Raw genomic sequence first — 115,343 nt, 5'->3', positions numbered from 1 at the left:
TCGGCGCGATCAGCGGCGGCGGGGGCAACAGCCGCCTGCTGGTCGACTACCCCGAGCCGCAGCGCACCCAGATCCTCGACTACCTGTTCAAGCCCGGGTACGGCGCCTCGATGCAGATCCTCAAGGTCGAGATCGGCGGCGACACCAACTCCACCGACGGCGCCGAGCCGAGCCACCGGCACACCTCCGGCGACATCGACTGCAACCGCGGCTACGAGTGGTGGCTGATGGAGCAGGCCAAGGCCCGCAACCCCAACATCAAACTGGTGGGCCTCGCCTGGGGCGCCCCCGGCTGGCTGGGCAACGGCAACTTCTGGTCGCAGGACACGATCAACTACCTGGTCGACTGGCTGGGGTGCGCGAAGAACAGCCACAACCTGACCATCGACTACCTGGGCGGCTGGAACGAGAAGGGCCGCGACACGAACTGGTACGTCAACCTCAACTCGGCCCTGGACTCCCGCGGCTACGGCAACGTGAAGATCATCGCCGATGACAACTTCGGCTGGGGCATGGCCGACGACGCGGTGAACAACAGCGCCTTCCGCAACGCGGTCGACGTGTACGGATCGCACTACGTCTGCGGCTACCGGGGCGCCCAGCAGAACTGTCCCAGCTCCACCAACGCGATCAACTCCGGCAAGGCGCTGTGGGCCAGTGAGAACGGGTCCGACGACTACAACGACGGGGCCAAGGCGCTGGCCCGGGGCATCAACCGCGACTACATCGACGGCAAGATGACCGCCTACATCAACTGGCCGGTGATCGCCGCGATCACCCCGAACCTGCCCTTCGCCACGATGGGTGTGGCGGTGGCGCCGCAGCCGTGGTCGGGGTACTACGCGATCGGCAAGAACGCCTGGGTGATGGCGCAGACCACCCAGTTCACCGCTCCCGGCTGGAAGTACCTCGACTCCTCCAGCGGCTACATCGGCGGCAACCGGGGCAACGGCAGCTACGTGTCGCTGAAGTCGACGAACAACACCGACTACAGCACGATCATCGAGACGATGGACGCCACCTCCGCCCAGACGCTGAACTTCACCGTCACCGGCGGCCTGTCCACCGGCCAGGTGCACGTGTGGGCGACCAACCTCAACTCCGGCAACTCCGCCGACTACCTTGTCCACACCAGCGACCTCACCCCCTCCGGCGGCACCTACTCCCTGACCGTCCAGCCCGGGTACGTGTACTCGATCACCACGACGACCGGGCAGGGCAAGGGCACCGCGACCAGCCCGGCCCGGGGCACGATGGCCCTGCCCTACTCCGACACCTTCGACTCCTACGCCGTGGGCCGGGAGGCGAAGTACCTGATGGACATGCAGGGCTCGTTCGAGGTCGTGGGCTGCGGCGGCGGCCGGTCGGGGCGGTGCGTGCGTCAGATGGCCCCGCGCCAGCCGATCCTGTGGACCGGCGGCTCCCACCCCTACGCCCTGCTGGGTGACCTGGCCTGGAGCAACTACACCATCTCCACCGACGTCATGCTGGAGCAGAGCGGTTACGTGGAGATCATCGGCCGGGCCGGCGCCCAGCACTCCTTCGGCCCGGAAGGGCTGAACGCCTACTACCTGCGGGTGACCGACGGCGGCGCCTGGCAGATCATCCGCAACAACGTCGACAACGCGATGACGACGGTCCGCAGCGGCACCGTCGCCTCGCTCGGCACCGGCCGCTGGCACACCCTGGCCCTGACCTTCTCCGGCAGCACCATCACCGCGAGCATCGACGGCACGCAGGTCGGTTCGGTCACCGACGGCACCTGGGGCGCGGGCCAGGCCGGCATCGGCACCAGCACGACCGAGACCGCGCAGTTCGACAACCTGTCGATCACCCCGGGCCAGGGCGGCGGCACCGGCAACGGCAATCTGCTGCGCGGCCTGGCGAGCGGCCGGTGCGTGGACGTGCCGAACCAGTCGCAGACCAACGGCACCCAGGTGGCGCTGTGGGACTGCAATGGCGGCACGAACCAGCAGTGGACCTACACCTCCGGCAAACAGCTCCAGGTGTACGGCAGCAAGTGCCTCGAAGCGGGCACCTCCACCGGCGCCGCGGCCGTCATCAACGGCTGCTCCGGCGGGGCCGCCCAGCAGTGGAACCTCAACGCCGACGGCACCGTCACCGGCGTCCAGTCCGGGCTCTGCCTGGACGCCAACGGCGGCGGAACCGCCAACGGCACAAAGATCATCGTCTGGTCCTGCAACGGCGGCGCGAACCAGCAGTGGAGCCGCAACTGACCCTGCCCGGTCTCCCGTCCCGGCGGTCCGCCGCCGGGACGCGACCGGCCCCCGCTCCCCCGCCCGGCCGTGCTCCGGGCGGGGGCCAGGCCGGCCCCCGCCTCCGTGAATCGAAGCGTTTCGACGCGAGGCGCGCCGTCACCGGGTGTCCGGCGCCTCACTCTCCCGGCGTTCACAGGCGGCGGCGAGGAGGAGATAGGCGCTAGCCGTCCAGGTGTAGGCGCGGTCGCGGAGGCCGGCGCCGCTGCGGGCGTCGAAGTTCTCCGCGAACCCCGACTTCTCGCACAGCATCCGGAACCGGGCGCTGATCTCGTCGGCCTGCTCCGCGTATCCGGCGCGGCGCAGGCCGTCCTCGATCAGCACGGTCGAGGGCGCCCAGATCGGCCCGCGCCAGTAGCCGTCGTCCTGGTAGTGCGGGGAGGAGGGCGGCTCGGTGGCGAGCCCGAACTCGGTCAGGTGCGCCTCGATGCCCGCGGCGAGCGCCGAGCGGACCGGTTCCGGCAGCTCGTCGCCGAGCACGATCGGCATCAGGTCGAGCAGGCTGGAGCTGGACCAGGTGCGCCCCGACAGGGCGCCCCGCGCGACGAACCGCTCGCCGTCCCACAACTCCGTGAGCAGCGCCTCGCGCATCCGGTCGGCCTCCCGGCTCCAGGCCGCCGCCTCGTCCGTACGGCCGAGCCGGTCGGCGAGCCGGGCCAGCTCGCGCATCTGCAGCACCAGGAAGGCGGCCAGGTCGGCGGTCTCGACGACGCGCTCGGGATCGAACGTGGTGGCGTTGTCCCAGCCGCTGTCGTTGCCGTGCTGGTAGTGGGCGAGCGGACGGCCTGGCGCGCGCCGCTTCGTCAGCCAGAAGCCGGTCCACCGCTCCAGCAGCCGGTACGTCTCCAGTTCCTCTCCATGCGAGGGCAGGCGGCGCAGCGCCCAGCCGTGGATCGGCGGCTTGACGAAGTTGTAGAGGATTTCGGAGTGGGTGACGGAGTCGGGCAGCGCGCCCGTGGCGTCCTGGTGGTCGAAGGGCACCCGGAACTGGTCCCACGCCAGCTCCGGCAGGCCGTCGGCGAGCGCGAGGGCGTTGAAGCAGTGGTCCCAGCTCCAGACCTTGTCCATCCAATGCTTGGACATCAGCACGGCGGAGCGCGTGACGAACCCGGCCGGGCGCACCGTGGCCGACCACAGGACGTACGCCGCGAGCTCGGCGGCGGGGGTGCGGTCGCTCCGCCAGGGCGCCACCGCCTCGGTGAACGCGTCGAAATCGGCCCGGGCCGCCGCGACCACCTCGTCGAAGTCGCGCACGGCGGCGTAGGGGGCGCGGGCGGTCTCGTACTCCTCGACGGCGATCTCCCACGGCTCGCCGTCGCCGGGGAGCACGACACCGCGCTCGGCCGTGCCGAGCGCCTGCGCGCCCGCCGGCTCGGCCCGCCCGGCCAGCAGGGTGATCCGGTAACGGCGCCCGGTCTGGTAGACCGTGAAGACCCACGAGCCGTCGCAGGGATCCTGGTAGAAGTACGGCCCGCTGAACGGCGTGAGGACCGGGTCGGCCGCCTGGAGGTGCAGCCCCAGTCCGTGCCCGCGCAGCCGTACGGTGTCGGCGTTCTCGTACGCGAGGTCGATCCGGCCGGTGTCCCAGGTCCAGGTGAGCAGCTGCGGCGCGGCGGTGACCACGGTCTCCGCGCGGTCGCCCGCCACGACCGGCACCAGCCGCAGGATCGGGTGCATGCCGGTCTGGTGCGACACGAGATGGACGTCCCGCGCGTAGTTCTTCTCCCCGATCACCGGTGAGAAGCCGAACCAGGATCCGCGGAAGCTGAACGGGATCTCCTGCGGGGAGAACACCGGGCCTGCGGCGACGGTCATGAAGACGATGTCCCTTCTGTCCTGAAGAGGGCCGGTCCTGAAGAGAGCCGGGTCAGTGCTTCACCGCGCCGGCGGTGACTCCGGCGGCGACGTAGCGCTGGGCGACGACGAGGAGCACGGTGGCGGGGATCGAGGCGATCACGGCGGTGGCCATGATGGCGTTCCACTGCTGGTTGTTGTTGCCGATGTAGTGGTAGATGCCGAGGGTGATGGGCTGGTGGTCGCCGCCCTGGTCGAGGGTGCTCGCGAAGACGAAGTCCGACCAGGCCCACAGGAACGCGAACAGCGACACCGTGATGACGGCGTTGCGGCTGACCGGCAGCACGACCGACCAGAAGGTGCGCAGCGCTCCCGCGCCGTCCACTCGGGCCGCCTGCAGCAGTTCCTCGGGGATGCCGGACATGAACGTCGTCAGCACCAGCACCGCGAACGGCACCGCCAGCGTGGAGTCGGCCACGATCAGCCCGGGGAGCGTGTTGAGGAGACCGGTGCTGAGGAAGATCGCGTAGAACCCCATCGCCATGATGATCCCGGGGATCATCTGCGCGATCAGCAGCGCGAACGTCAGCGCCCCGCCGCCGCGCGGCCGGAGCTTCGCCAGCGAGTACGCCGCGGGCGCCGCGACCAGCAGGGTCAGCGCGACCGTGCCGAGCCCCACGACCAGGCTGGTCGCGAGGTACGGCAGCTGCCGGTCGAGCACCTCGTGGTAGCCCTCCAGCGTCCCGTTCACAGGGAACCAGTTCGGCGGCGACTTGCGCATGTCCTGGTCACGGGTGAAGGAGACGTTGATCATCCAGTAGACCGGGAACAGCATCAGGCCGGTGAGCACCAGCCCGAGCGCGGTCTTCGCCGGACTGCGGGAGCCCCTCATCAGAAGGCCTGCCTTCGCTGGAGACGGATGTAGACCAGCCCGAACACCAGGGCCATGACGATCAGCAGGTTGCCGACCGCGGCGCCGGGCCCGAACGCCGGCAGCAGGTTGCCGAACCCCAGCCGGTACGACCAGGTCGCGAACGTGGTGGACGACCCGCTCGGCCCGCCCCTGGTCATGATCCAGATGATGTCGAACACCTTGAGCGTGTAGACGAGCCCGAGCAGCAGCGTGATCGCCGAGACCGGCCGGAGCAGCGGGAACGTCACCCGCCAGAACCGCTGCGAGCCGTTCGCGCCGTCCAGTTCGGCCGCCTCGTAGATCACGGGGTCGATGGCCTGCAGGCCGGAGTACAGCACGACCAGGTTGAACGGGATGCCGATCCAGATGTTGGCGATGACGACCGACCACAGCGACCAGTCCGGCGAGGTCAGCCAGTGGACCGGAGCCGCGCCGAACGCGCCGAGGACGGCGTTGACGACGCCGGAGTCGCTGTTGAGCATCCACGACCAGGTCGAGGACGACACGATCAGCGGCAGCAGCCACGGCACCAGGAACAGCGCCCGCAGCGTGGCCGACAGCCGGAAGTTCCGGTGGAAGAACATCGCCAGCGCGAGCCCGATCGTGAACTGGAAGGCCAGCGACACCACGGTGAACACCACCGTGTGCCAGAGCGCCGGACCGAACGTCGGGTCCGCCACGACCTTCGCGTAGTTGGCCGTCCCGGTGAACGGCGCGTCGCCCCGTACGAACGACCGCACGGTGTAGTCGCGCAGGCTCAGGTCGAGGTTGCGGTAGAGCGGGTAGGCGTAGAAGACCGCCAGGTAGACGACGACCGGGGCGAGGAAGGCCCACGCCGCCCACTGCCGGGACGGGGGCCGCGCCATCGCCCGGCGGCCCCGCCCCGCGGCCGGTGCGCGCGCGGCGGCGGGCGGCGCGGGCGCCTGTGTCACGTGATTCATGCTGTCCTTCGTCCGACGGGAGGCCGCGGAAGGAGCCTGGAAGAGGGCCCCGGGGCGCCGATCCCCGGGGCCTGTCCATCGCCCCCGTGGCTGACTCCTACTGCGTGGCGCTCGCCGCGGCGGTCTGGGCCTCGGCCATCGCCTGCTGCGGGCTCTTCGAGCCGCTCAGCGCGGCCTGCACCGCGTTCCACATCGGCTCGGAGATCTTCGGATACTTGGTGCCGAGGTCGTCGCTGGTGCGGCCCTTGGCCGCCTTGACCGCCTCCACCCACACCTTCAGGCCGGCGTTCTGCTCCACCTGCTTGGCCTGCACCTCCTCGGTGGGCGCGATGTACGACAGCGTCGTCGTCGTGCTGAGGGAGTTGTCCGTGCTGGTCAGGCAGGCCACCAGCTTCTGGGAGACGGCGTAGCGGGCCGTGTCCTGCTGCACCGGGATACTCACGAACTCGCCGCCGGTCGGGGCGGGCGCGGTGCCGCCGTCCTTCGCGGGAACGGGGATGATGCCGTACTCGAACCCGGCCTTCTCGGCGTTGGCGAGCTGCCAGGTGCCGTTCTCGGCGAAGGCGAAGTCGCCGCCGGCGAACTCCTGCCAGCTCGTGGTCTGGGTGTTGTTGATCACCGAGTTGGGGGCGTACCCCTTCTTCAGCCAGTCGGTCCACAGCGCGACCGCCGAGACGCCCTCGGGCGAGTCGAGCTTGGTGAGCTGCGCGCCCGAGCCCCAGAACCAGGGCAGGAACTGGAAGCTGCCCTCCTCGGTGCCGATCGCGGAGAACGTGATCCCCTTCTTGCCCGCGGCCTTGACCTTCTCCAGGGCGGCGGTCAGCGACGCCCAGTCCTTGACCGACGCGACGTCCACACCGGCCTTCTTCAGCACCCCCTTGTTGTAGTACAGGGCGAGGGTGTTGGCCCCGATCGGGACGCCGTAGGTCTTGCCCCCGCTCTGCCCGGCCGCGAGCAGGTTCGGCGCGACGGCGGAGGTGTCGAGCTTGTTCTCCTCGGTGCTGGTGAGGACCCCGGCCTCGGCCAGCGTGGAGACCACCGGGTTGTCGACGATGAGCACGTCGGGCGCGTTGCCCTGCTGCGCGGCGAGCAGCGTCTTGTTGGTCAGGTCGGTGGTGTCGTAGGCGGTGCGCTCCACCGTGACGCCCGCCTGGGTGCCGCACGATTCGAGCAGCTTGACCCAGTCGGAGCTCTTGTCGTGCTGCGGGTAGGGGTCCCAGATCGTGTACGCCCCGCCACCGGCGGCCTGGCTACTGGACGCCTGGGCGCCCGCGCCGGTCGAGTCGCCGGACGAGGAGCATCCGGCGAGCCCGGACGCGACCGCCAGGGCCGCTATAGCCAGACCGGCCAGGTGCCGGCCCGGTGCCGCTGATCTCATGATCGTAACCTCCGCTGACGCGCGTTACGCGGCTGTTTCGTTGGATATCGAATCGGTTCGCATGAACATAGGCCTACATATCGCCGACGTCAATGGATACCGCCGAATCCACCCGCCTGATGGCAGGCTCATCGGTTCGACCTAGGATGGACGCGGTCGGTCGGATCAGCGGTTGGCAGGATCAAAGGGGGCGCCGGTGAACATCGGGGAGATCGCCAGACGGTCGGGCGTGGCGCGCAGCACCGTCTCCTACGCCCTGAGCGGCAAACGCCCGGTGGCCGAGGAGACCCGCCGCCGCATCCAGGCGGTCATCGACGAGCTGGGCTACCAGCCGAACGCCACCGCAAAGGCGCTCAAGGAGGGCAGGACCCGGACCCTCGGCCTCGTCATCCCCCCGGCCAGCCGGCGCCTGACGGACCTGCAGCTCGGGTTCGTCGCCAGCGTCGTGGACGCCGCCGCCCGCGCCGACCTCGACGTGCTGCTGTCGCCGTCCGGCGGGGAGCACGACCGTTCCTTCGAACGGGTGGTCAGCGGCAGACGGGTCGACGGCGTCATCCTGATGGAGATACGGCTGGAGGACGACCGGGTCGCCCGCCTGCGGCGGAGCAGGCTGCCCTTCGTCGGTATCGGCCACACGAGCCGCCCCGACGAGATGTCCTGGGTGGACGTCGACTACGAGACCCTGATCTCCGGATGCGTGCACCACCTGGCCGATCTCGGCCACCGCCGGATCGCCCTGGTGAACCGGTCCGCCGAACTGGTGGCCGCCGGGTACGGCCCCGCCCATCGGGCCCAGGCCGGTTTCACCCGCGCCGCGGCCGAACGCGGCGTGGAAGGCGTGGAGGTGTGCTGCGCCGACGACGCCCGCGCCGGGCAGTCCTGCGTCGAGCGGCTACTCGCCGATGATCCCGGCCTCACCGCCATCGCGACCATCAACGAGGCCGCGATGCCCGGCATGTTCCGCGCGATCGAGCGGGCGGGTCTGGCGGTGCCCGGCGACTTCTCCATCACGGGCGTCGCCGCGCGCCTGTGGGCCGAGAGCCTGCACCCGCCGCTCACCGCCGCCGACATGCCCGCCGACGAGCTCGGCGCGCACGCCGTGGAGATGCTCATCCAGCGCATCGCCGAGCCCGCCACCCCCCACCGTCATCTCCTCGTCGCGCCGCCCATCTCCCTGCGCGGCACGACCGGCCCCGCACGCCCCCGGAAGCCGGGCGACCAGGTCTAGGAGAAGGTCGGGTAACCGTCGCAGGTGTAGCTGTTCAGCTGCTGGACCGAGGAGATCTTGTCGTTGAACTTCCACTGCGGCGCTCCGAGGACGTCCACCTTCTCCCACGGCCGGATGCAGTAGCGGCGGTCCCGGAAGTTCCTGTCGTCGTAGACGACCCAGGCGAGCCAGCTGTTGTTCACGATCGAGCTCGCCCGGTCGGAGAAGCCGATGCTCTCGTGCGAGTACCAGAAGACGCGGTGCTCGCCCTCGTACCAGGAGTCGTCGTAGAGGTAGAGCCCCGCTATCTCGCCCGGCTTGAGTTCGGCGTACGCGGCGGGGGCGGCGGTGATCGTGCCGGCGACGGCGGCGGCCGCCGCCAGGCAGGTGATCGTCCTGGTCAGTCTCGACATGGTCTTCTCCCAGACAGTCGTCGTTGTCGTGTCTGGGAAGAGCATGCCGATCACCGTTTGGCCGCCACTTGGACGGCTCTTGGCGCCCGCTGGGCGCGCTCTCGTTCACCTGGTCACAGGGCCCACTCCATCGGCGCGGGCGGGGTGAAGTCCGAGGTCAGCTCGACCGGCTTGCCCGTCTCGTACGACTCCCTGGCGGCGCAGAGGATCTCCACCACGTGCGCGGCCTGACGGCCGGTGGCCCGGTGGGGGCGGTCCTCCCGGATCGCCGCGGCGAGGTCGCGCACCGCCCTCCCCCACTCCACCCCCTTCCACGGCTCGCGCAGCGGGGGCACCGGCTCGGGGTCGCGGCCCGGCGTACGGACCTCCACGGACGGGTCGAAGTCGTGCCAGCTCTCCAGCAGCAGCGAGCCGTCGTCCCCGTGGAACTCCACCCCCTGCTGCCGGGTGGAGCCGTTGGGCACGTAGAAGGAGCAGGTCAGGCGGAGCAGGACGCCGCCGTCGAACTCGACGTTGGCCACCACGTAGTCGGGCGTGGTGATCGTGAACTCGCTGCCGTCCAGGCGGGTGCGGCGGGGCCAGACGACGGAGGAGAACGCGGTGACCCGCCGGGCCGGGCCGAGGGCCGTCGTCACGATCGTGAGCGGGTAGACCCCGACGTCGAACAGCGGCCCCACGGCGTAGAAGCCGTCGGGCTCGGGGTGCCACGCCTCGATCCTGCCCCAGTTGACCTCGGCGAAGACGAGCCGCACGGGGCCGACGCGACCCTCTCTGAGCAGCTTGAGCGTGGTCTGCTGGGCCTCGCCGAGGAAGGTCGCCGGGGCGCAGCCCAGCCGGAGGCCGCGGCTCTCCGCGATCTCCACGAGCCCGGCCGCCTCCTCGTGCGTCAGCGCCAGCGGCTTCTCGCTGTGCACGTGCTTGCCGGCCTCCAGGCTGCGGCGGATCACCTCGTAGTGCGCCCGGTGGACGGTCAGGTTCACCACGATGTCGACGTCGTCGTCGGCGAGCACCTCGTCGAGCGTGCCGTACACCCGGCCGCCGTGCGGGGCCGCCAGTGCCTCGGCCCGCTCCGGCAGCACGTCCTGGGCGCCGACCAGGCGCATCTCCGGATAACGGGCCAGGTCGGCGGCGTACCGGGCGGCGATGTTGCCGCAGCCGACGATCGCCACGCCGGTGCTGTCGGAAGCCACGATCGTTCTCCTCTGATTTCAGTGAAACCGCGACATCCCGCACGAAGTTACGCCGACCTCACACAGCGGTCAATGAACGATGAAGACCGATATATGACCCCTTGACGGGCAATATGACCACGGCCTAGCGTCGTCAGAACGACGAAATTTCACTGAAATTTCAGGACTGAGACTTCAGGGCAGACACCGAGATCGATCAGGCCCGGCCGGGCCCCCTCATGGAGGGCGTATGCGGCGGACGACGGGACGGTCCACCCTCAAGGAGGTGGCCGAGCGGGCCGGCGTCTCGATCGGCACCGCCTCCGCGGTCTTCGCCGGCAAGACATGGGTCTCGCCCGCCACCGGTTCGGTGGTCCGCCGGGCCGCCGAGGAGCTCGGCTACCGCCCGCGGGCCCGCCGGCCGGCCGAGACGGGCATGATCGGGTTCGTGTCGTGGGTGAGCGAGCTGTTCTCCCCCGGCAATCTCTACTACGCCCCCGTCGTGTACGGCGCGCAGCAGGCGTGCGCCGAGCTCGACCTCTCGATGACGTACGAGGTGATCCAGCCGCGGGGCGACCGGCTGCCGCTCTGCGTCGAGCGCGGCCAGGTCGCCGGGCTGCTCGTGCTGAACGTCGGCGCGAGCCGCGACTACCTGGCGAGGATCCTCGACGCGGGGGTGAGCTGTGTCCTGCTGGAGCACGCCGTCATCGACCTCCCGGTGGACTACGTGCGCCACGACGACGAGACCGGCGGATACCTCGCCACCCGCCACCTCATCGGGCTCGGTCACACCAGCCCGCCACCGGCGATCATCACGGCCGGGGCGCACATCGTGCCCGCCGCACAGCGACTGGCGGGCTATCACCGCGCCTGCGCCGAGCACGGCCTGACCCCCGACCCGGCGTACGTGCGGCCCGGCGACTTCACCGCGCGGACCGGCTACGAGCAGATGACGGCGCTGCTCGACCTGCCCGTGCCGCCCACCGCCGTGTTCTGCGCCAACGACCTGTCGGCGTTCGGGGCGCTCGACGCGCTGCGGGAGCGGGGCCTGCGCGTGCCCGGCGACGTCAGCGTGATCGGCTACGACGACGTGGCGATGGCCGCGCACGCCTCCCCGCCCCTCACCACGATCGCCTCCGACAAGGAACTGCTCGGCGCCCAGGCCGTCTGGCACCTCGTCCAGCGCGTCCGCCGCCCCGAGACGACCAGCCGCGACACGATGCTCGGCGTCCGCCTCGTCGAACGCCGCTCCACCGCTCCCCCACACCGTTGAACGGTGACCGTTCACGGGCCGGCCAGCTGGTCGCGGCGGCGGACGAGGTACGCCGTCTCGGCGGTGTTGGCGGCGAGGGCGATGGCCCGGTCGTACGCCGCCCGCGACTCCGCGCTGCGGCCCAGCCGGCGCAGCAGGTCGGCGCGGGTGGCGTGGAAGGCGTGGTATCCCTCCAGCGGCAGACCGTCCACCTCCGCCAGGGCGACCTGGGGGCCGTCGATCTCGGCGACCGCGATCGCCCGGTTGAGCCGCACGATCGGCGAGGGGTCGAGGCGGACCAGCTGGTCGTAGAGCGCGACGACCTGCGACCAGTCGGTGTCACGGACGTCGCGGGCGTCGGTGTGGACGGCGTTGATCGCGGCGAGGACCTGGTAGCGCCCCGGCGCCTGCCCGGAGGCGAGGCGCGCGCGGACCAGGGCGTGGCCTTCGGCGATCAGCTCGCGGTCCCAGGCGCCGCGGTCCTGCTCGCCGAGGGCGACCAGCTCGCCGCCCGCCGACACCCGCGCGGCCCGGCGGGCCTCCGTCAGCAGCATCAACGCCAGCAGCCCGGCCACCTCGCCGTCCGCCGGCAGCAGCGCACGCACCAGCCGGGTCAGCCGGATCGCCTCGGCGGTCAGGTCGCCGCGAACCGGCTCCCTGGCGGGGTCCGAGGCCAGGTAGCCCTCGTTGAAGATCAGGTAGAGGACCGTGAGGACGCCGGTGACCCGGGCGGGGAGGTCCTCGCGGAACGGCACTCCGTAGGGGATCCTCGCCGCCTTGATCTTCGCCTTCGCGCGCGTGATCCGCTGCCCCATGGCGGTCTCCTGGACCAGGAACGCGCGGGCGATCTCGGGCACGGTGAGCCCGCCGACCATCCGCAGGGTCAGCGCGATCCGCGCCTCCATGGCGAGAGCGGGATGGCAGCAGGTGAACACGAGGCGGAGCCGGTCGTCGTCGACGGCGCCGAGCGGCTCGGGGGTGTCGGACAGCATCAGCGCCTCCCTGTGCTTCTCCTCGCGCCTGACCTCACGCCGGAGCCGGTCGACGGCCTTTCGGTAGGCGGTGGTGGTCAGCCACGCGCCGGGGTTCGGCGGGACCCCCTCGACCGGCCATCGCTCGACGGCGGTCGCGAACGCCTCGGCGGCCATCTCCTCGGCGACGTCGAGGTCGCCGAGACGCCTGGCCAGGGTCGCGACCACCCGGGCCCACTCCTCGCGGTGGACCCGGGCGATCACCTCGTCGACGCCGGTCATTCGCCCAGGATCGGCCGCAGCTCGACCCTCCGGTTGCAGCTCTTCGACCCCGCGGCGGCGAGCCGCAGCGCCACGTCGAGGTGGGGCGCCTCGATGATCCAGAAGCCGATGATGTGCTCCTTCGACTCCAGGTAGGGCCCGTCGGTGAACACCGGCTCTCCGTCCCGGCCGTCGACGACGGTGGCCGTGCCGGGCGACGCGAGTCCCACGGCAAAGACCCAGTGACCGTCGGCCTGGAGCTGCTCGTTGAAGACGTCGATCGCGGCCTGCTCCTCGTCGGTGGCGACGGCCGACTCGTTGAGCACGGACATCAGGTACTGCGCCATCGGGATCATCTCCTGTCGTCGTGTGGCCGCCCCCTCGGGCCGCCTCTCACCCCTGCTACGAACGCCGCCGTCCGGATCCGACACCCTCCGCCGAACATCTTCGAAGAATTCCCACCGCATCGGTCAGGGCCGTCGACGGGGGTGCTCGCGCCGGCCCGGAGCCGGCCTGCGGCCCGGGTATCCGCAGCCCGGCTGTCCATGGCCCAGGGAGTCCGCCGCTCGGTGCCCGCGGTCCCGGTGTCCGTGGCCCGAGGGTCCGCGACCTGAGGGGTCAGCGCGCGGCGGCGAGGCCGTCGAGCAGTTCCCTGACCTTGCCGACGGTCGGATGCTCCACGCCGTACCGCCGTTCCAGGTCGGGCAGCAGGTCACCCAGGGTCCGGCCGGCCCGCACCCGCTCGCCGGCTCCCAGCTCCAGCAGGCCGATGCGGCGCCGCAGCTCCAAGATCCGATCCTCGTCGACCCTCAGCCGCCGCTCGTCGCGCAGCAGCAGGCGCATCTGTTCGAGCGCGAGCGTGGTGTCACCCAGCGCCGCGTGACAGTTGGCCTCCATGAGGCGGAACCGGAGGACCAGGTGGTCGTCCTCGCCCCTCCGCTCGGCGAGGTCGGCCGCCAGCCGCCGGAACTCGGGGGCGGCCCGCCGGTAGTCGCCGCCGAGGAACAGCACGTCCGCGAGCTCGATCCGCAGCTCCAGCCCCTCGTCTCCCCCGGGCTCCACGGACTGTACGGCCTCCGCCAGCAGCTCGGCGGCCTGCCGGTACCGCGACTCCCCCTTGAGCGCGCCGGCGTCCCGCCGCACCCGGCCCACGTCGTGCCCGCCCGGAGGCCGATGCCCGGAGCCCTGCGAAACGGAGCCGTGCGGAGCCATGGCCTGCGCGGCAGGAGCGTACGAGACAGGCCCGTACGAGGCTGGGGCGTGCGGGACGGAGGATGGCGGGACGGGAGCGACGCTTCCGGTGGCGACCGGCCCGTGGTCGGCGTACCCCACGACGGCGTTCCCTGCGGCGTTTCCGGCGGTGTTCCCTGTGACGTTCGGAGAAGTGGCGACCCGGCCGACAACAGCGGCGTACATGCGCACGGGCTGTGCGGCGCCGCCGTCCACGAAGCCCGGCAGGGGCGGCAGCTCACGGCAGAACGGCAGCAGCCGCTCGTAGACCAGGGCGGCGCCGGACGGCCGGTCCTCGGGCTTCTTGGCGAGCAGCCACAGGATCAGCCGTTCGAGCCCCTCCGGGACGTCGGGCCGCAGCGTCCGCACCGGCACCGGCGGCTCGTCCACGTGCCTGCGCATCGAGGCCAGCGGGGTCTCGGCGGCGAACTGGTTCCTCCCGGCGAGCAGCTCGTGCAGGATCACCCCGAGCGCGTAGAGATCGGTCTGCGGGCTGGTGGTGCCGCTCATCGTCTGCTCGGGGGCCATGTATTCGGCCGTTCCGACCACGACGCCGGTGACGGTCAGCCGGGTTGCCGACGGCGAGAGCGCGGCGGCCACCCCGAAGTCGAGCACCTTCACGGTGCCGTCCGGGCAGAGCATCAGGTTGGCGGGCTTGAGGTCGCGGTGCACGAGCGAGTTGGCGTGGGCGACGGCGAGCACCGAGCACACCTGGGCGGCGACCGCCGCGGCCCAGCCGACCGGGATCTCCTCCACCTCGTCGAGCAGGTCGTTCAGCGGGGCGCCCCGGACGAGCTGCATGACCAGATAGAGATCGTCGCCGTCGGTGCCGCAGTCATAGACCGCGGGCACCCCAGGGTGTTCCAGGCTGGCCGTGATCCGCGACTCGCGCACGAAGCGCCTGGTCAGCTCATCGTCCGGCCTTCCGTCCGCCAGGCGGTCGACCCGGATGAACTTGATCGCGATCGGCCGGTCCAGCCGCTTGTCGTAGCCGAACCAGACCTCTCCCATCCCGCCCCTGCGGCGCGAGTTGGGGTCGAGCTCGTACCGGCCACCTATGATCTTCGCCCTCACCACGTCCACATCCCCACGACCCAATGATTTCGCAGTCGCCGTGCCTGGGCCGTCTTGTCGGAGATATCAGCTCAGGCGGCGCAACACGCCGCGAGCGGGGTCCGTGTAAGCGCTTCAGGTCAGGATGTGGCGTGCGAGAAAGTCACGGAGCACGGGGTCGACCGCGTAGATGACGGTCCCGCGCATGCCACGGGTGAGAAGGACCTTGTAGACGTTACGGGCGAGATGGTCGAAATCCGCGTCCGGCACCGCCTTTCGATTCTTGAAGGCCGGATCCCTGTTGGCCTCGCGCACGGTGACCAGCCGTCCGTCGCGCACGCTCAGGTCGGGACCGATGATGACACCCGACCAGTCGTACTCGAAACCTTGGGCGGTGTAGACGCATCCCACCTGGCCGAAGCCGCTCGGCTCGGTCGCCCACAACATGCTGGGCGGCGCGTCGCCCACGGCGCGGTCCTTCTTGACGTTCCAGGGCCGGGACCAGTCGCCGATGACGACGTCGTTCACGAGGGAGTCGTCGGATCGGGGGTCACTCCAGGGCCAGCAGAACCCGGCGGTCATCCGAGCCGTGCCGGGCCTGGCGAGAAGGGCTGCCTCGAGTTCCTGAGGAGAGTGCGCGAGCCGTACCTCGAAGTTCTCGTCACCGGCCCATGGCACCGGGCCGCTGCCTTCGAGTCCGAGCAGGTGGAGGACCCATCGCTCGTACTTGCGGCTACCGCCGCACCGGAACTGCTCGTCGAGGGAGACGCGGTTCACCGCGTAACCACGCGACTGCGCGTACTGCTCGATGGCGTGCACGGTGCCGAGCTCGCCGGGCCGTACGACCTGGTGCTCGTCGAGCAGGAACACCGGCACCCGGGCGGCGGCCATCAGCTCGTCCAACTGGGACCGGCCCGTGCGCTTCGCCGCCGGGGTGAAGCGACTGGTGGATGTCTCGCGGATACGGTGCGCTTCATCGCAGATCAGGACGTCGATGCCGTTCTGCTCCGCGTCGACGAAGCTGTTGAAGTACATGAAGAGGTTCTTGATCCGTGTGCTGCCCCGGCCCGGATAGCGGCGCATGGTCTGGGTGAACGACTGCGAGCCGGTCGCGTGCAGCGCGGTCCGGCCCTGCCGGTAGAGCTCACCGAGCAGCGAGAGGGCGATCACGCTCTTGCCGCTCCCGGGGCCGCCAGTGACGATCACGACCTGTTTGAAGTCGGCGCGGCGAGCCTTGTCGACGGCGCGCATGACCAGTTCGTAGGCGACCTGCTGTTCGTCGAGGAGGGTGAACTGTTCCCGCTCGCGGATCTCGTCGGCGGCGTACGCCATGAGCTGCTTGCTCGGCGCGACCGGGCTGCTCAGCAGTCGGTCGGCGGCTTCGGCACCCGGCTTGTCGGCCAGACGTTCTCTCAGGTAGTTGAGGAAGTCACCACGGCGCTGCTTGGTGAAGAGCCTGCTCCGCTCGTCCCGCACCTGGTCATGCTGCCCGTCCACGTCGAGGTCCATGGCGTTGTGCAGTTAGGCGGCGCCGTGGACAGACCTCGGCCGGTCCTTGAGCACACTCAGGAAGTCGGACATGTACTCGCAGTAGCGCCGGACCTGCTCGGCGGGGTTGAGCAGATCCCTGCCCGGCATGCCGTCCACGATGACCAGGTGATCGCCCTGGTCGGAGGGCTCCGCCCGGCTCCACTGCTTGAGCTCGACGACGACGTAGGAGTCCTCGCCGGTACGCGGGTGCACGCCGGCCAGCACCACGTCGGCGCGCTTGCTGGTCAACGGAAGCTTGTACTCGACCAGCAGCTCTACTTTGCCGAGCCCCGCGTCGGCCAGGTCTCTGGCCAGCGCGGGAAGGCTCCGCTGCCATGATCTGACCTCGGAAGGAGACGGGCCGCGACCGGTGGTCACGCGCAGATGCTCGCTGAGCTGCTCGGCAAGCGCTGCTTCGTTGGGCGAGACGATCAGGCTCTCCACGGACAGCCGTAACGCCGTCACAGGCTTCCCCCAGGCAGCACGAAAGAACTTCGTGCGGGTGGGGGCGTATCCGCTTCGGCGTCAGCCGTACAGACGCGGAAGCCCGTCGGGCCGCATCACATGGTCATCTGGAGGCTAGTGGAGGCGCTTTTCTCGCGACAACCCAGTAGAGATCAGAATCGTAACGGCGCTTCTCTCGTCCAGATTGACCGTCGACCGGACGCGCGGCTTCCGACGGCGCGATCACGACCCGTGCGCTTGTGCCGAGAGACACATCCCGATGTGCCCGGGTTCGGAAGTAGAGAGGTATTTGCCGAAACGACTGCGGCTGCCGCGCCTGCGGTTCACCGGCACGCGGTCGTTTCGCTTCGGGCCGGAGGCAGGAGTTGCGGGGCTCGAGGTCGCACCTGGTTGAAGAGAGCTTCTACCAGGGAGAAGGAAACCACCCCATCACCAAGCACACTTGGCGATCATATGGTCACTCATTGTAATGTCCGGTCCATGGCAACACTCGATCACGAAACCCTCTTGGGGATCGTCCGTAATCGCCCGCTGCTCGCGGTCGCGCTTCTCCGGGCCGCCGCGTTCGTGGGTGAGGATGAGCCGGCTGACGGGGAGGCGATCGTCCTGCGCTTCCCATGGACGCGCCTCGCCAGCGCGGAGGAGCCCGCTCTCGCCGCCCGCTACCGCGAGATCATCGCCGCGGCCCGCCGAACGCGTGCGAACCTCGGAGAGTCCATGTTCGGGGAGATCATCGCCTTCCTGAACGCCCGCATCGAGGAGGGCCTCCACCACACGGACCTGATCGCGCGGAAGGGCGTGCGCGACTGGAGGGCGGAGCGGGACCTGTGGGCGAAGCGGGCTCGCGTGGCGTTCCTGGAGTCCATCCTCCTCGACGATTTCTACCTGGCGGTCGAGGAGCACTCCCAGGCGGAGCACCTGCTGAAGCTGGAGGCCGCCGCGTACAACTGGCACGACGACTACCAGGACGACTGGCACGTCTGAGCCGCCGCAGGGTTCCGGCGCCCCTGGTCACTCGACCAGCGCGGAGGCGAAACGGTGTCCCGATCCCGCGGACGACGCGGTGATCGGGCATCGCGGAAGCCTGGCGGCGCCGGGTGCCGCGGCGGGCGCGATCACCAGGCCGCCCCTTCGGCGATGCCCTCCTGCACGGCGATCGCCTGGCACAACGCCACCAGGTCGTCGCCGTCGACCGTCCGGTTCGCGCCCGCCTCCTCCACCGCTGCAGGGAACGGCCGCTGCCGCGTCGCCCACAACCGCCCCGCGTCGCTCCGCATGATCCGCCACCCCGCGAACACCGGACGCCCGGCGGCAGCACCCCTACTCTCTGTCATGGGTCAGGACCACCATCCTGATCAAGGGGTCCGTACGGTGTTCCTGCACCTGCGGACCCCGCTTGTGTGCGTCTTCACCTCCAGATACAACAGTGCGTAACACTCTCATCACAGATGTTGATGAGGGACACTTGGGGCGGTCAGAAAGCCCCGCTCTGACGAGAAGGTGCACGCGATGGACGCCGAACTCCTCCCGTGGGCCGTACGGCTACGCGCCGAGCGGCGCAGGCGACTCTGGAGTCAGAAGGAGATGGCCCGCCGTCTCGTCGAGGCCGCCGACGACGAGACACGCAAGTGCCTGCCTGTCCGGGAGACGATCATCCGCCGGATCAAGGCATACGAGGCCGGCCACAACCAACCGCGCGATCCGTACCGGCTGCTGTACACCCGCGTATTCGACATCAGCGAAGCCGAGTTGTTCGACATGCCACAGACGCCGTCCCGCCCGGCTCTTGACGATGTACTCGCCAGACTGCCTGACAGTGACACCCTCACATCGCGCCTGCCTCGGACCGGACGGCGCATCGGAATGAGCACGATCGCCGACCTGTCCGCGGCGGTTCATCGTCTGCGGCTGGCTGACGACATGCTGGCAGGCGGCGACCTTCTGCAGCCCGCGTTCCGCGAACTCGACGCCGCAACACGGCTCTACCGCGAAGCCACCTATTCCGAGAACACGGGACGCGCACTGCTCTGCAGGATAGGTGAGTTCGCCCAGATCACCGGGTGGGTCGCCAGCGATGCGGGGCACCACGAGCAGGCGGCGAAAACCTATCGCCTCGGCATATGGGCCGCTCAGGGGGCCGGTGACGGCACCCTGCAATCGAATCTCCTCGGTTCCCTCGCCTACCAGATCACGAACGTCGGCGATCCTAATGAGGGGGTGACACTCGCCCACGCGGCGGTTGATGCGGCCGGACCGCATGCGCCGGCACGGGCGCGCGCCCTCGCCTGGGATCGAGTTGCCTGGGCACATGTCCAGGTCGGGGAAGCCGACGCGGCCATGCGAGCGCTGGGCCAGGCCGGCGCGGCCCTGGCAGATCACAGTGACGAGGATGAGCCCGCCTACCTGTACTGGGTGAACGCGCACGAACTGCAGATCATGGAGGCGCGCGCCTACACGGAACTACGGCGACCACTTCGCGCGGTGCCGCTGCTTACCGACGTACTACACCATTACGACGCCACCCACGCCCGCGAGCTCGCTCTGTACCTCTCCTGGCTCGCCGTCGCCCTCGCCGACGCCAACGAACCGGAGGAGGCCGCACGTACGGCATTGCGGATGTTCGACCTGTCGAAGGACCTCGCCAGCGACCGAACCGTGCGTCGTCATCGCGTCGTCCTCGACCGGCTTGCGCCGTACCGAGACGTGCCCCACGTGCGAGAAGTGATCGAACAGTGCCGATGAAGAGCCGGAATCACGCCGAGAAGGGCCAAGGCGTTCCGTTCCCGTAGCCGACCGCCCCTGCGAGGATGATTTCGTGACGGACTCCGACGAGCGGACGCGCAGTCACTGGTGGTGGCGCCCGGGCTGGCGGCAGGGCCGCTCATCCTACACCTGGCACTTCCTCGTCGGCGATCACCCTGGCCTGAGGGAGTTCGCTGCCCGGCTACGCCCCTATCTCGACGAGGCGGGCGTTTACGATCCCATTCCCTTCCAGTGGTTGCACATGACCCTGCAAGACGTGGGATTCACCGATGAGGTGAGCGACGAGGACCTTACCGCGATCAGTACGGCGGTAGCCGAGCGTGTCGCCTCTCTCCCTCCCATCTCGGTCGAGTTGGGCCCAGCGGTCGTCGGCACCGAAGGCGTGTATCTGCCGGTTCGGCCGGCCGAGCCCGTAGCCGCCGTTCGCCGGGGCATCCGCGAGAGCATCGCGAGAGTCCGGGGTAACGACCACGTGCCCGGGACCGGAGACGGCTTCCACCCGCACGTCGGCCTCGCCTACGCCAATAGTTCCGGCACTCCCCTGGCTCCAATCCGGGAGGCCCTGAGCCGGCATGCCGAGATCGTGCCCATCACCCTTACGCGCGTCTCACTGATCGACCTCAATCGGGACGAGGGCATGTACGAATGGACGCTCGTCACGGCCCCGCCCCTCGGTGGTTGACCTTGCGAGATCGACCAGGTGCGATCTTAGGGAATCGTATCGTCACTTTGAGTGATTGCGTTGTAGCGTTACGTGTCATGCCATCCCCCCTGCACGACACACTGAACTTGATGTTCCAGAACCGGCCGCGACTCGCGGTGGAGATGCTGCGCGATCATTTGGGCGTGGACATGCCCGACGGGCTGCCAGTCCAACTGGTGGGCAACGAGCTCAACGACCGCCCGTCCCTGGATCTGCGTCCCGACACGGTGATCATCATCGGGCCCCTGCGCTCCCCCGCCCACGCAATCATCGTGGAGATCCAGCGCACGAAGGAGGAGGAAAAGCGGCGGCAGCTGCCGCGGTACGTCGCAGCGCTGTGGCTACAGCTTGACTGCGAGGTCACGATGCTGATGATCTGTCCCAACGCCGACACCGCCGCCTGGGCGGCCGAGCCGATCACCACCAAGCTGCCCGGCACCACCCTCACCTGCCAGGTGATCGGCCCCGAACAGATCCCCCCTGTGACCGATCCGGCCGAGGCGGCGACGCATCCGGAGATGGCCGCGCTGTCGGTGATGACCCACGGAGACCACGTTCCGGTGGTGGAGGCGTTCATGGCCGCGCTGCAACACCTCCCCGACGAACACGCTCCGCAATATTATGAGTACGCATACCGCATGGACTCACTGACTGCCCGACACATGATGGAGAAGCTCATGGAATCAACCGCCTGGCCGGTCTACAGCCCCTTCGCTCGCAAGCACTACGGCAAAGGCCTGGAGGCCGGCTGCGCGAGGGGCGAGGCGAGGGCGGTGCTGACCTTCCTGCAGGTGCGTGGCATTCCCGTCTCCGACGCCGATCGCACCCGGATCACCAACTGCACGGACCTGGCCAGGCTCGACGAATGGACACGACGCGCTGCCACCGCCACCTGCGCCGCCGACCTGTTCACCGACGAGCCCGAACAGCCAGCCGGATAAGTCTCCAGGCTCCGAGGCAGCATCCTGGGAGCGTCGGAGCCAAACGCGTAACCCATCACATGGCCGGAGGCCGCAGGCCGAGCCACTGCTCGGCGTCCCAGGCCAGGAACCGCTCGACCTCGGTGAACCCCAGCTTTGCCGCGAGGCGCATCGAGGCGATGTTGGCGGTCCGGGTGGTGAGCACCACCGGCTCGCCGGGAAGGACTCCGTCGAACCAGTCGAGAGCCGCCGCGCACGCCTCGGCGGCGTACCCGCGCCCCCAGGCCTTCGGCAGGAACAGGTAACCAAGATCGGCCTTCCCAACGGCAGCCGGGCGACGGTGCCCGACTGCTCTCCTGAGCAGGGTCTGGCCGATCATCGCCCCGCCGAGTTCGACGACGAAACTTCCGGGCCATCGCTCGGGCACCTCGTGCGTCTCACACTCAAGCTCGTCACGCGGGCGGGGACCGCCGAGGTAGGTGTGCACCTCTGGCGAGGCGAGCAGCTCGATGAACGTCGTACGGTCCCGCGCCTCGGGCTCACGGAGCACGAGCCGCTCGGTCCGAATCAGCTCAGGCGGCCAAGCCACATGCCCTAGATCTGACATGCGGGCAAGCTAACAACCCTGTAAGACGACGTTCAACGCGGGTGTGAACGCGTGGCTCATCGGCCGAGCTATGAGCGCGGCTGTGAGAACAATCCCGACTCGGTCTCGACGAGGACGCCGCAGTGGCAAGATCTGCTGGTAGGCGGGGCGGTCGGGGACAGCCGACGGCGCGGCCAGTTCGGCGGGGGTGATGTCCTTCTCGCCGAGAAAGCCGGGCCGACCGGGATCACATGTGTCCGGTGCCGATGCAGCCGGGGCACGGCGTCCAACCACGGGTTCGTGCTTCCGCTGCGGGCATCCGAAGGACGTTGTGCAAGCGGTTGCCCTGGCTCTCGCTGCCGAGCCGGCCCGCCAGCCACAACGGGCACTCCTCGCTGGCGTGGTAACGGTCGCTGCCCTTCGTGGTGATCACCTCGGGAAAGTCTGACATGGCCGCACTCCTTTCCCGAGTCGTGTGCCGAGCGAGCAGTGTCGTGCCCCACCCACCAACCTTGCTGGTCAGGCGATCGCCGCGCGTTCCGGCAGACGCACCACGGCACATCGGCTGTCACTCGCACTATGACCGCTGCCGAGCCGAGCCGCTACCGGTTCAGAGGGGAACGGCCCGCAGCAACGGCATGAACTGGGCGACGTCGTTACGGTTGCCACCGGTCAGGCTGAGCGCGAGAGAGACGCCGTTCCCGTCGGCGATGACGTGGTGCTTTGGGGCGCGCCTTCGCGCGGCCGACCGGCCTGGGACCCGTCTTGGGCCGCTCTTCAGCGCCCGCACGAGGGAGCTGTCGATCACCGCCTCGGACCAGTCCAGCTTGCCCGCGGCGTATAACTCGGCCAGCAGCAGTTCGTGCGGCTTCTGCCACACTCCGGCCTGATGCCAATCCCGCAACCTGCGCCGGCAGGTCATCCCCGAACCGAAGCCCAGCTCCTGGGACGGGACCGACAATAACGACATAACCGCAATTCAGACGATCCAGCGGCCGGGAAACGGCCGTTCTTTTTTGAGCGGCAAACCGCGACCACTATTTCACCGGGCATACCCGAAGAAGATCACAGCGAGGATCATCATCTGTAGACCCTCTTGCCGGTGTGGAGTGGCCTACTGTGGCCAGTCGGGAACTTTCCGTGAGTGGCCTATTTACAGCTATTAGCCGACCGGTCACCATATGACCGTGGCCACACCCCCTCATTGATCAGCGGCTGGTGCGAATTGGTATCCGCTCGCGCCGACACACGAGGAGAGGACGTTCCGGGCGGCGCAATCACAGAGATTTGCACGGCCAGTGATCCCGAATTCGTTGTGGCATAACGCCGCATCAGAAGGAATGACACCGTGAGAATGACGCGAGGAGTCCGGGCCGCCGTGTGCGCGGTCGTGACCGGTGCGATGCTGGTGGCCGGGGTAGGGACGGCGTCCGCCGCGCCCGGGGTCACCCCGGCGGACGTGACGCTGAAACTGGGTCCGGGCGGGTCGACGACGATCGCCAAGACCGTGTCCACTCCGGCGATCCCGCCCAAGCCGGATATCACGTTCCTGATCGACACGACTGGGAGCATGGGCGGGGTCATCTCGAACGTGCGGACCAACGCGAACACCATCTTGTCCAACGTCGCTTCGGCGCAGCCGGACGCGCAGTTCGCGGTCGCCGAGTACAAGGACGCGGGAGACGCGACGCCGTTCCGGGTCGCGCAGAACCTCACCGCCAACCAGAGCGACGTCACCAACGGCATCAACTCGCTGGCCGCGTCGGGCGGCGGCGACTACCCCGAGGACGGCATCAACGGGCTGTTCCAGGTCGCGTCCGGTGCGGTCGCCTTCCGGCCGAACAGCACGCGGATCGTGTTGCTGATCGGGGACGCCCCCAGCCATGACCCCAGCAACGGCCACACACTGGCCGACGCGATCAGCGCCCTGCAGGCGGCCGACATCACCGTGCTCGCGTTCGACCTGTCCGGGCTGAACTCGACCGGGCAGGCGACCGCGATCACCAACGCCACGGGCGGTCAGCTGTTCTCCGGCCTCAACGCCTCCGAGGTCAGCGACACCATCCTGACGGCCCTGCACAACCTGCCGGTCACGGTCACCCACCAGCTGCGCGACTGCGATCCGAACCTGTCGGTGTCCCTGACCCCGGGCAGCCGGACGGTGACCAGCGGCGATGACGCCACCTTCACCGAGACCGTCTCCGTCGGCGCCGGAGCCGTGCCGGGAAGCACCATCACCTGCAAGGTGGACTTCCTGCTCAACGGCGTCCTGTCCCCCGGCTTCACCGAAACGATCACCGAGCAGGTGCCGAAGGCGACCCCGTCGATCGCCACGACGCCGTCGGGCCAGGTGCCCGCGGGCGGGAACGTCTCCGACACGGCGACCCTGTCCGGCGGCTACCACCCCACGGGCACCGTCACGTTCCAGCTGTACGGCCCGGGCGACACCACCTGCACGACGCCCATCGCGACGCGTACCGGGACGGTGTCGGGCAGCGGCACCGCCGCGTCCGGGAACATCGCCGCGGGCGGCGTGGGCACCTACCGCTGGGTGGCCTCCTACAGCGGCGACGCCGCCAACAACCCGGTCACCTCCCCGTGCGGCGACGAGCAGGTCGTGGTCGTCAAGGCCACCCCGGGCATCGCCACCACCCCGTCGGGGTCCGTGCCGGCCGGCGGCGTCGTGTCCGACACCGCCACCGTCTCCGGCGGGTACCACCCCACCGGCACCGTTACATTCCAGCTGTACGGCCCGGGCGACACCGCCTGCACGACGCCGATCGCCACTCGCAGCAGCACGCTGTCCGGCAGCGGCACCGCCGCGTCCGGCGACGTGACCATCGGCGCGGCCGGCACCTACCGGTGGACCGCCACCTACAGCGGCAACGCCGACAACAACTCCGTCACCTCACCGTGCAGCGACGAACAGGTCACCGTCACGCCGCAGCGGCTGACCGGACGGGCCTACGGCCTGACCGCGAGCGCCGCCCTGGCCGGCATCCAACTGGTCAACATCGCACCCGTTCCCGACACCGGCCACATCTCCACGACCTCGACCAGTGCCACCTCGGTGCCCTGTACGGCCACCCTCAGCGGACTGATCAGCGCGCACGCTCTGTGCGCCAAGGTCGCGACCACCGAATTCCCCGGCAAGTCCGTGGCGACCGCCTCCATCGACGACACCACCATCGGGATCACCGGCATCCCGGTGATCACCGTCAAGACCGTCAACTCCAGCTCCACGACCACCTGCGCCGGATCCACCGGGACCACCACGATCGCCTTCCTCAAGGTCGGCGGCACGGTGGTCATCGCGGAACCCACCACCATCCAGCCCAACACCGCGATCGACGTCGGCGTCGTCAAGCTCGTCCTCAACGAGCAGAAGTCGTTCTCCACCCCCGACAAGGGCCTGACCGTCAACGCCGTCCACGTCACCGTCGACGCGCTCGGCCTGGCCAAGACGAACGTCGTCCTGGCCTCCTCCGAAAGCGACATCGGCAACTGCCCGTAACCCCAACCCAACCGATCGATCCCGAGGCCGGGCGGACACCACGGATCCGCCCGGCCTCGGCCGGCTTTAGGCATCCCGGAGTTCCTATTCCGGCGGGCTGAGCTCGCCCTTGCCGAAACCCTTGACGATGGACGCGACGGCGGCGCGACCGGCGGCGCCGATGTCGCGAAGCTCGTCTTCGAACTCGAAGACCCTGCGGAACGTCTCGCCGTACCGCCGCTGCTCCTCGACGGGGATGCGCGGGACCTGCACGCGGCGCGGGTCGAACCGGCTGATGCTCGACTGGGTGCCACCGGGTGACGGCGTGGAGAGCGCTCTGAGGAACCCCGCGAGGAAGTACGCGTCGATGCGCTGCGGGTCGGGCCGCAGGAGGGTGAGCCGGGGGCCGAGCACGATGCCCTTGTCCGAGACGACCCGTACGGCGAGCTCCCCCGCGCGGGCGGCCACGACGACGTCGCCCGGTTCCGTGACGACCCGGTCGTCCGGCTGGGTGCGGGCCTGCGGCGCGGCGCCGGAGAAGAGGTCCTGGTCAGTGAGGACGAGATCGCCGGAACCGGTGATGTCGTAGCGCCCCGAGCTGAGCACCTTGATCGCCCCGGCCCGCTCCGTCTCGGCGAGATCGACCGTGGGCATCGTCCTCGCCGGGACGGCGACGACGTCGGGGATCATCGCCGACAGCCGGTCGAGGCGTTCGAGAAGCCGCTCGCGCACCGCCGGGAACTGCTGCGCCGGGGCCTGGTCGTCCGCGCTCACGTGCCGGCCGGGGGTGAGGTCGACGTTCTCGTCCATCAACTCGATGATGGGGACCGTACGCGCCGGGCCCGTCCGTGCGTCCGGATCCGGGGCCGTACGCGTCTCGTGCCAGCGGCGCGCGACCTCCTCGAACGTCTCCGGCTCGGCCTCCGCCAGGAAGACGTGGGACGGCACGGGGTCGTGGCCGGACGGCTTGCGCAGCACCCACAGGTGCAGGGGAAGGCCCGTGCCCACGCCCATCCGGGACGGCAGGCCGATGACCGCCTGCAGCGCCCCCTGACGCATGAGACTGCTCCTGATCCGCCGGCCGGACCGGCGGTTGGCGGCCACGGCGGGCATCAGCAGGACGGCGACGCCGCCGGGTTTCAGGTGCGCCAGGGCGTGCTGCACCCAGGCGAGCTCCGACTCGGCCTTCGGCGGCAGCCCGTACTCCCAGCGGGGATCGCTGACCAGCTCGTCGTACCCCCAGTTGCGTTCGTTGAACGGCGGGTGGCACAGCACCGCGTCCACGGCGAGGCCGGGCCAGGAGTCGCGGCGCAGCGAGTCACCGGTGCGTACGGCTCCCTCGATGCCCGCGAGGGCCAGCCGCGTGCGGGCGAGGCGCGCGACGGTGTCGTCCGCCTCCTGGCCGTGGGCCTGGTCGAGGTGGCCGAGCGTGGTCAGCAGCGTGCCGAGACCGCAGGCGGGGTCGAGGACCGACCGGACGCCCGGACCGGCCAGGTCCGCCATGAACCGCGCGATCTCCGGCGGGGTCTCGAACAGGCGGCGGGAGTGGACCTCGGCGTAGCGGTCGAGCAGGAACCGCGCCGCCTCGGCGCTCCCCTGCTCCTCGGCGAGTTCCTGGAGGAGCCGCCAGGCCGGGGCCGCGACGAGACGCCGTCTGCCCTGCCCCAGCAGCAGCTCGGCGGCCTCGGCGACCACCGCGCCCAGATGCAGGTCGTCGGCGGCGTTCCTGATCTGCTGCCAGGCCCGCTCCCGGAGCGGGACCTCGGCGACCTTGCCCTGGCCGAGCAGCCACTCCTCCACCGCTTCGAGGGAGAACGTGGGGCTGGTCGCGGTGCCGCCGACGGGCGTGGGGAAGTCCGCGTACCGCCGCCGCCAGTTGCTCACCGCCGCACGGCCGACGCCCACCATCCGGGCGATGTCGGCCGCGGTGACGGTCGCCTCGTCCCCCGCCATCGTCGGCCTCCTCCGGCTCGTGCTGGCATGACCAGCGTGTACGGCATTCACAGTGTAGCCGCACACCCTGTTCGGGAGGCCACCAGCGCGGGTCGACGCGCACCGACCCTGCAAGTCATAGCTATGGAACCGGCTATTTAATTGTGTGTGCGGTTCACAGTGTGTTGTACTTACGCCTGCCAGCGTTCACACCACCGATGAAGAAGGCCTCCCATGCACACCAGCCCCCAGCAGCCGCCCTACCCCCAGACCGTCGTGGTGCGGAAGAAGGGCGGCGGCTGCCTCAAAGCCCTGCTGATCGGCGGAGCCGTACTCGTGGGCCTGATCGTCCTCGGCACGCTCCTCGGCGGCGGCGCAAAGGACGACACGAGCGCGAAGCCGGCCGACTCCGCCGAGCACACCGGTCAGGCCGCCAAGCCGAAGAACCCCCAGACCGACGAGCCGGAGCAGCCCCAGGACGAGCCGGAGCAGCCTCAGGCCCCCGGCCTCGGAGACGTGGTCAAGGACGGCAAGTTCGCCTTCAAGGTCACCAAGGTCGAGAAGGGCCTGTCCCAGGTCGGCGAGGGCTTCACGATCTCCAGGGCACAAGGCCAGTACGTCCTCGTCCACCTGACCGTGAAGAACATCGGCGACGAGGCGCAGATGTTCAGCGACTCGGAGCAGAAGCTCGTCGACGCCAGCGGCCGCACCTTCGACGCCGACTCCGGAGCCGCCGCGCTCGGGCTCAAGGACTCGAACGCGTTCCTCAACAACATCAACCCCGGCAACAGCGTGAAGGGGATCCTGCTGTTCGACGTGCCGAAGAACCTGACCCTCAGGTCGGTCGAACTGCGCGACTCGATCTTCTCCGACGGCGTGACCGTCTCCCTGGCCCGGTGAGCCATGGGGTACTACTCGCGGTTCATGGGCTGCGTGCTCGGCGGCGCCGTCGGAGACGCCCTGGGCAGACCGGTCGAGTTCACGCCGCTCGCGGGGATCCGTGACGCGTACGGGCCGGACGGGCTGCGCCGGAAGGGCTGCGGGTCGGTCATGCGCTCCGCGCCCTTCGGACTGTCGGTGTTCGACCCGTTCGAGACGGCGGGCCGCTGTTCCTACCTCACCCACGGCCACCCGACGGCGTCGCTGTCGGCCGGCGCGTTCGCCTCGATCATCCACGACCTGGTCCGCGGCGACTCCCAGAAGCGGGCCGTACGGCGGGCGCTCGACCGCCTCGCCGGTTACCCCGGGCACGAGGAGACCGCCGACGCGCTGCGCGCCGCCGTCCACCTGGCCGCGGGGTCACGGCCCACCGCGGAGAAGGTCGAGTCGCTCGGCACCGGATGGGTCGCGGAGGAGGCGCTCGCCATCGCCGTCTACTGCGCGCTGGCCGAACCCGACCCCCGCGATGCCCTCCTCCTCGCGGTCAACGACTCCGGCGACTCCGACACCACCGGCGCCGTCTGCGGCAACATCCTGGGCGCCCGGCACGGCCTGCGGGCGCTGCCGGCCGACTGGCTCGACGCCGTCGAGGGCCGCATCGTGGAGCTCACCTTCGACCTCATGGCCGACCCCGCTCTCCCCAACAACTGGGCCGACCGTTACCCCTCCTGACCAGCCCGCCGATCACCGGGCGACCGGCTGCGGTTCGGTGACGGGTCCGGTGCTCCCGGCGTCCCCGGCCGCCGTGGAGGCGGCGTTCTCCGGGCCGCGCAGGGCGACATAGACGAACAGGGCACCCATGACGGCGACGCCTGCCCACATGGCCTGCTGCCAGCCGTCGACGAAGGACTGCTGGGCGGCGTGGATCAGATTCCGCGCGTACGAGCCGGCGCCGCCGGCCGCCTCGACGGCGTTGGCGATGCCTTCCCGGGCCGTCCTCGCGGCCTCCGGAGGGATGCCACCCAGCCTGTCGTCGACGGCGCCTCGGTAGCCGGCGGACAGCAGCGCGCCGAGCAGGGCGACGCCGAGAGCGGTGCCGAACTCACGGGTGACGTCGTTGAGCGCGGAGGCGACGCCCTGCTTCTCGCGCGGCAGTGAGCCGGTGATGGCCTCGGTGGAGGGCGTCATCGACAGGCCCATCCCGACGCCCATGGCGAGCATGCCGGGCAGGATGGCCGGGTAGCCCCCGTCGACGGAGACGAAGAGGGCCATGAGAGCGAGCCCGCCGCCGCCCAGCGCGACGCCCGCGGCCATGGTCGAACGGGAGCCGATGCGTACGGCCAGCTTGGGGGCGAGACCGGAGGCCGCCATCATCGTCACGGCCATGGGCATCAGAGCCAGCGTGGACAGCAACCCCGGCCAGCCGAGGACGGCCTGGAGGAACGGGAAGAGGACCACGGCGATGCCCGCCTGGACGCCGAAGACCACCAGCAGTGTGATCGACCCACCGGCCAGACCACGCTCGCGGAACAGGCGCACGTCCAGCAGCGAGGCGTCCCGGCGGCGTACCTCCCAGGCCACGAAGCCGACGGCGGCGACGAGGCCGGCGGCGAGGCCGACCAGTGTCTCGGGCGCGGTCCAGCCGCGCTCGGGGCCCTCCTGCAGAGCGAAGATGAGCCCGGCGACGGCGACCACGGACACGAGCGCGCCGACGGAGTCGAAGCCGTGGGCGGACCTCTCACGGGAGTCGGGGACCGACTTCAGCGTCATGGCCAGGGCCACGACGACCAGGACCACGGGCAGGACGAACAGCAGGCGCCAGTCGGCGACGTCGACCAGGAGCGCCGAGAGGAACATGCCCAGGATGCCGCCCCCTCCGGCGACGCCGGTCCACACGCCGATCGCCGCGCCACGTTCCTCCTCGGGGAAGGTGGAGGTGATGACGGCGAGAGTCACGGGCATGACCATCGCGGCGCCGACCCCGCTCGCCGCACGCGCGGCGAGCATCACCTCGGCCGTCGGAGCCAGGCCCGCCGCGATGTTCGCGATGCCGAAGACACTCAGACCGGCGACCAGCATGGGCTTGCGGCCCAGCCGGTCGCCGATAGCGCCGAGCGGCAGCAGCAGCGCGGCCAGGGCCAGGGTGTAGATGTTGATGACCCACAAGATCGTGCCCTGCGAGGCGCCGAACTCGACGGCCAGGTGCGTCTGGGCGACGTTGAGTCCGGACACCGACGCGATGACGGCCATCAGCGCGATGGAGACGGCGATCAGAACGGTGCGCAGCTGACGCGCGTCCAGTGCGGCTCCGCCACCTCCGGCCGCCACCTGTGCGGGCTGGTTCGTACTCATGTGTTCCTCTCTCACTTCCAGATACGGGTCGCAGTGGGACCCGCTGCGCACACTAGGCCGCCGTTGCGACAGGGGCATAGGATGTTGCGCATGGAGCAAGAAAGTGGGGACCTGGACAGCCTCGTACGCAAACGCCTCCGCGCCCTGCGGGTCGCGCAGGGCTGGTCCCTGGAAGAACTGGCCACCCGGGCCAACCTCAGCCAGTCGTCACTGAGCCGCATCGAGAACGGCCAGCGTCGCCTCGCCCTGGACCAGCTCGTCACCCTCGCCCGCGCCCTGGACACCACTCTCGACCAGCTCGTCGAGACCGCCGCCGACGACGTCGTCACCAGCCCGATGATCGACGGCGCCCACGGCCTGATGCGCTGGCCGGTGAAGAGCGACCCCGGCATGAGCGTCGTACGCCAGCGCATGGTCGAGCCACCGCCCGACAACCCCTCCCGCATGCGCGCCCACCCCGGCCGGGAATGGCTGGTCGTGCTCTCCGGCACCGCGATCCTCATGCTGGGCCACCGGCGACTGCGTCTCGAGACCAACCAGGCCGCCGAGTTTCCCACGATGATGCCGCACGCCATCGGCGCCGAAGGCGGACCGTGCGAGATCATCGGCATCTTCGACCGCGACGCCCGCCGCGGCCACCAGCGCGACACCCCCGGCGTCGGCGACTGAACTCACCACAGCGACCTTGGCTTTTGGGCATCGCGCAAGCAAGACAGCTAACCCGGAGCCTGCTATCAGAGAGAGCGCGTCCACGGACTGCGCTCTCTCTTACCACGAACCGACGTTCTTCAGCTGCCGATCCGACTCCGCAACTCGCGGGCTCTGACGTCGTCGAACTCAGTCAGCGCGGTAAGCGCTTCCTCCCGGTACGACCTGAGGTCCTCGCCGGCCCCTGCCTGCGTGATCGCCGTCATCATGTTCGCCAGCGCGATCGCCAGCTGCCACTGATCTCGCAGTTCACGATGAACTGCCACCGCCCGACGATGGAAATCAAGGGCCTCCGTGGGTCGGCCGAGCGCGCGGTACGCTTCGCCTGTGGCATCCAGCGCCCGCGCTTCGCGGCTGCGGTCGCCCAAGCGCCGTTGGATACTCGACGCGCGCTGGAAGGACACCATCGAGTCGGCGGGGCGTCCGGCCGCCAGCTGCACCCGGCCGTGCTCAAGCAGCCAATAGCCCTCCCACATGAGGTTGGCCCGGTCTCGCGCGATGCTCAGCGCCTCTTCGATGTACGCAGCGGCCTGACCGGCATGTCCGGCTTCGCGTCGCGCCATGGACAGCAGGCGCAGGGCGTTCCCCTGCCCGTCCGGAAATCCCAGTCGGCGGAAGCCGTCGAGCGCCCGCCCGGCGAAGTCCGCGCTCTCATCGAGGCGGCCCATCTCATAGGCCGTCTCGGCAAGATTCGCCAGTACGGTCGACTCCCAGCGGAGCTCGTCAAGCGGCCTGAGCGCGTCGAGGCTCTGTTCGAAGTCGGCGTGGGCCTGGCGCAGATCGCGGCGGCGAAGGTTGACCAACCCCAGGGCGTTGAGCGATATGGCCTCTCCGAGGGCGTCTCCGATTTCCCGCCTCAGCGCGAGTGCCATGCGGTGATGCTCGGCGCCCTTGTCGAGCTGGTGAGACTGAACATACGCCTTACCGAGGCTTTCGAGCACCTCCGCCTCGCCGTACGAGTCGCCGATGCGGCGGGCGGCCTCCAGCCCGATGGAGGCCAGTCCGAACCACGCCTCGAAGGGATTGTGCCGTGCGCAGTAGCCACGGGTGACGGCCGCCATCTGCCAGGCAAGGTCGTCCAGATCGTTCTGCTCCGCCACCCGTACGGCTGCGACCAGATTTGGAAGCTCGACATTGAACCAGCGCAACGCTTCCTGGTATCCGGGAAAAGTCAGCTCGTTGACAGATGGATCCGGCTGACCCAGGCGGATCGGCCGGTCGAGCGGCGCCAGCATCTCCTGGGCGCCTGCGGCGGTGCGCAGATACCAGGTGGCCACCCTCCGCAGCACTTCGTGGCGACTTCTCGCGTTCTCCTCAGCGACGGCCTGGTCCACCGCGTAGGCACGCATCAGGTCGTGGAACTGGTAGCGGTCGGGACCGATCTGCTCGATGAGGTGGGCGCCCACGAGCGTGTCGAGCATCTGCCGGGCCTGGGCGGGCGTGCTCGAGACGGCCGCTGCCACGACCGGCACCCCGAACTCCGGGCTCGGATGCAGACCCAGGAGCCGGAACGCCCGTGCGGCCGGTTCGGGCAGCGCGCGGTAGGACCAGGCGAATACCGTGCGCACCGCATCGGATTCATCGTCGCTTTCGGCGGTGAGTGCGTCCCAGAGCGCCGACTCGTCACGCAGGTCCTGGATCAGTTCGCGCAGCGGCATCCAGGGCCGGCTGGCGGCCCGCTCCGCCGCGATGCGCAGGGCCAGCGGAAGCCTGGCGCAAAGGCGCGCGAGCTCGGCCAATTCCTGCGGGTCGTCCTCTCCCCGGTAACCGGCGGTCACCCGGCGGATCAGCTCCAATGCCTCCGACTCGTGCAGCGTGTCAACGGTGACGCGGTGCGCCCCCTCACGCGCCATCAGCCCGGAAAGGCGGTCTCTGCTGGTCACGATTATTAGGCAGGTGTCTGTGCCGGGCAGCAGCGGACGTACCTGGGCTACCTTCGCCGCGTTGTCGAGCACCACCAGCATCCGCCGCCCCGCCAGCAGTGAACGGTACATCGCCGAGCGGGTTTCGAGATCTGGCGGGATCGCCGCCGCCGGGACGTCCAGAGCGCGCAGGAACCTGTCCAGAACCTCGTTCGCCGTAACCGGCTGGCCCGGGTCGTACCCGCGCAGGTTCACATACAGCTGACCGTCAGGAAAGCGCTCCCGGATCTGGTGCGCCCAGTGCAGTGCGAGCGCGGTCTTTCCCACCCCGGCGGTACCGGCGATCACGCAGACGCCGCTGGACCGGAACAGGTCGCCGTCCGGGATCAGAACCTTTCTGAGCCTGTCCAGCTCGTTCACCCGGTTGACGAACCCGCGGACGTCGCCGGGCAACTGGCGCGGGACATGTCCGGGCGCGTACACCGGGCCATGGAAATGCACTCCTCCATGCACGTCCCGCGCCTGCACCACATCGCCCGCACTGCCGGACAGCTCCGAACGCGTACTCCCGTCGTGCCTGTCGCCTGCGCCCTCCGGTCTCCTGGACCCCACCGCTTCCCTTCCTTCTATTTTTCGAGACCCTGAACGACAGCGTCGATCCGGAACCGACGTACGACGTCAGGCACCGGAACAGGAGAGTTCGAGCGTGGCTCCATTGCGGGCGAAGTAATCCGTCACGTCCTCGCCTGCCCGATACAAGCGTTCGATCAGCGTTTTGCAACGCGCAATGAGCGAATGATCCGCATATCGCACACCGCCGGAGAGAATGCCGTGCTCGTTGTAGAGCACCTCGTACATGACGTCGTCTCCTAGCACCACCAGTTCCGGCAGCAGATTCGTCGTCTCCAGCGGTCGCACGTCAGCCGCGCCGACCACTCGCACCGAACCGCCATATTGGTGTCGAATACGAAGGAGGTGGAGCTCCCAGCGCAGATAAGGAGTGACCGGTTCTTCTACGACTCGTACGCGTCGCGTCCGGAACCCGGCTTTATCGATTCGCCGGTAGTAGTCGCGGATGGCGTCCCGTCGCTCGTCCAGCAGTCGGAGCGACCGCTTCCACTCGCCAGCCGAATACGCCGTCCAGCTCTCGTCCTCCGGTTCCTGGAACACCTGTCGCCGTTCCAGCTTCAAGAAGGCATTCTCGCGTATCGCCCAGAAATGCTCACTGAAGTCGTCTTGGTAAGCCTTTCTGGTGAGTTCCTCGCCATGGAACTTCTCGAGAAGATCACGCATCAGGTAAGTCCGCCTTGGCCGCGATGAGCATGACCCGGGGAATGATAACCAGCTTCTCATCCTCGGCGATGACCACACTCTCTGGCAGGCGCGATTCGTAGGAACGCGTGAGATCCCTACCGATCACCGCTATATCTCCGTTGTCGAGTTCCCAGATGTCGGGGCAACCATCGTCATTTCCGGTGCAGTTGAGTTCGGCCGCCGATTTGCCGAGCCGCCGGACCATCGTCGCCGAAGGGTCGGCCTCCCATGCACGAGCCATCAGTCTTCCCCTTTGCGAGTTGTCGTCTGGGTGAGCAGTCGGCCAGGATTGTTCGGACGAGACGTCTCGTCAGCGGTCAGGAGGGATGGCAGGTGTCATCTCAGTTATCCAGATCGGTCCGTCACCGCAGGTCATCTCCACTCCATCTGCGGGAGCGAGGGCAGTGCGCAGCAGTGTCATCCACTCACCGTCTATCCGGGCGAAAGGCCCGCGCTGCCCAAACAGCCCAAACCGGAAGACCCGGACCTGGTTGTGGATCTCGCGTGCGCCGCGCCTCCAGTCCACGAACATGAAGTCCGGCTCCATCCAGCTGCCATAGTCGGCGCCCGCCTCGTCCTGAGGCTCGCCCTCCGCGCCAGCGGCCGCGAGCTCGATGGCGCCAGGGAGCAGTTCAGCGATGGCCTCGTCGATCTCCCGCCACAGCCTCTCTGTGACCAGGTCGTCCTGGATTTGGATACCGCCCTTTTGCGCGAGGATGTTCCCGCTGTCGAACTCCTCGTCCATCCAGTGGATGGAGACTCCGGTCTCCGGGTCGCCGTTGCGCACGGCCCAGTGAACCGGTATAGGCCCTCTGTAACGAGGCAGCAGAGAGGTATGCACGTTGATGGCGCCGAGTCGGGCGGTTCGCAGACCCTCCCGCGTCAGCTTCCATGGGCAGCCGTACACGACGATAAGGTCTGCCTGGTAACCAGCCAACGCCTTCGCCACGCCGCCGGCTGTACCGGGAAGCAGTAGATCCATGCCTGGCGGTAACGCCAGGCCAATGTCGGCCATGGTCTCCGCAGAACGTCTGCTGGTGGCTCTCTGCTGGCGCAGCGACCGAGCGTGCACGAATGCAACCGGCGTGTGACCCGCCTGAACGCAGGTTTCGTACAGAAGTCTGAAACCACTCACAGCAAAAGAGACCAGGACTACACGTAAGCCATTCGTCACGCTGGTCGACTCCTCGATGCCGCCCGATAGGGCTCCCTCCATGCAGTACGACTTCGCTCAGCACCCGATCCCGTGAACCGGGAGCCCAGGCGAAAGGAGCCGGGTAGTCACAGATCGCTGTCGCGACTCTCCGGTGTCGGAGCGCCGGGCGCGCCGAAGCGCACCGGGCGGTGGATGTCCCTGGCCTGGAGGACGGAGCCGTACTGAGAGCCTCCGATGATCACGTTCTGCACGGCGGGTGATCTTATCGTCGAACCAGAGGCCTCGCGACGGGCTTGAAACATTCCACAGAGCGTCAGCCCTATGCCCGCTATCGCTGCCAGCGCTCCGACGACGCTCGCCAGCTTGTCCGCTCTGTCAAGCCCGAGCACCGCGAAGTAGACCGCTGTTCCCGCGACGGCGGCAACGATGAGAAGGCCGCCTGCCCATAGTGATAATCGCCCCGGCATGACTTCCATCCTGAGCGTTTCCGATGGACATGACCAGCCCCGGCATTTGACGAACGAGGCTATATTCACGTCCCGCTACGGGGGATCCCCTTGCGCTCACCTCTATCCTCAATAACGGTCTGGTACGCATTGCAGGGCCTTGGAGCCTTCTGCGCCCTTTCAGATAAAAACAGTCACGATGCGGCCCTCATCCGGCTACTACGCCCACGGGGTATGAAGGCCGTGCGGTACCGGGGCGCGCCTCGAGGGCTGGGTGTCAGGTGGGGAGGGGGCCGCGGGTTTCGCGGAGGTGACCGCCGGAGAGCTCCAGCCAGCGCTCGACCCCGATCTCCGCGAGGAACCGTTCATCGTGGCTGACCACCACGAACGCCCCCTCGTACGCGGTGAGCGCGCTCTCCAACTGCGCCACGCTCACCAGGTCGAGGTTGTTGGTCGGCTCGTCGAGCAGCAGAAGCTGGGGGGCCGGTTCGGCGCACAGCACGCAGGCCAGCGTGGCGCGCAGCCGTTCGCCGCCCGACAGCACTCCCACCGGCAGGTGGGCCCGCGTCCCCCGGAACAGGAAGCGGGCCAGCAGGTTCATCCGCTCCGCCGGAGGCATGCCGGGGGCGTAGGCCGCCAGGTTCTCGGCCACCGTGCGGTCGAGGTCGAGCAGGTCGAGCCGCTGCGACAGGTAGGCGACCCGGCCGTCGGCCCGTCGCAGCGTGCCGCCGTCGGGCGCCAGGTCGCCGCCGACGATGCGCAGCAGGGTGGACTTGCCCGCGCCGTTGGGGCCGGTCAGCGCGATGCGCTCGGGGCCGCGGATGGTCAGGTCGAGACCCGGCCCGGCGAACAGGTCGCGGGCCCGCAGGCCTTCGCCGTGGAAGACCGTGCGCCCGGCGGGCACGTTCGTGCCCGGCAACTCCAGCGTGATCCGCTGGTCGTCGCGCAGCGCCCGTTCGGCCTCGTCGAGCCTCGCCCTGGCGTCGCCGACGCGGGCGGCGTGCATCTGGCCCGCCCTCCCGGCCGACTCCTGCGCGCCGCGCTTCATGCCCCCGGCGACGATGCGCGGCAGGCCGGCGCTCTTGAGGTTGCGGGCGGCGTTGCCCGCGCGGCGCTCGGCGCGCTCGCGCGCCTGCTGCATCTCCCGCTTCTCCCGCTTGAGCTCCTGCTCGGCGCTGCGCACGGTCCGCTCGGCGGCCTCCTGCTCGGCCCGTACGGCCGCCTCGTACGCGGTGAAGTTGCCACCGTAGAAGCGGATCTCGCCCCGCTCCAGCTCGGCGATGCGGTCCATTCGGTCGAGCAGGGCCCGGTCGTGGCTGACCACGAGCAGGCAGCCGGTCCATTCGCCGAGCACGTCGTGGAGCCTGCGCCGCGCGGCGAGGTCCAGATTGTTGGTCGGCTCGTCGAGCAGCAGCACGTCGGGCCGCCGGAGCAGCTGGGCCGCCAGGCCGAGCGAGACGACCTGGCCGCCGCTCAGCGTGCCGAGCGGGCGGTCGAAGGCGAGGTCGCCGAGGCCGAGCCGGTCGAGCTGGGCACGGGTGCGCTCCTCGATGTCCCAGTCGTTGCCGATCGCGGTGAAGTGCTCCTCGCTCGCGTCGCCCGACTCGATGGCGTCCAGGGCGGCGATCACCGGGGCGATGCCGAGCACCTCGGCCACGGTGAGTCCGGCGGTGAACGGCAGGTTCTGCGGCAGGTAGCCGGCCTCGCCCTCGACGGTGACGGCGCCGGCGGTGGGCCGGTGCTCGCCCGCGATCAGCTTGAGCAGCGTGCTCTTGCCGGCGCCGTTGGGCGCGACGAGCCCGGTGCGGCCGCCGCCGATGGTGCAGGACAGGCCGGTGAAGACGGGGGTGCCGTCGGGCCAGGAGAAGGACAGGCCGGAGCAGACGATGAACGCGTCAGACATGGAAAGAACCTCGGTGTGTGACCCGGGCACGCGTCAAAGGGCCCGGTAGGGAGACGGGGAGACGACGACATGAGGCCACGCCGACAGCGGTTTAGTCACACGCCTGCCGGGGCCGTCACCCTCCGGTATCACCCGGAGATGTCGTCGTCACCTGCCACGTCTGGTCTCCTCGATTCCGATCACAAACCGTCTGCCACCTTACCAGCCCGAGCTCCGCCGGCGCGGAGGTGGGCGAGGCCCATGTCCAGAGCGGCCTCCAGATGGGTGGTCTCACCGGTGGACATCTGGATCAGCACGCCGCCCTGGATCCCGGCCAGCAGCGCGGCCGCCGCACGGTCGGGGTCCACGTCCGGGCCGATCTCCCCGGCGTCCCGCATGTGCCGTACGCCCGCCGCGATCTCGGCCTGCCAGCTGCGCATCAGCTCGGTGACGACCGCCCGGGCCCCAGGCGTACGGCTGCCGAGGTGGGAGGTGACGGAGTTGAGCGGGCACAGGCGGCCCTGCCGCCGGTAACGGTCGACGACCTTGTCGCGCCACGCCTGCCAGGCGGGCCAGGAGGTGAGGTCGCCGAGCTGGGGCCGCTGGTCCTCCAGCACACGGTCGGCCTCCAGGCGGGCCACGGCCAGCAGCAGTTCCTCCCGGCCGCCCGGGAAGTAGTGGAAGAGCTGGCTCTTGCTCGTCGCCGTACCGGCCAGCACGTCGTCGAGAGTGGTGTCGGCCACGCCGTTCTCACGGATGAGCGCCGCCGCGCCCTCCAGGATGCGCTGCCGGGTCGCGGCCCCCTTGCGGGTCAGTGCGCGCATGAGCCCCCTCTCTTTTTGGACTTGCTGGTCCATTTTATCTCGCGCAAGCTGACGGGACCGCGCGGTTCGACAGCAGTCCCCGGCCTTCCGAACGAAGGGTCTTCCCATGTCTCTCGACCACTACTACCTGCTCGGCCGTTCCGGGCTGCGCGTCAGCCGGCTGGCCCTGGGCACGATGAACTTCGGCACCGGCGGCTTCCACGCCGCGTACGGCAGGACCGAGGACGAGGCCCGCCCGATCTTCCGCCGCTATCTCGAAGCGGGCGGGAACTTCGTCGACACCGCCGACTTCTACACGGCCGGGGAGAGCGAGACGATCCTCGGCGCCCTTCTCGCCGAGGCCGGGGTGCGCGACCGGGTGGTGCTCACCACCAAGTTCACCAACAGCGTCGACCCCGGAGACCCGAACGCGGGCGGCAACGGCCGCAAGCACATGATCAGAGCGGTCGAGGCGTCGCTGCGTCGCCTGCGCACCGACTACGTCGACCTGTTCCTGCTGCACACCTGGGACCGTGTAACACCCGTCGAGGAGGTGCTGCGGACCTTCGACGACCTCACCAGGGCCGGGAAGATCCGGTACGCGGGCCTGTCGGACGTGCCCTCCTGGTACGCGGCGCGGGCGCAGACCCTCGCCGAGACGCACTCCCTCACGCCGATGGTCAGCCTGCAGCTCCCCTACTCGCTCGTGGACCGGGCGATCGAGCTGGAGCACGTCGCCATGGGGCAGAACCTCGGCCTCGGCATCACCGCGTGGAGCCCGCTGGGCGGCGGCTTCCTCACCGGGAAGTACCGGCCCGCGGACCGCGGCCTGGCCGGGGAGGGCAGGCTCGGCGGCGACGGCTCACCAGGACTCTCCTGGACCGACCGGGAGTGGCGGATCCTCGCGACCCTCGAAGAGGTCGCCGGGAAGCTCGGCGTGACGATGGCCCAGGTCGCCCTCAACTGGGTCGCCACCCAACCCGGGATCGCGGCGGCCATCGTCGGCGCGAGCAGCGCCGGGCAGCTCGACGCGAACGTGGCCGCGCTCGACTTCGAGCTGCCGGCCGAGCTGCGCGCGAGGCTCGACGAGGCGAGTGCCGTGCCGCCCCCGTCGGTCTACCGGATGTTCACGCCGGGCTACCAGGGCTGGCTGGTCAGCCCCGGCGTCAAGGTCGGGGACAAGCCGGCCGGGTACGCCCCGGCCGTACGGAACTGGACGCCCGGCGGCGACGCCTGACCCGCGCCTCCACGGGAGGCTCTCGGGTGGCCGTCTTGGGAGGCGCCGGCCGTGGGTAGGGCCTCCCTGGACACCGAGGGAGACCGGTTATGGACACGGTACGGAACGTGATCGCCGGAGAGAGCCGCGAAGCGGCATCCGGCGACTGGATGGACCTGGTCGACCCGTCCACCGAGAAGGTGTACGCCCGGGCGGCCCTCTCGGGCGGCGAGGACGTGAGCCGGGCGGTCGCCGCCGCCACCGAGGCCGCCCGCGCCTGGCGGCGCACCACCCCGGCCGAGCGTCAGCGGCTGCTCCTGGAACTGGCCGACCTGATGGCAGAGGGCAGGGAGGCGCTGGCCGAGGCGGAGGTGCGGGCGACCGGCAAGCCGCGCGCCACCGCGCTGAGCGTCGACGTGGAGGGGGCCGTCGACGCCGTCCGCTACTTCGCCGGAGCCGCGCGGCTGCTGGAGGGCCTCGGCGCCGCCGAGTACGCCGAGGGGCACACCTCGTTCGTGCGCCGGGAGCCGATCGGCGTCGTCGCCCAGGTGACGCCGTGGAACTACCCGCTGATGATGGCCGCCTGGAAGATCGGCCCGGCGCTGGCGGCGGGCGACACGGTGGTGCTGAAGCCGTCCGACACGACGCCCGGCTCGACCGTGCTGCTGGGCGAGATGTGCGCGCGGGTGTTCCCGCCCGGCGTGGTCAACGTCGTGTGCGGCGACCGGGACACCGGCCGCGCGCTGGTCGCCCATCCCGGGGTGGAGATGGTGGCGATCACGGGCTCGACGCGGGCCGGGGCCGAGGTGATGGCGGCCGCGGCGGGCGACCTCAAGGACGTCCACCTGGAGCTCGGCGGCAAGGCCCCCGCTCTGGTCTTCGCCGACGCCGACCCGGCCGCGACGGCCGCCGGGATCGCCTCTGCGGCGTTCTTCAACACCGGGCAGGACTGCACCGCCGTCACGCGCGTGCTCGTGGAGCGGCGCGCGTACGACGGGTTCGTCGAGGCGCTCGCCGAGGCCGCGCGGGCGCTCGGGGTGGGGCACCCGGACGAGGAGGGCGTGTTCCTCGGCCCGGCCAACAACGCGGTCCAGGCCGAGCGGGTCGCGGGCTTCCTCGACCGGCTGCCCGCGCACGCCCGCGTGGTCACCGGCGGCGGCAGGCTCGGCCGTCCCGGTTTCTTCTTCCCGCCGACCGTCGTCGCCGGGGTGCGCCAGGACGACGAGATCGTGCAGCAGGAGGTCTTCGGCCCGGTGGTGACCGTGCAGGCGTTCGCGGACGAGGACGAGGCCGTCGCCCTGGCCAACGGCGTCGACTACGGGCTCGCCTCCAGCGTGTGGACCAGGGACACCGGGCGGGCCATGCGGCTGTCCGCCGCGCTGGACTTCGGGGCGGTCTGGGTCAACTGCCACCAGGTGTTCGTGCCGGAGATGCCGCACGGCGGCTTCAAGCACTCGGGCACCGGCAAGGACCTGTCCCGGTACGGCCTCGACGCCTACACCCGCGTCAAGCACGTGATGATCAGCCACACCTGACCACACGCTGAACTTATTCCTTGACACGAATATTCGTGAGGAGGAATAGTTTGCGTCGTGGACGAACTCCTCACCGCACTGGCCGACCCGGCCCGGTGGCGGCTCGTGAGCCTGCTGGCCGAGCGGCCCCGGCCGGTCGGCGTCCTGGCCGAGCTGGCCGGGGCACGTCAGCCGCAGACCACCAAGCACCTGCAGGCCCTGGAGCGCGCCGGGCTCGTCACGTCCCAGCGCAGCGGCCAGCGCCGGATCTACGCCCTCCGGTCCGAGCCGCTGCGGGAACTGGCGGCCGCGCTCGGCCGCCTGGCCGACACCGCGGACCGGGCCGGCGGCCCGCGCGAGACCTACGACCGGTACGGGCTCAGCCTCCGCACGGAGCGGCTCGCCGCCGACGAGCCGGGATGGGCCGACGGCCGCTCGTTCGGGTTCCACCGGTCTCTGGCCGGCAGCCCCGAACTGGTCTGGCGTCACCTGACCGACGCCTCCCTGCTCGCCCGCTGGTGGACGCCCGACGACCTGCGCGTCTCCGAACTCGTCTTCGAGGCGCGGCCGGGCGGGCGGATCGTCCAGGAGTACCGCGACGCCGAGGACACCGGCGGGACGGACGTGGTCGCCGGGCGCGCCGAGGGGGTCGTGGACGAGGTGCGGCCCGGTGAGCACCTCGCCTACCGGCTCCGCCCGCTGCTTCCCGGCGGCGGCTCCGCCTTCACCGCACACCTCGACCTCGATCTGCGCCCGGCCGAGGCCGGCACCGACCTCGACGTCCGGTTCCGGATCGCCGACAGCACCGTCGACTCCGCGGACTTCGTCGCGGGCGTCGAGATCGGCTTCGGCCAGAGCCTCGACCGGCTCGCGGCGATCCTCGCCGCCGGCCCGCACGACACCGACACACCCATCAAATAAGCCGAATAAGGGAGCACGACATGACCAGCACGACCCCCACCGGCCGCAAGGTGACCGCGAACCTGAACATCACCCTCGACGGGCGCTACCACGGCCCCGGCGGCCCCGGCGACTTCGCCGCCTTCGTCCCGTACGTGGTCACCGAGGTCGCCCGGGACCACATGAACCGCATGTGGCAGGGCGCGACGACGGCGCTGCTCGGCCGGGTCAACGCCGAGGGATTCATGGGCTACTGGCCCTCGGTCGCCGACAACGACGGCGCCGACCCGCGTGACCGCGGATACGCCAAGTGGCTGGTCGGCGCGGAGAAGGTGGTCCTGTCGACCACCCTGACCGAGGCGCCCTGGGAGCGCACCCGCGTGGTCAACGCCCCCGCGGCCGAGGTCGTCGCCGATCTCAAGGCCACCGGCGAGGGCGACATCCTCGTCAACAGCAGCGCCAGTGTCATCAAGGCGCTCCTCGCGGCCGACCTCGTCGACCGGCTCCACCTCATGATCCTCCCTGAGATCACCGGAGGGGGGCGGCGGCTGTTCGACGACGGCCTGCCGGCCACGAAGTGGACGCTCACCCACCACGAGACGGGCGAACTCGGCGAGATGGCCATGGTCTACGACCGGCTCCGCTGAGCCGGCCGGGCGCCACGAACTCTTCGGCAGCCGTCACGAGCACGGAGGCTGTCCGGTCTCCTCCGTGGGCGGTGGCGAACAAGCGCCCCGCCGTACGGAAGGGGATCGGCATGAGGGTGGTGGTGATCGGCGGGACCGGCCCGGCCGGGCCGGATGACGAGTGGCTCCGGTCTCACGCGACCTCGCCGGCGAGCAGTTCCTCCAGTTCGCCGAGATCACCGGTCCGCGCGGCGGCCGTGAAGGTCCGTACGAGCCGCCCGTGCGCGGCGGGGCTCACCGGGTGGCGGCGCCGCCCACCGGCGAGATGACCGTGGGCCCGTCGCAGCAGTTGCCGGGCGTGGTCCTCGCCCAGGTGGAGGATCTGCGAGATCCGGCGGTAGGGGTAGTCGAAGGCGATGCGCAGGAGATACACCGCGCGCTCGGCGGGGGTCAGCCGCTCCAGCAGCAGCCGGATCGCGGCGCCGACCTCCTCGTGCCGTTCGGCCGCCGTCTCCGGCCCGGCGGAGGGGTCCGCCGTCTCCGGCAGCCACGGACCGGCGGCGGTCTCGCGCCGCCTGCGGGCGCACTGCGCGACGTTCAGGGCGAGCCTGGTCGCGGTCAGCGCCAGGTAGGCGGGCGGGCGGGCGACGGCGGAGCGGTCGGCGCGGGCCCAGCGCAGCCATGTCTCCTGCACCACGTCCTCGGCCTCGCCCGCGTCGTGCAGGACGCGCAGGCCGATCGCTAAGAGCCGGGGCGCGACGGGGGCGAACGCCGCGACGCCGCCGTCTTGTCGCCCGGCCGGCACCTCGTCGATCCGCGCCGCGTGGCCCGCGTGACCCGCGTGGTCCGGCGGCGACTCCAACAGGTTCATGGTCACGATCTCGGCTCCGTTCGCACCCGGCATCCCCGCGATGCCGCTGTGATCACGGTCGCCTCGGGAGCCCCTCCATCGCGCCCCGGAGAGAGCCTGGTCACTACCCTGGCCCCGGTGCCCAGGGTGCCCAGGGGCCCCCTGACAATCACCAGGAAGGCCGGCAAATGAAGATCGCTGTCATCGGTGGAACCGGGCTCATCGGCTCCCGGGTGGTCGAGATCCTGACCGCGCGCGGGCACGAGGCGGTGCCGCACTCGACGTCCACGGGTGTGGACCTGCTCACCGGAAAGGGCCTCGCCGAGGCGCTGGCGGACTCGGCCGTCGTGGTCAACCTGACGAAGCCGCGGACCTTCGACGACGCGTCACCCGCGTTCTTCCGGACGACGATGGACAACCTGCTGACCGCCGCCGGGGCGGCCGGCGTCGGCCACGCGGTCATCCTGTCGATCGTGGGCGCCGACCGGGTGCCCGGCTCGGTCTACTATCGGGCGAAGGTGCTGCAGGAGGACCTCCTCAAGGCCGGTCCCGTGCCGTACTCGATCGTGCGTGCCACGCAGTTCTTCGAGTTCGTCGAGACGGTCATGTCCTGGACCTCCGACGAGCGCACCGTCCGCCTGCCCGGCGTCCTCATGCAGCCCGTCGCCGCGGACGACGTCGCGCGGGCCGTGGCCGACGTCAGCGCGGGCGATCCGCTGCGCGGCACCCTGGACATCGCCGGGCCCGAGGTCTTCGCGCTCGACGACCTGGGCAGGATCACTCTCGCCGCCCGCGGCGACCACCGCGCGGTCGTCACCGACGACGGCGCGGGCCTGTACGCCGCCGCCTCGGGCGACGCGCTCATCGCCAAAGAGGGGGCCGTCATCGCCGGGACCACCTATCGGGAGTGGCTCGCGCGCTGACCGAGCCGGGCCCCGGCCGCGGACGTACCACCGCCGGTGCCGGCTCCCCCGGGGCCCATGCCTCCGACGGCGAGCACGCGGCCTCATGCCGCGTTCTCACGAGCCGCGTTGTCACGAACCGGCACGCCGCCCTGTCTTCGAGACGGCCCGTACGTCGCGAAGACAGGAGCACGACCTTGCCGCCAGCAGGCACCACGATCCAGATCCGGGTCCGGATGAGCGCTCGCGCCGTGGACGAGCCGCACCGCGCCGCGAGCCAGCTCGAACTGCTCTTCGACCTCACCTTCGTGGTCGCGGTCGCGGCCGTCACCGCCCAGTTCGCGCACGACGTCGCCGCCGGTCACGGCCCGGCCGGTGTGGTGCCGTTCCTCCAGGTGTTCTTCGCGATCTGGTGGGCGTGGATGAACTTCACGTGGTTCGCCTCGTCCTACGACACCGACGACGTCGCCTACCGGCTGCTGACCATGGTGCAGATGGCCGGCGTGCTGGTCCTCGCCGCCGGCGTGCCCGCCGCGGGAAGCCGTTCCGACTACGGGATCATCACACTCGGCTACCTCGTCATGAGGATCGGGCTCGTCGCCCAGTGGCTGCGGGCCGGTCTCGAAGACCCGGCGGGGCGCCGCACCGCGCTCCGCTACGCCGGAGGCATCACCGCCCTGCAGGCGGGCTGGCTGGCACGGCTCGCCCTCGTAGAGACGGGAGTCCTGCCCCCGTCGTCCGACCTGCCGTTCTTCGCCTGCCTGGCCGCCCTGGAGCTCGCGGTGCCGGGGTGGGCGGAGCGGGCCAGGGCCACCAACTGGCACCCCCACCACATCGCCGAGCGCTACGGCCTGTTCACGATCATCCTGCTCGGTGAGAGTGTGCTGGCCGCGAGCAGAGGGGTCGGCAGGGCGCTCAAGGCGGGCGAGGTCGGCGGCCCGTTCCTCGTGATCGCCGGCGCCGGTCTCGCCCTGCTGTTCGCTCTGTGGTGGCTCTACTTCCTCGGCCCGGCGGGAGACGGTCTCACCGACCGTCGTCACCGGTCCTACCTGTGGGGATACGGCCACTACGGCATATTCGCCGCCCTGGCCGCCCTCGGCGCCGGGCTGGAGGTGGCGGTGGAGCAGGGCGGGCACGACAGCGTGGTGCCGGGGGCGGCACTCGGTTACGCGGTCGCCGTGCCGGTGGGTCTGTATCTCGCCCTGCTGCTGGCGGTGCACGTGCTCGTCGTCGCGGAACCCGTCATTTCGTCCACCGCGGTGCTGGGGTGCGCCGCCGTCGTCCTGTCGCTGCCGCTCGCGACGCCCTGGATCGGCGTGGCCGCCGTGGTCGGGGCGATCGCGGCCGTCTGCGTCCTGCTGGTCGCCGTCACGATCTGGACGGCCGCCGGGGCGCGTCGTGGGAACCGCGAGCGGGTCCGTCTCCCGTGACGTACGCCACGCCTCAGAAGAATTCCGCGGCGGCCGTCACAAGCCGGGAGCCTGTCCGGTCTTAGCTGGCGACCGGGTCGCGACGAGGTGGCCCGGCGTACGGAAAGGGAACGGCATGAAGATCGTGGTGATCGGCGGAACCGGCCTGATCGGCTCGAAGCTCGTGACGAAGCTGACCGAGCACGGCCACGAGGCGGTGGCCGCATCGCCGAACACCGGCGTCGACACGCTGACCGGCGAAGGACTGGCCGAGGTGCTGACGGGCGCCCAGGTGGTGGTCGACGTCTCGAACTCCCCGTCGTTCGAGCGGGCCGCGGTGCTGAAGTTCTTCGAGACCTCCACGGGCAACCTGCTCGCGGCGGAGGCGAAGGCGGGCGTGGGTCACCACGTCGCGGTGTCGATCGTGGGAACGGAACGGATGCCGGACAACGGCTACTTCGCCGCGAAGATCGCGCAGGAGCAGCTGATCGAGAAGTCGGGGATCCCGTTCTCGCTCGTGCACTCGACCCAGTTCTTCGAGTTCGCCCGCGGCATCGCCGACGAGGGCACGGTGGACGGCGAGGTGCACATGGCTCCCGTGCTCTTCCAGCCCATCGCGGGCGACGACGTCGCCAAGGCGGTCGGCCGGACCGCGGTGGGGGCGCCGCTGAACGGCAGGGTGGAGATCGCCGGGCCCGAGCAGTTCCGGATGGACGAGTTCTTCCGCCAGGCGCTCGCCGCCTGGGGCGACCCGCGCGAGGTGGTCACCGACCCGCACGCGCGTTACTTCGGCAGTGAGCTGAGCGAGCGTTCGCTGGTGCCGATCGACGACGCCACCCTCGGCACGATCCGCTACCTGGACTGGCTCGGCAGCGCCACCGCCGGAAAGTAGCCCGGGGCAGACGGCGCCGATCCCCCGGTGTGTGGGATGCCTGGTGCGGGCGGCCGGTGCGGGACGCCCGGCCCGCCCGCGCGCCGGCCGCCCCGCCGGGGACCGCCTCGCCCCCTCCAGATCACACGGCCAGAGCACACGTATGGAGGATTGATGAGCGCTCCGAGCGGCGAGCACGGCTTCCTGCACGAACTCCAGATCGAGGTCGAGGCGGAGGTGGTCGAGGTCGAGTGGAGCCGTCCCGCGGAGGCCGCCGCCCTGCCCGTCGCCGACTGGCAGTTCGACCCGACCGACGCCGAACGTGAGGAGATCGCCTTGCGAGGTCTCCTCGACGCGGTCGAGGTGCTGGAGAACGGCCCCCACCCGGGTGATCCCGGCGACGGCCGACGTTGATCGTCGGGTTGATTGTCGGGGTTGAGAGCGGAAAGGTAGGCTGCGCGTCGATCCGAGGTGTGGTGCCAGTGGCCTCCGACGTTCGGCGGTCGGCACGTACAGCGGTCGGCACGTACGGCGGTCGGCGGTGAACGGGTGAAGGGTCGGCGGGGCGGTGCCCATGGCAAGCGACGGTTCCGAGTCTCGGCTGCGTGGGCGGCGGACGGAGTGCGAGACGCTGGACCGGCTCGTGGCGACGGTGCAGGCCGGCCGCAGCTCGGTTCTGGTCGTGCGCGGCGAGGCCGGCATCGGCAAGACGGCGCTGCTGGACTACGCGCGGGACAGCGCGTCCGGCTGCCGGACAGCCAGGGTGGCGGGCGTCGAGTCCGAGATGGAGCTGGCCTTCGGCGGTCTGCATCAGCTGTGCGCCCCGTTCCTGGACCGCCTCGGTCATCTGCCGGGCCCGCAGCGCGACGCGCTCGGCACGGTGTTCGGCCTGAGCGCGGGACCTCCACCGGACCGCTTCCTGGTCGGGCTCGCGGTGCTCGGCCTGCTCGCCGACGTGGCCGGGAAGGGACCGCTGGTCTGCCTCGTCGACGACGCCCAGTGGCTTGACGACGTCTCCGCGCAGATTCTCGCGTTCGTCGCGCGGCGCCTGCTCGCGGAGCCGATCGGGCTGGTGTTCGCGGTGCGCGAGCACCACCTCGAACAGGAGCTGAGAGGGCTGCCGCAGCTCGGCGTGGGACGGTTGAGCGACGGCGACGCCCGCGCCCTGCTGGACTCCGTGACTCCCGGGCGACTCGACGAGCAGGTCCGGGACCGGATCGTCGCCGAGACGCAGGGAAACCCGCTGGCTCTGCTCGAACTGCCCCGGGGACTGACGCCGGCGGAGCTGGCGGGTGGATTCGGGCGGCCCGACGCGCGGCCGCTGGCAAGGCAGATCGAGCAGAGCTTCCTGCGGCGGGTCCGGTCGTTGCCGGCCGAGACGCAGCGGCTGCTGCTCGTCGCGGCGGCCGAGCCGGTCGGCGACGTGACCCTGCTGACGCGCGCGGCGGAGCTGCTGGGCATCGAACCGGACGCCGCCGCGCCGGCCGAAGCGGCCGGGCTGATCACCATCGGGACCCGGGTGCGTTTCCGTCATCCCCTTCTGCGCTCGGCGGCCTATCGTGTCGCGGCCCCGCAGGACCGGCAGGACGTCCACCGCGCGCTGGCCGACGCGACCGATCCCCGATCGGATCCCGACCGCCGGGCGTGGCATCTCGCCAACGCGACGGCCGGCCCCGACGAGGCGGTGGCCGCCGAGCTGGAGCGCTGCGCCGATCGGGCGCAGGCGCGCGGCGGGGTCGCCGCGGCGGCCGCGTTCCACGAGCGGGCGGCCGAGCTGACCCCCGATCCCGTACGCCGCGGCGCCAGGGCGCTGGCGGCGGCGCGGGCCAAGTATCGGGCCGGCGGGTACGACGCCGCGCTCGAATTGCTGGACGCGGCCGAGCTCAGCCCTCTGGACGAACGCGAACTGGCCCAGGCCGGCCTGCTGCGCGGTCAGATCGCGTTCGCCTCCAAGAGCGCCGGCGCCGCGATGCCGCTGCTGCTCCGAGCCGGCAGGCGCCTGGCGCCGCTCGACGCCGGGCTGGCCCGTGAGACCTACCGTGACGTGCTGAACGCGGCCATGAACGCGGGCCGGCTGCCGAGCGGCGCCCAGGTGGTGGACGTCGCCGAGGCGACGCTCGCCGCACCGCCGGGGCCGCCGCCGGAACGCAACGATCTGCTCCTGAACGGCGTGGCCGTGGCGCTCACCGAAGGGTACGCCGCGGGCGCGCCGATGGTGCAGCAGGCCCTCGCCGCCTTCCGCGCCGAAGAGGTCTCCAGGGAGGAGGGCCTCGGCTGGCTCCCGTTCGCGTCCCGCATGGCCCACAACGTCTGGGACTTCGACAGCTGGTCCGTGCTCTCCGCGCGACTGGCCGACCTCGCGCGCGAGGCGGGCGCGTTATCGGTGCTGCCCTCAGCTCTCCACATGCTCGTGTCGAACAGGGTCCTCGCCGGGGAGTTCGCCCTGGCCGACGCGCTGGTCGCCGAGGCGGTGACGATCGGGGAGGTGACGGGCAGCCGCTACCTGGCCCAGTACGCGGCCCTGATACTCGAGCCGTGGAGGGGCCGGGAAGCCGCGACGCGTCAGGTCAGCGAAGCGATCACGCGGGACCCGGCCATCCAGGGGGAGGGCAAGGTGCTGACCGCCACCGCATGGGCGAGCGCGGTGCTCTGCAACGGCCTGGGCCGCTACGAGGAGGCCTACGTAGCGGCCGAGCGAGCATTCGAGCACCCGCGGCAGCTCGGCGGGACGGCCATCAGGTCCACGGCCGAGCTCGTCGAGGCCGCCGTCCGGAGCGGACGGCGGGCCAGGGCCGCCGAGGTCGCGTGGCGGCTCGACGAGATGGCACGGGCCAGTGGCACCGACTGGGCCCTCGGCACCTCGGCGTGCGTGCGTGCCCAGGTGAGCGACGGAGCGGACGCCGACGCCCTCTACCGCGAGGCGATCGAGCGGCTCGGCCGCACCGAGGTCCGCACGACGCTCGCCCGCACCCGGCTGCTGTACGGCGAGTGGCTGCGCCGCGAGAACCGCCGCCTCGACGCACGCGAGCAACTGGGCATCGCGTACGAGATGCTCAGCGACATGGGGGCCGAGGCGTTCGCCGAACGCGCCCGGCGCGAGCTCCAGGCCACCGGTGAGACGGTACGCAGGCGCAGCGCCGAAGCGCGCCCCACCCTCACCGCCCAGGAGGCCCAGATAGCGCGCCTGGCCCGGGACGGGCTGACGAACCCCGAGATCGGCGCGCAGCTCTTCATCAGCCCGCACACCGTCGAATGGCACCTGCGGAAGATCTTCGCGAAGCTCGGCATCGCGTCCCGCAGGCAGATCGGCGCCGCGCTGCTCGAAGGCGTGGGCGTCACAGCCTGACCGCCGCCGGCGGGCGGAGGCGACGTGACGGACGGGTGTCACAGATCCGCAGGGCCGCATGGTCCAAGTGCACGAGTCGATCAGAACCGTGCCGAGAGATGGATCATGAAAATGACGTGCCTCCGAAGACCGGTCGTGATTCCGCTGGCCGCAGCCGGGCCCGTGCCACTTGGCGCCTCGACGCCGTCCGCCCTGTCCGCGGGCGGGTGACGGCGGTGTTGCGGGGACGGGCCGCCGAGCGCGAGCGGCTCGGCGGGCTGCTCGACGACGTACGGAGTGGTCAGAGCCGCGCGCTCGTGCTGCGTGGCGAGGCGGGAGTGGGCAAGACGGCGTTGCTGGACGACCTCGCCGCGCGGGCGCGGGGGTTTCGCGTCGTCCGCGTCGCGGGTGTGCAGTCCGAGATGGAGCTGGCCTTCGCCGGGCTGCACCAGTTGTGCGCGCCGATGACGGACGGCCTCGCGCGTCTTCCCTCGCCGCAGGCCGGCGCGTTGCGCGCGGCCTGCGGGCTGAGCGCGGGGCAGGCGCCCGATCGCTTCCTCGTCGGTCTGGCCACGCTCGGCCTGCTGGCCGAGGCCGCCCGGGACCAGCCGCTGCTCTGCCTGGTGGACGACGCGCAGTGGCTCGACCAGGCGTCCGTGCAGGCCCTGGCGTTCGCCGCGCGCCGCCTGCGGGCCGAATCGGTGGCGATGTGCTTCGCCACCCGGGTGCCGGACGAGACGCCGGACGTGCCGGGCCTGCCGGAGCCGCCGGTCACCGGCCTGCCGGAGCTGACGGTGACCGGCCTGCCCGAGGGCGAGGCGCGGGCGCTGCTGCGCTCGGTGCTCCCCGGGCCGTGGGACGGGCGGGCACTCGACCGGATCGTCGCCGAGACGCGGGGCAACCCGCTGGCGCTGCTGGAGCTGGCGAAGGACTCCACCCCGGCCGACCTCGCGGGCGGGTTCGGCCTGCCGGGCACGCGGGCCCTCACGGGCCGGCTTCAGGAGCTCTACCAGCGGCGCGTCCTGTCGCTCCCGTCGCGTACGCGGCGGCTGCTGCTGGTGGCGGCCGCCGAGCCGGGCGGTGACCCGGGCCTGCTGTGGCGCGCGGCGGACCGGCTCGCCGTCGGGATCGAGGCGGTGACGCCCGCCATCGCCGCCGGGCTGGTGCAGATCGACGACCAGGTGCGTTTCCGCCATCCGCTGGTGCGTTCGGCCGTGTACTGGGCGGCCTCGCCGGAGGAGCGGTGCCGCGCGCACCTGGCGCTGGCGGAGGCCACCGATCCGCGGGCCGATCCCGACCGGCGTGCCTGGCACGCGGCGCAGGGCACGCGGGGCCCGTCGGAGGACGTCGCGGCGCAGCTCGTGCGCTCGGCCGATCGGGCGCGGGCCAGGGGCGGGCTCGCGGCGGCCGCGGCGTTCCTGGCGCGGGCGGTCGAGCTGACCCCTGATCCGGCCCGCCGCCAGGAGCGCGCGCTGGCCGCCGCGCGGGCGACCCATCGCGCCGGAACGCCCGGCGCCGCGCTGAGGCTGCTGTCCGTCGCGGAGGCGGGCCCGCTCGACGGGTTCCGGCGTGGCCAGGCCGACCTGCTGCGCGCCCAGATCGCCTTCGCCACGGACCGCGGCGCCGACGCTCCCGGGCTGCTGCTCCGGGCCGCGCGGCAGCTTGAGCCGCATGACGTGCCGCTCGCCCGCGAGACGTACCTGGAGGCGATCAGCGCCGGGCTGTTCGCCGGTCCCCTGGCCACCGGTTGCGGCCAGCTCGAAGCGGCCGAGGCCGCGCGGGCGGCCTTCGTGACGGCGGAAGTGACACACGCCGCCCGCCCCGCCGATCTGCTGCTGAACGGCCTGACCGTGCTGATCACCGAAGGCCAGGCCGCCGGGGCGCCGGAACTGAGGCCGGCGCTGGAGGCCTTCGAATCCCCCGGCCTGTCCTCGGAGGAGGGGCTCGGCTGGCTCTGGCTGGCCGGCGTGGCGGCCGCGGCGTTGTGGGACGGCGAGGCCTGGGACCGGCTCGTCACCCGGCACGTCCGGCTCGCCAGGGAGAGCGGCCAGGCCACGGCGCTTCCCCTCGCGTTGACCGCACGCATAGCCGTGGACGCGTTCTCGGGGGAGCTGAGCGCGGCCGCCGCGCTGGCCGAGGAGGTGAAGGCGGTCTCGGAGGCCGTCGGGATCTCCTATCCGCCCTACAGCGACCTGCACCTGGCCGCCTGGAGCGGACGCGAGGCGGACCACGCCGCGCTGGTGAGGACGGTGGTCGCGGAGGCGAGGCGCCGGGGCGAAGGGAGCGCGCTGCTCGTCGCCGGGTGGTCGAAGGCGTTGCTCTGCAATGGTCTCGGCCGGTACGAGGAGGCTCTGCGCGCGACGGCCGACGTCGTCGGCCATCCGCGGAGGGAGACGAGCGCCGCGGTGGGCTGGGCTCTCGTGGAGTGTGTCGAGGCGGCCGCCCGCAGCGGCGCGCCGGGGCGGGCCGCCGACGCCTTCGAGCGGCTCGGCGAACTGACCCGGCCCAGCGGCACGGACTGGGCGCTGGGCGTCGAGGCGCGGTCGCGGGCGCTCGTCAGCACGGACGCGGAGGCCGAAGAGCACTACCGTGAGGCGGTCGACCGGCTCGGCCGGACCGCGATCCGGGGCGAGCTGGCCCGCGCTCATCTCCTCTACGGCGAATGGCTGCGCCGGGAGCGTCGCCAGCGCGACGCCCGTGAGCACCTGCGCACCGCCCATGAGGCGTTCACCGCCATAGGCATGGAGGCCTTCGCCGAGCGGGCCGCACGCGAGCTGCTGGCCACCGGCGAGCAGGCCCGGAAGCGCACCGCCGAGGCCGCCGGCGAGCTCACCGCGCAGGAGGCCCAGATCGTCCGGCTTGTCCGCGACGGCATGACCAACACCGAGATAGGCGCCCGCATCTTCATCAGCCCGCGCACGGTCGAATGGCACCTGCGCAACATCTTCGGCAAGCTCGGCGTCACCTCCCGCAGGCAGCTCCAGCGCGCCGGCGCCGGGGTCTAGCCAGGCCCGGCCGGGGTCCGGTCACCCCGGGGAACCGGTGCCACCCCAGGGATCCGCCCCGTGTGTCACCCGGGTACGACCGGCCTCCCGGCCGAGGAGAGTGGGCACCGGAGAGACCAGATGAAAAGGGAGAATCCCCATGAACGACCACGTCTTGGAGCCGGCGGCTCAGGAGTTCGCCGAGGCGACCTCCACGCCCCCGTTCCTGTACGAGCTGGGCCCTGACGGCGCCCGCAAGGTGCTCGACGACCTCCAGGCCGCCCCGGTCGCCAAGCCCGAGGTCGACGAGAAGTGGATCACGGTGTCGGCCGGGGTCGGCGAGGTGCGGGCGCGCGTCGTCAGGCCCGCGGGGGCCTCGGGGACGCTGCCCGCCGTGCTGTACGTCCATGGCGGCGGCTGGGTGCTGGGCGATGCCGGCACCCATGACCGGCTGGTGCGGGAACTGGCCGTGGGCGCGGAGGCGGCGGTCGTGTTCGTGGAGTACGACCGGTCACCCGAGGCGCGCTATCCGGTGGCGATCGAACAGGCCTACGCGACCGCCCAGTGGATCACGCGGCACGGCGCGGACGAGGGGCTGGACGCCTCCCGGCTGGCGGTGGCCGGCGACTCGGTCGGCGGGAACATGACGGCCGCGCTGACCATCCTGGCCAAGTGGCGCGGCGACGTGCGGTTCGTGCACCAGTCGCTGTACTACCCGGTCACCGACGCCGCCCAGGACACCGGCAGCTACCGCGAGTTCGCCGACGGCCCTTACCTGACGGCCAAGGCGATGGCCTGGTTCTGGAACGCCTACACCACCGACCCCGCCCAGCGGGCCGAGATCACCGCCTCCCCGCTGCGCGCCACCCTGGAGGACCTGGCCGGGCTGCCGCCCGCCTTCGTCGTCGTCGACGAGTGCGACGTGCTGCGTGACGAGGGCGAGGCCTACGCCCGCAAGCTCGTCCAGGCGGGCGTCCCCACCACCGGCGTCCGCTACAACGGCACTCTGCACGACTTCATGATGCTGAACCCGCTCCGCGACACCCACGCCGCGCGCGCCGCGACCGCGCAGGCCGTCGCCGTCCTCAGGACCGCCCTGAACACCGGAAAGGCACCCGCATGAGCGAGCAGCAGCCCGTCGTCGTCCTGGTCCACGGCGCCTTCGCCGAATCGGCCTCCTGGAACCGCGTCATCCAGCGCCTGCACACCCACGGCCTGTCCGTCGTCGCCGCGGCCAACCCACTGCGCAGCGTCGAGGGCGACGCCGCGTACGTGCGCGACGTGATCGCCGGCCTCGGCCGCCCGGTCGTCCTCGTCGGCCACTCGTACGGCGGCATGGTCGTCACCCAGGCCGCGGCCGGCCACCCGGCCGTGCGCGCCCTGGTCTACGTCGCCGCCTTCGCCCCCGAGCCAGGCGAGAACGCGTTGCTGCTGTCCGGCAAGTTCGAGGGCAGCACTCTGGGCGCGGCGCTGGAGGCCTATCCGGTCGTCTCCGGCGGCAACGAGTTCCGCATCGCGGCGGACAGGTTCCACCACCAGTTCTGCGCCGACCTCGACGCCGGCGAGGCCGCCCTGATGGCGGCGACCCAGCGGCCGGTGACCGAACGCGCCCTGACCGGCGCGCTGACGGCGGACGAGCCCGCCTGGCGCACCATCCCGTCCTGGTTCGTCCACGGCGAGCGCGACCTCAACATCCCGGCCGCGGCGCTGCGCTTCATGGCCGAGCGCGCCGGCGCCCGCCGGACCCGGGAGATCGCGGGCGCGTCACACGCGGTCGCCGCGTCACAGCCCGACGCCGTGACCGTCGTCATCCGCGACGCCGCCGACCACGCGCGGCGGTGAGACTCCGCAGGACCGCCTGAACCGGCCCCGGTCTCCGCTCACCGCGGAGACCGGGCGACAGACGCCGACACGAAAGGTCCAGGTGCGCGCATGGTCGCCTCCCTCCAACTCGAGCTCACGGCCGCCCCCGCGAAGACCTCCGCCACGTCGCTGACGCTGCGGCATCGGCACCTTCCCGGCACGAGCCTGATCACGGTCGGCGGTGAGATCGACCTCGCCAGCAGCGACCTGCTGGCCCGCTACGTCGGCCGTGTCCGCCGGCCGGGCGACACCGTGGTCTTCGACCTGACCGGGGTTTCCTTCATGGACTGCTCGGGCTTGCGGGTGCTGATCTCGGCCGCCCGCCATGCCGCCGACGACGCTGCGGGCGTGCGCCTGGCCGGGGTCCGCGGCGCCCCCGCACGTCTGCTCCGGATCGTCCGGCTCGACCCGCTCCTTCCGGTGTACGGCACGGTCGAGCAGGCCCTCGCCGCCGCCTGCGAGGACGCGGCGGCGGGGACCGGAGATCGCGGAGAGAGTCCCGGGGCTGTCACAGGCGCGGCGGCCGTCCGGTCCTTATGGACGACCGGTCACGCGCACCACGATCGACAATGGAGGTAGAGCTCTGATGACGCATCCGGAACCGAGGGGGACCACTGCCGCTCCCGGCCGAGCGGGGATCGACACGCTCGACAGTCTGCGTGAGCACCTGCAGTGGGCGGTCGAGCTGGAACACGCGACGCTGCCGTCGTACCTGTGCGCGCTGTACTCACTGCGGCCGGAGGACAATCCGGAGGCCGTGGAGGTGGTGGGCAGCGTCTTCGCCGAGGAGATGCTGCACCTGGCGCTGGCGGCGAACCTGCTCAACGCCGTCGGCGGTCGGCCGCGTCTCGACATGCCCGGGATGCTGCCGCCGTACCCCCGGCGGCTGCCCCATAGCGACCTGGAACTGTCGCTGCTCCCGTTCGGCCCGGAGGCGCTGGAGATGTTCCTGCGCCTGGAACGGCCCGCGCCGCCCGGCGCCCCGGCACAGGGCGACGGCTACGAGACGATCGGGCAGTTCTACGACGCGATCGAACAAGGGCTGCGCCACCTGTGCGAGCGGCTCGGCGAGCGGGAGGTCTTCTGCGGCGACCCCGCCCGCCAGGTGACCGGCGGCCGTTTCCGGCACACCACCGGCTCGTTGTTCGGGGTGGAGGATCTGGAGTCGGCGCTGGGGGCGCTGAAGGAGATCGTCGAAGAGGGCGAGGGCACCGCCCGGGGCGAGGTCTGGGACGGGGACCAGGACGTGTTCCACCCCGATCGGGACGAGGTCGGGCACTACTACCGCTTCCAGGAGCTCAAACTCGGCCGGCGCTACCGGCGGGGCGACACCCCGCGGTCCGGGCCGACCGGTGAGCCGGTCTCGGTGGACCCGGCCGCCGTACGGCCGATGCGGCCCGATCCGCGGCTGTCCGACCACGCCCCGGGCAGCGTCATCCGGACCGCGCAGGAGGAGTTCAACCGCGCCTACTGCACCCTGCTGAACCAGCTGGAGCAGGCGTTCGACGGCGAGCCGAGCCTGCTCGGGGCCGCCGTCGGCACCATGTACGCGCTCCGGGCCCAGGCCGACGCCCTGCTGCTGCTGCCGGACGCGGACGGCGCCATGGCGGGCCCCACCTTCGAGTGGGTGCCACCGGAGTCACGCTCGTGAGCGTCCCGCTCCCGGACACTCGTACGCGAGCACTCGCAGACCATGGCGAGGGCGGCACCCGTCCGGGCTCAGGGACGCCGTCAAGGCGTCGATTTCGAGCCCGCGGGCGGCTCCGCCTGGTCGAGCTCGGCGAGCGCGGTCTTCAGCTCGGCGCGTCCCCTGATGCCGAGCTTCGTGAAGACCTTGCGCAGGTGGTGTTCGGCGGTCCGCGCGCTGATGAACAGCCGCGCGCCGATGTCCGGTTCGTCAGGCTCTCGCGGGCGAGGCGCGCCACGTTGAGCTCCTGTTCGGTGAACCGCACCGCCGGCCCCTGCGCGCGTACGCGCGGGGCCTCGCCACTCGCGCGCAGCTGCGCCTCCGCCGTCGCCGGCACGCCGCACGCGTAGCCGGTCCCCACCGGACGAGTGACACCCGCCAGCCGCTCGAACGCCTGCCCGGCGAGTTCGCGGGCGTACGCGTCGGCGCGGATCCGTTCTGTCAGGGCTCCGCCTCGCGGGCCTGACCGCGGTACGCCGCGAGGAAGAGCCGCCCGTACTCCGGCAGCGGGTTGCCGGTGACGTCCTTGACGGCGTCGATCTCGTCGCAGGAGGCCTCGGCCGCGTCGAGATCTTGCTTGGCCTCCGCCGCGGCGATCAGCCGCTGCGCGCGGCGGAACGGCGCCGGCGTCAGCTCCGCCGCACGCTTCAGGAACGCGCCTGCGGCGGCCGCGCCACCGCGCGTCCGCGCACGCTCCGCCGACCGCTCCAGGTCGGCGGCGACCTCCTCCCCCGGGGCGCCGAGCCGGCCGGCGTAGATCGCGGCAGGTGCACCGGTGGGGCCTGTGCGGCCCTCAATGGCAAGCGTGCCGTCTCGGCGGCGACGCGTGCGTGATTCGTTCGCCGAGCAGTAGGGCGGCGACCGCCTCCGGGGCCTCGCGCATCGCGTCGTGGCCGGTCGGGAGGTCGTGGACCTGCCACTCGGGATCGGCGTGGAGCCGGTTGCGGAGCGCGGTGAACGGCGTCCGGTCCTCCCATCCCGAGCAGTAGACGAACTCCCGGCGGGGCACCCGGGCGAGCGCGCCTGTGAGCCGGATCGTCTGCAGGAACGAGGCGAGGGGATGGGGACGGCAACGAGGATCCACGCCGACCGGCGGCCGGACGGCGTAGCCGGTGGTCGCGGCGCCCGACGCGAACGCCTCCCGGTAGCGCTCGGTCGTCGACGACCAGCACGACTCCCCGTCGCGTGGCACGTAGGCGTCGAGATGCACCAGTCGTGAGACGCGGCCGTCGGCGCGATCGGCGGCGGCGGCGATCACCATCCCGCCGTAGCTGTGGCCGACCAGCGTCGCGCCCGTGACGTGCGCGCGATCGAGGAGGCGCAGCACGTCGCCGGCGTGCGTGTCGAGGTTGGCGGTCGCGACCGTCGCGGCGTCGTCGTCCGGCCGCAGACCGGTCAGGGTCAGGGCGTGTACGGCATGACCGGCCCGTTCCAGCAGCGGAACCACCGCCTCGAACGACCAGGAGCCGTGCCAACCGCCGGGCACGAGGACGAACGTCGCCATGCGTTTCTCCTCCTCTCTCGAACCGCGGCATCGAGGCACGCCGCCTCGATGCTCCACGACGAACCGGGCGGCGCCCGCGCCCGGTCGCTCTTCCAGAGCCTGGCCGGGGTGTCGCGCCTGTTCTCCTCCATTGTCTCGGCACACACGATATTGATCGCTCGCCTGGCGCGGCGGGCGAACCGTCGCGGGACGAACCTCCCAACAGATGCGGCCGGGGTCACCGGGAGGGCTGATCCACCGCCGTTTACACAATCTTCATTTGCTCGATGACGGGGCGTACCTCGCCTCCTGCGGCGCTGAAAGGCCTTTTGAGCAGGTACGACCGTACGTCGCGGAAGTCGTCGGCGAAGCCCGACAAAAAAGGTCAATTTGCCTAACTACGACCTGCTATTTCCGGATTTATCGCCATTAGCGAATCTCCGAGCTGTCTGACTGCTCCGTTCGTGTCCAGCCCCCTCTCCTGGCCGGAGCAGCAGGCAGAAGGGGACGCTCGTGAAACGAGCCTTCGCCGCCCTCGCCACCGCACTCGGCGCCCTGTCCCTCCTCCTCACCCTGACCACCGGCCCCTCCCTCGCCACGCCGCCGAACATCCCGTCGGCGAGCACCGCCGCCTCCCGGCTGGCCTCGCTCACCGTGGCCGCCGAGTCGCACCAGTCGACCTACAACCGCGACCTCTTCCCGCACTGGATCACCATCTCGGGCACCTGCAACACCCGCGAGCAGGTGCTCAAGCGGGACGGCAGCGGCGTCGTGACCGACTCGAGCTGCGCCTCCGTCTCCGGCAGCTGGTACAGCCCGTACGACGGAGCGACCTGGCACGCGGCCTCCGACGTCGACATCGACCACATGGTCCCCCTCGCCGAGGCCTGGCGGTCCGGCGCCTGGGCCTGGACCACCGCCCAGCGCCAGGCGTACGCCAACGACCTCGGCGGCCCCGAGCTGTGGGCCGTCACCGACAACGTCAACCAGGCCAAGGGCGACCAGGACCCCACCACCTGGAAGCCGTCCCTGACCTCCTTCTGGTGCACCTACGCCCGCGCGTGGATCCAGGTGAAGTGGTACTACGGCCTCACCCTGCAGAGCGCCGAGAAGTCTGCCCTGACCACCATGCTCGGCTACTGCTGATCCCCTCCCCCGCTGCGGCGGCGGCGCGCCGCCGCAGCAGCGGGGGGCATAAGTCGATGGCGGGGACGAGATCGGATGTGGCACGGTGTGGGCGTGTCTGAGCAGATCGTGCTGCCGCGCAGCGTGGACGAGGCGGTCGCCGCGGAGCGGGCGGGCCACGCCCTCCGCTACCTGTACTTCTGGGGTCACCGGCCGCCGCGCGACGGCGGCGTCGGCCCCGGCTGCCTGTCCCAGTGGTGGCCGGTCGCCTTCACCGAGGACGGCCACACCTTCGCCTCCGCCGAGCACTACATGATGGCGCACAAGGCCTGGCTGTTCGGCGACGACCAGACCGCGGCGAAGGTCCTCGCCGCCGGTCACCCGAACGAGGCCAAGACCCTCGGCCGGGCCGTACGCGACTTCGACGAGCAGGTCTGGAACGCACGGCGGTTCGACATCGTGGTCCGCGGCAGCGTCGCCAAGTTCGGCCAGAACGCGGACCTGCGCCGCTTCCTGCTCGCGACCACCGGCCGGGTCCTGGTGGAGGCCAGCCCCAACGACCGGATCTGGGGCATCGGCCTGACCGCCGGCGACGAACGCGCCGCCTCCCCCGCCACCTGGCAGGGCCTCAACCTGCTCGGCTTCGCCCTGATGACCGCCCGCGACATCCTCGCGACCGAGGCCTGAGCACCGAGCCCTGAGCACCGAGCCCTGAGCACCGGGCCCTGAACTACCGGCCCGGACGCCGGCCGCGGGCCCGGCGCGGGGGCGGCGGATCGGCGACCTAGGATCGGGGCATGCCCTTGACCGCGAGCGACGTCGACCGGTTCGAGGCGGCCAGGCCGCGCCTGGAGGCCATCGCCTACCGCCTCCTCGGGTCCGCCGGGGAGGCCGAGGACGCCGTACAGGAGACGTTCCTGCGCTGGCAGGCCGCCGACGTCGGCCGCGTCGAGGTCCCCGAGGCCTGGCTGACGAAGGTGCTCACCAACCTGTGCCTCAACCTGCTCACCTCCGCGCGGGCGCGCCGCGAGACCTACGTGGGCCAGTGGCTACCCGAACCGCTGCTCGCCGGAGACCCGATGCTCGGCCCGGCCGACACCGCCGAGCAGCGCGAGTCGGTCTCGTACGCGGTCCTCACCCTCATGGAGCGCCTCTCCCCGAGCGAGCGGGCGGTGTACGTGCTGCGGGAGGCCTTCGGCTACCCGCACCGGGAGATCGCCGAGATCCTCGACATCACCGAGGCCGCCAGCCAGCAGATCTTCCACCGCGCGAGGAAGCACGTCGCGGACGGCAGGGCCCGTGCCGAGATCGACCAGGCCGCCGCCCGGCGGGTCGTCGAGGAGTTCCTCGCGGCCGCCGCCAGCGGCCGGATCGAGCCGCTCGTACGGCTGCTCATCGAGGACGCCGTCTCGATCGGCGACGGCGGCGGGAAGGTGCCCGCCCGCGCCAAGGCGTTCGAGGGCGCCGTCGCGGTCGCGAAGTTCCTCAGAGGTCTGTTCAAGCCCGGCGAGGCCAAGCGCGCCCTCGCCGGGGGCGCGCCCGAACTCTACGCGTCGACCGCCAACGGCGACCCCGCCGTCGTGGCCGTCGTGGACGGCCGGGTCGTCGGCGTCATGTGCCTGGAGGTCACCGCCGAGGGCATCGCCGCGTGCCGCAACCAGGTCAACCCCGACAAGCTCGAACGTGCCACGGCGCGCTGGGCGCTCGCCGACCACGGGAAGCCGCTGGCCGCCGCCTTCTGAGCGCGGTGTGAGGCGCTTCACATCCCGCTCCTGTCAGCAAACGGCGCGCTGCCCGGTTCAAGGGCAAACGACCACACGACAGGAGCACGGGCATGCAGCACCGCATCGTCGTCCTCGGCGCCGGATACACCGGAGCCATCACCGCCGGACGCCTCGCGAAGCGGCTCCGCCGCGAGGACGTCGCCATCACCCTCGTCAACGCCGAGCCCGATTTCGTGGAACGCGTCCGCATGCACCAGCTGGCGACCGGCCAGCACCTCAGGCCCCGGCCGCTCGGCGAGATGTTCGCTGGCACCGGCGTCGACGTGAGGATCGCGAAGGTCACCGGCGTCGACGCCGACCGCAGGACCGTCTCCGTCACCGGCGCGGACGGCGACGGAGAACTCGCCTACGACACGCTCGTCTACGCCCTCGGCAGCGGCTGGAACCCCCAGGGCGTGCCGGGAACCGCCGAGCACGCGTACGAGATCGCGAGCCGTCCCGGCGCGCTGCGGCTGCGCGAGCGCCTGGCCCGGCTCCGCGCCGGGCAGACCGTGGTCGTCGTCGGCGGGGGGCTCACCGGCCTGGAGGCCGCGGCCGAGATCGCCGAGGCCCGCCCGGATCTCGGCGTCGCCATCGCCGCCAGCGACGGGCTCGGCGACTGGCTCTCGCCCAGGGGCCGCGAGCACCTGCGGAAGGTCTTCGCCAGGCTCGGCGTCACCGTCCACGAGCACGTCACCGTCGCCTCCGTCGAAGCCGACCGCGTCGTCACCGCCGACGGCACGGCGATCCCGGCCGACGTCACCGTGTGGGCCACCGGCTTCGCGGTCCACCCCATCGCGAAGGCGACCACCCTGGAGGTCGGCGACACCGGTCAGATCGTGGTCGACGGGACGCTGCGCTCGGTCTCTCACCCGGACGTGTACGCCGTCGGCGACGCGGCCCTGGCGATGGGCCCGGGGAACAAGCCGCTGCGGATGTCGTGCGCCTCGGGCACCCCGAGCGCCTGGCAGGCCGCCGACGCGATCGCGGCGCGCCTGACCGGCGGGAAGCTCCCCCACGTGCCGATCCGCTACTTCAACCAGTGTGTCTCGCTGGGCCGCAGGGACGGTCTGATCCAGGTCGTCACCGCCGACGACCGCGCCGTACGGGCGGCTCTGACCGGGCGGTTCGCCGCCTTCTACAAGGAACTGGTCTGCAAGGGCGCCGCCTGGGGCGTCGCCAACCCGACGCTCGGCCTGCCGGCCCGGCGCCGCCCGATCACCCACAAGCAGGCGGCATCCCCGGCCGTAAGGGAACCGGCGTAAAGCGCCGTAAGCGACGGCCGCGTCCTCCACGGCGGTGACGAAACTCCGGAAATTACCGCCACAGAGCTCACCGCCGTGGATGACGCACGGTGATTCGGCGGGACCTTGGGTAACAACTCGAATCTATGACAGAGCCGAAAACCAGGAACATATCAGTCCGTAACTGGCACAAACGATACCTATATGGCAATTGAGGCAATTAGTGCTTGAATAGTCGATAGATCGCGAGATGGCCTTCTCGTACACCGGCTGGACGCGGCATGGGGCCACATGATCGCTTGGGACGAGGTGTGCCGAGAGGGGGTCCAGAGGGGGCGACGTCCCGGAGGCACCGCGCGTCACGGCGGTCCGAGTTCGCCGCATCTGGGGTTTCGATGGAGAACGCGTCGTTCGGAGTCGCACTCCGGGATCTACGCAGGGAACGTGGCCTGTCGCTGGCCTCGCTTTCGGCACTGACCCACTACAGCAAGGGCTACCTGAGCAGGATCGAGACGGGCGAACGGCCGCCGACGCCGCTGGTGGCCAGGCGGTGCGACGAGGTGCTCCGAGCCGAGGGGGCCCTCGCCGGGCTGGTGCCGGTGCGACGCCGGCACCAGGACGCCTTCCGGCGTCCGGCGCAGCTTCCGGCCGCTCCCCGCGCCTTCGCCGGCCGCGCGGACGCGCTCGCCGAACTCGACGACGCCCAGCTGGGCCATCAGACGGTGGTCGTCTCCGGCCCGGCCGGTGTGGGCAAGACGGCGACGGCGCTCTACTGGTCTCACCGCGCCGCCCGCCGGTTCCCCGACGGGTGCCTGTTCGCGGATCTGCGCGGCTTCGATCCGACCGGCGCTCCCGCCGACCCCGCCGAGGTGCTCGCCCGGTTCCTCCGCGATCTCGGCTGCTCCCCCGCGTCCGTCCCGGCCGGGCTGGAGCCGCGCGCGGCCCGGCTGCGTACGCTGCTGGACGGCAGGCGCATCCTGATCGTCGTCGACAACGCGGCGACGGCCGACCAGGTACGCCCGCTGATCCCCGGCTCGGCCGGGTGCCGCCTCGTGGTGACCAGCCGCAGCCGGTTGTCCGGCCTGGTCGCCAGGGACGGCGCCGCGCGACTCGTGCTCGCGCCGCTGCCGGAGTACGAGGCGCTGACCCAGCTCGGGCAGGCCATCGGCGGCCGGCGCGTCGCGGAGGAGCCCGAGGCCGCGGCGGAGATCGCCAGGAGGTGTGGTTATCTTCCGCTGGCGCTGCGCATCGCGGCCGAACGGGCGCAGGCGCGGCCGTCGGTGCGGCTGGCGGCCCTCGCCACCGAGCTGGCGGTCACCCGCGAGCGGTTGAACCTGCTGGCCACCACCGAGGACGAGGCGACCACGGTCCGCTCGGTGTTCTCCTGGTCCTACCGCGCGCTGCCGCCGGACGCCGCCCGCATGTTCCGGCTGCTCGGCCTGCACCGCGGCGCCGATCTCGGTGTTCCGGCGGCCGCCGCGCTGGCCGGGACCGGCTGCTCCCAGGCACAGCGCCTGCTGGAGGCGCTGGCCGCCGTCCACCTGCTGGAGGAGGTCTCCTCCGGGCGCTACCGCTTCCACGACCTGGTCGGGCTGTACGCCGCCGAGTGCGCCGAGGCCGACGAGCCCGCGGAGGACCGGTCCGCGGCCGTACGCCGGCTGCTCGACTGGTATCTGCACGCCGCCGACGCCGCCGGTCGCCGTATCGATCCCCTGCGTCGTCGCGCGCGGTTCGACCCGCCCGACGGGCGGCCGGTCACGTTCGCCGGCTATGCCGAGGCGCTCGACTGGTTCGACGCCGAGCGCGCCAATCTGGCCGCCGTCGTACGGCACGCCGCGGAGGCCGGCCACGGCGCCCTCGCCTGGCGGCTGGCCGACGCCGGGGGGAGTTACTTCGTCCTGCGCAAGCCGTGGGCCGAATGGGTCTCGGCGTACCAGGCCGGTCTGACCGCCGCGCGCGACGGCAACGACGAGGCGGGTGAGGCCTGGATGCTGGACGGCCTCGCCGCGGTCCACCGTGACCTGGGCAGTCTCGACGAGGCGCTGGAGAACTGCGAGCGGGCGCTCGTGATCTGGCGCCGCGTGGGCGACCGGGCGGCCGAGTGCGCCTGCCTCAACGATCTCGGCGACATCTGCCGCACGCTGGGCCGTACGGCGACCGCGCTCGCCCGGCTGCGCGAGGCCCTCGCCCTGAGCCGTGAGATCGGCGGCGCGCGCGAGACCGCCACCGCGCTCGGCCGCATCGGCGAGACCTATCTGTGGACGGGTCAGATCGACCAGGCCCTCCGGTTCCTCTCCGACGCGCTCGCCGTGTTCACCAAGCTCGGCGACCGGAACGGCGAGGCGCGCGTGCTCGACACCATGGGCGTGGCCTACCAGACCCTCCGATGCGGAGACCGGGCCGTCGATCTCCTGCGCGCCGCGCTCCGGGTGCGGCGTGAGATCGGCGACCGGCACGGCGCGGCGACCACGCTGCTCCACCTCGGCGAGGTCTACCGCGACGTCCGTGCGGAGGCCCCTGCCCGGATGGCGCTCCGCGAGGCGCTCACGATCTGCGAGGAGTCGGACGACCCCCTCGTCGGCCGGTTGCGGGAACTGCTGGGCGACCGACGAGGGGACGCGCTGCCGTGACGCCCGCCTGTGGAGGGCGTCACGCGTGCCTCCGGGAGAAGAGGCGGGCGCCGAGCACCAGGCAGACCGCGGCGGTGACGACCGCGACCGCGGCGCCCGTCACCACGACCGAGCCGGTGTAGTCGCCGTACAGGGCGGTGCGCATGCCGTCCACGATGTATCGGAACGGCGTGAGCCGGGAGATGACGTCGAGCCACTGGGGCGCGAGGGTCATCGGCAGCAGGATCCCGGAGAGGAGCAGCAGCGGGATGGCCGCCACGTTCAGCAGGGGCGTGAACGACTCCTCGCTGCGCACGAGCAGGCCGAGCCCGTGCGACAGGGCGGAGAGCCCCACCGCGATGGCCGCGACGAAGAGGAACATCAGGAGGAGGCCGACCAGCGGCGCGCGCAGGCCGAAGGCGTACGCCACGGTGAGCAGGACCACCGTCTGGACGAGCAGGACCACGGTGTCCCGCATGACCCGGCCGGCGAGCAGGGCGAAACGGCTCACCGGGGTGACCCGCATCCGCTCGAACACGCCCGAGCGCAGGTCGGCGATGATGGACAGACCGGCGAACAGGGGGCCGAACAGGCCGAGCTGGATCAGCAGGCCGGGCACGAAGAACCGCCACGCCGCCCCGGCCGGGAGGCCGTCGACCCCGGCTCCGGCCACGCTGACCAGCAGCGGGCCGAGGAAGGCCAGGTAGAGCGCCGGCTGGAACAGGCCGATGATCGGCCACGCCGGGGAGCGCAGCGACAGCCGCATCTGCCGGGCGAAGATCAGCGAACTATCGGATATGAGGGACATGCACGCTCCTCCAGGGTCGGGGCCGCCGCCGCGCCGGGATCACGAGTGGTTCTCGTTCAGCGAGGATCCGGTCAGGGCGAGGAAGACGTCGTCCAGCGTCGGCCGGGCGATGTTGACGGACCGAAGGTCGAGGTCGGCCTGGTCCGCCGCGCGCATCAGCCAGACGAGCGCCTGCTCGCCGCCGCGCGCGGTCAGCCGTACGGTCTGCCCGGAGACGGCGATCTCGTCCAGGCCGGGGCACTCGGCGAGCACCGCCTTCGCGCGGTCGGCGTCGCCGCCGAGGGTCAGGCTGACCACGTCGCCGGAGATCCGGCGCTTGAGGGCGTCGGGGGTGCCCTCCGCGATGACCCGCCCGTGGTTCATCACCAGGATCCGGTCGCACAGCGTGTCGGCCTCGTCGAGGTAGTGCGTGGTCAGGAAGACCGTGGTGCCGAGCTCGTCGCGCAGGCGGCGGATGTGCGTCCACAGATCGCTGCGGCTCTGCGGGTCCAGCCCCACGGACGGCTCGTCCAGGAAGACCAGCTGCGGTTCGTGGACGAGCCCGAGGGCGATGTCGGTGCGCCGCCGCTGGCCGCCCGACAGCGTACGGATCGGCCGGTCCGCGAGGCCGGTCAGGTCGAGACGCTCGCACAGTTCGGCGGCGCGCCGCTCCGCGTCCCGCTTGCCGATCCCGTAGAGCCGCGCCTGCAGGATCAGTTCCTCGGCCACCCGGCAGTTGCCGTCGGTGCCGCCGGCCTGCGCCACGTAGCCGATGCGGCGGCGGACGCCGGCGGGGTCGGCGTCCACGTCGACGCCGGCGACGGTCGCCCGGCCCGAGGTGGGCTTGAGCATCGTCGTCAGGATGCGCAGGGTGGTGGTCTTCCCGGCGCCGTTCGGCCCGAGGAATCCGATGATCTCGCCGGGACTGACCTCGAAGTCGACGCCCCGGACGGCCTCGACCGTCCTGCCTCCGACGGTGAACGTGTGGGTCAGCCCGGTGGCCTGGATGATGGGCACGGCCGCTCCTGATGTGCTCATGACCAGGCCGCCGCGACCGCGACGACCAGGTCACCCTTGTGTGTGATCGAGACGTCGACGCCCCGGACCCCGGCGGCGTCGGCGGCCGTGCGGGCGGCGCCCTCCAGCGTGACCTCGGGGGCTCCGGAGGAGGCGCGGGCGACCACGATCTCGCGCGGCGCGACGCCCTGGAACAGGCCCATCCGGAACACCTTGAGCACGGCCTCCTTGGCGGCGAACCGGCCGGCCAGGAACTCTCTGCCGCGCTCCTCCGACAGGCCCTCGGCCGCCGCGAGCTCGACGGGGGCGAACGCGTAGTCGTCGAACCAGCGGCGCGCGCGCAGCCGCTCCAGCTCGCCGATGGACATCAGGTCGACACCGACACGCATCAGACCACCCCTTCGGCCACACGGCCGGGGCGGACGTCCCGGTCTCGCGATGTGAAATAGTCGTCTCGCAGCAGCCCCTGGAAGACGCCGCGGCGGTGGATGTTGCCGGTGCCCTCCATGAACTCGAAGGCCCGCACGTCCCGGTACGCCTTGTCCAGCCAGGGGTGCTCGACCAGCGACGCCGGGCCGAGCAGCCGGGCGGCCAGCAGGGTGGCGTCCTCGGCGAGGCGGGCGGCGCGCATCTTGACGCCGCTGACCCGGAAGGTGTTGGGCGAACCGGCGTCGATCTCCGCCGCGACGTCGCGGAGGAGGCGGCGCAGCCGGTTCAGCCGGTCGATCATGCCGTCGACCTCGGCGCGGCCGGCGCCCGCGAGCGCGGGGCGCTGCTCCAGCACGTAGTCGCAGGCCGCCCGGCCGACGCCCAGGGCGAACGCGGCGACGCTGGGCCGGAACCACAGCATCGCCTGCAGCGCTCCCTGCAGCCCGCGCCGGCTGCGCGGCCGGTGACGGCCGAGCACCCGCTCGGGCGGGATGCGCATCCCGTCGAAGCGCAACCGGCTGATCCGCGCGCCGCGGAGCCCGATGATCGGGAGCGTCTCGGCGTGGAAGCCGGGGTCGCCGGTGTCCACCATGACGGCCTCGATGCCCCACGGTCCCGTGGCCCGGCGGCAGAACACCACGCCGACCCGCGCGTGCGCGCCGTTGCCGATGTACATCTTCTCGCCGCTCAGCACCCAGCCCTCGCCCGAGGGGTCGGCGTCGAGGCGGGCCGTGAGCTCGGTCGCCGCCGAGCCCTTCTCCGGTTCGGTCAGCGCGAAGAAGGCCCAGGTGGGCCAGTCGGAGGTCCGGCCGAAGAACCAGTCCTGCTGCGCCTCGTCGGCGAGGGCCCGCAGGACCACCGTCGACAGGGCGGGCCCCGGGCTGGCCAGCGTCATGCCCGGATCGCCGTACGCGAGCCACTCCGCGGCGAGGATCCACTCGGCGCAGGAGGCCTCCGCGGGTACGAAGGACGGCAGGACGTCGTCGTGCCGGGCGTACCGCGCCGGGGTGAGCATGTGCTGCTGGAGCCGTACGGCGGGCAGGTGGAGGAACCGGTGGACGGCGTCCGGGTCGGCGTCGAGCGCCAGGCCCGGTTCGCGCAGCTCCCGCGCGGCCTCCCGGAAGTACTGTTCGAGCGCGTCCATCCGCTCTCCGCGCGTGTCCAGGGCGTACGTCGCGCTCTCAGGCATGGTGGTCCTCCACGCGGTGGTCCGGGCCGGGCTGGAGGTAGACGTTGCCCGCCACCTCGGCCAGGTAGAGGTCGGCGCCGGGCCCCTCGGCGAGCATGCTGTAACCGCCGAGGAGGCGGAGCAGGACCCGGCCGGTGCAGGTCAGGCGCTGGTGGCGGGCCCAGCGGACGTCGCGGCCGGCCTCCTCCTCCGGCTCCGCCGCCTCCTCCTGCAACTCCATCGCGACGTCGGCCAGGTCGGCCTGGAGCTGGGGCCGAGAAAGCAGGCTGGTGCCCTCGCTGACCCGTTCGCCCAGGCGGGTGATCGTGTGCGCCAGCGTGCGGCGGAGCACCGTGTGCTGCAGCGCGAGCAGCCCCTCGGCGAACCGGGCGGCCGTCGCGTCGTCGCGGGCGCTGCCGGCGGACGCGGGCACGCACGCGAGCCCGAAGCGGCCGAACCGCCCCGCCCCGGCCACGCCGAGCGCCTCCGCCGAGGCGAGGACGTGTCCGGACGGCGACGCGACGAACCCGCCGGACGTCACGTCGGCGTGCAGGGCGTCGAGCAGGGACGGGTAACTCCCGAGAACGGCTGTGGTCATCGGCGCTCTCCCCCGGTGACGGCCTCGCGGCGGGTGAACGTGGCGACGTGGCTGATCCCGGTGCGCGGATCGGTGTCGCCGAGCACGACCGTCCGGTAGGCGGCGCCCCATTCGGCGTGGTGCCTGGCGAACTCCAGCCAGACCCCGGTGCAGTAGGAGCCGGGCGGTGCCTGGTGGGCCTTCGGCCCGGCCGGTCCCGTGTCGGCGGCCTCGGCCCACGAACCGGTCACCACCAGCCGCTCCCCGGGATCGGACCCCTCCGGCAGCCCGGGCGGCTCGTCGAGCAGGACGGCGAGGTCCCGGCCCGGCCCCGCCGAGGCGAGCCCGGCGAGCTCCCAGCCGCCCGCGGCGCCGAGCACCAGCAGCACCGCCGAGTCCACCAGGTCGCCGTCCTGGACGAACGGCTCCGGGTAGGGGTACGTCGTCTGCTCGACGACCACCACGGCGGCGCTGTGGCAGCGGCCCGACCGCAGATAGGCGCCGGCGATCCGCAGCGCCGTGAACGGCGCGCCGAGCCCCTGCTCGGAGACCGCGAAACTCATGGACCGGTCACCGAGCACGTGACCGAGGTGCGCCGCCAGTGTCTTCTCCGGCGCGTGCGGATCGGGCAGCGCGTACGCGACGATCAGCAGGTCCGGGCCGGGCAGCGGGCCGGGGGCCGCCCGCAGCACCCCCTCGGCGAGCTCCAGGAAGGTCGCGTTGCTCCCGCCCGCCGCGAACGACGTGTCGAAACGCATCCCGTACGGAGCGAGCACGCCCTCGTTGAACTCGGCGATGTCGGGTTCGAAGTGGCACGGACGGGTGGCGTGCGGCACGTAGGCGACCGCGGTCTCCAGTGACAGGGCCATGGCCGTGCGTCAGCCGGCGTTGCCGGTGGGGACCAGGTCCACGAGCCCCTGGAGGTAGTCGGCCAGGGTGCCGATGGTGCGGAAGCTGTCCATGTCGAGACCCTCGGGGTCGATCTCGACGTCCATCGTGTCCTCGACCGCCATGAGCAGTTCGAGGATCGACGTGGAGTCGAGCTGGAGGTCGTCGAACAGCCGGGTGTCCTCCGTCACGCCGGGCACGTCCCGCTGGAGCACCTCGCCGACGGCCCGGACGACGGCTGTCACGATCTCGGATCGGTTCATTACCCGTTTTCCCTTCTCGATGTGGAACTGTTCACTGCGCGACAGGCTGCGCTACGGGGTGGGCGGCCGGCTGATCGGCCGGCTGGACGGCCGGGCTCGGCCGGTCGACGAGGATCTGCCTGCCGAGCAGGTCCTCGACGGTGTCGCGGTGCCGGACGAGATGCGCGGTGCCGCCGGAGACGAGGACCTCCGCCGGGTATCCGTGGCTGAGGAACAGCACCGGGGACGACGTGGGACCGTACGCGCCCGAGCGCTCGACCCCGATCAGGTCGCCGGGCCGCACCTCCGGCAGGGCCACCTTGCGGCCGAGCACGTCGTCGGGGGTGCAGAGCGGGCCGGTGATGGTGTAGCGGCGGTCGGCGAGCTCCCCGGAGCGGTCGATCGACCGGATGGGGAAGTTGCGCTTGACGAAGCTGCCCACCCCGACGGCGGCCATGTGGTGGTTCATCCCGCCGTCGGTGACGACGAACCACTCCCCCTTCGACTGCTTCACGTACCGCGCCCGGACGACGTACGTGCCGCAGCGGCCCGCGAGGTAGCGGCCGAGCTCCATGATCACCCGGCAGCCCGGGTGTTCCGCCGCGAACTCCCCGACGACCGCGTTGACCCCCTCGGTCAGCCGGTCGAGATCGAGGTCCTTCTCGTTCTCGAAGTACGCGATGCCGAGACCCCCGCCGATGTCGACGGTCTCGAGCGGGAAGCCGAGCGTCGCGCTCAGCTCGCGCGCCGCGGCGAGGATGCCGGCGGTGTTCTGGACGACGCCGTCCTCGTCGAGGATGCGGGTGCCCATGTAGGCGTGGATCCCGGTGACGCGCACGTTGCGCAGCGCGCGCAGCGACGACGCGCTCTCCAGCAGCAGTTCGTGGTCGATGCCGAACTGCCGGGGCTTGCCGCCCATCGACAGGCGGGCGCCCTTGGTGGTGAACGCCGGGTTGACCCGCAGCAGGGCGCGGGTCCCCGGCCCGCTGAGCCGGTCGAGCGCGGCCAGCTCCTCGAGCGACTCGCAGACGACGGCCGCGATCCCGCCCTCCAGGCAGGCTCCCAGTTCGCCCTCGGACTTGCCCGGCCCGAGGAAGATGACGTCGTCGGGCGCCGCGCCGGCCCACCGCGCCGTGGCGAGCTCCGCCATCGAGGACACCTCGAGGCCGGCGCCGAGCGACCGCATGACGGAGCAGACGCTGACGTTCGGGTTGGCCTTGGCCGAGTAGAAGATGTCGACGGCGGGGTGGAGGCGCCGCCGGAGCTCCGTGTAGGAGTCGGCCAGCACATCGGCGTCGTAGATGTACAGGGGCGTGCCGAACCGCTCGGCGAGATCGGCGATCGGAATGCCCTGCACGGCGTACGCGTCGGTCATGAGTTCTCCCTGGGCTGGATCACGCCGGCGAGCGCGGCCCGTACGGCCCCGTCGAGCGCGGTCAGCCGGTCGTGGTCAGGAGCGGTGAGCAGGGTGTAGAGCCGGCCCTGGTGCGGCGTGCCGTCACCGGTGCCGGTGTTGCCGGCGCCGGTGTTCACCGTGCCGAAGCAGGTGACGATCATCCGGCCGCCGGACGCCGGGAACAGCAGCGGGCCGAGGACCCGGCGCAGGTCGTCGAAGACGAGCGGCGCCGCGGACCGCACCGGATAGTGCCGGGCGAGGGCGACGTGACCGGGGGCGAGGAAGCGCTCGGTCAGACCACCCTGGTAGGTCGACATGTTGAACCTGGCGTTAATCTCCAGGACGGGGTAGACCCGCTCGTCGTCCGCGACGATGGCGTCGATGCCCGCCACCCCGAAGAACCCGTCGGCGGCCAGCCGGCCGCCCACCTCCTCGGCGGCGCGGCGCAGCAGCGCGTGCTGGTCGTCGCTCAGCTCGGCGGGCATGAGGTGTCCCTGGTGGACGCCGCGCTCGGTCAGCGCCTGCTTGACGAAGTCGAGCCGCACGCCGCCGCGGCGGTCGATGGTGATCTGGTAGTTGAGGTCGGCGCGCTTGGGGATCCAGTGCTCGACCACCAGCGCGACACGGTCGTGGCCGGTGCGGGCCGCGCGCCGCTCCAGAAGACGCACCAGCCGGTCGGCCTTCGCCGCGGTGTCGAGCACCACGAGCCCCTTGCCGGAGACGCCGTACGCGTCCTTGACCACCATCGGTCCCGGGAGGCCGGCGGCCTGGGCGAGCGCGTGCCGCAGCTCGCCGAGCGTCTCGCAGCACCACCCGGGCACCGGGGGCAGCCCGAGCTCCTCGGTGACGCGCCGGCTGTAGATCTTGCTGTTCACCCGCTCGAACGTCGCGGCGTCCGGCACGGCCAGCGGCACCTGGGCGGAGACCGCGAGCTTCTCCTCGAACTCCGAGGTCCCCATCGGGATGAGCCGGGCGCCCCGGCGGCCGAGGGCGCTCAGCCGGTCGAGCGCCTGCGGCGAGCTCAGCAGGTCCTCCGCGGTCGACCTGTCCGGGGTCGTCGTCTCCGGCACGAGCACGGCCGGGAGGCCGATCCCGAGATCCTCGCCGAGGTAGCGGAGATATCCCTGGTCGGGCGCGTTCTTAACGAGGATGACGTCGCCGGGCCCGGCGAGCAGGAGGCCGAGCTCCTCCATCCGCAGGACCACCTCCATCGGCGCCGCCGCCGGAGCGGGCAGCCCGACGTGGTGCCGCGCCCACTGGGTCTCCACCTCGAAGTTGCACAGGAAGGCCAGCGGCGTGGCCGGATCCCCGGTCAGCGCGGTCTTCAGCCGCCGCAGGTAGTCGGTGCTCTCACGTGTCACAGCGTTGCCCCTATCCGCCGATCACCATCGCGGCGTACGTCGCGCCCAGGCCGACGGCGGCGAGCAGGTAGACGCCGTCGTCGCGCAGCCGGCCCTCGTCACGCATGCTGGCGAGATTGATGAATGGGTCCGATCCGAAACAGTGGCCGAGCCGGGGAACGTTGTCGAGATAAATTCGCTCGACCCCGAAACCCAGTTCCCGGATTACGCTCCGCCACGACGAGTTGTTCACGTTGTGCGGCACGATCATCGTTATCTCCTCCGGCCGCAGACCCGCCTCGTGAACGGCCTGGCGGAGAATCCCGACAACGGTCGGCGTGTAGGAGGTGAAGAAATCCGCGAGCACGTCGGGCTGCGGCCGGTAAAGCTGCGCGAACTCACCGCGCGTCCGCACCGCGTACGAGCGGATGCGCCGGCCCGCGCCGCCGACGCCGACCAGGCAGGCGGCCGACCCCTCCCCCATCAGCGTCGTGTTGGCGATCACCGAGAAGATCCGCGAGGTCGGTTTCTCACCGGTCACGACGAGGGCGCGCGCCTCCGTGTCGCCGTCCGCCGACAGAAGCTGTACGGCGACGTCGACGGCGGCGAGCCCGCTCGCGCAGTTCTGCTGGGTGACCGCGAACGCCTCGGCCTTGGGCAGGTCGAGCCTGCGGCAGAGCTCCTGGGCGGTGCTGACGTGCGCGGGAGCGACGTCCGGGGCGGTGTGCGCGTAGATCAGGTAGCGGATGCGATCCCGGTCGGCCGCGGTGGGGACGAGCGCCCGGGCCGGCGTGCTCAGCAGGTCGAGCAGGTCGAGGTCGGGGTCCATGGGCAGCCGTGCCAGGCCGTGGACACGCTGGAACAGCCGGAGCTGGTGCCGGTTGATCCCCATCCGGTCGGCCACCTCCTCGATGGCGACCGACCGGCGCGGTACGAAACCCTGCACCGCCTCAATGGCCGGGACGGGGGCGGTGGGCATGACACGTGCCTCCAGATGCGTGCATCGGATTCAAACGAGGCACACGCTAGGCCGAGCCGTCCCCGATGGATATTGGGGTTTTCCCTACCATCGCCCGCCGGCCCGGTGGCGCGAGAGATGTGGAGATTTCCCCAATAGGCCGCCGGCCGCCGGGTGAATACCCTCCGTGTGAAATTCATTGATCCCCCGAGCGCTGAGTGTTCAGGAGGCGGCATGGGTGGCCTGGTATTCACCGAACGCATTCACGTGAAATTCGCCGGGGGACGCGCGGTGGAGGCGCCGCTGACGCTCGGGCAGATCAACACCCTCGAATGGCTCGGCGACGACACCCGGGCGGGGCTCTACCGGATGATGGAGTGGGCGGTGACGGTGCCGGACGGCACCACCCTCCGCGACGTGACCGACACCCTCGCGGTGCTGGTCGAGCGCCACGAGTCGCTGCGGACCTCCTTCGTCACCGGCGACGAGCGGCGCCAGGTCGTGTCGGGCTCCGGTCAGGTGGCCGTCGACGTGTACGAGACCGACGCCGCCGCCGGCTCGCCCGTCGCCCACGAGGAGGTCACCGACCTCATCGCGGCGCTCCAGGCCGCGCCCGTGGACGACGTGGCGGACTCGCTCTTCCGGGCGGCCGTCGCCATGCACGACGGCGCCATCCGGGTGGTGCTCATCGCGTGCAGCCACCTGGCGGTCGACTGCGAGAGCCTCGCTGTGGTCGTCCGACAGTTCACGCATCTGATCGACAACCCGGACGAGCGCCACGCCGGGCCCCTCACGCACCAGCCCGCCGACCAGGCGGCCGTCGAGCACTCCGCCCGCGGCCGGCGCCGCGCCGAGGCGTCGCTCCGCTACTGGCGGCAGCTCACGTCACGGATGCCGCAGAGCCTGTGCGCGATGCCTCGGCCGACCGGCGGCGACGAGCGCGAGCTCCACCACGACTACGTGGTGCCGGCCTCCGGCGGCGAGGGGCAGCCGCTCGGCTGCTGGCTCGACTCCCCGGCGCTGCGGCTCGCCCTGCCGCACATCGCGGCGCGTACGCAGACCACGCTGCCCATGGTCCTGTCGGCCGCGTTCTGCGCGGTGCTCTCCTGGCGCACCGGCGTCTCCGACCTGGTCTTCGCCTCGCTGGCGAACAACCGGATCGGCAGGGAGATGCACGACTACGTCGGCACCCTGGCGCAGGACAGCCTGCTCGCCGTCGACGCCGGGACCACCAGCTTCGACGAGTTGGTCCGGCGGACCGGCGGCGCGACGCTCCGGGCCGCCATGCACGGGCTGTACGAGGTCAGGCTGCTCCAGGAACTCCAGGAGGAGATCGGCGACCGCCGGGGCACGCTGTTCCAGCGGGACTGCGCGTCCAACATCAACATCTTCTTCGACGGCGAGGTGCGGCCGGCCGGGCCGCCGGAGGCGGCACAGGAGGCGCTCTCCCGGACCGCTCTGCGCTGGCACATCCCGCCGTACTTCCGGGTGCTGCTTCTGATGCGGGTCATCGACTCCGACGGCGAACCGCTGCTCGGCCTGACCACCGGCCACGCCGACCTGATCCCCGCGGCCGAGATCGAGTCGCTGCTGCTCGGGATCGACCGGCTGCTCGCCGCGGCCGCCACCGGCGACGTCGATCTCCGCCGGATGACCGAGATCACCGGGCTGACGCCGGTCGTCCGCGGCCCGGAGTGGCTGCGGGTGGACAACTGCTGGATCGAACTGCCGGAGGTGCAGGCGGTGGTCGACGAAGCCGTGCAGGCGCCGGCCCGGGTGTTCGCCGAGCGGGGCGACGACGGCCGGCCGGTCCTGACCGCCTACGTCGCCTCGGGCGGCCCGGTCCGTACGCCCCGGGAGGCCCACCGCGCCTGCCTGGGCCTGCTGAACGGCCGCTACTCCGCGATGGCGCCCGGCCGGTACGTGATCTGTGCCCGCGCTCCCGAAGACACCGGCGACCCGGCCGCCTGGCGCCGCCAGCCCGTGCTCGCCGAGGGCGACGGCCGGGAGGCGCAGCGATGAGCCACGCCGAGCCGATCGCCGTACTCGGCCTGGCCTGCAGGCTTCCGCAGGCGCCCGACCCGGACGGATTCTGGCGGCTGCTGCGGACGGGCACGGACGCGATCACCGATCCGCCGCCCGGACGGCCGGAGACCGGGCCGGGGCACCGGCCCGGCGGGTTCCTCGACCGGATCGACGAGTTCGACGCCGAGTTCTTCGGGATCTCGCCGAACGAGGCCGCCGTCATGGACCCCCAGCAGCGGCTCATGCTGGAGCTCGCCTGGGAGGCGCTGGAGAACGCCCGGATCGCGCCGACCTCGATCAGGGACCGTCACGTCGGCGTGTTCGTCGGCACAATGTCCGGCGACTACGGCACGGTGCTCCACCGCAACGGGCCGCAGGGGATCACCCGGCACACCCTGACCGGCTCCAACCGCGGCGTCATCGCCAACCGGATCTCCTATCACCTCGGCCTGCGCGGCCCGAGCTTCGCCGTGGACAGCGGCCAGTCGTCGTCGCTGCTGGCCGTGCACCTCGCCTGCGAGAGCCTCCAGAACGGGGAGGCGGAGCTGGCCGTCGTGGGCGGGGTCAACCTGAACATCGTGCCCGAGAGCACCGTCGGCGCGGAGCGGTTCGGCGGGCTGTCGCCCGACCACCGCTGCTTCACCTTCGACGCCCGCGCCAACGGATACGTCCGCGGCGAGGGCGCCGCGGCCGTCGTGCTCAAACCGCTGCGCCGCGCCCAGGCCGACGGGGACCGGATCCACTGCGTGATCCTCGGCAGCGCCGTCAACAACGACGGAAACACCGGCATGCTCACCGTTCCGAGCCGCGCGGCGCAGGAGCGGGTGATCGAGCTGGCGACGCGCCGCGCGGGCGTCGGCCGGGACGAGGTCCAGTACGTCGAGCTGCACGGCACCGGCACCCGGGTCGGCGACCCGATCGAGGCGGCCTCGCTCGGCGCGTCCCTGGGCGCGGGACGGCCGGACGGCGACCGGCTCGCTGTCGGCTCCGCCAAGACCAACGTGGGACACCTGGAAGGTGCGGCGGGAATCGTGGGCCTGCTCAAGGTGGCCCTCAGCCTCGCCCATCGAGAGCTCCCGCCCAGCCTGAACTTCGTCACGCCCAACCCGGAGATCCCGCTGGACCGGCTGGGCCTGCGGGTCCAGACCGAGCTGTCCCCCTGGCCGAGGCCCGACCGGCCGCTGGTGGCGGGCGTCTCCTCCTTCGGCGTCGGCGGCACCAACTGTCACGTCGTACTCGGCGAACCCCCAGCCATGCGCCCGGCAGAGAGCCCAGCGATGCGCCTGGCAGAACCCTCGGCCGTGCGTGCAGAAGAGTCCTCGGCCGTTCGCCCGGCGGAACCCCCGGCGATGCGCCCGGCGGAGCTCCCGGTGGCGCGGGCCGCCGCCACCGGTGACCTGCTGCTGCCGTGGGTGCTGTCCGCGAAGACCGGTCAGGCCCTGCGAGCCCAGGCCGGACGCCTCCGCGAGTTCGCCGAGGCCGACCCCCGGCCGGGGACGGCGGACGTGGCGCGCTCGCTCGCCGTGACGCGGGCCTCCCTGCGGGAGCGCGCCGTCGTCCTGGCCGCCGATCGCTCGGAGTTCCTGACGGGTCTCGCGGCGGCGGAACAGGGCGACCTCGCCGGCAACCTCCTGCGCGGCGGCGCCGACGACGAGGGCACGGTGGTCCTCGTGTACCCGGGGACACCCGAGGACGTCCCCGGCCACCTCGCCGCGGCGGCCGGGCTGCTGGACTCGGCCACCCCTCCCGGGCGGACGTTCCGCCGCCACCTGGAGACGTGCGCGACCGAGATCGAGCGGTGCACCGGCTGGTCACCGCTCGACATCTTGCGCGGCGCACCCGGAGCGCCCGCCTCCGACGCTCCGGAGGTCGCCCGGCCCGTGTCCTGGGCCGTCGCGGTGGCGTTCGCCGCGACCTTGCGGTCCTTCGGCGTAAGGCCCGGCGCGGTCGTCGGCCACCTCGACGGTGAGATCGCCGCCGCCTGCGCGGCCGGTCTCCTGACCCTCGCCGAAGGCGCCGACCTGATCACCCGCACCGGCGCCGCACGTCTCCATCCGGCCGGCCCGTCCGACGTGCCCGAACCGCCGGTGCCGGACGCGGACGTGCCCGCCTCGACAGCGCCGGACGCCGTCGGGATCCCCTGCCTCTCTACACGTACGGGCGGCAGGCTCGACCGGGCCGCCGTCGACGTCGCTGATGCCGCCACCCTTGGCGCCGCGCCTGCCGGCGCTTCTGACCGGCTCGGTTCTCTCGTCGACGCCCTGGCTCACGAGGGCCACCGGGTCTTCGTCGAGTTCGCGACGAGACCCGTACTCACCGGCGCGAAAGACACCGTCCTTGCTGCCGGGCCGGACCATTTCGGGGTGCTGCGTTCGATGGCCCTGGCTTACGTGCATGGGGCCGATGTCGACTGGGCTGCCGTGATCGGGGACGAGGCGGCTCTGGTCGACCTGCCGACCTACGCCTTCCAGCGCACGTCGCACTGGATCGCCCCGATCGCCGCCGGGGGGTCGGAGCCGGCCCCCACCCCCGCTCCGGTCCATTCCCTCGCAGTGGCCGTGACGTCGGACGACGACGCCGCGTGGCGGCGCGGGACGGCCGGGGTGCCGGAGGCGGAACGGCGTCTGGCGGCGGTCACGCTGGTGCGCGAGCAGGTCGCCGACCTCCTCGGCCACGCCACCCCGGATGCCGTCGGCATGCGGCAGACGTTCGGCGACCTCGGCTTCGACTCCGTCACCGGCGTCGAGCTGAGCCGGCGCTTGAGCGTCGTGACCGGGCTGCGGCTGCCCGAGACGCTGGTCTACGACCATCCGACGCCGGTCGCCGTCGCCGAGCACCTGATCGCCGAGGCGTTCGGCCAGGAGGGCGAATCGGCGAGCGACCCGGTGACCACCGCGACGACCGCTGCGACAGCCGACGACGACGCCGGGGCCGATGATCCGATCGCCGTGGTGGCGATGGCCTGCCGGTACCCCGGCGGCGTACGGTCGCCCGAGGACCTGTGGCGGCTGGTGGAGTCCGACGTCTGCGCGGTGTCCGACGTACCCGCCGATCGCGGCTGGGAGGTCCCCGCCGTCGGCGGCTTCCTGGCCGACGCGGCGGGCTTCGACGCCGACTTCTTCGGCATCTCGCCGCGCGAGGCGCTGGCCATGGACCCGCAGCAACGGCTGATGCTCGAAGTCACCTGGGAGGCCCTGGAACGGGCCGGGATCCCCGCCGCGACGCTCGCGGGCGGCGACACCGGCGTCTACGTCGGCGCGATCCCGCAGGAGTACGGCCCGCGCGGGCACGAGGGACCCGACGAGCTCAAGGGCTACCTCATGACCGGCGGCACGGGCAGCGTCATCTCCGGCCGGATCGCCTACACCCTCGGCCTCGGCGGCCCCGCCGTAACCGTCGACACCGCCTGCTCGTCGTCGCTGGTCGCCGTGCACATGGCCTGCCAGGCGCTGCGGCTCCGCGAGTGCGGCCTGGCCCTGGCCGGCGGCGTGACCGTGATGGCCTCTCCCACGATGTACACCGAGTTCGGACGGCAGCGCGGCCTCGCCGCCGACGGCCTGTGCAAGCCGTTCGCCGCCGCGGCGGACGGCACGAGCTGGGGCGAGGGCGCGGCGCTGCTGGTGCTCGAACGGCTGTCCGACGCGCGGCGCAACGGCCACCCCGTCCTGGCGCTGGTCCGCGGCAGCGCGGTCAACCAGGACGGCGCCAGCAACGGGCTGACCGCGCCCAGCGGCTCCGCGCAGCGGCGGGTGATCCGGGCCGCCATGGCCGCCGCCGGGCTCGGGCCCGCGGACGTGGACGCCGTCGAGGCGCACGGCACCGGCACCTCGCTCGGCGACCCGATCGAGGCCGAGGCGCTGCTGGCCACCTACGGCCGGGAGCGGCCCGCCGACCGTCCGTTGCTGCTCGGCTCGGTGAAGTCGAACATCGGTCACTCCCAGGCCGCCGCCGGCGCCGCCGGGCTCATCAAGATGGTCATGGCCATGGGCGCGGGCGTCCTGCCGAGAACCCTGCACGTCGACCGGCCCACCCCCCGGGTGGACTGGTCCTCCGGCGCCGTACGCCTCCTGACCGAGGCGACCGGCTGGCCGGACGCCGGCCGTCCGCGCCGTGCGGCGGTGTCGTCCTTCGGCATCAGCGGCACCAACGCGCACCTCATCCTGGAGCAGGCCCCGGCCGCCGACTCGCCGGAGGCCTCCCACGCGGACGACGGATCACCCACACAGTGGCTGATCTCGGCCAAGACCGAGCCGGCCCTGCGGGCGCAGGCGCAGCGGCTGAGGGACTACGTCGCCGCCCGCCCCGGCCTCGACGCGAACACCGTCGCGGCGGCCCTCGCGGCGGGCCGTACGGTGTTCGAGCACCGGGCCGTGATCACGGCGGCGAGCCGGCCGGCTCTGCTGTCCGGCCTCGGCGCGGTCGCCGCCGGCGAGGCCGCGCCCGGCGTGCTGCGTGCGACGGGCGGGGCCGGGAGGACCGCCTTCCTGTTCGCGGGGCAGGGCAGCCAGCGACCCGGCATGGGCCGTGAGCTGTACGAGGCGTCCGAGGTCTTCGCGGCCGCGCTCGACGAGGCCTGTGCGCATCTCGACCCCCACCTGGAACGGCCGCTGCGCGACGTCATGTGGGCGCCCGCCGGGTCGCCCGAGGCGGAGCTGCTCGGCCAGACCGGCTACACCCAGCCCGCGCTGTTCGCCCTGGAGACCGCGTTGTACGCGCTGGCACGGGAGCGCGGCATCACGCCGGACTATCTCATCGGCCACTCGATCGGCGAGCTCACCGCCGCGCACGTCGCGGGCGTACTGTCGATGGCCGACGCCGCGACGCTGGTCACCGCCCGGGGGCGGCTGATGCAGGAACTGCCGCGGGGCGGCGCGATGGTGTCGATCCGCGCCGCCGAGGACGCCGTACGCCCGCTGCTCAGCGGGCACGAGGAGAGCGTCGGCGTGGCGGCCGTGAACGGCCCGGCCGCGGTCGTCGTCTCCGGCGACACCGACGCCGTGCTCGACGTCGCGCGGCGCTGCGAGGAGCTGGGCTGGGCGACCCGGCGGCTGAACGTCAGCCACGCCTTCCACTCACCGCACATGGACGGCATGCTCGGCGACCTCCTCGACGTTGCCGCCGCCCTGACCTTCCGGCCGCCCGCGATCCCCGTCGTGTCGAACCTCACCGGCCGGATCGCCACCCCGGAGGAGCTGTGCTCGCCCGCGTACTGGGTGCGGCACGCGCGTGAGGGGGTGCGTTTCCTCGACGGCGTCCACCGGCTCGCCGAACAGGGCGTCACCACCTATCTGGAGCTGAGCCCCGACGCCGTGCTCGCGCCGCTCGCCCGGACCACCCTCGCGGCACTGTCGCCCAAGCCCGACCCGGCACCGGAGTTCATGCCGGTCCTGCAGCGCGGGCGTCCGGAGGCCGAGACCGCCGACCGGGCCGTCGCCTGGGCACGTGCTCGCGGCGCGGGCGTGCCCACGCACTCGGGTCACACCGGTTGGGCGGCCGCCTGCGCCGGGCTGCCCACGTACCCCTTCCAGCACCGGCGCTACTGGCTGACCGCCACTCCCGGCCCGGACGCATCCGGATCGCGGCCGTCCACGGAGGCCCCCATGGAGACGCGCTTCTGGGCCGCCGTACGCAGCGGGGACATCGGCGCGGTCGCCGACACGCTCGGGGTCACCTGTGCGGACGAGCGGTCGTCACTGGGCGCGGTCGTCCCGATCCTGTCCGGCTGGCACCGGCGGCACCGCGAACGGGCGGCCGCCGACGGACGGCGCTACCGCGTCGCCTGGCGGCCGATCCCCGTGACGGCGGCTCCCGCCCCGCGCGGCGTGTGGCTCCTGGTGGTCCCGGCCGGGTACGCGGAGCACGAATGGGTGACCGCCTGCGCGAGCGCCCTCACCGACGGCGGCGCCGACGTCCGTACGATCACCGAGGTGGGCGGCGACGCCGGCCGGGACGTGCTCGCGTCGCGGCTGCGCGCCGCACTGGGTGACGTAACCGCGGGCGACGGAACCGCGGGTCACGGCGCAGCGGGTCACGGCGCAGCGGGTCACGGCGCAGCGGGTCACGGCGCAGCGGGTCACCAAGCTGGGAGTGCGAGCTCTGCGGGGGTGGGCGGCGTGGTGTCGCTGCTGGCGCTCGACGACCGCCCGGACCCGCGCCACACCGAGATCTCGCGTGGCCTGTCGGCGACGCTGACGCTGGTGCAGGCCCTCGGCGACGCCGCGCTCGACGCGCCGCTGTGGTTGCTGACCCGCGGAGCCGTCGGCACCGGCTCCACGGACCCGGTCGAGAGCCCGGCGCAGGAGCAGATATGGGCGCTCGGCCGCTCCGTCGCCCTGGAACGCCCGCGCTCGTGGGGTGGGCTCATCGACCTCCCGGCCGACACCCGGTCCGCGCCTCTCCTGCGTACGGCCCTGAACGGGCCGGGCGACGAGGAGGAGATCGCGATCCGCGCCGCCGGGCTGTTCGGGCGCCGGCTGGTGACGGCGCCGCGGCCGGCGTCCGCCGGCGAAGCGTGGCGCCCGCGCGGGACGGTCCTGATCACCGGCGGCACCGGTGGTCTGGGCGCCCACGTCGCCCGATGGCTGGCCGCGGGCGGCGCGGAGCACCTGGTGCTCGTCAGCCGCCGGGGCAGGGCCACGCCCGGCGCCGAGGCCCTCGAAGCGGAGCTCACCTCGCTCGGGGCCGCCGTCACCGTCGCCTCCTGCGACGTGTCCGACCGCGCTGCGCTGGCCGGCCTGATCGACGCTGTGACCGCCGAGCACGGCCCCATCCGGTCGGTGTTCCACACGGCGGGGGTCGGGCGGCGCGTGCCGATCGAGGACCTCACCGCGGGCGATCTCGCGGAGGCGTGCTCGAAGGCCGCCGGCGCCGCCAACCTCGACGATCTGTTCGGCGAGACCGCCCTGGACGCGTTCGTGCTGTTCTCCTCGATCGCGGGCGTCGGCCTGTGGGCCACCACCGGCCAGGCCGCGTACGCGGCGGCCAACGCCTTCCTCGACGCCCTGGCCGAGCGGCGCCGGGCCGGTGGCCGCACCGCGACCTCCCTCGCCTGGGGTCTGTGGGCCGGGCCGGGGATGGGCGCGGACGCCGCGTTCGCCCGCCACCTGCACCGGCACGGCGTCGAGGCGCTGCCGCCCGAGCAGGCCATGGCCGCGCTGCAGTACGCGCTGGACGACGACGAGACCTGTGTGACCATCGCCGACATCGCCTGGGAGCGGTTCGTGCCGCCGTTCACGGCGGCACGTCGCCGTCCGCTGCTCGACGACCTGCCGGCGGCGCGAGAGGCGCGGGAGGCGCTGACGGCACCGGTGGACGCCCCCGGCCGAACCTCCGGAGCGTCCGGCCAGGGGCTGCGGCAGGAGCTCGCCGCCCTGCCGGCCGCCAGGCGGCGGCCCCGGGTCCTGGACGTGGTGCTGGGGGTCACGGCGGCGATCGTCGGCGAGTCCGCGGAGGCGGTCGACCCGCGAAGGCCGTTCCGCGACCTCGGATTCGACTCCCTGATGACCGTCGAACTGCCGGAACGGCTCACCGCCGCCACGGGCCTGGCGCTCCCCGCCACCCTGGCGTACGACCACCCGACGCCGGTCGCCGTCACCGACCTCCTGTTCGCCCAGCTCACCGGCGCTCCCGAGCGCGTCGTGGCCCCGGCCGCCACCGCCGCGCCCGCGCCGGTGGACCCGGACGCGGACCCCATCGCCATCGTCGCGATGGCCTGCCGCTATCCGGGGGGCGTGCGCTCCCCCGAGGACCTGTGGGACCTGCTGATGTCCGGCGCCGACGCGCTGTCGGAGTTCCCCACCGACCGGGGCTGGGATCTGGACCGGCTGTACGACCCGGACGGCGAACGGCCCGGCACGTCGTACACGAACCTCGGCGGCTTCCTCGACGACGCCGGGGAGTTCGACCCCGTCTTCTTCGACATCAGCCCGCGCGAGGCCGTCGCGATGGACCCGCAGCAGCGGCTGTTGCTCACGCTCGCCTGGGAGGTCATGGAGCGCGCCGGGATCGACCCCGCCGCCCTGCGGGAGAGCGACACCGGTGTCTTCGTCGGAGCGTCGTCGCACCAGTACGGCGGCGACGGCACGCACGTTCCCGAGGACGTCGCCGGTCACCTGCTGACCGGCACCGCGGCGAGCGTGAACTCCGGGCGCATCGCGTACGGCCTCGGCCTGCGGGGACCGGCCCTGACGGTGGACACCGCCTGCTCGTCGTCGCTGGTCGCGGTCCACCTCGCCGGCCAGGCGCTCCGCTCCGGGGAGTGCGGCATGGCGCTGGTCGGCGCCGCCACGGTGATGGCCACCCCGACCGTGTTCACCGAGTTCAGCAGGCAGCGCGGGCTGGCCCCCGACGGCCGGTGCAAGCCGTTCGCCGCCGCCGCCGACGGCACGGCCTGGAGCGAGGGCGCCGCGATGCTCCTGCTCGAACGGCTCTCCGACGCGACCCGCAACGGCCACCGGGTCCTCGGCCTCCTGCGCGGCAGCGCCGTCAACCAGGACGGCGCGAGCAACGGGCTGACCGCGCCCAACGGCCCGGCGCAGGAACAGGTCATCGCGCAGGCGCTCGCCGCCGCGGGGCTCGGCCCGGCCGAGGTGGACGTCGTGGAGGCGCACGGCACCGGCACCGCGCTCGGCGACCCCATCGAGGCCGGGGCGCTGCTCGCCGCGTACGGCCAGGACCGGGACGCACGGCCGCCGCTGCTGCTGGGATCGGTCAAGGCCAACATCGGGCACACCCAGGCGGCGGCCGGAATGGCCGGGATCATCAAACTGGTCATGGCGATGCGGCACGGCCTCCTGCCGAAGACGCCGCACGTCGACCGGCCCACCCCGCACGTCGACTGGTCCTCGGGCGCGGTTCGCCTGGTGACCGAACCGACCGCCTGGCCCGGCACGGGCAGGCCGCGCCGCGGAGGCGTCTCGTCGTTCGGCATCAGCGGCACCAACGCCCACGTCGTCATCGAGCAGCCCGCACCCCAGGAGACACCGGACCCCGCGGACGGAGATCCGCCGTCCCAGATGCCCGGGGCGCGTACGGAGACACCGGCGCTCGTCCCAGCACGCGTGGAGACATCGGCGCCGGAGCTCTTCTCAGTGCGGACCGAGACGCCGGCATTGGAGTCCTTCTCGGTGCGCACGGAGACGCCGACGCAGGAGGTCTCTTCGGTCCGAGCGGAGACGCGCTTGCCCGTCTCGGTGCGGACGGAGACGGCATCGCCGGCGCCCTGGCTCGTCTCCGCTCGCACGGAGACGGCGTTGCGGGCGCAGGCGGCCCGGCTCCGCGACTTCGCCCGGCGTCACCCGGAACTCCCCCTCGACGACGTCGCTCACGCGCTCGTCACGACCCGGCACGCGTTCGAGCACCGGGCCGCCGTCACGGGCCGGACCCACGCCGAGTTCGCCGAGGCACTGGACCGGCTCGCCCGAGGCGAGGACCCTCCCGCCGTCGTCCCCGGCAGCACCACCAGCGTGGTGCAGGGCGTCGCGAAGGCGGCACGGACCGCGTTCCTCTACCCCGAGGGCACCGGGCTGGTCAGCACCGCGTTCGTCCGCAATGCGCTCTCCAGCACCGTGCAGACCAGCACCACGCCGAACGGCAGCACGCCGAACGGCACCACGTTGAATGGCACCGGGCAGATCGACGGCGGGCAGATCGGTGCCGTGCTCGGGTTGTACGAGGCGTTCCCGGTGTTCGCCGCGGAGTTCGACGCCGTCTGCGGCGTGCTGGACGCCCATCTGGACACCCCCCTGCGGGACGTGCTCCGCGCCGCCCAAGGCGCCCTCGGGGACGGCCGCTCCGCCCACGCGTGCGCGGCCCGGTTCGCGGCCGACGTCGCGGTCACCCGGCTGCTCGAATACTTCGGGGTCACGCCCGAATATGTTCTCGGTGCCGGGAGCGGCGAGCCGGCCGCCGCGTACGTCGCCGGCGCTCTCTCCCTCACCGACGCCGCGGCCCTGGCCGTGGCCCTGGGCCGGCTCGCGGAACGGGACGGCGAGCGGGCCGACGAGGACGCGGCGCTGCGCGAGGTCCGTGCCGTCGTCGGGCGCACCCGGTTCAGTGAGCCCGCCATTCCGATCGTCCACGGCCCGACCGGGCGGTTCGTGACCGCCGACGCTCTGGCCGACCCCGGGCACTGGACCCGCCAGGCCACCACCGGAACATGGGAGGGCACTCGGCTGCTCGTCGAGAGCGGGGCGGGGCGTGTCCTCGTGCTCGGTTCCGACACACCCGGCACGCTCACCGAGGACGACCCGGCAGCATCCGACCAGCCGAACGCAGCGCATCGGCCGGACGGGCCGATCGCGGTCGTGCGGCCCGGCCACCACACGGCGCGGGGCCTGATCGCCGCGCTGGCCGAGGCTCACTGTCAGGGCCAGGCCGTCGTGTGGCGGAACGTCCTCCCCGCCGGGCGCGGCACGCCCGTCGATCTTCCGACATACGCCTTCGACCAGCGGCGGTTCTGGCTGCCGGCGGCCGGCCGGAGCCACGCCTCCGGTGTCTCGCGGGCCGCGGAGCGCCATCCGCTGGTCGACCAGGCGATCGAACTCGACGACGGCGGCATGCTGTTCACCGGCGGGCTGTCCGCGCGTACGCAACCGTGGCTCGCGGACCACGAGGTGCACGGCCGGGTCGTCGTGCCGGGCGTGACGTTCCTGGAACTCGCCGCGTGGACGGCCCGGCAGGTCGGGTGCGCGGAGGTCGTCGAGCTGACGCACAAGGCCCCCCTGATCGTGCCGCCCGACGGCAGGGTCGAACTGCAGCTGCGGGCCGGACCCGCCGGTCCGGCCGGGCGACGGGAGTTCTCGCTGCGGTGCAGGGGCGAGGCCGAGGCTCGCGGGCGTCCCTGGTCGCAACTGGCCACCGGCGTCCTCGGCCCGGCCCGGCCCGGCGGCGTCGCGTCGTCGCCGAGCGGGCCCGCGAGAACAGACCGGCCCGCCGGCGTCCCCGACGGCGCCATCCCGATCGAGGTCGGCGACTTCTACCGGCGGTTCAACGACCGGGGCCACTACGGATGGGGTCCGGTGTTCCAGAGCGTCCGCGCCGCCCACCGGCACGGCGACGACCTCTACGTCCAGCTTCGGCTGCCCGAGGACCGGCGCCTGCATCCCGGCCTGTTCGGCCCGCATCCCGCGCTGCTCGACGCGACGATGCACGGGCTCGGCCTGGACGGCGCGCCGGAGCGGCTCGTCGACCTGGTCGCCGGTCCCGGAGACGGCAGCGGAGCCGGCACCGGAGACGACACCGGGCGGCCACGCATCCCGTTCATCTGGAACGGGGTCGCCCTCTCCGCGCACGGCGCGCGTGAGCTCCTGATCCGGATCTCACCCGCCGGCCCGGGAGCGGTGTCGATCACCGGGTGGGACGAGACCGGCCACCCGGCGGTCGTCGTCGAGTCGCTGCATCTGCTGCCCATCGCGCCGGACCAGCTCGGGCGTGCGGCCGGCCGACGCGGGACGTTGTACCGCGTCGCCTGGCCCGTCGTCGAGCCGCCGTACGAGAAGCCGCGACCCGTCGTCACGGTGCCCGACGGCGATCTTTCCGCCGCGTGGGCCGCGGTCGCGACGGACGGGGCGCCGCCCGCCGCGGTGGTCGTGCCGCTGCCGTCGGACGACCGCACGCCCGCCGCTGCTCGCCGCGCGACCCGCCGCACGCTGGAACTCGCGCAGCGGTGGCTCTCCGACGACGCCCCCGCCGGCGTACGGCTGGTCTTTCTCACCCGGCACGCGGTGGCCGCCCTGCCAGGCGACCCGGTGGAGGACCTCGCCAACGCCGCGTCCTGGGGCCTGATCCGCTCGGCCCAGGCGGAGAATCCGGGCCGGTTCACGCTCGTCGACGTCGACCGGGCCCCCGCGTCCCAGGACGCGATCGCGGCGGCGGTGGCCACCGGCGCACCGCAGATCGCCATCCGCGACGGCATACTCCATCGGCCGGATCCGGTGCAGATCCCCCTGATCACGGGCCGGACCGGCCGGCGCATCGATCCCCACGGCACGGTGCTCGTCACCGGCGGCACCGGTGGCCTCGGCGCGCTGCTCGCCCGCCATCTCGTCACCGAGCACGGCGTACGCCACCTGATCCTGGCGAGCCGCCGGGGCGACGCCGCAGCCGGCGCCCACCGGCTCGTCGCCGATCTGGCCGGCCTCGGAGCGGAGGTCAGGGCCGTCGCCTGCGACGTCGCCGACCGCGACGCCGTGGAGGCGTTGCTCGCCGGGGTCCCGGTGAGTCACCCGCTCAGCGCGGTCGTCCACGCGGCGGGCGTGCTCGACGACGCCGTGATCACCGCCATGTCCGCGCGGCAGGTCGAGGACGTCATGCGGCCGAAGGCCGACGGCGCCTGGCACCTCCACGAGCTCACCCGCGGGCTCGACCTGGACGCCTTCGTGCTGTTCTCCTCCGTGGCGGGTGTGCTCGGCACCGCGGGCCAGGCGAACTACGCGGCGGCCAACAGCTTCCTCGACGCCCTCGCCCGTCACCGCCACTCGCTCGGGCTCCCCGCGATGTCGCTCGCCTGGGGGCTGTGGGAGTCCGACGGGATGGGCGGCCGCCTCGGTCACGCCGACCTGGAGCGGATGCGGCGCGCCGGGATCACTCCGCTGTCCGTCGAGGACGGGCTCGGGTTGTTCGACGACGCGCTCGCCCTGGCGGAGCCGCTGGTCGTGCCGGCCGATCTGGACCTCGCGGCGACGCGTACCGGGACCATGACCACGCCGGAGGCCGCGGCCGCGCCGGATGTCATGACAGCGCTGCCGCCGTCCGGTCTCTCACCGGACGAACGCGACGCGCTCCTGCTCGACCTCGTCGTCGGGCAGGTCGCCGAGGTCAGCGGTCACGCCGCGGACTGGATCGAGCCGAACGCCACCCTGTTCGAGCTCGGACTGGACTCGCTCATGATCGTGGAGTTGCGCAACCGCCTCGCGGCCACCAGCGGGCTGGCCCTGCCCGCCAGCATCGCCTTCGACCACCCGACACCCGCGGCGCTCGTCGACCACCTGCGGGACCGGCTGGCCGGAGACCGCGAACCGGCGGGCGCCTGATGGCACGACGGCGCCCGAGGTCACCAGCGCGTCCGACGCCGGGAGGACGTCCGATGCCGGGCGGACGGTCCTCAGGAGGTCGGGGCGTCCGCCCAGATGTCGGGCCCGGGCTCGGGCGCGGGATAGCGGAACCAGCCGCGTTCCGCCGCCCGCGCCCCGGCCTGGAACCGGCTGCGGGCGCCCAGGCGGTTCATCAGGTCGGCGGTGATCCGGCGGCAGGTCCTGGTGGAGATGCCGAGCTTGCGGGCGACCGCCTCGTCGGTGTGCCCCTCGCACAGGAACCTCAGCAACTCGCGCTCCTGGTCGGTGAGGCCGTCGCGGTCGCGAGTGCGGGACGCGCCGAAGTCCCGGCCGCGTTCCCACATCAGGTCGAACAGCGTGCGCATCGCCATGACCATGCCCTCGCCGCGGACCAGCACCGCGCCCAGCGCGACGTGCTCGGGATCGACCGGGACCATCGCCACCTCGCGGTCCACGATGATCATGCGGATCGGCAGCACCGGAAGGGTGCGCACCCGGCCGCCCAGCCACGTGAGCCGGCGGGCATGGCCCGACGTGACCGGATCCCGGTCGATGGTGTCGAGGAAGAGGGCGCGTACGGTCACCCCGCGCTCCAGCATCTGCTCGTCCAGCATCCGGCTCGCCGTGCTCTCGGCGGACGGCGTGCCGACCGGCATCAGGGACAGGAACTCGTAGCGGGCGTCGCGGGCGAGCTGCACCAGCCGCTCACGGATCGCGTCGATGTCCGCGAGGCGTTCGAGGACGTCTCCGGACGCGTGACGCGTGATCGCGTACTCTGCCTCCAGCACGGCGATCGCCGCCCGGCTCTCCGCGATCTGGTTCTGCCGGCGGACCAGCTCGGCCTCTTGGTGCTTGATGAGGGCTTCCAGGGCGATCCCCGGGCTCACCGGGCACAACACGCCCGGGTCCTCCCGGGACGGCCGGAGCAGCGAGAGCCGTCGCAGACGGTCCAGCGCGGCCCGGACGGCGCCCTCGCCCAGGCCCAGCCGAAGTGTCAAATCGGCGACCGTGCTGTCGGGATCCGCCAGAATCGTCAGGTAAACCGACTCGCTGGCATTATCCAGACCGAAACCCTGCAGCACACTGTTGCGGCAAGCCTGCGAATTCACATGCCACCTACCTCGTACACCGCATATCGCCGTACCGCGTCACTTGGCAGTTATGCGGCCCAGCACTCCCCGGCGGCCTGCCAGGCATCGTCATATTAAAGCCGGTCCGCCAACCCGTCCCGGCGGCGTCCGTTGCCATCTGGTTTGGCAACCGGTCCGCGCGGCGGCATGGCGCCCGGCCTCCGACGGGAAGTCGTCGTACGCTCACGCAGCGTGGGGAACGCCGGTGAAGCGGCGCCATTTCGGAAAGTGGTGACGACGGTTCGACCCGGATTTCTTCCGCCCGTAATTCGATTCCCGGGGATTGACACCGGATCCACCCGGCTCGGCGCGCCCGAGTCCACCTCGGTCGGCGCCCTGGTCCGCAGGCTCCGATGGTGGAAGCGCCCAGCATTTCGGCGCCGGGTGCCACCTGACAACATGCTGCCAGGACACGTGCTGCCAGGCGGGAGCCGCTGACAGAGAGCGACGAGCTTGCGAAAATCGTGGGAGCGCTCCCACGATATGCATCCACATATCGCATGCTGTTCTGATCCAATCCCGGATATCTATTGACGCGCATTCCGATCAGGCGCCGACAAAAGTGCGAGGCCATAGGGTGAAGGATTTTAGTGTGCCGCCGCGGCGCCATCCGGCCTTTGACGGCAGGCCGGCCATCGCGGCCCCGGCGCCGCACCGGCCGGTCAGCCCGCTTATCGGACGGGAGTCGCAACGCCTGGAGATCGAGGCCGCGGTCCAGGGCCTGTCGCAGGGCCGCCCGGCTTTCCTCGAAATCAGCGGAGACCCCGGAACGGGCAAGACCGCGTTGCTCGCCGAGGTGGTCCGCGTCGCGCGCGAGGCGGAAATCGCGGTGTTCACCGGCCGGCCGCAGCCGGTGGACGGCGACCTGGCGTTCGGCGCGATCGTCGACGCGCTGGACGGCCGGCTCTCCGTCGCCGGGGGCGAAGGGCTGCACCGGCTGCCGGCGGCGCAGCGGGACACGCTGGCGGCCGTCTTTCCCTCGCTGGCGGCGGACGCCTCCGCGCCGCCGCCGCCCGACGTCGCGGCGCCCTACCGCGTGGGACACGCCGTTCGCCTGCTGCTGGAGGACCTCGCCTCGTCCCGGCCGGTCGCCCTCGTCCTCGACGACCTGCACCAGGCCGACGCGGGCACCGTCGACGTGGTGTGCCGGCTGATGTGCACTCCGCCCCGCGCCCCGGTGCTCCTGGCCTTCGCACATCGGCACCGGCAGGTGTCCCCGCGGCTGCGCGCCGCCGCCGACACGGCGCGGGAGGTCGCCCGGCTGCGCCTGGAACCCCTGGCCGAACGTCACGCCGGGGTTCTGCTCGGTGAGGACCTCCCCGCGCGGGCGCGCGGGGAGCTGTATCGGGCGAGCGAGGGCAATCCCGGCTACCTCCGTGCCCTGGCGGACGTGCTGGAGCAGGGGCCGCCCGGCATCGACGAGGCCGACATCGCCCCGGTGCCGCCGTGGTTCGCCTCGGCGCTGGCCGCCGAGGTCGCCCGCCTCTCGCCCTTGGGAAGGCTGGTCGTCGCCGCGTGCGCGGTGCTCGGCGATCCGATCACCGTGCCGTCGGTGGCCGTGATCGCGGAGGTCGGCGAGCAGGACGCCTATTCGGCGATCGACGAGATCACCTCCCACGACCTCATCCGCCTCGTGGCGGGGACCGGGCGGTTCGGGTTCCGGCACTCACTGGTCCGGCGTGCCGTCTACCACAACGTGAGCCCCGGCTGGCGGCTCGGCGCCCACGCGCGGGCCGCCCAGTCGCCGGCCGGCGGCCGGGTGTCCGCCGTCGAGACGGCGCCGCATCTCACGCGGGTCGCCACGCCGGGCGATCACGCCGCGGTCGCGCTCCTCGCCGCGGCCGCCGACGAGGTCGAGGCCGCGCGGCCGCGGCAGGCGGCCCAGTGGCGGCGGGCGGCCCTCGAACTGCTGCCGTACGACGGGAACGGGCCGGACGGCGAGAACGCACAGGCCGGCACAAACGCACAGGCCGACGGGAACCAGCGGCCCGGCGAGAACGGGCAGGCAGGCGTTCGCACCGGCCTGCTGCTGGCGCTCGGCAGAGCCTGCGAGGCGGCGGGCCAGTTGCGGCAGGCCGGCGACGCCCTGGCCGAGGCCCTGCGGCTGATCCCGCACGGCGCGGGCGGCCGGCGCGCCGTCGTGGCCGCCGACCATGCCCGCCTTCTGCACGACCTGGGGCGGTCCGGCGAGGCGCGCGCCCTGGTGCGCACCGAGCTGGCGCACACCCGGGACGAGGCCGATCGCGCGGCCCTGTCGTTCGAACGGGCGTGGCTCGAAGTGTCGAGCGGGTCCCCCGGCGCGGCGCACGCCAACGCCACGCAGGCCGTCCGCATCGCCGATCGGCTCGGCCTGCGCCTGCTGGGCTGCGCGGCACGCGGGATGCTCGCCGTTTCGGCGGTCCTCGCCGGCACGCCGTCCGCGGGGACACTCGACGATCTCCCCCGAGCCGCCGCGGTCCTCGACGCGCTCCCCGACGAGGAACTAACGGCCCGTCCGGACGCGCCGCTCTGGATCGGGTGGGCCGCGCTCGTCCTCGAACGCCCGCACGACGCGATACGGCATCTCGATCGTGCCGTGGCCGCCGGCAGGTCGGCCGGCCGGCAGGCGGTCGTGAGCCACGCGCTGGTCGCACGCGTCGCGGCGCTGTGTGCCGCCGGACTGCTCACGGCGGCGAAAGACAGCGCCGACGAGGCCGTTCGCGCGGCCTGGTTGTCCGGCAGCGCCGCGCTCCGCTCCTCCGTGCTCGCTGCGCGCTGCCTGGTCACGGCCCGCATGGGCGACCGCGACGCCCTGCGACGCCACCTGGCCGAGTACGGCACGCCCGTGGTCCAGGGCTGGCCCTGGGCCCTCGCCGCCGGGATGGTCGCGGAGGCGAGACCGGCCGCGGGCGGCCCCGATGGCGGCGGGACCCCGATCGAGGCGAACGGCCTGACCCGGCCCGCGGCGGACGTGTGGTCGGACGCCGTACAGCCGGAGGCCGCACAATGGGAGGCCGCACAGCCGGAGCCCACTTGGTGGAAGGCCGTGATCCGGACGTCCCCCGCAGACCCGGCCATCGCCCGGGCGCAGAGCTCGGCCACGGGCACGGAATCGGGCACGCTCGCGGCCACGGCCACGGGCACAGGTATGGGCACAGGTACGGGCACAGGCACGGCCGCCGACCTGATGGCCGGCATGACCGCCGACCTGACCGTGCCGGTGATCGAATCAGCCGCCGAACCGCCGGGTGCCGCCAGACCGCGAAGCGCCTCTGATCTGCCCGCCGCCGGCTCGCGAAGCGCCGCTGGCCCGACCGTCGCCGAGCGGCCGGCCGCCGCCTCCCTCACCGCACGCGAACGGCAGATCGCCCGGCTGGTCAGTGAAGGGCTGAAGAACCGGGAGATCGCCGACCGGCTCTACGTGACGCAGAAGACCGTGGAGATGCACCTGTCGCGGATCTTCGCCAAACTCGGCGTGTCCAACCGTGTCGGCGTCGCGCGCACCCTCTACGCGACGCCCACGACCTCGCACTGACGGTCAGGGGCGGCCTGCGGGCTCCCAGCCCCGGCGGGGCGGGCGGGAGCCCGCTCGGTCGTCCCGGCTGCGGTACACGATGTACGGGCGGGTCAGATATCCGACGGGCGCGGTGAGCATGTGCACCAGCCGGGTGAACGGCCAGACGGCGAACAGGACCATCGCGCTGAGCGCGTGCAGCCTGAACAGGATCGGCGCGCCCGCCATCCAGTCCCCCTTCGGCTGGAGGTAGAAGACCGACCGGAACCAAGGAGAGATGGTGGTGCGGTAGTCGTAGCCGCCGCCGATGACGTTGGCGACGACCGTGGCGGCCAGTCCGAGCGCGATCGTCAGGGCGAGCAGGGCGTACATCAGCTTGTCGTTGCGGGTGGTGGCGGTGAAGACCGGGCCGACCGTGCGGCGGCGGTAGATCAGGATGGCCAGGCCCGCGACGGTGCAGAGGCCGGCGACCGTGCCGAGCACGACCGCGGCGAGATGGTAGGCGTGCTCGCCGACGCCCACGGCCTCGGTCCAGCTCTTGGGGATCACCAGGCCGCCGACGTGGCCGAGGAGCACGACCAGGATGCCGAAGTGGAACAGCGGGCTGCCGATCCGCAGCAGCCGGGACTCGTACATCTGGGAGGAGCGCGTCGTCCAGCCGAACTTGTCATAGCGGTAGCGCCAGACGTGGCCGAGAACGAAGATCGTCAGCGCCACGTAGGGGGCGACCGCCCACAGCGTCACGTCGAGGGCGTTCACCGTCGTCCTCCCAGGGATGGGGCGTTGGGGCCGTAGGGGTCCAGGCCGACCTCCTCGGCCGGCGGGCCCTCCTCGGCCAGCCTCAGCGCGGCCTGGCGCTCCCGCTCGGTGGGCGGGGGCAGCGTCGCCAGCACCGCCGCCACGACCTCGGCGTACGGCGACCCCTCCTCGCGCAGTGCGCGCAGAAGGGTCTCGATGCCCGCGCGATGTTCGCGCAGCAGCCGCACGGCCTGCTCGGTGGCGCCGCGGCCGGACAGCTCGCACACCACGCCCAGGTGGTCGGGCAGCTCTCCGGTGACGTCGAACCCCGCGGCCCGGTACGCCTGCTGGAAGCGCAGCAGGGCCATCCCGCGCCGCCGGGTGTCGCCGTAGGTGTAGTAGGTCAGATAAGGACAGCAGCGGCGCTTGAGATCGAAGGTCGCCACGTAGTGCTCGGCGAGGTCGGCCGGCGGGGTGGTGGCCACGTGGCCGAGGAAGGCGGCCAGCCGCCGGGCCGGCTCACCCGGCCCCAGCTCGGCCACCACCGCGTTCAGCAGCGGCAGCGCCTCGGCGAGCCGCTCGTCGGGATAGGACAGCAACACCGAGGCCGCCATGTGCACCCTCGCGTGCGCCGTGCGATCGGTCACGACTTGTCCTTCCGCTTGGGGAACAGCCCGTCGGGGGTGCCCTTGCCGTCCCAGTTGAGCAGGTTGACCCGGCCGCGCAACTCGTCCGCACGGTCCAGGTCGTCGGCGACCTGCCGTTCCCGCAGGGCGTGGAAGTTCTCCACGGCCACCGGGGCGGGCGGGCCGGACGCCTCGCCGAACGGCCCGCCCATGCCGGGACCGCCGTCGTAGTCGAGGCTGCAGCCGGTGGCGAGCTCCTCCAGCCGGGCGCCCTCTTCGGCGTGCGCCTTGGGGATGACGTACCGCTCGCCGTAGGGGGCGATGGCCAGCAGGCGGTACATCTCCTCGATCTGGTCGCCCTTGAGCCCCACGGCGGCGGGAATCGACTCGTCGCGTTCCCCGGCGAGGTTGATCCCCCGCATGTACGACCGCATCGCGGCCAGGCGGCGCAGCACCGCGCGTACGGGCTCCGGGTCGCCCGCGGAGAACAGCTCGGCCAGATAGCCGACGGGGATGCGCAGCGCGTCGATGGCGCCGAACAGGTTGCCCGCCCGCTCGCCGTCGTGGCCGGTCTCGCGCAGCACGTCGACCATGGGCGACAGGGGCGGGATGTACCAGACCATCGGCATGGTCCGGTACTCGGGATGCAGCGGCAGCGCCACGCCGTAGTCGAAGATCAGCTTGTGGATCGGGGAGTTCGCGGCCGCCTCCAGCCAGTCCTCGGGGATACCGGAGGCCCTGGCCGCGGCGATCACCTCGGGGTCGCGGGGATCGAGCATGACGCTCTTCTGCGCCTCGTACAGCGCCTTCTCGTCCGGCGTGGAGGCGGCCTCGGCGACGCGGTCGGCGTCGTAGAGGACGAGCCCGATGTAGCGGAGCCGTCCGACGCAGGTCTCCGAGCAGACGGTGGGGATGCCGACCTCGACCCTCGGATAGCAGAACGTGCACTTCTCGGCCTTGCCGGTGCGGTGGTTGAAGTACACCTTCTTGTACGGGCAGCCGGTGACGCACATCCGCCAGCCGCGGCAGCGGTCCTGGTCGACCAGCACGATGCCGTCCTCGGAGCGCTTGTACATGGCCCCGGAGGGGCAGGAGGCCACGCACGACGGGTTGAGGCAGTGCTCGCAGATGCGCGGCAGGTAGAACATGAAGGCCTGCTCGAACTCGAGCTTCACCTGGTCGGACAGCTTGCGCAGCACGGGGTCGGCGGGGGCCAGCTCGGGCGCGCCGGCGAGGTCGTCGTCCCAGTTGGCGCTCCACTTGATCTTCGTCGGTTCGCCGGTGATGAGTGAGCGGGGACGGGCGACGGGGGTGTCCTCGGTGACCGGCGCGGAGAACAGCCGGTCGTAGTCGTAGGTCCAGGGTTCGTAGTAGTCGCCGATGGAGGGCATGAGCGGGTTGGCGAAGATGGTCAGCAGCTTCTTGAGCCGTCCGCCGGCCCTGAGCCGGAGCCGCCCGCGCCGGTTGAGCTCCCAGCCGCCCTTCCACTTGTCCTGGTCCTGGTACGTGCGGGGGTAGCCCTGTCCGGGCCGGGTCTCGACGTTGTTGAACCAGACGTACTCGGTGCCGGCCCGGTTGGTCCACGCCTGTTTGCAGGTGACCGAGCAGGTGTGGCAGCCGATGCACTTGTCGAGGTTCATCACCATCGCGAGCTGGGCCATGACTCTCATGTCAGTAGTCCACCTCCTGGGCGCGGCGGCGGATCACGGTGACCTCGTCGCGCTGGTGGCCCGTCGGCCCGAGATAGTTGAAGGCGAAGCTGAGCTGGGCGTACCCGCCGATCAGGTGGGTGGGTTTGATCAGCAGGCGGGTCAGGCTGTTGTGGATGCCGCCGCGCCTGCCGGAGGCCTCGCTCCTGGGCACGTCCACCACGCGCTCCTGGGCGTGGTACATGTACACGGTCCCGGCGGGCATGCGGTGGGAGACCACGGCCCGCGCGACCACGACGCCGTTGCGGTTGACGGCCTCCACCCAGTCGTTGTCGCGGATGCCGACCCGCGCCGCGTCGGCCGGGCTCATCCAGATCGTCGGGCCGCCTCGCGACAGCGTCAGCATCAGCAGGTTGTCCTGGTACTCCGAATGGATCGACCACTTGGAGTGCAGGGTGAGGTACCGCACCACGATGCCGTCCTCGCCGCCCGGTCCCGCGGCGAGGGCGGCGGTGTTGAGCGGCGGCCGGTAGACGGGCAGCACCTCGCCGGCCTCCTGCATCCAGTCGTGGTCGAGGTAGAAGTGCTGGCGGCCGGTCAGGGTGTGCCAGGGCTTGCGGTGCTCGACGTTGATCGTGAAGGCGGAGTAGCGCCGCCCTCCGGTCTCGCTGCCCGACCACTCCGGCGAGGTGATCACGGGCACCGGCCGGGCCTGGGTGTCCGCGAAAGTGATCCGGCGGTGCTCGTCGGCCAGCCCGCCGAGGTCGGTGCCGGTGCGGCGGGCCAGGTTCTCGAACCCCTGCGCCGCCAGCCGGCCGTTGGTCGTGCCCGACAGCGCGAGGATCGTCTCGCACATCGCGAGGTCGGTCGCCAGGGACGGCCGCCCGTCGGCCGCTCCCCCGCGCACGGTCCCGATCACCCTGCCCAGCCGTTCGACCTCGGCCGCGACGTCGAAGGTGACGCCCTTGGTCGTGGCGCCCAGGCGCTCGGCCAGCGGGCCGAGCGCGGCCAGCTTCTCGGCGATCGCCCCGTAGTCCCGCTCCACCACCACGATCCTGGGGAACGTGCGGCCCGGCACCGGCGCCTCACCGGTCCGCCGCCAGTCGCGTACCCGTCCGTGCGGGCTGGCCAGCTCGTCCGGCGTGTCGTGCAGCAGCGGCACGGCGACCACGTCCCGGCGTACGCCGAGGTGGTCGCGCGCCAGCGCGCTGAACGCCCGCGCGACGGCATGGAAGGCGGCGAAGTCGGTACGCGTCTGCCACGGCGGGTCGATCGCCGGGGTGAAGGCGTGTACGAACGGGTGCATGTCGGTGGACGACAGGTCGTGCTTCTCGTACCAGGTGGCCGCCGGGAGCACGATGTCGGAGAACAACGTGGTCGAGGTCATCCGGAAGTCGAGCGACAGCAGCAGGTCGAGCTTGCCCCGGGGGGCCTCGTCCCGCCAGGTCACGTCCACCGGCCGCCGGTCCGGGGCGTTCTCCTCCGCCCGGACCGCGTCGGAGGCGCCGAGCAGGTGCCGCAGGAAGTACTCGTTGCCCTTGGCCGAGGAGCCGAGCAGGTTGGCCCGCCACACCGTCAGCACCCGCGGCCAGTTCTCCGGCGCGTCGGGGTCCTCGCAGGCGAAGCGCAGCCGGCCCGCGCGCACCTCCTCCGCGACGTACGGGCCCGCGTCCCCGCCCGCCCGCTCGGCCTCGTCGGCCAGGTCGAGCGGGTTGCGGGCGAAAGTGGGATAGGACGGCATCCAGCCCAGCCGGGCCGACTGGGCGAGCAGGTCGGCGCCGGTGCGACCGGCGAACAGGCCGTGGCCGAGCGGCGAGGCGACCGCGTCGGGGGTGTGCTCGTCGTAGCGCCACTGGCCGGTGTTGAGATACCAGTACGCGGTGCCGATCATCTGCCGGGGCGGGCGGACCCAGTCGAGTCCGAAGGCCATCTGGGCCCAGCCGGTGACCGGACGGCACTTCTCCTGCCCGACGTAGTGCGCCCAGCCGCCGCCGTTGACGCCCTGGCAGCCGGTGAGCGTGACCAGCGCGAGAAACGCCCGGTACATCGTGTCGGAGTGGAACCAGTGATTGGTCCCCGCACCCAGGATGATCATGGATCGGCCACCGGACTCCTCGGCGTTGCGGGCGAACTCCCGCGCGATCCGCGCGGCCGCCGCCGCGGGCACCGACGTGATCGCCTCCTGCCAGGCGGGGGTGTACGGCTGCGCCGGGTCGTCGTAGCCGGCCGGCCACTCCCCCGGCAGCCCGTCGCGGGCCACGCCGTACTGCGCCAGCGTCAGGTCGAAGACCGTCGTCACCAGGTGGCCGCCGACGCGGCGGGCGGGCACGCCGCGCCGCATCACCGCCTCGCCGGGATCGTCGAACCGCGGCAGCGTCACCGGCACCGCCTCCCCCTGGCCGAGCAGGGTGAGGGCCGGGTCCACCTCGCCGAGGTCGAGGTTCCAGCGCCCCTCCCCCTCGGCCGAGAACCGGAAGCCGAGCGAGCCGCCCGGCACCACCGGCTCACCGTCGCGGGAGTCGAGCAGCACGGTCTTGAACGCCGCCTCCTCGCCCTGCCCGCCCAGGTCGGCGGAGGTGAGGAACTTGTCCGGCACGTACGCCCCGTCGTGCTCGCGCAGCCGCACGAGGAAGGGCAGGTCGGTGTAGCGCTTGACGTAGTCGGCGAAGCGGGGCGTCTCCCGCTCGACGAAGAACTCCCGGAGGATCACCTGGCCCATGGCCATGGCGAGGGCGCCGTCGGTGCCGGGGTGCGGCGAGAGCCACTCGTCGGCGAACTTGGCCGCGTCGTTGTAGTCGGGGGCCATGACGACGACCTTCTGCCCCCGGTACCGCGCCTCGGCCATGTAGTGGGCGTCCGGGGTGCGGGTGACCGGCACGTTGGAACCCCACAGCATCAGGTAGGAGGCGTCCCACCAGTCCGCCGACTCCGGCACGTCGGTCTGGTCGCCGAAGACCTGGGGCGAGGCCACCGGCAGGTCGGCGTACCAGTCGTAGAACGACAGCATCGTGCCGCCGAGCAGCGAGACGAACCGCGCGCCGACGGCGTGGGAGACCATCGACATCGCCGGGATCGGCGAGAACCCCGCGATCCGGTCGGGCCCGTACGCCTTGATCGTGTGCACGTGCGCGGCGGCGACGATCTCGGTGGCCTCGTCCCAGGAGACGCGGACGAGCCCGCCCCTGCCCCGGACCTCCTGGTAGCGGCGCCGCTTGACCGGGTCGGTCGTGATCTCGGCCCAGGCGGCGACCGGGTCGCCCAGCCGGGCCTTCGCCTCGCGGTACATCTCCACCAGCACGCCCCGGGCGTACGGGTAGCGCACCCGGGTCGGCGAGTAGGTGTACCAGGAGAACGCGGCCCCGCGCGGGCAGCCGCGCGGCTCGTACTCGGGCCGGTCGTCGCCCACGCTGGGGTAGTCGGTCTGCTGGGCCTCCCAGGTGATGATGCCGTCCTTGACGTACACCTTCCAGGAGCACGACCCGGTGCAGTTCACCCCGTGGGTGGAGCGCACCACCTTGTCGTGGCTCCACCGGTCCCGGTAGAACACGTCGCCCTGGCGTCCGCCGATCTGGTGGAGCGTGCGCAGGTCCGCCGACACCTCGCCGCGGCGCAGGTGCCGTCCGAGCCCGATCAGGGCGTCGTCGAACGGCCCGTCGATCCTCGACATCGATTTCCTCTCCCTCACGTCAGACGAGGTCGTGGGCCGGTCCGGACCACTCCGGAACGCCGGGTCCGCCGGGTCCGCCGGGGCGCAGCACGAACCAGCAGTACACCAGCGCCGCCGCGGCGACGGCCGCCAGCAGCATGAGCCCGATGGCGTACGAACCGGTGGCCTGGTAGATCAGGCCCATGACGATCGGCGGCAGGAACCCGCCGAGGCCGCCGACCGCGCCGACCACCCCCGTCGCGCTGCCAATAGCGGTCGCCGGCACGGCCCGTCCGAGCAATGCGAACACGGCTCCGTTGCCCAGGCCCAGCGCGGCCGCCATGGCCAGGAAGCCGGCCGTGGCGGGCGGCATCGGCGGGGCGAACGACACGGCGACCGCGCACACCACCGCGACGGCGAGCGCCCCGGAGAGCATGATCCGGCCGCCGAAGCGGTCCGCCAGCCAGCCGCCCACCGGACGGGCGAGCGTGGCCAGCACGACGAACCCGGCCGCCCGCGCCGCCGCGTCGGCGGTGGACAGCCCGTAGACCGCCTTCAGATAAAGGGGCAGGTAGGCGCCGAACGCCACGAACCCGCCGAAGGTCAGCGCGTACATCGCGGCCAGTTCCCGGGTGACGCGCAACCTCCCGGCCGCCAGGAACCTCGACAGGAACGGTTCGGTCGTCCGGCGGCTGCCGGGCGCCTCCCGGCCGAACGCCAGGAACGCCAGGCCGACCACCACCAGCGCGACCGCGACCACAAAGAACGGCACCGGCCGGCCGAACCTGTCCGCCAGCCACGGAGTGGCGAAGCCGGAGATCGCCGTGCCGATGTTGCCCATCCCGAAGATCCCCAGAGCCAGCCCGCGGCGCTCCGGCGGGAACCAGGCGTTGACGAACGGCACGCCGATCGCGAAGGTCGCGCCCGTCAGGCCGAGGACGAGCCCTCCTGCCAGCAGCGCCGGATAGCTCCCGGCGAAGGCGAGGAGGACCACCGGGACCACGCCGAGCATGCTCGTCACCGCGAACATCAGCCGCCCGCCGTATCGGTCGGTCAGCGCGCCGAGGACGATCCGGCCGAGCGACCCGACGACGACCGGGACCGCGACCAGCACCGACGCCTCGAACGGCGTCAGGCCGAGCAGTTCCTTGTACGTCGAGCTGAGCGGGCTGAGCAGCGCCCAGGCCCAGAAGTTCACCGCGAACCCCGCCGTCGCCAGCGTCAGCGCGACCGCCCGGCCGCCCTCACGTCGGTGCTGCACGGTTGCCGTGTCGGCTGTCATTTCCGTTCCTCCGGGGGGAGAGGCTGCTTGCGCCTCACCCTTTCCTTTCGGACAGCGGGGATGTCAGGGACCTTGGTCCTCCGACCGTACCCGGAAGACCATCCGTTGTCCCGTCCCGCCGGCCCCACCGCCGGGGCCCGGCACGCTTATGCGAGCGGCACGATGGTCGACTCGCGCACCACGAGCCGGCAGGGGTGCTCGTGCCGGCCCGGAGAGGCGGTGCCGTTGATGGCGGACAGCAGCATCTCGGCCGCCGACCGGCCCAGACCTTCGAGATCCATGTCGACGCTGGTCAGCGGTGGCTGGGCGCCCTCGGTCATGACGTCCCAGTTGTCGAAACCGACGAGGGCGACGTCCTGCGGGACCCGCCGCCCGGCGGCGCGCAGCGCGTCGCTCACCCCGCGGGCGATCTGGTCGCTGCCGCAGAAGACGGCGTCGAACTCCGCCCGGCCCGCCAGCAGGATTCCGACGGCCTGCCGGCCCCACGCCTCGCTCCAGCCGCCGAACAGCGGCGGCGCGACCGGTTCGAGCTCCGCCTCGGCCAGCCGTTCCAGCGCCGCCGCCGCTCGCACCCGCGCGGAGTTGTGATGCTCCGGCCCGGTGACGTGGGCGATCCGGGTGCGCCCGACCGCCAGCAGGTGCTCGACCGCCTTCCGCGCTCCGCCCGCCTCGTCGGGAACCACCGAGCAGTCCCCCGGGTCGGCGGAACTGATGAAGGCGTACACCACGGGAACGGGCAGGTTCGGGCCGATGGACATGCGCGCCTCGGTGCGCCGGCCGGTCACGATGATCCCGTCGACCCGGCGGCTGAGCAGGGTTTTGACGTAGTACTGCTCACGGATGGGGTCGTCGCGGCCGTCGCAGAGGAAGACCGACATCTCCCCGGCGCCGAGCGCGTCCTCGGCGCCCATGAGGACCGGGATGCTGAACCGGCCGATGGTGTCCGTAGTGATCATCCCGACGGTGTAGGTGCGCCCCGAGTGCAGGCTCCGCGCGCCGGCGTTGGCCTGGAAGCTGAGCTGCCGGGCGGCCTCGCGAACCCGCGTCCGGGTCTCCTCGCGCAGCGACCCGCGCCCGTTGAGCGCTTTGGAGGCCGTGCCCACCGACACCCCGGCCAGTGCCGCGACGTCGGCGATAGTGGCGTGACGCTCCGGTCTCCCCACGTTTCCTCCAGTTTCCGGGGACGTTGCCGCCATTCACTGTATAGCGCGATGGAGCACGGGTAACGCGCCGGAAACGCGGTGTTGACGCCCCAACTTCACATTGGTAACTTGTCGGCAATCGTTTTCCTTTGTTTCCAGCTGCCCCGGATTTCCCCCCTTCCTCGTTTCCCTGGCCCGCCGTCCCGCGAGCCTCCCCCCACGAGAGATCAGGAATGACCGAGCAGAAGCTGTCAGACCCCCCGCCCCCCGGCCTCGGCCCTCGGGAGCCCACCGCACCGGTCGCACCGGTCGCACCTGTCGCCCCGCGGCCCGGCGCCGTCGTCGCGCTGCGGCCGCTCGGCGTGCACGAGGCCCGGCTGGACCCCGGCGGCCTGCTGGGGCGGTGGCAGCGGCGCAACGCCGAGGACACGATCCCGCACTGCGTGGACAACCTGCACGCCCACGGCAACATCGCCAACCTCCGCGCGGCGGCGGGCGAGTCCGGCGACGCCTTCGCGGGCATGTGGTTCGCCGACTCCGACGTCCACAAGACGCTGGAGGGCGCGGCCTGGGAGCTCGCCTCCTCGCCCGGCGACGCCTCGCTGCGGTCGTTCGTCGACGACACGACCACGCTGCTCGCCCGCGCCCAGGGACCGGACGGCTACCTCAACTCCTACTTCACCGTCGCCGCGCCGGACGAACGCTGGCGCAGGCCGGAGTGGAGCCACGAGCTGTACTGCGCCGGTCACCTCGTCCAGGCCGCCGTCGCCGCCGCCAGGACCGGCGTGAGCCCGGACCTGGCGGCCGTCGCGCGCCGTTTCGCCGACCTGCTGGTGGAGCGTTTCGGGCCGGGTGGCGCCGAGGAGGTCTGCGGGCACCCGGAGATCGAGACCGCGCTCGCCGAGCTGTACCGGCTGACCGGGCACCGGCCCTACCTCGACCTGGCCCGCCGGTTCCTCGACCTGCGCGGACGGGGACTGCTCGGGCCCGGCCGGTTCGGCCCCGCGTACTACCAGGACCACGTGCCCGTACGCGAGGCGGCGGAGGTCACCGGGCACGCGGTACGACAGCTCTATCTCCTCGCCGGGATGGTCGACGTCGGCGTGGAGACCGGCGACCACACGCTGCTGGACGCGGCGGAGCGATTGTGGGAGGACGCCGTGCACCGGCGCACCTACGTGACCGGGGCGCACGGGTCGCGCCACCGCGACGAGGCGTACGGCGATCCGTACGAACTGCCGCCGGACCGGGCGTACGCCGAGACCTGCGCGGCGATCGCGAGCTTCCAGTGGAACTGGCGGCTGCTGCTGGCGACCGGCCGCGCCCGGTACGCCGACGAGATGGAGCGGGCGCTGTACAACGCGGTCGCCGTCGCCGTGTCCCTCGACGGAAGGCGTTTCTTCTACTCCAACCCCCTGCAGTCGCGCACGGGCCACACCGGCTCCGGGGAGGAGGCGCAGGCGCGGCGGCTGCCGTGGTACTCCTGCGCCTGCTGCCCGCCCAACATCGCCCGGCTGATGGCCTCGCTGCACGGCTATCTGGCCACGGCCGCGGGCGACGGCCTGCAGATCCACCTGTACGCCGCGGGCAGCGTGACCGCCGAGGTCGCGGGCTCCGCCGTGCGGGTGGACGTGCGCACCGAATACCCCTGGCAGGGCCGGATCGAGCTCACCGTGACGTCCGAGGCCGACACCCCCTGGACGCTCGCGCTGCGCGTGCCGGACTGGTGCGACGCGTACGCGGTCCGGATCGGCGGCGGCCCGGTGACGGCCCCCGCCCGGGACGGCTACGTACGGCTCACCCGGGTCTGGGCGCCGGGCACGACGGTCGTCCTCGACCTGGAGATGCCGGTCCGGCGGGTGACCGCGCATCCCCGGGTGGACGCGGTGCGCGGCTGCGTCGCCCTGGCCCGGGGGCCGCTCGTCTACTGCCTGGAGCAGGCCGACCTGCCGCCCGGCACGGTGCTGGAGGACGTGCGGCTCGACCCCGCCGTCCCCGTCGAGGCGGGGCGCCGCGAGGACCTGCCGGACTTCCCGGTCGTCCTCACCGCCGGCGGCAGGCTCGCCGAGCCCGGCGCCTCCCTGTACGCCGACGCGCCCGCGAGGGAGCGTCACAGCGCCCCGCTCACCCTCACGGCGGTGCCGTACTTCCTGTGGGGCAACCGGAGCGAGGGCCCGATGCGGGTCTGGATCCCGGTCGCCGCCACCGGATGACCGCGCGGCCGCGCCGCATCGGAGAACGCGATGACATCGGCCGGACGCCGGCCGTCGAAAGGGAGATCGACATGGAAAGCCTTGACAGGAGACGGCGCGTCGCCGGCCTGGGCCTGGTGGTCCTCACCGTCGCGGGCGGCCTGACCGCGTGCTCCGGATCCTCCGGCGGCGACGCTCCGGCGGGTGACGCTCCGGCGGGCGGCGCGAGCCAGGCGGCCGGGGGCGGGACGTACACGATCTGGGATCCGTACCCGCAGTTCGACGACTCCTCCGACTGGGTGAAGCTGCTCGGCCAGTGCGGGACGCAGGCCGGGGTGACCGTCAAGCGGACCGGCTACGACACCACCGACCTGACCAACAAGGCGCTGCTCGCGGCGCAGCAGGGCAACTCGCCGGACGTGCTCATCGTGGACAACCCGGTCGTCTCGACCCTGGCCGAGGCGGGGGTGCTGACCTCGACGGACGAGACGAAGATCGACACCTCGGCCGCCTCGCCGAACCTGCTCGCGGCGGGCCAGATCGGCGGCAAGACGTACGGCATCCCGATCGGGGCCAACACGCTCGCGCTGTACTACAACAAGGACGTGCTGAAGAAGGCCGGGGTGGACGCCGACGGCGTCAGGGACTGGGCGTCGCTGACGGCGGCGCTGGAGAAGGTGAAGGCGGCGGGCAAGAAGGGCATCACGTTCTCCGCGATCGGCACCGAGGAGGGCAGCTTCCAGTTCCTGCCCTGGTTCTGGGGCTCCGGCGCGAACCTGACCAAGCTGGACTCGCCGGAGGGCGTCGCGGCGCTGTCGCTGTGGACCGACTGGGTGAAGAAGGGGTACGCCCCCAACTCGGTGATCAACAACACCCAGACGACCAGCTGGCAGGAGTTCGCGACCGGCGACTTCGCCTTCGCCGAGAACGGCACCTGGCAGCTCGCCAACGCGAAGAAGGCCGGGTTCCCGTACGGCATCATCCCGATCCCCGCCAAGGACGGCGGCACCGCACCCGCCCCGACCGGCGGCGAGTTCGTGAGCATCCCGGTGCAGCAGGACACGGCCCGCTACGCCGTCTCCCAGAAGCTGGTGACCTGCCTGGCCAGCACCGACAACTCCCTGGCCACCGACACCACCTTGTCGTACATCGCCCCGACCGAGGAGGTGCAGGCGAAGCAGGTGGAGCAGAACCCGGACCTGAAGGTGTGGGTGGAGGCGGTCAAGGCGGCCAAGGGCCGCACCAGCGACAACCTCGGCACGAAGTACCCCAAGATCTCCGAGCCCCTGTGGAAGGCGACGCAGGCCGCGTTGAGCGGATCGCAGCCGCCGCAGGAGGCGCTGGCCGCCGCCCAGACCGCGGCGGCGAGCGCCACCCAGTAGGTGCCACCGGCCCGGGGCGCCGCTCCGGGCCTGTGCCCGGCCGTCAGAGTCAGACGAGGGAAAGCATGGAACACGCCACACGGACGCCGGCTCCCCCGCCGGCGGGCGACCGGCGGGAGCGGGCCCCGGCGCGCGGGCAGGGCGGTGTCCGCCGGGCGCTCACGCGCCGGAACCGGCCGGGCCAGTGGGCGGCCTGGGCGTTTCTCACGCCCCTGGTGGTCTACCTGCTCGCGTTCTACGCCTATCCGCTCTACCGCAACGTCGAGCTGAGCCTGCGCGACTACACCGTGCGGTCGTTCGTACGGGGCGACGCGCCGTTCACCGGGCTCGCCAACTATCTGAAGGTCGTCCGCGACGCGACGTTCGGGCCCGCGCTGTGGCACACGGTGGTGTTCACCGTGGTGTCGCTGGTCTTCCAGTTCACCATCGGGCTCGCGCTGGCGATGTTCTTCACCCGGCGCTTCCGGTTGTCGGCGACGCTGCGGGCGCTGTTCCTGGTGCCGTGGCTGCTGCCGCTGATCGTGTCGTCCTCGACCTGGTCGTGGATGCTCAACAGCGACTCGGGCGTCGTCAACGCCGTCCTCGGCGCGGTCGGCCTGGTTCCGGTCCACTGGCTGACCTCGCCGGACTGGGCGCTGTGGTCGGTCACCATCGCCAACATCTGGATCGGCATCCCGTTCAACCTCGTGGTGCTCCACAGCGGCCTGCAGGCGATCCCGGCGCAGGTCCACGAGGCGGCCGAGATCGACGGGGCGACGGGCTGGACGCGGTTCCGGCGGGTGACGTTCCCCCTGTTGCGGCCGGTCTCGGCGATCACGCTGCTGCTCGGGCTCGTCTACACGCTCAAGGTGTTCGACATCATCTGGATCATGACGAAGGGCGGGCCCAGCGGAGCCTCCACGACGCTGGCGACCTGGTCGTACCGGCTGGGGTTCGGCAACCTGCTCCCGGCGTTCGGGCCCGGCGCCGCGGTCGGCAACCTGCTGATCGTCATCGCGCTGGTCTTCGGGCTCGTCTACATCCGCGTGCAGCGAAGGCAGGGAACGGCATGAGGGCGGGCGGACGCGGCTGGTGGCACACCGGCCTGGGTGTGGTGTTCACGGCGCTGATGCTGTTCCCGGTCTACTGGATGATCAATGTGTCGTTCACGCGGGACCAGGACATGCGCAGGTCGCCGCCGAACTGGTTCCCCGTGAACGGGACGCTGGAGGGCTACCGCGAGGTGCTCGGCCGGCAGCTGCCGTACCTCGCGACCAGCATGGTGGTGGGACTGGGCACGGTCGCCCTGACGCTGGTCGTCTCCGCGCCGGCCGCCTACTCCCTGGCCAGGCTGCGGCCCCGGGGCGGCGGCGTGCTGGGCTTCCTGCTGCTGGTCGCGCAGATGATCCCCGGTGTGATCATGGCGATGGGCTTCTACGCGATCTACCTCAGCACGGGCGTGCTGAACACCGTGCCGGGGCTGATCCTGGCCGACTCCACGCTGGCGGTGCCGTTCGCGGTGCTGATCTTCACGACGTTCATGTCCGGCATCCCCGAAGAGCTCACGCAGGCGGCCCGCGTGGACGGCGCGGGAGCGCTGCGCACCTTCTGGTCGGTCGTGCTGCCGGTCAGCCGCAACGCGGTCATCACGGTGTCGCTGTTCGCCTTCCTGTGGGCCTGGTCGGACTTCGTCTTCGCGAGCACCCTCGACCAGGGCGGCGACCACCAGCCCATCACCCTCGGCATCTACCACTACATCGGCAACAACAACCAGCAGTGGAACGCCATCATGGCCACCGCCGTGATCGCCTCGATCCCCGCCACCGTGCTCCTCGTCCTCGCGCAGCGCTACGTCGCCGCCGGAGTGACCGCGGGAGCCGTCAAGGACTGACCCGCCTGATGACGGCGGCCTGGTGACAGCGGCCTGATGACGGCGGCCGCCCGCGCCGGCGTGCTGCCGGCGCGGGCGGTCGGGTGTGCCGGCGCGACTCAGCTGAGCTGGATGTAGTCCAGTTCGGCGTTGCCGGTCGCACCGGAGAATCCGGGAGAACCCTTGGCCAGGCGGATCACGTTGTATCCGGCCTTGAGGCTGACGGTGGTGTCGGTGGTCGCGCCGAACTGGCCCCAGCCGGAGGTGGCCGGGTAGCTGACGGTGCCCCACGATCCGCCGTTCACGGCCAGGCCCTGGGTGGCGGTGGCGCCGCCGCCGTTGGCGTAGCCGATGGTCATCGTGTACGTCCTCGCGGTCGGCACGTTCACCACGAAGTCGACGTAGCTGTCGGTGGAGTGCGTGCTCGTGGCGTTGTCGATGCGGCCCACGTAGCCGCCCTCGGACGCGCTGGAGGCCGTCAGCCGCTGCGCGCGGAAGACCGACCCGTCCTCCGCCTCGTACCGCTGCTGGTACGACGGCACCCCGCCGGCCGGCTGGACGACCACGTGATATCCGTCGGAGGCGGCCATGTTCGGCACGATCACCAGCAGCTGGTCACCGGTCACGCAATAGACGGTGCTGGAGATGGGGGTGGCCGCCGGGGCCGAGGTGAAGCGGCTCTGCGTGTGCGTCGACTCCACGGTCACCTGGACGGAGGGGCCGAGCGCGCCGATCCCGGTCAGGCGGACCGTGTTGGTGCCGGCCTCGTTGCCCAGGACCACATTCACGATCTTGCGGGTGCTGTCGTAGGAGGCGAAGCCGTCCAGCCCGGTCTGGTTCGGCGGGGTGGTGGTGACCATCCGGCCGGCCATGTCGCCGTACCACTTGTAGAGCCACCAGGTCCCGGTGGGCTGGGTGTTGTTGGTCACCAGGCCGTTCATGGTGCCGAACTCGTACCAGAACGCCCGGTGCGCCGACTCCACCCCGGCCCGCTCGAACTTGGCCACGTAGCTGGCGATCCGGCCGGGGACGTCCACCTCGCTCGTCGCGGCGTACTCGTTGATCGAGATCCGCCGGGGGCTGATGCCCAGCGACGACTCCAGCGCGCGGTAGTCGGCGATGTTGGCGGCGATGTTGTTGGGGCTGCCCAGCTCATGCCAGCAGATGATGTCCGGCAGCGTGCCGGCCGCCTTGGCGCTGCTGAGGAACGACGACAGCCACGAGCGGTTGTAGTAGGAGATGCTCGGCCCCACGATCGGCGTCGTGGTGTCCAGCGCCCGCACCGCCCGGAAGGTGCGCGTCCAGCCGTCGTTGAAGGCCCCGGCGTTGGCGGTCTTCCACGTCCAGTCCGGCTCGTTCCACAGCTCCCAGCCGAGGATGTTGCTCACCGAGGTGGCGTTCAGCCGGGCGCGGACCATCGTGTCCACCTTGGCGAGCCAGTCGTTCCAGCTCACCCACTGGTAGGGGAAGTTGGAGTAGATGTCCGGCATCCGGATGTACTCCCCCGCGCCGACCCGGGTGGCCTGCGGCGCCACCAGCAGCGAGTCTCCGCCGGGCGGCTGGCCGTTGGGCCGCTGTCCCACCCCGGGGGCCGGCTGCGTCAACGAGTTGACCTTCAGCGGCAGCAGGGTCGAGTCCGCCGGTTTGCCGTTCTCCGCCAGGCCGTACAGGCCGCCGGTCGCGACGTGGGTGACCGGCCGGAACGGGGAGCCGGCGGCCACGGTGAGCACCTTGCCCACGGGGTTCGTGGGAGGCGGGCTGCCCGAGGGGCTGACCGAAGGGCTCGGCGAGGGACTGGGCGAGGCGCTCGGCGAGGCGCTGGGCGACGGGCTCTGTGAGGGGGACGCGCTCGGGCTCGCGCTGGGCGACCGGGTGGGGCTCGCCGACGGGCTGCTGACGGCGCCGGTGCAGGGGGTGCCGTTGAGGGCGAAGTTCGCAGGGACGGGGTTGGAACCGGTCGACGAGCCGTTGAAGCCGAAGCCGGCCGAGCCGCCGGTGGGGATGGAGGCGTTGTAGCCGGCGTCGGTGACGGTGACCTGCGCGCCCGACTGGGTGTAGCTGCCGTTCCAGAGCTGGGTGACGGTCTGGCCCGCGCCGAACGACCAGGTCAGCTTCCAGCCGCTGATCGGGTCACCGAGGTTGTCGACGCTGACGTTCGCGCCGAAACCCCCCGGCCACTCGCTGCTGATCGTGTAGGTGACCTGGCAGCCGGCCGCAGCCTGGGCGGCCGGCGTGAGAGTGAGGGCCGTGGCCCCGGCACAGAGGACGGCGGCCAGCGCCGTCCCCGATCGATGGGAGAAGAGTCGCATGTGTGTCCTCGAAGGCGGTGGTGGGTTGGAGAGGAGAGCCTGAGCGGGAGCCGCCGAGGCGGGGCGCGAAGTTGCCGAGATACCGGTTTCCGACTGGTTGCCGATGGCGGGGCGACTGGCCGGGTGACGAAAACCTTCACGCACTCCACATGCCACATTCGCCGAATCGCCGCTCGTGGTGAGCCCGACAAACGATTTCCTTCGTAGTGACTTCGGGTTCGCAGGCGGACCGTACGCACGTCGTGGTTCGGGCGTCAACGGACGATCGGCGGAGCGTGACCGGGTCGCTCGGCACGGCGGGTCCCGGTGCCGCCCACGGGGTGTGTCGCGCCTCCGCGCGATCAAGCCGCGGCTGAAAGTTACACGGACCGGCGACGGCCGGATGACTTTGGTCCTCGTGATCGGTGACCTCTGCTCGGCGAGACGGACGACCGCAGGAACGACAGTGAAAGCGGACACCGACGAGAGGGGCCGACGATGACGGTCACACAGCCCGGCGAGCATGGGGTCAGGGAGCACGGGGCCAGGGAGCAGGCGGCCGCGCACGGCGCGTGGCGCGGCTTCCGCGGCACGGCCTGGCGTGAGCGGGTCGATGTGCGCGACTTCATCCAGGCCAACTACACGCCGTACGAAGGCGACGAGTCGTTCCTGGAGGGCCCCACCGAGCGGACCCGCGCGGTGTGGGCGGAGGTGTCGGCCCTGTTCCCCGAGGAGCGGCGGCGCGGGGTGTACGACGTGGACACCGCCACGCCCTCCTCCATCACCTCGCACCGGCCCGGCTACATCGACTGCGGCCGCGAGCTGATCGTCGGCCTGCAGACCGACGCCCCGCTGAAGCGGGCGATCATGCCCGCGGGCGGGCTGCGGATGGTGGAGAACGGCCTCGCCGCGTACGGGTACGCACTCGCCCCCCAGGTGAAGGAGATCTTCACCAGGTATCGCAAGACGCACAACGACGGCGTCTTCGACGCCTACACCCCCGAGATCCGGGCGGCCCGCCGCGCCGGGGTCATCACCGGCCTGCCCGACGCGTACGGCCGCGGGCGCATCATCGGCGACTACCGGCGCGTCGCCCTCTACGGCGTGGACCGGCTTGTCGAGGCCAAACGGGCCGAACTGCGCTCGCTCGACGGGGAGTTCTCCACCGACGCGGTCATCCGCGACCGGGAGGAGCTGGCCGAGCAGATCCGCGCGCTGGGCGAGCTGAAGACCATGGCCGCCTCCTACGGCCACGACATCTCCCACCCCGCCGCGACGGCCCACGAGGCGATTCAGTGGCTGTACTTCGCCTACCTCGCCGCCGTGAAGGAGCAGAACGGCGCGGCGATGTCCCTCGGCCGCACCTCCACCTTCGTGGACGTCTACCTGGAGCGTGACCTCGCCGAGGGCTGGCTCACCGAGCAGGAGGCCCAGGAGCTCGTCGACGACTTCGTGATCAAGCTGCGCATCGTCCGCTTCCTGCGCACTCCCGAGTACGACCAGCTCTTCTCCGGCGACCCGACCTGGGTGACGGAGTCGATCGGCGGCATCGGCGCCGACGGCAGGCCGCTGGTCACCCGCACCAGCTACCGCTACCTGCAGACGCTGCGCAACCTCGGCCCGGCGCCGGAGCCGAACCTGACCGTTTTCTGGTCACCGCGGCTGCCCGAGCCGTTCAAGCGGTTCTGCGCCCGCCTCTCCATCGAGACCAGCTCGATCCAGTACGAGAGCGACGAGCTGATGCGGCCGGCGTACGGCGACGACACCGCCATCGCCTGCTGCGTCTCGGCCGCCCCCGTCGGCCGGCAGATGCAGTTCTTCGGCGCCCGGGTCAACCTCGCCAAGACCCTGCTGTACGCGATCAACGGTGGGCGCGACGAGATGACGGGCGAGCAGGTCGGCCCGGCCTGCCCCGCGCTGACCGGCGACGTGCTCGACTACGAGGAGGTCGCGGCGGCGTTCGACCGGATGATGGACTGGCTGGCGAAGACGTACGTGAACGCGCTGAACGTCATCCACTACATGCACGACAAGTACGCCTACGAGCGCATCGAGATGGCGCTGCACGACTATCCCGTCAAGCGCACGCTCGCCTGCGGCATCGCGGGCCTCTCGGTGGCCGCCGACAGCCTGTCGGCCATCAGGCACGCGACCGTGCGGGTGATCCGCGACGAGACCGGGCTCGCCGTGGACTACGTGGTGGAGGGCGACTACCCGGCGTACGGCAACAACGACGACCGCGCCGACGCCATCGCGGTGGACCTGGTGCGGGCGTTCATGGACAAGATCCGCCGCCACCCGGCCTACCGGGACGCCGAGCACACCCAGTCGGTGCTCACCATCACCTCCAACGTGGTCTACGGCAAGCACACCGGCAACACCCCCGACGGGCGCAGGGCCGGCACGCCGTTCGCGCCCGGCGCCAACCCGATGAACGGCCGCGACCGGCACGGGCTGGTCGCGTCGGCGGTGTCGGTGGCCAAGCTCCCCTACGACCAGGCGCAGGACGGCATCTCGCTGACCAGCACCGTCACCCCCGAAGGGCTGGGCCGTACGGTGGAGGACCGGGTCGCCGACCTGGTGGGTGTGCTCGACGGCTACTTCGACGCGGGCGGCTTCCACATGAACGTCAACGTGCTCGACCGGGCCACGCTGGTCGACGCGATGGACCACCCCGAGAAGTATCCCCAGCTCACGATCCGGGTCTCCGGCTACGCCGTGAACTTCGTCCGGCTCACCCGCGAGCAGCAGCAGGACGTGATCGACCGCACCTTCCACGGGCGCCTGTGATGCGCGACAGGGTGCCGTCAGAGTCCACTGCCCGGCTCCGCCAGGACGCGGCCGCCGAACTCTGCCAGGCGGAGCCGGCGGCGGGCTCCGGCGTCATCGAGTCGTGGGACCTGTCGGTCGGGGTGGACGGTCCGGGCACCCGCTTCGTGGTGTTCGCCTGCGGCTGCCCGCTGCGCTGCCTCTACTGCCACAACCCCGAGACCTGGCGGATGCGCGACGGCCGCCGGGTCACGGTGGACGAGGTCATGACCGAGGTGGACCGATACCGCCGGTTCATCTCTGTCGCCGGCGGCGGGGTGACGGTCAGCGGCGGCGAACCGCTGCTCCAGCCCCGCTTCACCGGCGAACTCCTGCGCCGCTGCCACGAGAGCGGCCTGCACACCGCGCTGGACACCTCGGGCTTCCTCGGCGACCGCGCGAGCGACGCGCTGCTCGCCGACACCGACCTCGTGCTGCTCGACATCAAGTCGTACGACCCGAAGGGCTACCGGCGGCTGACCGGGGCGAGCCTGGAGCCGACCCTGCGCTTCGCCCGCCGGCTGGCCGACCTGGGCCGCCCGGTCTGGGTGCGGTTCGTCCTGGTTCCCGGCCTCACCGACGGAGTGGAGAACGTGGACGGCCTGGCCCGGTTCGTCGCGACGCTCGGCAACGTCGAACGGGTCGACGTGCTGCCCTTCCACCGCATGGCCGCCGGCAAGTACGCCCGGCTCGGGCTCACGTTCCCCCTGGCCGACGTCAGGCCGCCGGACCGCGCCCTGCTCGATCGCGTACACGCCCAGTTCGCCGCCCACGGCGTCACCAGCGTCTGACCGGCCGGGCGCTCGGCGCGTGAGCCGATCACGGCCGGGACCGAAGCGACGTTCAGCGCGGGGCCCGGGGACCTTCGGCCCTCCCCGCACCGGACGGTCGGCGGCAGGGTCGAGTCATGACGATCCTGAACACCGGCCCCCGCCGGCTCCCCCGCCCGCAGGACGACGACGAGAACCGAGAAGCGGCCACCGGCCCGGTCGTACGGCGCGCCGTGCGGGAGGCCCTGCGGGAAGAGTTCACCGGAGCGGTGGACGACGTGCGCCTCGCGGACATCGACGGCATGGTGCACATCTACGTGTGCATCCGCCCCACCGCGTCCGCCCGTCCGGAACTCATCCGCGCCACCGCCCGCGAGGCGTACCGCCGCGCCGTTCACGGCGGGCCGGTTGTGGCGCATGTCGCGGCACCCGGCGCCGGCCAGGGACGCCGATGACCGTCCGCGACCCCGGGCCTGACCGGCATGCCCGAACGGCGTGAGCGCCGCCGCCCGAGCACCCCGGCGGGCCCGGAGGAGCAAGCTGCCACCACGTGATCTGGTGGTGGTGCGAGGAGCAGGTCAGGCCTCCGTCCCCTGCGTGGTCGCCACATGCTCGGCGACCTGCCGGGCCCAGGCGCGCACCCGGTCCGGGTCACGGTAGTCGCCTCCGGTCCTCTCGGCGATCCTCGATGCGAGGAAGCCCTCGGCGTCGCGGGCGAGCCGCCCGCCGAACGTCCGGTGCTCACGTGCGCCGAGAGCGGCCGACGCCCGGGCCGCCTGGGGAACCGGCGGGATCTCCGCCTCGTCCGCGGACCGGTCGAGCGGCCCGCTGCTGAACAGCCAGACCGGCCGTCCCGACAGCGCCACGGCGTGCCGGCGGGCGAAGCGACGGGCGTCCTTGTGCCAGCGTCCCGCGTACAGCGCGCCGCCCAGCACCACCGCGTCGTACGGCGTCACATCGCGGACCGCCCCGGCGTCCGCCACCTCGGCCTCAAGCCCCTGATCGCGCAGGGTGTCGCCGATCCAGCCCGCGATGTCCGCGGTCGAGCCTCGCCTGGACCCGTAGGCGACCAGCACCCGTGTCATGACCGGGCCTCCTTTCTCGGGGGACTGTCGATCGCAGGTTCCCGCCGGGGCTGCCGGGCGGGTAGAGACCCAGGACCCGTCCCCGCCAGTCGTAGGGCCCGGCGATCGCGACGACACACGGTGTCCGCCCCGCTTGGGCCGAAAGTCCCACGAGCACGGGACTTCGGAGTGATTGAAGGGTGCCGTACGGCTCCTGCGGCACGACCCGTGATCGCGGTTTTCTTGAGGTGTTGAGAAGAGAGCAGACGCGAAAACGTTGAAAGGGGCCCGTCATGGCCATCACCGAAGGGCGTAACCGGAGGAACCACAACCTCCACCCCGCCGCTCCCACCGTCCCGGTCACCGTCCCCGCCCCCCGCGC

General features: G+C 71.9%; 87 protein-coding genes (2 of these 87 running past the window's edge). 41 read left to right on the top strand and 46 right to left on the bottom strand.

From position 1 onward, the window contains the following. On the top strand, positions 1–2,237 hold the 3' portion of the coding sequence (locus Mam01_RS17670; protein WP_204286408.1) for a ricin-type beta-trefoil lectin domain protein. It extends 154 nt beyond the left edge of the window; the window shows 2,237 of its 2,391 coding nt (coding positions 155–2,391); its start codon lies beyond the left edge, outside the window; the stop codon is at positions 2,235–2,237. A gap of 138 nt (positions 2,238–2,375) precedes the next feature. Here the strand turns inward: Mam01_RS17670 and Mam01_RS17665 are convergent, their stop codons facing one another. The 4 genes from Mam01_RS17665 to Mam01_RS17650 all read right to left on the bottom strand — a co-directional run bounded on the left by Mam01_RS17665 (position 2,376) and on the right by Mam01_RS17650 (position 7,302). Beyond that, on the bottom strand, positions 2,376–4,091 hold the full coding sequence (locus Mam01_RS17665; protein ID WP_204286407.1) for an amylo-alpha-1,6-glucosidase: 1,716 nt from the start codon (positions 4,089–4,091) through the stop codon (positions 2,376–2,378). Positions 4,092–4,143: 52 nt separating this feature from the next. After that, entirely contained in the window at positions 4,144–4,962 is an 819-nt protein-coding gene (locus tag Mam01_RS17660; RefSeq protein ID WP_204286406.1) for a carbohydrate ABC transporter permease, read from the bottom strand. Further along, positions 4,962–5,915, bottom strand: coding sequence for a carbohydrate ABC transporter permease (locus Mam01_RS17655; protein WP_225311926.1), 954 nt, complete (start codon positions 5,913–5,915; stop codon positions 4,962–4,964). Before Mam01_RS17655 ends, Mam01_RS17660 begins: the two co-directional genes overlap by 1 nt. Before the next feature lie 106 nt (positions 5,916–6,021). Beyond that, the gene (locus Mam01_RS17650; protein WP_204286405.1) at positions 6,022–7,302 is read right to left on the bottom strand and encodes a sugar ABC transporter substrate-binding protein; all 1,281 of its coding nucleotides are present in this window, start codon (positions 7,300–7,302) and stop codon (positions 6,022–6,024) included. 196 nt (positions 7,303–7,498) lie between these two features. Between Mam01_RS17650 and Mam01_RS17645 the strand changes: the two genes are divergently transcribed. Beyond that, on the top strand, positions 7,499–8,530 hold the full coding sequence (locus Mam01_RS17645) for a LacI family DNA-binding transcriptional regulator (RefSeq protein WP_204286404.1): 1,032 nt from the start codon (positions 7,499–7,501) through the stop codon (positions 8,528–8,530). Here the strand turns inward: Mam01_RS17645 and Mam01_RS17640 are convergent. Beyond that, positions 8,527–8,922 (bottom strand): hypothetical protein, encoded by a 396-nt coding sequence (locus Mam01_RS17640; RefSeq protein ID WP_204286403.1) that lies wholly within the window; start codon positions 8,920–8,922, stop codon positions 8,527–8,529. The genes Mam01_RS17645 and Mam01_RS17640 overlap by 4 nt on opposite strands. Before the next feature lie 113 nt (positions 8,923–9,035). After that, positions 9,036–10,112, bottom strand: a complete 1,077-nt coding sequence (locus tag Mam01_RS17635) for a Gfo/Idh/MocA family protein (protein ID WP_150937182.1) — start codon at positions 10,110–10,112, stop codon at positions 9,036–9,038. Positions 10,113–10,341: 229 nt separating this feature from the next. Here Mam01_RS17635 and Mam01_RS17630 point away from each other — a divergent pair, with 229 nt between their 5' ends. Further along, a complete protein-coding gene (locus tag Mam01_RS17630; protein WP_204286402.1) occupies positions 10,342–11,364 on the top strand; it encodes a LacI family DNA-binding transcriptional regulator in 1,023 nt (340 codons plus the stop codon). A gap of 11 nt (positions 11,365–11,375) precedes the next feature. Here Mam01_RS17630 and Mam01_RS17625 read toward each other — a convergent pair whose 3' ends face one another. From Mam01_RS17625 to Mam01_RS36735, 5 genes are all read right to left on the bottom strand, one after another. Beyond that, positions 11,376–12,596, bottom strand: a complete 1,221-nt coding sequence (locus Mam01_RS17625) for an RNA polymerase sigma factor (protein ID WP_204286401.1) — start codon at positions 12,594–12,596, stop codon at positions 11,376–11,378. Then, entirely contained in the window at positions 12,593–12,922 is a 330-nt protein-coding gene (locus Mam01_RS17620; RefSeq protein ID WP_150937188.1) for a YciI family protein, read from the bottom strand. The genes Mam01_RS17625 and Mam01_RS17620 overlap by 4 nt, the downstream gene beginning before the upstream one ends. Positions 12,923–13,193: 271 nt before the next feature. Beyond that, positions 13,194–14,879: a serine/threonine-protein kinase gene (locus Mam01_RS17615; protein WP_239101397.1), complete on the bottom strand. Its 1,686-nt coding sequence runs from the start codon at positions 14,877–14,879 to the stop codon at positions 13,194–13,196. A gap of 114 nt (positions 14,880–14,993) precedes the next feature. Next, entirely contained in the window at positions 14,994–16,355 is a 1,362-nt protein-coding gene (locus Mam01_RS17610; protein ID WP_239101396.1) for a DUF2075 domain-containing protein, read from the bottom strand. A 24-nt stretch (positions 16,356–16,379) separates the two neighbouring features. Continuing rightward, a complete protein-coding gene (locus tag Mam01_RS36735) occupies positions 16,380–16,853 on the bottom strand; it encodes a hypothetical protein (protein ID WP_239101395.1) in 474 nt (157 codons plus the stop codon). Positions 16,854–17,333: 480 nt separating this feature from the next. Between Mam01_RS36735 and Mam01_RS17605 the strand changes: the two genes are divergently transcribed. Then, positions 17,334–17,837: a hypothetical protein gene (locus Mam01_RS17605; protein ID WP_204286400.1), complete on the top strand. Its 504-nt coding sequence runs from the start codon at positions 17,334–17,336 to the stop codon at positions 17,835–17,837. Between the two features lie 131 nt (positions 17,838–17,968). Here the strand turns inward: Mam01_RS17605 and Mam01_RS17600 are convergent, their stop codons facing one another. Continuing rightward, positions 17,969–18,187 (bottom strand): hypothetical protein, encoded by a 219-nt coding sequence (locus tag Mam01_RS17600; RefSeq protein WP_239101394.1) that lies wholly within the window; start codon positions 18,185–18,187, stop codon positions 17,969–17,971. A 175-nt stretch (positions 18,188–18,362) separates the two neighbouring features. Between Mam01_RS17600 and Mam01_RS17595 the strand changes: the two genes are divergently transcribed. The 3 genes from Mam01_RS17595 to Mam01_RS17585 all read left to right on the top strand — a co-directional run bounded on the left by Mam01_RS17595 (position 18,363) and on the right by Mam01_RS17585 (position 21,260). Then, positions 18,363–19,595, top strand: a complete 1,233-nt coding sequence (locus tag Mam01_RS17595) for an NsdA family TPR-like regulatory protein (RefSeq protein WP_239101393.1) — start codon at positions 18,363–18,365, stop codon at positions 19,593–19,595. Between the two features lie 73 nt (positions 19,596–19,668). Next, positions 19,669–20,298 (top strand): 2'-5' RNA ligase family protein, encoded by a 630-nt coding sequence (locus Mam01_RS17590; RefSeq protein ID WP_204286399.1) that lies wholly within the window; start codon positions 19,669–19,671, stop codon positions 20,296–20,298. A gap of 110 nt (positions 20,299–20,408) precedes the next feature. After that, positions 20,409–21,260, top strand: coding sequence for a hypothetical protein (locus Mam01_RS17585; RefSeq protein ID WP_239101392.1), 852 nt, complete (start codon positions 20,409–20,411; stop codon positions 21,258–21,260). Between the two features lie 55 nt (positions 21,261–21,315). Here Mam01_RS17585 and Mam01_RS17580 read toward each other — a convergent pair whose 3' ends face one another. The 3 genes from Mam01_RS17580 to Mam01_RS17570 form a co-directional block, all read right to left on the bottom strand. After that, on the bottom strand, positions 21,316–21,789 hold the full coding sequence (locus Mam01_RS17580) for a GNAT family N-acetyltransferase (protein ID WP_239101391.1): 474 nt from the start codon (positions 21,787–21,789) through the stop codon (positions 21,316–21,318). A 283-nt stretch (positions 21,790–22,072) separates the two neighbouring features. Continuing rightward, positions 22,073–22,276 carry a hypothetical protein gene (locus Mam01_RS17575; RefSeq protein ID WP_204286397.1) on the bottom strand — a complete coding sequence of 68 codons (204 nt, stop codon included), beginning with the start codon at positions 22,274–22,276 and terminating at the stop codon, positions 22,073–22,075. Positions 22,277–22,435: 159 nt separating this feature from the next. After that, entirely contained in the window at positions 22,436–22,795 is a 360-nt protein-coding gene (locus tag Mam01_RS17570; RefSeq protein ID WP_204286396.1) for a hypothetical protein, read from the bottom strand. A gap of 384 nt (positions 22,796–23,179) precedes the next feature. Here Mam01_RS17570 and Mam01_RS17565 point away from each other — a divergent pair, with 384 nt between their 5' ends. Further along, positions 23,180–25,339 carry a vWA domain-containing protein gene (locus Mam01_RS17565; RefSeq protein ID WP_239101400.1) on the top strand — a complete coding sequence of 720 codons (2,160 nt, stop codon included), beginning with the start codon at positions 23,180–23,182 and terminating at the stop codon, positions 25,337–25,339. Between the two features lie 84 nt (positions 25,340–25,423). On the opposite strand, the gene Mam01_RS17560 is transcribed toward Mam01_RS17565, so the two are convergent. Next, positions 25,424–27,271, bottom strand: a complete 1,848-nt coding sequence (locus tag Mam01_RS17560) for an N-6 DNA methylase (RefSeq protein WP_204286394.1) — start codon at positions 27,269–27,271, stop codon at positions 25,424–25,426. A gap of 213 nt (positions 27,272–27,484) precedes the next feature. Between Mam01_RS17560 and Mam01_RS17555 the strand changes: the two genes are divergently transcribed. Together Mam01_RS17555 and Mam01_RS17550 are read left to right on the top strand one after the other, a co-directional pair. Continuing rightward, positions 27,485–28,150, top strand: coding sequence for a DUF4352 domain-containing protein (locus Mam01_RS17555; RefSeq protein WP_204286393.1), 666 nt, complete (start codon positions 27,485–27,487; stop codon positions 28,148–28,150). A gap of 3 nt (positions 28,151–28,153) precedes the next feature. Continuing rightward, positions 28,154–28,861, top strand: a complete 708-nt coding sequence (locus Mam01_RS17550; protein WP_204286392.1) for an ADP-ribosylglycohydrolase family protein — start codon at positions 28,154–28,156, stop codon at positions 28,859–28,861. Between the two features lie 12 nt (positions 28,862–28,873). Here Mam01_RS17550 and Mam01_RS17545 read toward each other — a convergent pair whose 3' ends face one another. Continuing rightward, positions 28,874–30,481, bottom strand: a complete 1,608-nt coding sequence (locus tag Mam01_RS17545) for an MFS transporter (RefSeq protein ID WP_204286391.1) — start codon at positions 30,479–30,481, stop codon at positions 28,874–28,876. Between the two features lie 90 nt (positions 30,482–30,571). Between Mam01_RS17545 and Mam01_RS17540 the strand changes: the two genes are divergently transcribed. Then, positions 30,572–31,150, top strand: a complete 579-nt coding sequence (locus tag Mam01_RS17540; RefSeq protein ID WP_204286390.1) for a helix-turn-helix domain-containing protein — start codon at positions 30,572–30,574, stop codon at positions 31,148–31,150. Positions 31,151–31,269: 119 nt separating this feature from the next. Here the strand turns inward: Mam01_RS17540 and Mam01_RS17535 are convergent, their stop codons facing one another. From Mam01_RS17535 to Mam01_RS17505, 7 genes are all read right to left on the bottom strand, one after another. Continuing rightward, positions 31,270–33,471, bottom strand: a complete 2,202-nt coding sequence (locus Mam01_RS17535; protein WP_239101390.1) for an ATP-binding protein — start codon at positions 33,469–33,471, stop codon at positions 31,270–31,272. A 258-nt stretch (positions 33,472–33,729) separates the two neighbouring features. Continuing rightward, entirely contained in the window at positions 33,730–34,344 is a 615-nt protein-coding gene (locus Mam01_RS17530; protein WP_204286389.1) for a DUF6879 family protein, read from the bottom strand. Then, positions 34,337–34,606: a hypothetical protein gene (locus Mam01_RS17525; RefSeq protein ID WP_204286388.1), complete on the bottom strand. Its 270-nt coding sequence runs from the start codon at positions 34,604–34,606 to the stop codon at positions 34,337–34,339. The genes Mam01_RS17530 and Mam01_RS17525 overlap by 8 nt, the downstream gene beginning before the upstream one ends. A gap of 69 nt (positions 34,607–34,675) precedes the next feature. Further along, entirely contained in the window at positions 34,676–35,380 is a 705-nt protein-coding gene (locus Mam01_RS17520) for a methionyl-tRNA formyltransferase (protein WP_204286387.1), read from the bottom strand. 266 nt (positions 35,381–35,646) lie between these two features. Next, positions 35,647–35,997: a hypothetical protein gene (locus Mam01_RS17515; RefSeq protein ID WP_204286386.1), complete on the bottom strand. Its 351-nt coding sequence runs from the start codon at positions 35,995–35,997 to the stop codon at positions 35,647–35,649. 247 nt (positions 35,998–36,244) lie between these two features. Continuing rightward, the gene (locus Mam01_RS17510; protein ID WP_204286385.1) at positions 36,245–37,870 is read right to left on the bottom strand and encodes an ABC-F family ATP-binding cassette domain-containing protein; all 1,626 of its coding nucleotides are present in this window, start codon (positions 37,868–37,870) and stop codon (positions 36,245–36,247) included. Between the two features lie 179 nt (positions 37,871–38,049). Further along, entirely contained in the window at positions 38,050–38,673 is a 624-nt protein-coding gene (locus tag Mam01_RS17505) for a TetR/AcrR family transcriptional regulator (protein WP_204286384.1), read from the bottom strand. A gap of 106 nt (positions 38,674–38,779) precedes the next feature. Here Mam01_RS17505 and Mam01_RS17500 point away from each other — a divergent pair, with 106 nt between their 5' ends. From Mam01_RS17500 to Mam01_RS17485, 4 genes are all read left to right on the top strand, one after another. Further along, positions 38,780–39,889 (top strand): aldo/keto reductase, encoded by a 1,110-nt coding sequence (locus Mam01_RS17500; RefSeq protein WP_204286383.1) that lies wholly within the window; start codon positions 38,780–38,782, stop codon positions 39,887–39,889. An 89-nt stretch (positions 39,890–39,978) separates the two neighbouring features. Continuing rightward, a complete protein-coding gene (locus Mam01_RS17495; RefSeq protein ID WP_204286382.1) occupies positions 39,979–41,403 on the top strand; it encodes an aminobutyraldehyde dehydrogenase in 1,425 nt (474 codons plus the stop codon). Positions 41,404–41,460: 57 nt separating this feature from the next. Further along, entirely contained in the window at positions 41,461–42,303 is an 843-nt protein-coding gene (locus Mam01_RS17490) for a metalloregulator ArsR/SmtB family transcription factor (protein ID WP_204286381.1), read from the top strand. A 20-nt stretch (positions 42,304–42,323) separates the two neighbouring features. Then, positions 42,324–42,929 (top strand): dihydrofolate reductase family protein, encoded by a 606-nt coding sequence (locus Mam01_RS17485; protein ID WP_204286380.1) that lies wholly within the window; start codon positions 42,324–42,326, stop codon positions 42,927–42,929. A gap of 172 nt (positions 42,930–43,101) precedes the next feature. On the opposite strand, the gene Mam01_RS17480 is transcribed toward Mam01_RS17485, so the two are convergent. Beyond that, positions 43,102–43,779: a sigma factor gene (locus Mam01_RS17480; RefSeq protein ID WP_204286418.1), complete on the bottom strand. Its 678-nt coding sequence runs from the start codon at positions 43,777–43,779 to the stop codon at positions 43,102–43,104. Between the two features lie 167 nt (positions 43,780–43,946). Between Mam01_RS17480 and Mam01_RS17475 the strand changes: the two genes are divergently transcribed. From Mam01_RS17475 to Mam01_RS17430, 10 genes are all read left to right on the top strand, one after another. Further along, complete coding sequence (locus tag Mam01_RS17475) at positions 43,947–44,681, top strand: SDR family oxidoreductase (RefSeq protein WP_204286379.1); 735 nt, start codon at positions 43,947–43,949, stop codon at positions 44,679–44,681. 176 nt (positions 44,682–44,857) lie between these two features. Then, positions 44,858–46,090, top strand: a complete 1,233-nt coding sequence (locus tag Mam01_RS17470; RefSeq protein WP_204286378.1) for a low temperature requirement protein A — start codon at positions 44,858–44,860, stop codon at positions 46,088–46,090. 115 nt (positions 46,091–46,205) lie between these two features. Further along, positions 46,206–46,961, top strand: a complete 756-nt coding sequence (locus Mam01_RS17465) for an SDR family oxidoreductase (protein ID WP_204286377.1) — start codon at positions 46,206–46,208, stop codon at positions 46,959–46,961. 153 nt (positions 46,962–47,114) lie between these two features. Further along, on the top strand, positions 47,115–47,354 hold the full coding sequence (locus tag Mam01_RS17460; RefSeq protein WP_204286376.1) for a hypothetical protein: 240 nt from the start codon (positions 47,115–47,117) through the stop codon (positions 47,352–47,354). Positions 47,355–47,514: 160 nt separating this feature from the next. Further along, positions 47,515–50,286, top strand: a complete 2,772-nt coding sequence (locus tag Mam01_RS17455) for an ATP-binding protein (RefSeq protein ID WP_204286375.1) — start codon at positions 47,515–47,517, stop codon at positions 50,284–50,286. A 215-nt stretch (positions 50,287–50,501) separates the two neighbouring features. Beyond that, positions 50,502–53,270, top strand: coding sequence for a helix-turn-helix transcriptional regulator (locus tag Mam01_RS17450; RefSeq protein ID WP_239101389.1), 2,769 nt, complete (start codon positions 50,502–50,504; stop codon positions 53,268–53,270). 139 nt (positions 53,271–53,409) lie between these two features. Then, positions 53,410–54,372 (top strand): alpha/beta hydrolase, encoded by a 963-nt coding sequence (locus Mam01_RS17445; RefSeq protein ID WP_204286373.1) that lies wholly within the window; start codon positions 53,410–53,412, stop codon positions 54,370–54,372. Further along, positions 54,369–55,091 (top strand): alpha/beta fold hydrolase, encoded by a 723-nt coding sequence (locus tag Mam01_RS17440; RefSeq protein WP_204286372.1) that lies wholly within the window; start codon positions 54,369–54,371, stop codon positions 55,089–55,091. The genes Mam01_RS17445 and Mam01_RS17440 overlap by 4 nt, the downstream gene beginning before the upstream one ends. 90 nt (positions 55,092–55,181) lie before the next feature. Beyond that, complete coding sequence (locus Mam01_RS17435; protein WP_204286371.1) at positions 55,182–55,691, top strand: anti-sigma factor antagonist; 510 nt, start codon at positions 55,182–55,184, stop codon at positions 55,689–55,691. 7 nt (positions 55,692–55,698) lie between these two features. Beyond that, positions 55,699–56,763: a ferritin-like domain-containing protein gene (locus Mam01_RS17430; RefSeq protein ID WP_204286370.1), complete on the top strand. Its 1,065-nt coding sequence runs from the start codon at positions 55,699–55,701 to the stop codon at positions 56,761–56,763. Positions 56,764–56,843: 80 nt separating this feature from the next. On the opposite strand, the gene Mam01_RS36730 is transcribed toward Mam01_RS17430, so the two are convergent. Further along, positions 56,844–57,143 carry a helix-turn-helix domain-containing protein gene (locus Mam01_RS36730; protein ID WP_239101388.1) on the bottom strand — a complete coding sequence of 100 codons (300 nt, stop codon included), beginning with the start codon at positions 57,141–57,143 and terminating at the stop codon, positions 56,844–56,846. A gap of 449 nt (positions 57,144–57,592) precedes the next feature. Beyond that, positions 57,593–58,303, bottom strand: a complete 711-nt coding sequence (locus Mam01_RS17420; RefSeq protein WP_204286369.1) for an alpha/beta fold hydrolase — start codon at positions 58,301–58,303, stop codon at positions 57,593–57,595. Between the two features lie 492 nt (positions 58,304–58,795). On the opposite strand from Mam01_RS17420, the gene Mam01_RS17415 reads away from it, so the two are divergent. The 5 genes from Mam01_RS17415 (at position 58,796) to Mam01_RS17395 (ending at position 65,044) form a co-directional block, all read left to right on the top strand. Beyond that, entirely contained in the window at positions 58,796–59,428 is a 633-nt protein-coding gene (locus tag Mam01_RS17415; protein WP_204286368.1) for an HNH endonuclease family protein, read from the top strand. Positions 59,429–59,515: 87 nt separating this feature from the next. Continuing rightward, complete coding sequence (gene ybiA / locus Mam01_RS17410; protein WP_239101387.1) at positions 59,516–60,094, top strand: riboflavin biosynthesis intermediates N-glycosidase; 579 nt, start codon at positions 59,516–59,518, stop codon at positions 60,092–60,094. A 110-nt stretch (positions 60,095–60,204) separates the two neighbouring features. Continuing rightward, positions 60,205–61,149 (top strand): RNA polymerase sigma-70 factor, encoded by a 945-nt coding sequence (locus Mam01_RS17405; RefSeq protein WP_204286366.1) that lies wholly within the window; start codon positions 60,205–60,207, stop codon positions 61,147–61,149. A gap of 92 nt (positions 61,150–61,241) precedes the next feature. Further along, on the top strand, positions 61,242–62,435 hold the full coding sequence (locus Mam01_RS17400; protein ID WP_204286365.1) for an NAD(P)/FAD-dependent oxidoreductase: 1,194 nt from the start codon (positions 61,242–61,244) through the stop codon (positions 62,433–62,435). Between the two features lie 374 nt (positions 62,436–62,809). Further along, positions 62,810–65,044, top strand: coding sequence for an ATP-binding protein (locus Mam01_RS17395; RefSeq protein ID WP_204286364.1), 2,235 nt, complete (start codon positions 62,810–62,812; stop codon positions 65,042–65,044). A 19-nt stretch (positions 65,045–65,063) separates the two neighbouring features. On the opposite strand, the gene Mam01_RS17390 is transcribed toward Mam01_RS17395, so the two are convergent. The 10 genes from Mam01_RS17390 to Mam01_RS17345 are packed head-to-tail and all read right to left on the bottom strand — an operon-like array spanning position 65,064 to position 73,846. Next, positions 65,064–65,831 (bottom strand): ABC transporter permease, encoded by a 768-nt coding sequence (locus tag Mam01_RS17390; RefSeq protein WP_204286363.1) that lies wholly within the window; start codon positions 65,829–65,831, stop codon positions 65,064–65,066. A 39-nt stretch (positions 65,832–65,870) separates the two neighbouring features. Then, positions 65,871–66,821, bottom strand: coding sequence for an ATP-binding cassette domain-containing protein (locus Mam01_RS17385; protein WP_239101399.1), 951 nt, complete (start codon positions 66,819–66,821; stop codon positions 65,871–65,873). 23 nt (positions 66,822–66,844) lie between these two features. Next, positions 66,845–67,216 (bottom strand): holo-ACP synthase, encoded by a 372-nt coding sequence (locus tag Mam01_RS17380; protein ID WP_204286361.1) that lies wholly within the window; start codon positions 67,214–67,216, stop codon positions 66,845–66,847. Then, positions 67,216–68,445, bottom strand: a complete 1,230-nt coding sequence (locus tag Mam01_RS17375) for an acyl-CoA dehydrogenase family protein (RefSeq protein WP_204286360.1) — start codon at positions 68,443–68,445, stop codon at positions 67,216–67,218. The genes Mam01_RS17380 and Mam01_RS17375 overlap by 1 nt, the downstream gene beginning before the upstream one ends. After that, the gene (locus tag Mam01_RS17370; protein WP_204286359.1) at positions 68,438–69,022 is read right to left on the bottom strand and encodes a hypothetical protein; all 585 of its coding nucleotides are present in this window, start codon (positions 69,020–69,022) and stop codon (positions 68,438–68,440) included. The genes Mam01_RS17375 and Mam01_RS17370 overlap by 8 nt, the downstream gene beginning before the upstream one ends. Then, complete coding sequence (locus tag Mam01_RS17365; protein WP_150937270.1) at positions 69,019–69,870, bottom strand: hypothetical protein; 852 nt, start codon at positions 69,868–69,870, stop codon at positions 69,019–69,021. The genes Mam01_RS17370 and Mam01_RS17365 overlap by 4 nt, the downstream gene beginning before the upstream one ends. 9 nt (positions 69,871–69,879) lie before the next feature. Then, positions 69,880–70,152, bottom strand: coding sequence for an acyl carrier protein (locus Mam01_RS17360; RefSeq protein ID WP_150937272.1), 273 nt, complete (start codon positions 70,150–70,152; stop codon positions 69,880–69,882). Between the two features lie 31 nt (positions 70,153–70,183). After that, positions 70,184–71,506 carry a type III PLP-dependent enzyme gene (locus tag Mam01_RS17355; protein WP_204286358.1) on the bottom strand — a complete coding sequence of 441 codons (1,323 nt, stop codon included), beginning with the start codon at positions 71,504–71,506 and terminating at the stop codon, positions 70,184–70,186. Then, positions 71,503–72,888 (bottom strand): preATP grasp domain-containing protein, encoded by a 1,386-nt coding sequence (locus tag Mam01_RS17350; protein ID WP_204286357.1) that lies wholly within the window; start codon positions 72,886–72,888, stop codon positions 71,503–71,505. The genes Mam01_RS17355 and Mam01_RS17350 overlap by 4 nt, the downstream gene beginning before the upstream one ends. Positions 72,889–72,898: 10 nt before the next feature. Continuing rightward, on the bottom strand, positions 72,899–73,846 hold the full coding sequence (locus tag Mam01_RS17345) for a ketoacyl-ACP synthase III family protein (RefSeq protein WP_204286356.1): 948 nt from the start codon (positions 73,844–73,846) through the stop codon (positions 72,899–72,901). A 213-nt stretch (positions 73,847–74,059) separates the two neighbouring features. Between Mam01_RS17345 and Mam01_RS17340 the strand changes: the two genes are divergently transcribed. Next, positions 74,060–75,847, top strand: coding sequence for a condensation domain-containing protein (locus Mam01_RS17340; protein WP_204286355.1), 1,788 nt, complete (start codon positions 74,060–74,062; stop codon positions 75,845–75,847). Further along, positions 75,844–88,881: a type I polyketide synthase gene (locus Mam01_RS17335; RefSeq protein ID WP_204286354.1), complete on the top strand. Its 13,038-nt coding sequence runs from the start codon at positions 75,844–75,846 to the stop codon at positions 88,879–88,881. Before Mam01_RS17340 ends, Mam01_RS17335 begins: the two co-directional genes overlap by 4 nt. Before the next feature lie 71 nt (positions 88,882–88,952). On the opposite strand, the gene Mam01_RS17330 is transcribed toward Mam01_RS17335, so the two are convergent. Continuing rightward, positions 88,953–89,900: a helix-turn-helix domain-containing protein gene (locus Mam01_RS17330; protein ID WP_204286353.1), complete on the bottom strand. Its 948-nt coding sequence runs from the start codon at positions 89,898–89,900 to the stop codon at positions 88,953–88,955. A 724-nt stretch (positions 89,901–90,624) separates the two neighbouring features. Between Mam01_RS17330 and Mam01_RS17325 the strand changes: the two genes are divergently transcribed. Then, on the top strand, positions 90,625–93,546 hold the full coding sequence (locus tag Mam01_RS17325) for a helix-turn-helix transcriptional regulator (RefSeq protein WP_204286352.1): 2,922 nt from the start codon (positions 90,625–90,627) through the stop codon (positions 93,544–93,546). 3 nt (positions 93,547–93,549) lie between these two features. On the opposite strand, the gene narI is transcribed toward Mam01_RS17325, so the two are convergent. The 6 genes from narI to Mam01_RS17295 all read right to left on the bottom strand — a co-directional run bounded on the left by narI (position 93,550) and on the right by Mam01_RS17295 (position 102,629). After that, positions 93,550–94,284 carry a respiratory nitrate reductase subunit gamma gene (gene narI, locus Mam01_RS17320; protein WP_204286351.1) on the bottom strand — a complete coding sequence of 245 codons (735 nt, stop codon included), beginning with the start codon at positions 94,282–94,284 and terminating at the stop codon, positions 93,550–93,552. Continuing rightward, the gene (gene narJ, locus Mam01_RS17315) at positions 94,281–94,910 is read right to left on the bottom strand and encodes a nitrate reductase molybdenum cofactor assembly chaperone (protein WP_239101386.1); all 630 of its coding nucleotides are present in this window, start codon (positions 94,908–94,910) and stop codon (positions 94,281–94,283) included. Before narJ ends, narI begins: the two co-directional genes overlap by 4 nt. Further along, positions 94,907–96,559: a nitrate reductase subunit beta gene (narH, locus tag Mam01_RS17310; protein WP_204286350.1), complete on the bottom strand. Its 1,653-nt coding sequence runs from the start codon at positions 96,557–96,559 to the stop codon at positions 94,907–94,909. The genes narJ and narH overlap by 4 nt, the downstream gene beginning before the upstream one ends. 1 nt (position 96,560) lies before the next feature. After that, on the bottom strand, positions 96,561–100,205 hold the full coding sequence (locus tag Mam01_RS17305) for a nitrate reductase subunit alpha (protein WP_204286349.1): 3,645 nt from the start codon (positions 100,203–100,205) through the stop codon (positions 96,561–96,563). 19 nt (positions 100,206–100,224) lie between these two features. Beyond that, positions 100,225–101,466: an MFS transporter gene (locus Mam01_RS17300; RefSeq protein ID WP_204286348.1), complete on the bottom strand. Its 1,242-nt coding sequence runs from the start codon at positions 101,464–101,466 to the stop codon at positions 100,225–100,227. A 146-nt stretch (positions 101,467–101,612) separates the two neighbouring features. Then, complete coding sequence (locus Mam01_RS17295; protein ID WP_239101385.1) at positions 101,613–102,629, bottom strand: LacI family DNA-binding transcriptional regulator; 1,017 nt, start codon at positions 102,627–102,629, stop codon at positions 101,613–101,615. A gap of 212 nt (positions 102,630–102,841) precedes the next feature. On the opposite strand from Mam01_RS17295, the gene Mam01_RS17290 reads away from it, so the two are divergent. The 4 genes from Mam01_RS17290 to Mam01_RS17275 all read left to right on the top strand — a co-directional run bounded on the left by Mam01_RS17290 (position 102,842) and on the right by Mam01_RS17275 (position 108,052). Then, positions 102,842–104,821 carry a glycoside hydrolase family 127 protein gene (locus tag Mam01_RS17290; protein ID WP_204286346.1) on the top strand — a complete coding sequence of 660 codons (1,980 nt, stop codon included), beginning with the start codon at positions 102,842–102,844 and terminating at the stop codon, positions 104,819–104,821. A gap of 71 nt (positions 104,822–104,892) precedes the next feature. Further along, positions 104,893–106,182, top strand: a complete 1,290-nt coding sequence (locus Mam01_RS17285; protein ID WP_204286345.1) for a sugar ABC transporter substrate-binding protein — start codon at positions 104,893–104,895, stop codon at positions 106,180–106,182. 65 nt (positions 106,183–106,247) lie between these two features. Beyond that, a complete protein-coding gene (locus tag Mam01_RS17280) occupies positions 106,248–107,234 on the top strand; it encodes a carbohydrate ABC transporter permease (protein WP_204286344.1) in 987 nt (328 codons plus the stop codon). Continuing rightward, on the top strand, positions 107,231–108,052 hold the full coding sequence (locus tag Mam01_RS17275) for a carbohydrate ABC transporter permease (RefSeq protein WP_204286343.1): 822 nt from the start codon (positions 107,231–107,233) through the stop codon (positions 108,050–108,052). Before Mam01_RS17280 ends, Mam01_RS17275 begins: the two co-directional genes overlap by 4 nt. A gap of 98 nt (positions 108,053–108,150) precedes the next feature. On the opposite strand, the gene Mam01_RS17270 is transcribed toward Mam01_RS17275, so the two are convergent. Continuing rightward, the gene (locus Mam01_RS17270; RefSeq protein ID WP_204286342.1) at positions 108,151–110,340 is read right to left on the bottom strand and encodes a cellulose binding domain-containing protein; all 2,190 of its coding nucleotides are present in this window, start codon (positions 110,338–110,340) and stop codon (positions 108,151–108,153) included. A 477-nt stretch (positions 110,341–110,817) separates the two neighbouring features. Here Mam01_RS17270 and pflB point away from each other — a divergent pair, with 477 nt between their 5' ends. From pflB to Mam01_RS17255, 3 genes are all read left to right on the top strand, one after another. After that, positions 110,818–113,109: a formate C-acetyltransferase gene (pflB, locus tag Mam01_RS17265; RefSeq protein ID WP_204286341.1), complete on the top strand. Its 2,292-nt coding sequence runs from the start codon at positions 110,818–110,820 to the stop codon at positions 113,107–113,109. Then, complete coding sequence (pflA, locus tag Mam01_RS17260) at positions 113,109–113,918, top strand: pyruvate formate-lyase-activating protein (RefSeq protein ID WP_204286340.1); 810 nt, start codon at positions 113,109–113,111, stop codon at positions 113,916–113,918. Before pflB ends, pflA begins: the two co-directional genes overlap by 1 nt. 116 nt (positions 113,919–114,034) lie before the next feature. Then, entirely contained in the window at positions 114,035–114,352 is a 318-nt protein-coding gene (locus tag Mam01_RS17255) for a hypothetical protein (protein WP_204286339.1), read from the top strand. A gap of 123 nt (positions 114,353–114,475) precedes the next feature. Here the strand turns inward: Mam01_RS17255 and Mam01_RS17250 are convergent, their stop codons facing one another. Then, positions 114,476–114,982 (bottom strand): flavodoxin domain-containing protein, encoded by a 507-nt coding sequence (locus Mam01_RS17250; protein ID WP_204286338.1) that lies wholly within the window; start codon positions 114,980–114,982, stop codon positions 114,476–114,478. Between the two features lie 272 nt (positions 114,983–115,254). Here Mam01_RS17250 and Mam01_RS17245 point away from each other — a divergent pair, with 272 nt between their 5' ends. Further along, positions 115,255–115,343, top strand: partial view of a DoxX family membrane protein gene (locus tag Mam01_RS17245; RefSeq protein ID WP_204286337.1) — the 5' end (the start) only. It continues 517 nt past the right edge of the window; only the first 89 of its 606 coding nucleotides appear in the window; its start codon is at positions 115,255–115,257; the stop codon falls past the right edge of the window.

Source organism: Microbispora amethystogenes (genome assembly GCF_016863015.1).
GTDB lineage: Bacteria > Actinomycetota > Actinomycetes > Streptosporangiales > Streptosporangiaceae > Microbispora > Microbispora amethystogenes.
Note: the sequence above shows the minus strand (reverse complement) of the source record. Positions and strands in the feature narration are given on the sequence as shown.

Coding starts and splice junctions, on each gene's coding strand:
- Mam01_RS17355 (WP_204286358.1), bottom strand. CDS start 71,506: ATGACCGACGCGTACGCCGTGCAGGGCATTCCGATCGCCGATCTCGCC.
- pflB (WP_204286341.1), top strand. CDS start 110,818: ATGACGGTCACACAGCCCGGCGAGCATGGGGTCAGGGAGCACGGGGCC.
- Mam01_RS17255 (WP_204286339.1), top strand. CDS start 114,035: ATGACGATCCTGAACACCGGCCCCCGCCGGCTCCCCCGCCCGCAGGAC.
- Mam01_RS17400 (WP_204286365.1), top strand. CDS start 61,242: ATGCAGCACCGCATCGTCGTCCTCGGCGCCGGATACACCGGAGCCATC.
- Mam01_RS17545 (WP_204286391.1), bottom strand. CDS start 30,481: ATGAGTACGAACCAGCCCGCACAGGTGGCGGCCGGAGGTGGCGGAGCC.
- Mam01_RS17305 (WP_204286349.1), bottom strand. CDS start 100,205: ATGTCGAGGATCGACGGGCCGTTCGACGACGCCCTGATCGGGCTCGGA.
- Mam01_RS17430 (WP_204286370.1), top strand. CDS start 55,699: ATGACGCATCCGGAACCGAGGGGGACCACTGCCGCTCCCGGCCGAGCG.
- Mam01_RS17485 (WP_204286380.1), top strand. CDS start 42,324: ATGACCAGCACGACCCCCACCGGCCGCAAGGTGACCGCGAACCTGAAC.
- Mam01_RS17275 (WP_204286343.1), top strand. CDS start 107,231: ATGAGGGCGGGCGGACGCGGCTGGTGGCACACCGGCCTGGGTGTGGTG.
- Mam01_RS17550 (WP_204286392.1), top strand. CDS start 28,154: ATGGGGTACTACTCGCGGTTCATGGGCTGCGTGCTCGGCGGCGCCGTC.
- Mam01_RS17365 (WP_150937270.1), bottom strand. CDS start 69,870: ATGGCCCTGTCACTGGAGACCGCGGTCGCCTACGTGCCGCACGCCACC.
- narH (WP_204286350.1), bottom strand. CDS start 96,559: ATGAGAGTCATGGCCCAGCTCGCGATGGTGATGAACCTCGACAAGTGC.
- Mam01_RS17605 (WP_204286400.1), top strand. CDS start 17,334: ATGGCAACACTCGATCACGAAACCCTCTTGGGGATCGTCCGTAATCGC.
- Mam01_RS17575 (WP_204286397.1), bottom strand. CDS start 22,276: ATGTCAGACTTTCCCGAGGTGATCACCACGAAGGGCAGCGACCGTTAC.
- Mam01_RS17300 (WP_204286348.1), bottom strand. CDS start 101,466: ATGACAGCCGACACGGCAACCGTGCAGCACCGACGTGAGGGCGGCCGG.
- Mam01_RS17395 (WP_204286364.1), top strand. CDS start 62,810: ATGGAGAACGCGTCGTTCGGAGTCGCACTCCGGGATCTACGCAGGGAA.
- Mam01_RS17495 (WP_204286382.1), top strand. CDS start 39,979: ATGGACACGGTACGGAACGTGATCGCCGGAGAGAGCCGCGAAGCGGCA.
- Mam01_RS17290 (WP_204286346.1), top strand. CDS start 102,842: ATGACCGAGCAGAAGCTGTCAGACCCCCCGCCCCCCGGCCTCGGCCCT.
- Mam01_RS17285 (WP_204286345.1), top strand. CDS start 104,893: ATGGAAAGCCTTGACAGGAGACGGCGCGTCGCCGGCCTGGGCCTGGTG.
- Mam01_RS17530 (WP_204286389.1), bottom strand. CDS start 34,344: ATGCGTGATCTTCTCGAGAAGTTCCATGGCGAGGAACTCACCAGAAAG.
- Mam01_RS17555 (WP_204286393.1), top strand. CDS start 27,485: ATGCACACCAGCCCCCAGCAGCCGCCCTACCCCCAGACCGTCGTGGTG.
- Mam01_RS17620 (WP_150937188.1), bottom strand. CDS start 12,922: ATGGCGCAGTACCTGATGTCCGTGCTCAACGAGTCGGCCGTCGCCACC.
- Mam01_RS17525 (WP_204286388.1), bottom strand. CDS start 34,606: ATGGCTCGTGCATGGGAGGCCGACCCTTCGGCGACGATGGTCCGGCGG.
- Mam01_RS17640 (WP_204286403.1), bottom strand. CDS start 8,922: ATGTCGAGACTGACCAGGACGATCACCTGCCTGGCGGCGGCCGCCGCC.
- Mam01_RS17460 (WP_204286376.1), top strand. CDS start 47,115: ATGAGCGCTCCGAGCGGCGAGCACGGCTTCCTGCACGAACTCCAGATC.
- Mam01_RS17420 (WP_204286369.1), bottom strand. CDS start 58,303: ATGGCGACGTTCGTCCTCGTGCCCGGCGGTTGGCACGGCTCCTGGTCG.
- Mam01_RS17455 (WP_204286375.1), top strand. CDS start 47,515: ATGGCAAGCGACGGTTCCGAGTCTCGGCTGCGTGGGCGGCGGACGGAG.
- Mam01_RS17600 (WP_239101394.1), bottom strand. CDS start 18,187: ATGACAGAGAGTAGGGGTGCTGCCGCCGGGCGTCCGGTGTTCGCGGGG.
- Mam01_RS17565 (WP_239101400.1), top strand. CDS start 23,180: ATGACGCGAGGAGTCCGGGCCGCCGTGTGCGCGGTCGTGACCGGTGCG.
- pflA (WP_204286340.1), top strand. CDS start 113,109: ATGCGCGACAGGGTGCCGTCAGAGTCCACTGCCCGGCTCCGCCAGGAC.
- Mam01_RS17465 (WP_204286377.1), top strand. CDS start 46,206: ATGAAGATCGTGGTGATCGGCGGAACCGGCCTGATCGGCTCGAAGCTC.
- Mam01_RS17585 (WP_239101392.1), top strand. CDS start 20,409: ATGTTCCAGAACCGGCCGCGACTCGCGGTGGAGATGCTGCGCGATCAT.
- Mam01_RS17345 (WP_204286356.1), bottom strand. CDS start 73,846: ATGCCCACCGCCCCCGTCCCGGCCATTGAGGCGGTGCAGGGTTTCGTA.
- Mam01_RS17515 (WP_204286386.1), bottom strand. CDS start 35,997: ATGGAAGTCATGCCGGGGCGATTATCACTATGGGCAGGCGGCCTTCTC.
- Mam01_RS17560 (WP_204286394.1), bottom strand. CDS start 27,271: ATGGCGGGGGACGAGGCGACCGTCACCGCGGCCGACATCGCCCGGATG.
- Mam01_RS17480 (WP_204286418.1), bottom strand. CDS start 43,779: ATGAACCTGTTGGAGTCGCCGCCGGACCACGCGGGTCACGCGGGCCAC.
- Mam01_RS17500 (WP_204286383.1), top strand. CDS start 38,780: ATGTCTCTCGACCACTACTACCTGCTCGGCCGTTCCGGGCTGCGCGTC.
- Mam01_RS17375 (WP_204286360.1), bottom strand. CDS start 68,445: ATGCCTGAGAGCGCGACGTACGCCCTGGACACGCGCGGAGAGCGGATG.
- Mam01_RS17335 (WP_204286354.1), top strand. CDS start 75,844: ATGAGCCACGCCGAGCCGATCGCCGTACTCGGCCTGGCCTGCAGGCTT.
- Mam01_RS17625 (WP_204286401.1), bottom strand. CDS start 12,596: ATGACCGGCGTCGACGAGGTGATCGCCCGGGTCCACCGCGAGGAGTGG.
- Mam01_RS17660 (WP_204286406.1), bottom strand. CDS start 4,962: ATGAGGGGCTCCCGCAGTCCGGCGAAGACCGCGCTCGGGCTGGTGCTC.
- Mam01_RS17360 (WP_150937272.1), bottom strand. CDS start 70,152: ATGAACCGATCCGAGATCGTGACAGCCGTCGTCCGGGCCGTCGGCGAG.
- Mam01_RS17505 (WP_204286384.1), bottom strand. CDS start 38,673: ATGCGCGCACTGACCCGCAAGGGGGCCGCGACCCGGCAGCGCATCCTG.
- Mam01_RS17630 (WP_204286402.1), top strand. CDS start 10,342: ATGCGGCGGACGACGGGACGGTCCACCCTCAAGGAGGTGGCCGAGCGG.
- Mam01_RS17665 (WP_204286407.1), bottom strand. CDS start 4,091: ATGACCGTCGCCGCAGGCCCGGTGTTCTCCCCGCAGGAGATCCCGTTC.
- Mam01_RS17280 (WP_204286344.1), top strand. CDS start 106,248: ATGGAACACGCCACACGGACGCCGGCTCCCCCGCCGGCGGGCGACCGG.
- Mam01_RS17370 (WP_204286359.1), bottom strand. CDS start 69,022: ATGACCACAGCCGTTCTCGGGAGTTACCCGTCCCTGCTCGACGCCCTG.
- Mam01_RS17340 (WP_204286355.1), top strand. CDS start 74,060: ATGGGTGGCCTGGTATTCACCGAACGCATTCACGTGAAATTCGCCGGG.
- Mam01_RS17445 (WP_204286373.1), top strand. CDS start 53,410: ATGAACGACCACGTCTTGGAGCCGGCGGCTCAGGAGTTCGCCGAGGCG.
- Mam01_RS17520 (WP_204286387.1), bottom strand. CDS start 35,380: ATGGCCGACATTGGCCTGGCGTTACCGCCAGGCATGGATCTACTGCTT.
- Mam01_RS17390 (WP_204286363.1), bottom strand. CDS start 65,831: ATGTCCCTCATATCCGATAGTTCGCTGATCTTCGCCCGGCAGATGCGG.
- Mam01_RS17270 (WP_204286342.1), bottom strand. CDS start 110,340: ATGCGACTCTTCTCCCATCGATCGGGGACGGCGCTGGCCGCCGTCCTC.
- Mam01_RS17380 (WP_204286361.1), bottom strand. CDS start 67,216: ATGCGTGTCGGTGTCGACCTGATGTCCATCGGCGAGCTGGAGCGGCTG.
- Mam01_RS17250 (WP_204286338.1), bottom strand. CDS start 114,982: ATGACACGGGTGCTGGTCGCCTACGGGTCCAGGCGAGGCTCGACCGCG.
- Mam01_RS17650 (WP_204286405.1), bottom strand. CDS start 7,302: ATGAGATCAGCGGCACCGGGCCGGCACCTGGCCGGTCTGGCTATAGCG.
- Mam01_RS17595 (WP_239101393.1), top strand. CDS start 18,363: ATGGACGCCGAACTCCTCCCGTGGGCCGTACGGCTACGCGCCGAGCGG.
- Mam01_RS17570 (WP_204286396.1), bottom strand. CDS start 22,795: ATGTCGTTATTGTCGGTCCCGTCCCAGGAGCTGGGCTTCGGTTCGGGG.
- Mam01_RS17405 (WP_204286366.1), top strand. CDS start 60,205: ATGCCCTTGACCGCGAGCGACGTCGACCGGTTCGAGGCGGCCAGGCCG.
- Mam01_RS17475 (WP_204286379.1), top strand. CDS start 43,947: ATGAAGATCGCTGTCATCGGTGGAACCGGGCTCATCGGCTCCCGGGTG.
- Mam01_RS17510 (WP_204286385.1), bottom strand. CDS start 37,870: ATGTCTGACGCGTTCATCGTCTGCTCCGGCCTGTCCTTCTCCTGGCCC.
- Mam01_RS17440 (WP_204286372.1), top strand. CDS start 54,369: ATGAGCGAGCAGCAGCCCGTCGTCGTCCTGGTCCACGGCGCCTTCGCC.
- Mam01_RS17540 (WP_204286390.1), top strand. CDS start 30,572: ATGGAGCAAGAAAGTGGGGACCTGGACAGCCTCGTACGCAAACGCCTC.
- Mam01_RS17435 (WP_204286371.1), top strand. CDS start 55,182: ATGGTCGCCTCCCTCCAACTCGAGCTCACGGCCGCCCCCGCGAAGACC.